The organism is Arthrobacter sp. Sr24 (assembly GCF_054511175.1).
The window spans coordinates 1-115,343 of sequence record NZ_JBTNDB010000009.1; the positions used below are offsets into that span (position 1 = coordinate 1).

Genomic DNA, 115,343 nt, shown 5'->3' on the forward strand with positions numbered 1-115,343 from the left:
CCTCCTTTTCCGTTTCCTTCCTCCCCTCCGAAAAAGCGGCGGTGTGCCCCAGGAACCGGGCACCATCCATGCCAGTTCAACGGAGCCAGCAATGATCCCATTCATCTTAAAACGCCTCGGCAGCGGACTCGTGGTCCTCTTCGCCGTCTCGATCCTGACGTTCACCTTGCTTTACACCTCTAGCGGCAGTATTGCCCGCAATATCCTGGGTGACCAGGCCAGCCCAGAGCAGGTAGTGCTCAAGGAAGCCGAGCTCGGTCTGGACCAACCACTTTATCTGCGCTACTTCAGTTGGCTGGCAAACGCCTTGCAGGGCGATTTGGGTGCCTCGTGGTTCTCCTCGGAACCGGTGACCACCTCGCTTGCCACCCGTGTTCCGGTCACCATGACCATGGTGTTGGTTGCCATGATCCTGATCGCCATCATTGCCACTCTCATTGGTGTGGCAGCCGCTGTCAAACGCGGTTGGGTTGACCGGCTCGTCCAGATTGGGGCGGTCATTGGCGACTCCGTCCCAGGATTCGTTATCGGTGTCTTCCTCGTGACGGTATTGGCCATTCAGGCCGGTTTGTTCCCGGCGACGAGCACTATCGCGCCGGGTGCCCCCCTCAACGCGTGGGTATTGTCCATGACACTTCCGATCATCGCATTGTTGATCAACGGTGTTACCGGTGGTGCTCAGCAGATTCGCAGCGCAGTGATCAAGCAGCTCGAACGTGATTATGTCCGCACCTTGCGCAGCCGCGGGATCGGCGAGAAGGAGATCCTCTTCAAGCATGTGCTGCGCAGTGCCGCACCGGCGGGGCTGACAGTGCTCAGTCTCCAGCTGATTGGCATGCTCGGCGGCGTGGTCATCATCGAGCAGATCTTTGCTTTGCCCGGTATCGGTCCGCTCGCCGTCACTGCTACCGGCCAGAGCGACTTGCCCGTCGTCATGGGCGTCGTAATGTACACCGTCGTCGTGGTGATCGTGGTCAACCTACTGGTTGACCTGCTCAACGGATGGCTCAACCCGAAGGTGCGTGTCTCGTGACAGAGTCCGTTGAAACCTCAACTTTGTCCCCCACCCCTGGACCAATAGGGCAAACCGGGACAGTAGTCCGTTCAACCGTGCTCCGGCGCCTGTTGAAGAATCCCCTCGGCATCATTGCTCTCGTCATTCTCTTGGGGATTGCTTTGCTGGCCACGTTCGCAGACGTTCTGGCCCCTTTTGAGGAGAATTTCGCCAACATCTCCAAGACTCTGGCGGACCCGGATAGTGTCAATATCCTGGGTACTGACAGTGCCGGACGAGATGTCTGGTCCCGGTTGCTCTTCGGAGCGCGGTTGACCCTGCTCTCGGCCCTGCTGTGCGCCGGTGTGGCGGTGGCAATCGGGCTGCCAGCCGGTCTCATTGCCGGATACTACTCCGGAAAGTTTGAAGCAGTCTCCAACTGGGTGGTCAGCATCCTGATGAGCCTGCCCGGTTTGATCGTGCTGCTCACCATCCGGGCTGCCTTCGGACCGTCGGTGTGGCTATCCATGATCGCCTTCGGCATTCTGATCAGTCCTTCATATTTCCGCCTCACCAGAACGGCCGTTCAGGCGGTTCGCAACGAACTCTATGTGGATGCAGCCCGAGTCTCGGGTCTGTCCGATATCAGCATCATTGCCCGCCACATCTTCTCGGTGGTTCGCGCCCCCGTCATCATTCAGACGGCCGCGATCGCCGGTGTGGCCATTGCCATTCAGTCCGGGCTCGAGTTCCTTGGACTGGGAGACCCCAGCAAGGCCACCTGGGGCGTCATGTTGAGCGAAGGCTTCAAGAACGTTTATCTGAAGCCGGAGTTGCTGCTCTGGCCAGCCCTGGCCATGGCGCTGACCATTGGCGGACTGGTCCTGTTGGGCAATGCCATCCGCGACGCACTGGAGGACGGCGAGACTATTAAGCACCGCAAGAAGCGTGCGGTCACAGCTTCCGTAGCGGGAGCAGTCCCCGGCCCGGCCACCAAGCGGGAAACACGCAAGAACATTGCCGCCGTCGAATCCGGAACTGAGCACCATCTGCTCAAGGTAACTAATCTCGGTATCGGCTACCCACAGGCAGACGGGTCCGTCAAGAAAGTGGTGGACGACGTTTCCTTCCATGTTGATCGCGGCGAAATCCTCGGCATCGTGGGTGAATCAGGCTCAGGCAAGTCCCAGACAGCCTTCTCGATCCTTGGACTGTTGCCGAGTAACGCGCGTGTTGTAGGTGGATCCGTGCAATTTGATGGCAACTACACCGTGGCCCCTGGTGACGAAAAAGTCAGCCAAGATCGACTGACCCAGCTGCGCGGGAAAAGGATCTCCTACATCCCCCAGGAACCTATGAGCAACCTGGATCCGGCCTTCAAGATCGGCTACCAGCTGGTGACGCCCATGGTGCGTATTTTGGGGATTTCAAAGGCCGAAGCCACCAAGCGGGCGATGAAGCTGCTCTCCGACGTGGGTATCACCTACCCGGACCGTACCTTTAATGCCTACCCCCACGAAGTATCTGGTGGCATGGCGCAGCGAGTTCTCATTGCCGGTGCCATTAGTTGCGAGCCGGACCTCATCATCGCTGACGAACCGACCACGGCGCTTGACGTCACGGTCCAGGCCGATGTGCTGGACCTGATCCGAGACCTGCAAAAGCGGCTCGGAGTGGGAGTCATTTTGGTGACTCACAACTTTGGTGTGGTTGCGGATCTCTGCGACCGAGTGGTGGTTATGCAGAACGGCCGCTTGATTGAGGAAGGACCGGTACGTGAGATCCTGCGTCACCCGTCCGATCCGTACACTCAGAAACTCCTAGGGTCCATGCTCGAAGGCAAGGAGCCCATGACTATGCTCGTCGCGACGGGTTCGGAGGAAGCAAAGTGAGCACGCAAAATACCGAGGGCAACCTCTTGACAGTGGATTCACTCGTCGTCGAGTACCCCACGAAGCGCTTCCGGGCCAAGCCCTTCCGAGCCTTGACGGATATCAATATTTCCATCAAGCCGGGGGAGACCCTTGGACTGGTGGGGGAATCCGGTTCCGGAAAGACCACCTTGGGCCGAGCAGTGCTGGGGTTGGCGCCTGTTACCCAGGGAACCATCACGTTCGAGGGCAATGACATCAGCCATGCCAGCCGGAAGGACCGACGCGCCCTCAGCCGGGACCTTCAGGTAGTGTTCCAAGACCCTTACACGTCCCTGAACCCGGCTCTGGAAATTGGTGACATTCTCGCAGAGCCACTCGGCGTGCAGGGCCAATCACCAACCGAGGCCAAGCGTCGAGTGCGTGAACTACTGGATCAGGTAGGCCTGCCAGCAGACGCTATCCACCGGCTTCCTAGGGAGTTCAGCGGTGGCCAGCGCCAACGTGTCGCCATTGCCCGGGCACTGGCGTTGTCGCCGAAACTCATTGTCTGCGATGAGCCGGTCAGTGCCTTGGACCTCTCCACACAAGCTGTGGTCTTGGATCTGTTTCTGCAGATCCAGCGCGATACTGGTGTTTCCTACTTGTTCGTCTCCCATGACCTGGACGTTGTCCGGCACATTAGCCACCGTGTCGCAGTGATGTACCGCGGTGAGATCGTCGAACAGGGGCCTGCAGAGGTGGTCACCCGCGCTCCGGAACACCCCTATACGCAACGGCTCCTCTTGGCCTCACCGGTACCAGACCCTGACCGTCAGGAAAAGCGCCGCACCGACAGGCATGCACTACTCGCGTCGCAACGGCTCGAAGCGCCAACCGGGGTCGTCATCTAGGCGGCTGGACGCAAGTTCACAAAATTTTTCCGGACCCTGGCGGGAACGGCCAACGAAAGGAATAGCATGTCAAAAATTGGTGTACAGGCAATGATGCTCAAAGACAGCGTTGCGGAAGTGGGCGCCTTTGAGACGCTCCGCAAGGTGAGTGAAATTGGGTACAACGCTGTTGAGATATCCCAGATCCCCATGACGGGCGAGAACGTCAAGGAATTGCAGCGAGCACAGGACGAGTTGGGTATGGATGTCGCCTCGCTCTCGGTATCAGTTGAACTGCCGGGGGGAATGCCGGGCGAGACGTTGGGCGCTGACTTCGAGAAAATCGTGGACGACGCGAAACGGCTTGATACAAAGTTGATGCGTATTGGCATGTTGCCCTTCTCCGCGATGGGCAGCATCGAGTCAGTAATTTCCTTCGCGAAGCAGGCCAACGAGTATGCGCTGCGCCTCCAAGAGGAAGGCATCGGCCTTTATTACCACAATCACCACATCGAATTTGCAAAGTTTGATGGCAAGTTCATGCTGGACATTATCGCGGAAAATTCACCAGCCATGGGCATGGAGCTCGACGTTCACTGGGTGGCCCGTGGCGGCCTTGATCCTGTCCGCACCATTGAAAAGTATGCAGGTCGTACCTCGATGATTCACCTCAAGGACTACCGGATCGGGAGGCTGCCGGAGGCGGCCTTCGGGATGCTGGAATCAGGCGACTTCCCAGGATTTATGGGCGAGTTCAAGAATGTGGTGCAGTTCGGAGAGGTGGGTGAGGGCAACTTGGATTTCGCCTCGATCATCCCCGCTGCGGAAGCTGCCGGGGCACAGTACATGCTGGTGGAACAGGACGAATTGTATGGGCGCACCGTCTGGGAAGCGCTGCAGACCTCCTATGACAACCTCAACAGCATGGGCTTCGGCGACCGCTTCTGACGCTTGAAATACCCAGAATCAACCACGAATTATGCAACGAAACGGAGCAACACCAGTGAGTAACAAAGTACGTCTCGGAATCATCGGCTTGGGCCAGCAAGGCGGCGCCTACGCCAAATTCATCGCCGACGGGCTGGTGCCAAATATGGTCATCGGCGCCATCGCTGACACTGACCCGGCCAAGCGCGAGCTGGCCACTGCGACTTACCCGGACGTCAAAGTCTATGACGACTACGTAGCCATGATGGAAAGCGGTGACGTGGACGCCGTCGTGACGTGCGTTCCGCACTTCCTGCACCCGGAAATGGGCATTGCCATACTCAAACAGGGTCTTCACGCCCTGGTGGAAAAGCCGGCCGGTGTTTACACCAAGCAGGTGGCCGAGCTCAATGCATACGCCGCGAGCAAGCCGGAACTCTCCTTTGCCATCATGTTCAACCAACGCAACAACCCGCTGTACCAGCGCCTGAAGGAAATTGTCGACAACGGCGAAATCGGCAATATCCTGCGCACCAACTGGATCATCACCAACTGGTGGCGTCCCCAGGGTTACTACAACTCCAGCGAATGGCGCGCAACCTGGGGTGGCGAGGGCGGCGGCGTCCTAGTCAACCAGGCACCACACCAGCTGGACCTCTGGCAGTGGATTTGTGGCGTGCCCAAGTCTGTCTTCGCCAAGGTTTCCTACGGTTTCCGCCGCGACATTGCCGTAGAAGATGAAGTCACCGCACTGGTGGATTACGGCAACGGGGCCACCGGCACTTTTGTGACCGCTACGCACGACATGATCGGCACCGACCGTTTCGAGATCCTGGGTGACCAGGGCAAGATCGTCGTCGAAGGTTCCAAGACCGCCACGGTCACGCGCTTGAAGAAGCCTGAGCGCGAGATCAGCAACAGCATGGACCTAAACGATGTGATGCGTCTGTTTACCGGCCAGCTGGACATGGACGAATTCCGCACCACCGAGATTGTGGAGTTCGACTCCGTTTGGGGTGCCCAGCACGCAGGTGTTCTGGAAAACTTTGCCGCCAACATCCTCGACGGTACCCCGCTGCTGGCGCCGGGTTCCGACGGTATCAAGGGTGTACGCTTGGCCAACGCCATCCACCTCTCCAGCTGGAAGGGTGAGGAAGTGAGCTTGGACTTCGACGAGAACGAGTACTTGAGCATGCTCAACGACCGCATCCGCGAAGAAGGCAAGTACGCCGAACGCGCGTAGTCCTCTTTAGCCTGTGATGAGAGGCCGGTCCTGCCATTATGGTGGGGCCGGCCTCTGCACATCTGCCACTCTTTGAAATGGGAAGCCACCTCATGACCATCCAGCCCCCGCCCACTCGGCCCCAAGTAGCCTTTGCGATGACGAACAATGAGCTCCGGGACAGGCTTTTCGGGCCTGCAGCACTCCAGCGATTGCGAGCTGTGGCCGACGTGGTTCATGAGGATGTCCTGACCGAGTTTGATTCCCCACAGTCCAAGGCGGTCCTTGCACGGACGACGGCGTTGCTCACCGGATGGGGGTCACCTCAGATTGATTCCGAGGTACTTCAAGCGAGCCCGTCCCTGGCTCTCATTGCCCATGCCGCCGGAACCGTAAAAGCACACGTCCGCGAAGAATGCTGGGATCGCGGCATCACAGTAACCACGGCCGCTCAGGCCAATGGTGTTCCGGTGGCCGAATACACCCTCGCCTACATTTTGCTAGCGGGCAAGAACGCTGCCAGAGCGCAGCACCAGCTACGTGAACAACGCTCTCGCTACGTGCCGGACATGATCGCCCCGGGGGTAGGAAATGCTGGCAGCACTGTTGGCATTATCGGTGCCTCACGTATTGGCCGGCTGGTCCTGGACCTGTTGAAACCGTTCGCATTCGAGATCCTGCTCAGTGATCCCACCATCTCCGCCGCCGAAGCTGCAGCGATGGGCGTGCAGCTTGTGCCCTTGGAAGAGCTCATGGCCCGCAGCAAGGTGGTCTCCCTCCACGCCCCAGTGCTGCCAGCCACGGTGGGCATGATCGGCGCCCGCGAACTTGCGCTCATGCCAGCAGGAGCAACATTCATCAACACTGCCCGTGGAGTTTTGGTTGACCACCATGCGCTGCGCTCGGAACTATTGACCGGACGAATCAACGCAGTCTTAGACGTCACAACCCCGGAGCCGTTGCCCGACAATGATCCACTCTACGAGTTGGCCAACGTGACCCTCACCCCGCATATTGCAGGGTCCTTGGGCAATGAACTGGTCCGAATGGGAGATCTGGCAGTGGAGGAAGTGGTCCGTTTGGCCAATGGGGGAGCGCCAGTGTTCCCCGTTTCCAAAGAAGCTCTGCACGAAATGGCCTGAGCTGGCTTGAGTAGTTCCGGGGCATTGCTGGGTTAAGATGGCTTTGGCAACCTATTGCGAAGGATTTCCTTGACTGACACGAAACCACCCAGCGCCACGCCCGGCAGCACCGCGCCGTCCGGTAGCTCCACGCCCAAAATCAGGCCCGGTAAGTCTTCGGCCACCATTTATGACATCGCCGAACTCGCTGGAGTTAACCCTTCAACGGTTTCGCGGGCACTCAGCAAGCCTGGACGTGTCAGCGCCAAGACCCAGCAAAAGATCATGGATGCCGCGGCGGAACTGAATTATCAGGTCAATGTCTTTGCCCGCGCGCTGCCTACAGGCCGGACCCAAACGGTGGGCTTGATCGTCTCTGACATCACCAACCCGGCGTTCTTCGACGTCATCCGCGGAGCAGAAACAACTGCCGCAGCCCGCGATTACACGTTGATGCTGGCTGAATCCACCGAATCTGCCGATCATGAACTCACGGCTGCACGGCGCATGCTCGCCACCGTGGACGGACTAATTCTGGCCAGTCCCCGCCTATCCGATGAAGAAATCAAGGACCTTGCGGCTAAGAAACCGGTGGTTTTGGTCAATCGTCGGGTGGACGGGATTGCCTCAGTGGTTGCCGATACGGAGACCGGGGTGGCTGAAGCCGTCCGTCACTTGGCTGCCATGGGCCACAGCTCAATTTCTTATGTAGCTGGCCCCGAACGGTCTTGGATGTCGCAACGGCGCTGGGAATCCATCAAGGCCCGCTGTGACTGGCACGGTATGAAACTGTCGCAGGTAGCATCCGGGATGCCAACAGTAGAAGGCGGCCGCCGTGCCGCAGCCGTGGTCAAAGATGGTGAGGCCACAGCGGTTTTTTGCTACAACGATCTCATGGCCATTGGCCTGATGCGTGAGCTGCAAGGCGCCGGCGTCTGCGTTCCGGAACAGCTGAGCATTCTCGGTTTTGACAATATTTTCGGATCAGACTTCACCACACCTCCGCTGTCCACCATTAAATCGCCCTTGCATGAACTTGGCGTTGCCGCCTTGACCAGTTTGTTGGAGTTCGTAGTGCCAGGAGATTCAATGAGCCAGGGGACTAGCGACAGCTCGGCTGTGCTCCATACGGAGCTGGTGCTGCGCGGTTCCACCGGAGTGGCGCACGCCTCCTAGGTATTCACTCAGACAGTTGTTGGCAAGATTTGGCAACCGGTTGACAAAAGCGATTGATACGTAGACGATTGATCTATGTCACACTCCTCTTCGAACTCCGCAGCCAAGCCGTCCGCAGCGCAGACATCGCCGTCTCTCGCCGCCAACCCAGACCGATTGTTGCCCGCTGACCCGGGAACCCGCGCTATTGCCCGTGATCTTTTGGCGCAGGTGGAAGACCTGCCCATCATTTCCCCGCATGGTCACGTTGAAGCATCCATGCTGGAGCTGGACACCCCGTTTCCGGACCCGGCAACGTTGCTCGTCACCCCGGATCACTACGTCACCCGTCTGATGCACGCCAATGGTGTCACCTTGGACAAGCTCCGTATGGGGGGCACCACTGAGGTGGAGCCGCGCGAAACGTGGCGCGAGTTCGCCAAGGCCTGGCCGCTCTATGACGGTACGGCTTCCGGATACTGGATGCGCGATTCCTTTGAGCACGTCTTTGGGCTGCGCCAGGAGATCAACGAAGGCACTGCAGATGCCATCTTCGATGAACTTGATGCCAAGCTCAAGAGCCCGGAATTCCTGCCCCGCCAGCTCTTCAAGGATTTCAAGATCGATGTTCTGGCCACTACAGATGATCCCCTTGATGACTTGGCCTCCCACGCTGCCATCGCCAAGGACCCCACCTTCGCAGGCCGAGTTCTTCCCACTTTCCGCCCCGATGCGTACATCAAGTTCGCCGCGGCTGGCTGGGCTGAAAAGGTGGAGCAGCTCATCAGCGTTGCCGGCGACGGCCTCGCTGGCTATGCCGGGTACATCCGGGCGATGGAAAACCGGCGCCAATACTTTGTGGACCACGGCGCCGTCTCCAGCGACCACGGTTCCCGCACCGCCATGACGCTGCGGCTGGACGAATCAACGGCCAAGGCCCTGTTTGAAAAGGCGCTCCGCGGTGAGGCCACAGCCCAGGATGCCGACGTCTTCGAAGCTCACATGATGTACCAGATGGCGCGTATGGCCGTAAATGACGGTCTGGTTATGACCCTTCACCCCGGCGTGTTCCGTAACCACAGCACCGAAACGTTTAAGAAGTTCGGCGCCGACACCGGCCACGATATCCCCTTCGCGGTCAGCTACACCGAGGCCCTGCGCCCCATGCTCGAGGATTTCGGGACGGCACCTGGTTTCCAGTTCATTCCGTTCACCATTGACGAGACCGCCTTCTCACGTGAAATCGCACCGCTGGCGGGCTTCTACCCTTCCGTGTTCATTGGCGCCCCATGGTGGTTCTTGGACGCACCCGACGCCATGCTGCGTTTCCGCTCCGCCGTCACCGAGACCGCCGGATTCTCGCGCTCATCAGGCTTCATTGATGACACCAGGGCCTTCTGCTCCATCCCGGCCCGCCACAACACTTCCCGCCGCATCGAGGCCAGCTTCTTGGCCCGCCTCGTCGCCGAGCACCGCGTCAGCGAAGAGCGTGCTCATGAAATCATCGTCGACATCGTCGACGCCGCACCCCGAAGGGCCTTCAAACTATGAGCACCGCATCGGCAACCGAGGCAACACCCACAGCACTGCCTGCCCTCAGCCGCACCACCGCCAACACCGGCCCTACCGCACCCGTGCGCATTGTTCACCTTGGCTTGGGTGCCTTCCACCGCGCCCACCAGGCCTGGTACACGCAGCACGCCACTGATGCCAGCGAGTGGGGGATCGCCTCCTTCACAGGCCGGCGTCCCGACGCCGCTGTCGCTCTGTCCGCCCAGGACGGGCTATACACCCAGATTGAGCGTGGCGCTGAGGGTGACTCCTTCGAGCTGATGACGAGCATCGTTGAGGCTCACGACGGTGCCGACCTCGCCGCACTGACCCGCTTGGTTGCGGCTCCCACCACGGCGATCGTAACCCTCACCATCACCGAGGCTGCTTACAATTTGGCCGCCGACGGGAGGATTGACGTCTCCAATCCCACCGTTCAAAGTGACATAGACGCATTGCGGATCATTACCTCAACTGATGCGGACGACGCCGGTCACTCACCTGACGCTGTCAGCGCTGCGGGGCGCTTGGTCCAGGCTTTGGTGGCTCGGCGAGCTGCCGGAACCGGCCCCATTGCCGTGGTCTCGTGCGATAACTTGGCGGACAATGGCACAGCAGCCCAGGCAGCCATTGGTGGGCTCGCCGACGTCGTCGATCCGAGCCTTGGTGCGTGGATTGCCCAGAACGTGAGCTTCGTGGGTACCTCCATTGACCGGATTACCCCTGCCACCACCGAAGCGGAAATCGCACTTGTGGCCGCGGAATGTGGGTACCAGGATTCCTCGCCCGTGGTCACTGAGCCTTTCAGGGACTGGGTACTCAGTGGTGAATTCCCTGCCGGGCGCCCGAACTGGGAGAGTGCAGGCGCTGTCTTCGTCGATGAAATCGAGCACTTTGAGAATCGCAAACTGTGGCTGCTTAACGGCTCCCACTCGCTGATGGCCTACTCGGGCCAGCTGCGCGGACACGCGACCGTAGCGCAGGCGCTGGCGGATCCCGTGTGTGCCGCTTGGGTGGAATCGTTCTGGGATGAAGCCGAACGGAATCTGCCATCCGTTGGGCTGGGAATCCCTGCCTACCGGGCAGCATTGTTGGCGCGCTTCGGCAACGCCCGTATTGCACACCAGTTGGCACAGATCGCTATGGACGGTTCCAACAAGCTGCGCATGCGCGCCGTTCCGGTATTCAAGGCTGAAAAGGCGGCGGGTCGGGACGGGTCCGGAGCTCTGCGCATGATTGCCGCGTGGGTGGCACAGTTGCGTAAACAGTGTGCAGCAGGTACCCCGATTGGTGATGCCGCCGCGGCGCAGCTTGATGCTGCCCTTGCTCTGCGCAGTGTTGGCGGGGCCGAAGACGTGAAGGCGCTTGTCGCCATTTTGGACGCCGAGCTGGGACGCAACGAAGAGGTGCTCGCCGAAGTGGCGGCCATGGCAGACGTTGACTGGTCTGCTCTGGAGCTTGCTCCCGACGCCTTGTAGAGTTCTGCATTCTTTGAAGCCCCCGCCGGCCACCGCCGTCGGGGGCTTCAGTTTTGGTACGGCAAAGGCAACTTGGAAGAAACTTAAGGCAAGCGGTTGCCAAATGTTGTCAGAGCTGATTTACTAGAGGTAATACAGCTCACTTAGTAGTACTGCTTACAGGGGTTTTACTAACCCCCCAAGGGCCAGCCCTGAACGGACCTCATAGCGGAGGTCAAGACTGGTCCGGTGAGTAGCTTGACGCTCAGTATTAGCGCCAAGGATGGGTAAAGGAGCCCCGCGATAACCATGACTGTTACGGAACCAAGCAACGGCACGAGTACAGCAACAGCTGGACGGCTGCCAAAAATCAGCATTCTGGGCTACGGTGCTGGCGATGCCGCCAACAATCTAGCCTTCACTACCGCCACTATGTTCTTGTTAATTTATTACACAGACGTAGTGGGCATTAGCGCAGCTGCAGCCGGCACCCTGCTCTTGGCCGTTCGCATCTTTGATGCCTTCGCTGATGTGCTTGCAGGGCGCATGGTGGATAAGACCTACCATAAGAAGCTCGGCAAGTTCCGTCCCTACATTATGTTTGGTTCCATCCCGCTGCTGCTGCTGAGCGTGGCCACCTTCTCGATCCCTGCAATCGGGGAAACTGGGGTGCTGCTGTGGGCCTACATCAGCTACGCACTGCTGGGTCTCGCCTACAGCTTCGTGAATATCCCCTACGGCTCCCTTGCCGGGGCCATGACCCAGAACTCCGGAGAACGGGCCAAGTTGGCCAGTGCCCGCACCATCGGCGCTGTCGCCGTGGGGTCATTCCTTGGTATCTTCATCGCTCCGCTGATGACCGGCGACAGGGATCTCCAGACCCTGTTCACTACCTTGACCATCATCTTTGCTGTTGTAGGAACCGGGCTCTACATGTTCACGGTCTTCACCACCAAGGAACGCGTCGTTCGCGAAGTAGCCAAGGTGTCAATGAAGCAGAGCGTCGAGACTTTGAAGGGCAATAAACCCCTGATGCTGCTGTGCATCAGTTCCTTCTTATTCCTGACCGGCCAGCTGGCCGTCAGTACCGTGCAGATCTACTACTTCCGTGATGTGCTGAATTCCCTGCCGTTGTACGCGGTCATGTCCATCATCAACATTCTCCTCACCTTCGGCATGGCCTCGATTCTGCCGCGTTTCGTTCGGGCCTTGGGTAAGAAGAACATCTATATGGGTGGCGCAGCGCTCATGGGCTTGGGTGGCCTGGTGATCTTCTTCGCACCGTCATCGATGGTTTGGCTCGCTTTCACCGGTGTGATTATCTCCCAAGTGGGTACTTTGCTGGTCAGCATGCTGGTGTGGGCTTTGGAGGCCGACACCGTGGAGTACGGCGAATGGAAGACAGGCATCCGTACCGAAGGCATCACCTACGCCTTGTTCTCCTTCACTCGTAAGACCGGCCAGGCCGTGGGCGGTGCCCTCGCGGCGTTCGCTCTGGCCTGGGGCGGCTACACCGCTGGCGTTGACCAGCAAACCGAGCAAGCACTGCTGGGTATCCGCGCCGGTGCCGGATTGCTTCCCTTCGTCTTCGCTGTATTGGCCATGCTCATCATGATTGCCTACCCCTTGACGGATGCCAAGCATAAGGAAATAGTGAGCGAGATTACTGCACGCCGTGAAGCGCGGCTTGATGCGGCCATGGAAAACCGAAAGAACGAAGACAGCTAGAGGCAGCACAAGCAACGTCTAAGGCCCACATCTTCTCCTTGTATCTCTGAACTTCACACTTATCAACGTAAAACCCGGCCTCTCACCAGGCACATCTGGAAGGAAATCCCAAGTGAAAATTGTTTCCGCGGAAGTATTTGTCACCAGCCCCAGCCGTAACTTTGTCACGCTGAAAGTCACCACTGACGAAGGTGTTGTCGGCATTGGTGATGCCACGCTCAATGGCCGCGAGCTCGCGGTGGCCGCGTACTTGAAGGAGCACGTGGCGCAGCTGCTCATTGGCAAGGATCCGCACCGGATCGAGGACACCTGGCAGTTCCTGTACCGCAGCTCGTACTGGCGCCGCGGCCCGGTCACCATGGCCGCCATCGCTGCCGTGGACATGGCTCTGTGGGACATCAAGGGCAAGATTGCCGGAATGCCCGTATACCAGCTCCTCGGAGGTGCCGCACGCAACGGCTTGCGTGCCTATGGCCACGCCTCCGGTGCTGACATTCCCCAGCTCTTCGATTCCGTCCGCGAACACTTGGAGCTGGGTTACAAGTCAGTCCGTATCCAGACCGCTGTCCCCGGTATCAAGGCCGTATACGGTGTTGCCGCGCAGGCGCAGGCCTCGGGCGAGCGTTACGACTATGAGCCGGCTGGCCGTGGCACGTTCCCGCAGGAGGAAGACTGGGACACCCGCGCGTACCTGCGTCACCTGCCCACCGTCTTCGAAGCTGTCCGCAATGAGTTTGGTCCGGAAATTCCGCTGCTGCACGACGGACACCACCGCATGACCCCCATCCAGGCAGCCAAATTGGGTAAGTCGCTGGAACCGTATGACTTGTTCTGGCTGGAAGACTGCACCCCGGCCGAAAACCAGGAAGCACTGCGTTGGGTTCGCCACCACACCACCACGCCGCTGGCCATTGGTGAAATCTTCAATACGGTCTATGACTACCAGACCATCATCAAGGAACAGCTGATCGACTACGTGCGGGCCGCTTCGACCCACTTCGGCGGTATCTCACCGTTGAAGAAGGTCATGGACTTCGCCGCCCAGTACCAGATCAAATCCGGTTTCCACGGACCCACCGATATTTCCCCGATCGGTTTCGCAGCCCAGCTGCACGTTGGCCTGGCCATCCACAACTACGGTATCCAGGAGTACATGCAGCACTCGGACGCCACCAATGAGGTCTTCCAGCAGTCCATGACGTTCAAGGACGGCTACCTGCACCCCGGCGATGCTCCCGGCATCGGTGTCGAGTTCAATGAGGAAGCCGCTGCGGCGTTCCCGTACCAGCAGGCTTACCTGCCCTACAACCGCCTGGTTGACGGAACGGTTCACGACTGGTGATCGACCCTAGAACAGGTAAAAAAGTTGCACGGCACATCGTGGTGATGGGAGTCTCCGGCAGCGGAAAGACGACAATCGGTGCCCTCGTGGCACACGAACTCGGCTTGCCCTTCGTGGACGGAGACTCCCTTCACCCGGTGGCTAACATCGCCAAGATGGCAGCCGGCACGCCCTTGAACGACGACGACCGGGCACCTTGGCTGGAGATCGTCGGCAAGGAACTGGCCAGCTCAGCAAACGGCCTGGTGGTGGCGTGTTCAGCTCTGAAACGAAGCTACCGCGACGCCATCCGGCTCCAAGCCCCCGGTGCAGTGTTCCTGCATTTGGACGGCACCCGCGAAGTACTCGGGGCCCGTCTGGAAGGACGGTCTGGACACTTCATGCCAACCACCTTGCTGGATTCGCAGCTCGCTACGCTGGAACCGCTCGCCGAGGATGAGTCGGCTGTGGTGATGGATATTTCGGCGCCGGTTCCCGAATTGGTTAGTGACGCCGTCGTACGTCTGAAATAGACACCCTGAAGTGCAGCACAAAAGAGGAGAAGCAATGACGTACGCAGTGGATTTGCGCAGCGCCCCGTTCAATCTGGACGACGGCGCCGTGGAGTGGGTGGAGTCAACCATTGGGTCGATGACGCTGGAAGAGAAGATCGGCCAGCTGTTCATCAACCACAACAACAGCTACGCCCCGGAGTACCTCGACGAGGTGCTGGAATCCTTCCACGTGGGCGGAATGCGCTACCGGCCGGGGCCCTCGGGCGCGGTGCAGGAGCATATTCGTCACGCACAGTCGAAGAGCAAAATTCCGCTGCTGATTGCTTCCAATCCGGAAATGGGCGGTGCGGGCAGCTGTGATGACGGCACGTTCGTCTCCACGCACCTGCAGGCCGGCTCGCATCCGGATAAGTCCATCGCCCGCCAGATGGGTCAGATTGCCGGTGTTGAGACCGCGGCACTGGGCTGTAACTGGGCGTTCGCACCCATTGTGGACATCCACTACAACTGGCGCAACACCGTCATCTCCACCCGCTCCTTCGGCAACACGCCGGAGGTTGTGGTGGAGCGGGCCAAGGAGTACTTCGACGGCATCAGTGAATCTCCCACTGCGTGCGCCATGAAGCACTTCCCGGGCGACGGTATTGATGAGCGCGATCAACACGTGGTCACCTCTTACAACACGCTCGATTATGAGAAGTGGAATCAGACGTACGGTCACGTGTACCGGGAAATGATCGGCCATGGCGTGCAGTCGATCATGGCTGGCCATATCGGCGCCCCGGCGCTGTCCCGCCGTTTCCGCCCCGAGCTCTCCGATTCCGAACTCCTCCCGGCAACGCTGGCCCCTGAACTGCTCGGGGATCTGCTGCGCGGGGAGCTCGGCTTCAACGGGCTCATCTTGACGGACGCATCGCAGATGGTGGGCATGACCCAGGCCATGCCGCGCCGCGAATTGGTACCTGCTGCCATCGCGGCCGGCTGCGACATGTTCTTGTTCTTCCGCAACCCGGCCGAAGACTTTGGCTTCATGCTGGAGGGGTACCGCAACGGCGTCATCAGCGATGAGCGCCTCACGGATGCACTGCGCCGCATTCTGGCGTTGAAGGCTTCGCTAGGGCTGCATGTGAAGGAGCGTTCTGCGCTGGTTCCTGCTGCTACGGCGCTGGCCGTCATTGGTTCCGAGGGACACCGTGCCGTTGCCGCTGATGTGGCTGAGAAGACTGTCACGCTGATCAAGGACACGGCGAGCAACTTGCCGATCACTCCGGCTACGCACAAGAAGATCCGTCTGTACGGTATCTCCGGCGGTTCCGATTTCACCATGGCAGACCCGTTGGGGTACCTGGACACGGTGGCCGAGGAATTAGAAAGCGCTGGCTTTGAAGTGCACATCTTCAAGACCGCCGATCAGCGCAAGGCTGCGGGGGAGGAGGGCGTGAACTTCATGTCCGTCATCTCCGATGAAGCCACGGCCGACTACGCCGATAAGTACGACGCTGCCCTGGTGGTTGCCAACGTGAAGGGCTTTGCTCAAGAAGCAGCCATTCGCGTCAAATGGTCCTCACCGATGGCCGCGGAAATCCCGTGGTACGTCACCGAGGTGCCCACCGTGTTTGTCTCGCTGAACCAGCCCAACCACCTCATCGACGTGCCGATGGTCAAAACCGCCATCCACGCCCATGCGGACTCCCGCGAAGCAATCCGGGCTACCGTGGCGAAGATCCAGGGACTCTCCGAATTCCAGGGCACGTTCAACGAGAACGTCTTCTGCAATTCCTTCGACACCCGGCTCTAAGGGCTGCTTCTTCTGTTTCTAGCTGGCGGCTCTGCCCATGTGACCACAGGGAGCCGAGTTTTCTCCCCGCCGGTCCATCCGGTGGGGAGAAAACTATCCGTGTTTGATATACAAGTAAGTATGGACATCCCCTTGAACTCGAGCCTTGAATCCACCGCCCCAACACCGGGCATCATCCGTGTTGTGGTCATGGGTGTTTCGGGTGCTGGCAAAAGTACCATCGGCACGCTCGTTGCTGATGCCTTGGATTTTCCGTTTGTCGACGCAGATTCCTTGCACCCGCTGAGCAATATCCGCAAAATGGCTTCCGGGACGCCCCTGAATGACGAGGACCGTTGGCCGTGGCTGGACCTGGTGGGCCATGAGTTGGCAACCACCTCCGGTAGGGGAGTGGTGGTGGCCTGCTCGGCCTTGAAGCGGCGCTACCGAGACGCCATCCGGGCCAAGGCCCCTGACACGATTTTCCTGCACTTGGATGGTTCTTTGGAGGTACTCAGCGCTAGGCTGGAGGGCCGTTCCGGGCACTTCATGCCGGTGAATCTGTTGGCCTCCCAGCTGGAAGCCTTGGAGCCCATGGAAGCCGACGAGTCCGCCGTCGTGGTTAATGTGGCTAGTAATATGAGCGAGATTCTTGAGCAGTCCGTGGCGGGGATTCGCGCCATCGCGGCTGGCTAGCATGCACGACGCCGGAGCTGGGCCCCGCGCGCACGAGGCGTTGAGCGTGGGTCAGCTCGCCCAACGTGGCGGGGTCAGCGTCTCGGCTCTGCACTTTTATGAGCGGCAGGGCCTGATTTTTAGTACCCGGACTTCCGGGAATCAGCGACGCTTTTCACGTTCGGTTCTGCGGCGGGTGGCTGTCATCCGGGCAGCCCAGCGCGCCGGTATCCCGTTGTCGCTCGTGGCGAGCGTCTTCGCGGAGTTACCTGATCACGGGGTCCCCACCCAAGCTGATTGGCAGCGACTGTCCGAACATTGGCAGCGAGAACTCGATACGCGTATCTCCGCCCTGCAAAAACTGCGCGGCAGTTTAGGTGGCTGCATTGGCTGCGGCTGTCTTTCTCTGGCCGAATGCGGCTTTGTGAATCCGGACGATGAAGTGGCCGGTCTGGGCCCAGGCGCCCGCGCTTTCGATGGCCTTGACGGTAGTGGTGACAGTGCTGATCACGGCCCTGGTACTGGTCCGGACTGGGTGTAGCGCGCTCCCGGGTGAGCGAGCTCATAGCTAGCTCGTTTGACCTCAACTAAGGTTGAGGTTCTAGAGTCACTTGAGTATCTAAGCCCGATGAGGCTGGACGTGGTGAGAGGATTTTTGGACATGACCGTGCAAGCCGAGACTGTGGAAACCCAACGAATCGTGGCTGACGTTCCGGTCGCTGGACTGATGGAATCGTCACTGACCGACAGTTTCAAGGTAGCTTTCGGTGGCCACCCGGCAGGGGTTTCGATCATTACTGCAGACTCGGCCACAGGCCCAGTGGGTATTACGGCGTCGTCGGTAGCTTCGGTATCGGCCGATCCGCCTCTGCTGGCATTCTCCCTAGCTGCATCGAATGGTTCGGCAGCAGCGCTCGCTCTGGCTGATTCAGTAGTGGTTCACCTGCTGACAACAGATGATCTGGAATTGGCTAAAACCTTTGCCAATTCAAAGTCCGAACGTTTTTCATCCACCATGCTCTGGGCTCGGCTCGAGACAGGGGAGCCGCTGCTGGTCCACGGCGGTTATGCACTGCGGTGCAAGATTCTGAGCCGCACCCCAGCCGGTGGCTCGTTGTTATTGGCCGCCCAGGTGCTGGAGATCATGCCACCGGATAGAAGCGGTAGCAGCGACAAAAGTGCTCAAAGAAATCCGGCTCAGGCCAATTCCTCGCGGATGAACGCCGGGGCGCCGATGGTCTATCACGGCCGCAACTTCCACGCTATAGGCGAACACAGCGTGATGCCGCACTAGCTGCTCACTCGATATTCGCCAAGTATTCGCCAGTACTCACCAGTATTTGCCAAGTACTGGCAAGTTATGTGGGTCAAAATAACTACGTTTGTTCATCTTCACATACCTCCGGTCATCCAAGGGCCTTGGGCCCGCTGGGGTAGACTGGCCATCCAATGGAAAGTAAATCTAGGGGCCGGCGCAACGGTCTGCAGAGCACTTCAAGTGCAAGCTGTAATCACGTTGCTCATGCCGGCAAAACCCGCACACAAGACCCAAGTTCTCCCATCCCCGCAGGGGCCGGCCCCGTCGCCGACCACCCTCCGCCGGTGCCCAACCCCTACGCGCACGCAGCATCGCAGCGTGCAGTGACATGGGGGGCGCAGTAAAATCGAATGGTTATTACTGGCAGCAGGTCTGCTGCTCATCCTTGGCACAGGATTCTTTGTCGCCGTTGAATTTTCCCTCGTTGCGCTGGATCAGTCCACCGTGCAGCGGGCAGTGGCTAGTGGTGACAAGGCCGCCGAGCCGCTGCTGCGGTGCTTGAAGTCACTGTCCACACAGCTCTCCAGTTGCCAACTCGGCATCACCTTGACCACCTTGCTGACCGGCTTCTTGATGGAGCCGTCCCTGGGTGTGCTGCTCACAGGTCCTTTGGATACCGTGGGTGTACCGGAACCAGTCATCCCCGCCGTCTCATTGACGGTGGCCATGTTGGTCGCGACCCTGCTGTCGATGCTGATCGGTGAACTGGTCCCGAAAAATATGGCCATCGCCAAGTCCTTTGAAATTGGCAAGATTGTGGCCCGCCCGCAGCTCGTCTTCACGGCCGTGTTCAAGCCAGCCATTATCGTCCTGAACGGTTTCTCCAACAAGGTTCTGAACTTGTTTGGGATGGAAGCCAAAGAAGAGATTTCCGGCGCCCGTTCGCCGTCTGAACTTGCTTCCTTGGTGCGTCGATCAGCTGCCATGGGCACCTTGGATGAGTCAACCGCCAATTTTGTTGCCCGCACCCTGAGTTTCTCCGGGCGTACGGCCGCCGACGTGATGACCCCGCGCATGCAGGTTGAGACCATCGAGAGCACTCAATCCGTGGCCGAGATCATCGATACCGCCCGCCGCACCGGTTTCTCCAGATTTCCGGTCATTGAGGAATCGCCAGACAACATTGTGGGCGTAGTTCACCTGAAAAAAGCTGTTGCTGTGCCTTTCCACAAGCGCAAAGACCTTGAAGTGGGTGCCATTATGACCGAGGTTTTGCGGGTGCCCGAAACCGTTCACCTCGATGCCCTCATCCTGGAGCTTCGCGAAGGCAATCTACAGATGGCCGTGGTGCAGGACGAATACGGTGGCACTGCCGGGGTGACAACACTGGAAGATTTGGTAGAAGAAATTGTTGGCGAAGTCTCCGACGAACATGACCGCGTTAAACCCGGCATCCTGCTTGGCGCCGACGGCACATGGTTCTTCCCGGGCCTCATGCGTCCAGACGAAGTCTCAGAACGCATTGGCCCGCTCAATGTCCCTGACGAGGCCGGCTACGAAACTGTGGGTGGCTTCATGATGGCCGAACTGGGCCGTATTGCTGTCACCGGTGACAGCGTTCGCGTTGAAGGTGGGCAGTTGGTGGTTGACCGGACAGAACGACGCCGGATTGACCGGATCCGCTTTATCCCGGCACCTTCCACAGAAAGTGCTGAGGGTGACGCCCCTGCCGCCAAAAAGGACAAGGGAAACTCTTCCGAATCCATTGAAGGCGGTGATTCCCGATGAGCCCCTGGGCCGGACTCGCCTGGTTGGTGGTGCTGTTACTGGGTAACGCGTTCTTTGTTGCCGCTGAGTTTGCTGTCATGACGGCACGACGCAGCCAGATCGAGCCTCTCGCTGACGCCGGTTCCAAGCGTGCCAAGATCACCTTGGGCGCTATGGAAAATGTGTCGCTTATGCTGGCCTGTTCGCAGCTGGGTATTACTGTGTGTTCGCTGCTGATTCTGAACGTCGCCGAACCTGCCATTCACCATCTCATCGCCGAACCACTCCATGCCGTAGGTGTCCAGGACAACGTGGCCTCACCTGTGGCCTTCGTTATCACCTTGGCGCTGGTGACTTTCTTGCACGTCACCTTCGGTGAGATGGTCCCCAAGAATATGAGCGTTTCCGCAGCGGACAAGGCGGCGCTGCTGCTGGCTCCTCCGCTGGTGCTCGTGGCCAAGGTGGTCCGTCCCGTCATCGTGGCGTTGAACTGGACCGCCAACCACATTGTGCGCTTGTTCGGGATCACTCCCCAAGATGAGGTCTCCTCTAGCTATACGCTGGAGGAAGTCCAATCCATCGTGGAGGAATCCACCCGCAGCGGGCTGGTCGATGACCAGACCGGACTCATTACCGGCGCCTTGGAATTCTCCTCCCAAACGGCGCAGGGCATTATGGTGCCGTTGGCCGGACTGGTCACCTTGCCGGTAGAGGCCACGCCCGTGGACTTCGAGCGAAAGGTAGCAAAGACCGGGTTCTCCCGGTTCGTCTTTGTCGATGATGAAGGCGCACTGATCGGATATCTGCACTTGAAGGATGTGCTGCGGATTCCGCTGGAACGCTACCAGACCCCCATTGGTGAAGCACGGGTGCGTTCCATGGTGAATTTGCAAGCTACTCAGGAGATTGAGGACGTGCTGGCAACCATGCAACGCACCGGATCGCACGTGGCCCGGATTATCGATGCCAACGAACAAACCATGGGAGTGCTGTTCTTGGAAGATGTCATTGAGCAGTTGGTGGGCGAGATTCGCGATGCTACTCAAACACACATCCAGGAGCGCAAAAGGGCTTGATGCGAATGGTTCCTGATATGAGATATGCTGGTCTTATTGGTAACAATTCTCATTAGCATCTCTCGAAGGATTCGCATGTCTGTAAACCGTCGCTCACTTCTGTTCACGGGGGCTGCTCTGGCCGCCTCAATCACCCTCGCCGGATGCGGCGGAGGGACCCCGTCCGGGGTTGAAGCGAGTAGTAACGGAACCATTGAGGTGGTGGCCTCCACCAACGTTTACGGCGATATCGCCAAGAGCATTGGTGGAGACCACGTCAGTGTTCACACCATCATTTCCGATCCCAATGCTGACCCGCACGGCTACGAAGCAAATGCCCAAGACAAGCTGGCCGTCTCAAAAGCCCAGGTGGGTATTGAGAATGGTGGCGGCTATGACGATTTCTTCACTCAGCTCGCCAAAGGGCAGTTGGAGACCGAAAACATTGTCAACGTGAGCGAGCTGTCAGGCCTCGATACGGGTGCGGATTTCAATGAGCACGTGTGGTATTCGCTGCCCACCATGGTCAAGCTGGCCGATGACCTCGCTACTCGCTTCAGTGCCGAGTTGCCGGCCCAGTCTGCAGCATTTACCGATCAGGCTGCAGCGTTCAAAACCCAGATCTCGACGGTTGAAGCTCGCCTCGCAGCCTTGAAGAAGGACCATGACGGTGCCGGTGCTGCGGTCACTGAACCTGTTCCGCTCTACCTTCTCGATGAAGCTGGATTGGTCAACGAAACGCCTGAAAAGTTCACCTCGGCCATCGAGAATGGGGCTGATGTTCCGGCGTCGACTCTGACTGAGGTGCTGGCCGTGATGGCCTCCGGAAAGATTGCTGTGCTGGCCTACAATACCCAGACTGAAAGCCCCCAGACCGAGCAGGTCAAGGCTGCTGCCGAGAAGGCGGGGGTCCCTGTTGTGGACTTCGCGGAGACATTGCCAGCTGACATAAGCTACCTTGACTGGATGATTGGTAATGTAAGTGGCTTAGAGCAAGGGCTTACTACAACGGCTGGAAAATGAACGAATTAGCACCATCAGTCATCACGCTCAAACGAGCCACCCTCAAGTACGGCCCGCGAACTCTGTGGCAGGACCTCAATTTGGAGGTCCAAGCCGGTGAGTTCTTGGCCGTCCTAGGTGCCAACGGCAGCGGCAAAACCAGCTTTCTAAAAATCCTTTTGGGCCTGGCTCCGCTGAGCTCTGGACTGATCACGCTCGACGGCGCGCCCGCCAAACGCGGTAGTCGCAGCATTGGTTATGTTCCCCAGCAAAAAAGCTTTTCCCCGGACACTGCCCTGCGAGCCCGCGACCTCGTCGGGCTTGGAGTTGATGGGCATAAGTGGGGTTTTAGGCTGCGTGGCCGCGCCTACCACCGGCGCGTGGATGAATTGCTAGACATGGTCGGAGCCAGCAGTTACGCAAAGATTCCCGTGGGTATGCTCTCCGGCGGTGAGCAGCAGCGTTTGCGGATTGCCCAAGCGTTGGCGTCCAACCCAAAAGTCTTGCTCTGTGATGAGCCACTGCTCTCACTGGATATGCATCACCAAAAGGCTGTGAGCGAGCTCGTGGCCCAACAGGCAAAGGCTAATGGAACCGCCGTCGTCTTTGTCACGCATGAAATCAACCCCATCTTAGAACACGTGGACAGGGTGCTGTATCTCGCTGGGGGGCGTTTCACGCTGGGTGCTCCTGCGGACGTGATGCGCACAGAGGTACTCTCGGAGCTCTACCAAACCCGGGTTGAGGTGCTCAATGTCGATGGCAAGCTCGTGGTGGTAGGTCGGCCAGATTACGTGGTTGACGGCCATGCGGAAGACCAGCAGCACACGCACGCTGATCCGTCCACGGAGCGCACCTTTGAAGGGGGCCGTGCATGAACTGGGCAGACTTTTCGGAGGCGGTCTTTAACTTCAGCAATTATGCGGAACTGCTTCCACTCTTCCGCGACACACTGCTGGCTGGTGCCATTCTTGGCCTAGTAGGGGGCTTGGTGGGCACCTTCGTGATGATGCGCGATCTTGCTTTCGCCGTCCATGGCATCGCCGAGCTGTCCTTTGCCGGGGCGGCCTTTGCCTTGCTTATTGGGGTCGATGTCATACTTGGTTCGCTGGCGGGTTCTGTCGCTGCCGCACTTCTGCTCGGTGTCATGGGGGTGCGGGCCAGGGAGAAAAACTCGGTCATCGGCGTCATCATGCCCTTTGGCCTGGGCTTGGGCATTCTCTTTCTGTCTCTATACGACGGCCGTTCGGCCAATAAATTTGGTCTGCTCACCGGTCAGATTGTCTCCGTTGATTCCACGCAGCTCTCGGTTCTTGCCGGGACCGCTATGGTGGTGGTGGCTGGGCTGGCACTGATTTGGCGCCCGCTGACCTTCGCAAGTATTGATCCTGACATTGCCACCGCACGCGGAGTTCCCGTCAGGACGTTATCGCTGGCGTTTATGTTCTTGCTGGGCATAGCTGTGGCGCTCTCCATTCAAGTTGTCGGCGCGCTGCTGGTCCTTGCCCTGCTGATTACCCCGGCTGCCGCGGCCCTACAGGTCACGGTGGCTCCCCGGATGGTGGTGTTGCTGAGCGTAGCGTTCGCTATGATCTCCACCGTGGGCGGGATCATGCTGGCTTTGGGTGGCAGTATCCCCATCAGCCCTTATGTCACGACACTCTCATTTGTGATTTACCTGCTCTGCCGAGTAGCCGGATCATGGCGGCGACGCCGGGGCTGGTCTGCGCGCCCCGCCGTGGCGGCCTAATTGGTCTCGTTGTCCTAGCCGGACTTCTCTGCCCGGCTGGACTGCCTAGGCGGTCCAGCCGGCTGGCCTAGTCAGTCGGCTCAGCCGCGTTGTACCTGGCCAGGGCCGCGGCGAAGCTGGCAATCTCGCTATCGCTCCACTCAGACAAGCGGTCCTTGACTACGCCCTGGTGGACACGGGTTGAGGTGGCCAATTGGACCTCCCCGGACTCGGTTAACTCCAGTATGCGTCCGCGGCCCGATGTTGCTGGGGGGCTGGGTGCCGGATCGAGAGCGACGTCTTTTTCCGATTGGTGGCGTTGCATGTCCCCTTGTTCGTCCTGATACCGGACCAGCCCCAGTGAGATCAGCGAGTTGATCTGCCGGGAAACGGTTGACCTATTGAGTGAGAACGCGGCAGCTATATCGGTTGCCCGCGCGCCGTCGGTGGTAGCTATGAAGCGCAGCAGCGAATCCTCAACAAATGACAACGTTTTTTCAATGCTGCGCGAACGTGCATTGGAACGGCGCGAGACTTCGCGCAACTGGTCAAATACTGCTTCGATATCGCTTTCGCGCGCGGTGTGCTCCATAGACCTAGCCTAATACGTGGCCACACATGTGTTGCATAGAACAACTCCGCAATGTTGCACTATGCAACTTACGGCGTAGGCTTGTTCAATCATGACCTCTCACACCACATCACTTGAACCAATTGACCCCGAGCGCTCGGCAGACAGCGACGTGAATACAGGCGCGGACACGGGCGCCGGCAGGAACGCGGGTAGTTCCACCGAAGCAGCTGCCGAAACAGAGGCCACCACGGACGCAAGCAAGGGCCCGGCGCATGCTCGGCGTACGAACCGGCTTGAGCACGTTCCAGCGGAAGCATGGCGCAAACTGGGCCTCACCATGCTCATCCCTTTCTTCCTCGTCACCGTCATGGGTTTGGCCTATTTGGGTGCCTTCCATCAGCCTGAGCCCCACAATGTGCAGGTAGCGGTGGTGGGCAATACAGTCAGCATGCCGGCCTTTGCTCAGGCCCTCGAGGAGAAATCCGGAGACGCACTAGACGTGCGAACAGTTCCCGATGAGGCTGCGGCCCGAGCCCTGATCACGAAGCGCGAGATCACTGCTGCCTATGCCCCCAGCGCGACAGCAGCCACCTTGATGCTCTCCAGTGCAGCCTCGGAAACCACCGCCAACATCACTCAGAAGATCTTCATGCCGGTGGCCTTTGAACAGCACCTCCCGTTCCAAGTGGCTGACGTCGTTCCCGTGGGTAGTCATGACACCACCGGTCAGGGATTGTTCTTCATGCTCGTGGCGTTGAGTATTGGTGGCTACGCCAGTTCGGTTCCTTTGGCCGGTTTCATGGGCAGGATCCGGTTGCGGACTCGCTTTGTTCTTGCCGCACTTGCTGCCGCCGTGGTGGCCACGCTGGGGGTGGTTATTGCAGGGCCCATCTATGGAGTATTGCAGAGCAATCTCGGCGGCACATGGCTGCTGTCATGGGTTTACGTGCTAGCTATTGTGATGCTGGGGCTGGGTCTGCACCCCATCTTGCGGCACTGGACCACGGCCACGCTGACGCTGCTTTTTGTGGCGCTGAATTTCACCAGCTCGGGTGGGATTTTTGCCCCTGAAATGCAGCCGGGACTCTTTGGTGCACTGCACACCTTTTGGAATGGTGCAGCGTGGTATCAAGTGGCGCAGGGGCTTGAGTATTTCCCAGGACTTAGCATTGCGGTGCCCATTTTGAAGCTGGTGCTGTGGTTAGTTCCTGGCATTGCTTTGATGGTGCTCACCCACGTGTGGAGCATTCGAAAGACTCAGCTCGCCGACGAGAACACCAGCATCCGCGAGATTGAGGAAGCTGTCGCGGCATAGCCAAAGTAGTCAGCCCAGCAAGCCCAGTCAACCCAGCGAACTCAGGCGGCCGAGCACTCCGGGCACAGGCCATAAATTTCCACGGTGTGCTGGACCTCGGTGAAGCCGTTCTCGGCGGCGATGCGGGCCGCCCAGGATTCTACTGCGGGAGCTTCGATCTCGACGGTTTTGCCACAGTTTCGGCACAGCAGGTGATGGTGGTGACTGGTCGCATTACAGCGGCGGTACACGGCCTCGCCCTCGCCATTGCGGAGTGTGTCCAGCAGGCCCTCCTCAGCCATGGAGGCGAGAATCCGGTACGTGGTGGCCAGCGAGACCCGAGTTCCTGCCTCGTGCAGCAGGCGGTGGAGTTCCTGAGTGCTGACAAAGTCATCCAGCGTGTCCATGGCGGCGCTGATGGCAACACGCTGCTTGGTGACGCGCTGCTCCTTCATCGGTGCTTCCGACATGCCCACAACCCACTTTCTTCACGCTTCGATTCAATCAACCAGCCTAGCGCACCTACTCCTGAACGTCCCCTTGGGGCTGCCCTTGGCGGGGCTGAAATTCCGGCCTAGGCTAACATCATGTTGCTGAAAAAATTCACCCATGCCTGTGTCCGACTCGAGCAGGAAGGCCGTGTTCTGGTGCTCGACCCTGGCGTCTTCTCCGAATCTGCCGCCGCGTTGGAGGGCGCCCACGCCGTGTTGATCACGCATGAGCACGCCGATCACTACGACGGCGACGCCCTCACCAAGGCGTTGACTGCCAACCCGCAGCTGAGCATTTATGCTCCCGCCGGGGTGGCTCGGGATTTGCGGGTCCGGGCCCCGGAAGCTGCGGAACGGATTCTGGATGCCGCACCGGGAGATTCCTTCACAGTGGCCGGTTTTGGGGTGCAGTGCTTTGGCGGCCAGCACGCTCTCATTCACCCGTCGGTCCCCGTGGTGGCCAATGTGGGCTACCTGATTGACGACGACGTCTATCACCCGGGCGACTCCCTAATAGTCCCAGACGGGGTCAGTGTGGGCACCCTGTTGGTCCCGGTCCATGCGCCGTGGTCCAAGGTCTCTGAAGTGGTGGACTTTGTGGTTTCAGTACGGGCTCCCCGCGCCTTCCAAATCCACGACGGACTACTCAATGAACAAGGATTAGCGTTCACCGAATCCCACATTGCCCGCATCGGCGGGCTGCACGGGGTCCAGTTCCGGCACTTGCACACCGGGGCGTCTGTGGAGATTTAGTTAGCCGTTCCACACGCCACTGGCGAAGAAGTCCTCGATAGTGCGCAGATGCGCAGCCGGGTCGAGGTCTTTCTCTGCCAACCACGCAGGGTTGTTGTAGCTGCCCGCATAGCGCTCTCCGCCGTCGCACATCAACGTCACAATGCTGCCCTTTTCCCCGGCGGCCACCATCTGCGCCACCAATTGCCACACACCCCACAAATTAGTGCCGGTGGAAGGCCCGGCGTGCATGCCGGTCAGCTGCGCGAAGTGCACCATGGCCGCAACAGAGGCGGCATCGGGGATCTGGAACATGGCATCGATCACGCCGGGGACAAAGCTGGGCTCCACGCGGGGGCGGCCAATTCCCTCAATCCTTGAGGAACGGCGGGTGACCGTGCTCAGGTCACCGCTCTTCCACGCAGGGTAAAAAGCAGAGCCCTCCGGATCAACTACGGCCATCTGGGTGGAGTGGCCGTGGTAGCGGATGTAGCGGCCAATCGTGGCCGAGGTGCCGCCGGTTCCGGCGCCGACCACCACCCAAGCTGGCTCGGGATGGTGTTCGTGTGCGAGCTGGCTGAAGATGGATTCGGCAATATTGTTGTTGCCGCGCCAGTCGGTGGCCCGTTCGGCGTAGGTGAATTGGTCCATGTAGTGGCCGTTGTTCTGCGCCGCAATTTCTGTCGCAGCCAGATACACCTCATCGGCCTGCTCCACCAGATGGCAACGCCCGCCAAACTGTTCGATCAGGGCTATCTTTTCCGGGCTCGTGGAGCGCGTCATGACGGCCACAAAATCTAACCCAAGCAATTGTGCAAAGTAGGCTTCGGATACGGCCGTGCTTCCGGAGCTGGCCTCTACCACCGTGGTGCCGCGGTTGATCTGCCCGTTGACCAGCGCAAAGAGGAACAACGAACGGGCCAGCCGGTGCTTCAGACTCCCTGTGCGGTGGCATGATTCGTCTTTCACATACAGGTCCACACCCCAGGCCTCAGGCAGCTCAATCTTGTACAGGTGGGTGTCTGCAGAACGGTTATTCTCGGCCTGGACCTTGCCAATGGCAGTGCGCGTCCAAGACCAGTCAGCGGGTGAAGTGTTCATGCCTGTCAGCGTATCGCAGTAGATTTAGCAGCAGTTGCCCGTGAACTTCCCCCAAGGAGCACCATGAGTATTTTGATCACTGTCGCCGAGTTGCAGACGTCTCTAGCCTCCGCAACGCCGCCGGTCCTGCTGGATGTCCGCTGGGCGTTGGGGGACCCGCATGGCCGCAAGCATTATCAGGCCGGCCATATTCCGGGAGCCGTTTTTGTGGATCTGGAAACAGAGTTGGCCGGTCATGGGAAGCCTGAAGATGGCCGGCACCCGCTGCCCGCGGAGGAAGATTTTGCTGCTGCGGTGCGCCGTTGGGGCATTAACGCTGGGGACACTGTGGTGGTTTACGACGACGCCGGAGCTACTGCCGCCGCCCGTGCCTGGTGGCTGTTGGGTCATGCCGGGTTCAACGATGTTTACCTGCTCGACGGCGGATTGGCCGCTTGGCGTGCTGCTCACCTTCCCCTCGCAACAGGTGAAAAGATCACCTCGCCAGGTGACGGCGTCGTACATTTTGGGGCTAGGGCCACTATCGACGCGGATCAAGCCGCCGCGTGGTCCGGGATTCTGCTCGACGCACGTGCGGGGGAGCGGTTCCGGGGTGAGGTGGAGCCGGTGGATCCGCGGGCCGGGCATATCCCGGGGGCCGTGAGTGCGCCCACCAGCGAGAATCTGGCGGCGGATGCCACGTTCTTGCCGCCGGCCGCGCTGCGTACTCGGTTTGCTGGGCTTGGTGTTAAACCAGGGAGCGAGGTGGCCGTGTATTGCGGTTCCGGGGTGACCGCAGCGCATCAGATCGCTGCATTGGAAATTGCCGGTTTTTCGGCGGCGTTGTATCCGGGATCGTTCTCCGCGTGGGCAAATCAGCCGGAGCGGGAGGTGGCAACCGGGCCTGCAACCGGAGCAGCCCCGGCACTTTCTGCAAGCCCGGCTTCTGAGAGTGGGGGCAACGGGGCTAGGGTTGAAGGATGACCCAAGTAAAGGCTTATGCAGCTACTTCAGCAACATCCGGACTGACCCCTTCAACCATCGAACGCCGCGAACCCGGTCCGCACGACGTTGAAATTGCCATTGAATTCTGCGGTTTGTGCCACTCCGATGTGCACACCATCCGCTCCGAATGGGGACCGGCCAAGTACCCGCTGGTGCCCGGACACGAAATTGTGGGGACCGTCAGCCGGGTAGGGGACTCCGTCGAGGGCTTCACCGTGGGCGAGCGAGTCGGCGTGGGCTGCATGGTGGATTCCTGCCGCGAATGCGATTCCTGCCTTGAGGGCTTCGAGCAGTACTGCGAAGCAGGCAACCTCGGCACCTACAACGGCGTTGACCGCCGCAACGGCGACACCATCACCCAGGGCGGCTATGCGCAGGGCATTGTGGTGGATGAAAACTACGTGCTGCACATTCCCGAAGGCATGGACCCGGCAGCCACCGCCCCGCTGTTGTGCGCCGGCATCACCACTTACTCGCCGCTGCGCTACCTCGATGTCCAGGACGGCGATAAGGTGGGCGTGATTGGCCTCGGCGGGTTGGGCCACATGGCTGTCAAGATTGCCAAGGCTCTCGGAGCCACGGTCACCGTCTTCACCACCTCACCAGCCAAAACCAACGACGCTCTGAACCTCGGCGCCGACCACGTTGTCATCTCGTCCGATCCTGCATCCATGGCAGCGGCCAAGCAGTCTCTGAACGCCATCATCGATACCGTTGCCGCGGTCCACGATCTAAACCCGTACCTGCGTACCTTGGCCCGCGACGGCGCCCTGATCCAGTTGGGTCTGCCCTCTGAAAAGATGCCCCCCGTTGAGCCGGGTCTGTTAGTCCGCAACCGCCTGGCCTATGGTGGATCCTTGATTGGCGGAATTGCCGAGACTCAGGAAATGCTTGATTTCTGCGCCGAGCACGGGATTGTTTCCGACATTGAAATGGTCACCGCTGCAGATCTTGATGGTGCTTACGAGCGCATGGTGGCTGGCGACGTCAAGTACCGCTTCGTGCTGGACACCTCCACCCTGTAATTTCCCCACCCTTAGATAAGGAGCATCTCTTGAGCACCCTGTTTACCAAGATCATCGAGGGCCAGATTCCTGGACGCTTTGTCTACAAGGACGATGACTGTGTTTCCTTCCTGACCATTGGTCCCCTCACCGACGGGCACGTGTTGGTGGTCCCGCGCTTGGAAGTGGACAAGTGGACCGATGCCGCACCAGAGCTTCTCACGAAGTTAATGTCCGTGGCGCAGCTCATCGGGCAGGCCCAAGTTGCCGCCTTTGATGCACCGCGCGCAGGCGTGATTGTGGCCGGCTTCGAGGTGGAGCACCTGCACATCCACGTGTTCCCGGCCTATGGCCTGGAGAACTTCGACTTCGCCGCCGTTAACAACAGCCCGGATCCGGCAGTTATGGATGCCAGCGCCGAGAAGCTGCGGGTCGCTCTACGCGAGGCGGGTCACGGGGAGTTCGTGCCAGCTAGCTAGCCCTCTCCAGCCGCGGACGACGGCGGCCGGTGAGTGCCGCCGTCGTCCGCGGTTTTGCAGGGCCTATTGGTTTTGCAGGGTCTGCCGGTGCGGCTACCCCTCGCGTTGAGCGAACGCCGCCCGGAAAATGGCACGCGCCCGCGCGGCAGATTCCTCACGCTCATTCGCGGGCGTTCGGGACAGTAACGACGCCAGCATGCCAATAGCCAGCATGACGTCGGCCGGTTCCACCGTCTCGGCGATGCGCCCCTGCCTCTGGTCCCGGACGAGCAGCGCCGCGGCCACCGCTGTCATGCGCGTGGCCAAGTGCTCGGCGCGCTCATCGCGCTCGGAAAGAATCATGTCGATCAAGGCAGCGGAGGCAATGACCTGTTCAGCCACGCTGTCGAAGAGGTCCACGAGCGTTGCATCAGCGTGATCGGCCAACGCCTCAAGTGCCGTGATGTTGTCATCAAAAACCGTCACAGCCAAAGCTATCCGGTCGGGAAAATGCCGGTAGAGGCTGCCCTGTCCCACGTCAGCCCGCTTGGCCACCGTGCTCAAGGGGGCCATGAAGCCCAATTCGGCAAAGACCTCCCGGGCAGCTGCGATCAGCGCAGCCCGATTGGCTGGTCCGGCGCTTGGTCCTAGATTTACTTTTCGTGTCATTGGCACAGTGCTAGTCTATAACCGGACAGTGTTGTCCGGTATGTATCTATGTGGATATCGATCGGGCGGTCGCGGCCAGAGTCTAGGTAACACCAACTTTCCGAACGGAGATCGTTTTCCATGAGCAATAACCCCAATAACCTCAGTGGCGAATCAACTATCAACACCTGGTTGGCGGATCCGGCCGGTGGGCCTGTGCTGCGAGCCATGTTGGCAGCGGGCGGCCAGAGAGCCGATTCCCTGCGCCCCGTGGCCAAGATGGCGCTCAACCGGCTCGTGGCCGTGAGCCAGGGAGCGTTCACACAGGAGATGGTGGAGGGCTTAGTGCAACGCGTTGAATCCGGTGACATTCCGGCCGAAGCGCCAGCACCTGATTCTGCGGTTGCCTCCGCAGCTGCCTCCGCAACAGAGACTGGCACTGAGGTTCCGGTGTGGGTAGAGAAGGTCACCCAGGGCCGCTTCGCGGGTAAAACTATCATCGTCACGGGTGCCGGGTCCGGCATTGGCCGCGCCACAGCTTCCCGCGTGGCCCGTGAAGGTGGCCGAGTCATCGCCGTCGACATTTCTGTTGAGCGTCTGAGGGAGTTCGCAGCAGCCCTCCCGGAAGGCGACATTGTCACGGTCCCCGGGGATATCACCGACGACGCCGCCGTGGCAGCTATTGTTCAAGCAGCCGGTGAGCGGATCGACGGGCTCGCGAACGTCGCCGGGATCATGGACAATATGACTCCCGTTCACGAGGTGGCTGACGATGTCTGGAACCGTGTGTTCAACATCAATGTCAACGGCACCATGAAGCTCATGCGTGCCGTAGTTCCCACCATGCTCGCACAAGCCCAGGGTTCCATTGTGAACGTTGCCTCAGAGGCGGCCTTGCGCGGATCCGCCGCCGGCGCCGCATACACGGCGTCCAAGCACGCCGTCGCAGGTCTCACCAAGAGCAGCGCTTTCATGTACGGCCCCAGCGGCATTCGCGTCAACGCTGTTGCGCCCGGACCGGTCATCACGAATATTGAGGCCCGCTTCGATTCCGAACTAGGAGCCGCACGCGTTCGCCATGCCATGGCGATCCTGCCTGACGCCGTCGAGGCGGATGCGCTCGCAGCCTCCATCACGTTCCTACTCAGCGACGACGGGGTAAATGTCAACGGCGTCATCCTGCCCTCCGACGGCGGCTGGTCCGTAGCGTAGAGGGAGGAGCTTGTTTCTGACTCGATCCGTCAGGATCTGATAGCTGCCGGCCAGCGGCGGGCCAGCGGCGGGCCACGGGCGGGCCACGGGCGGGCCACGGTCCGTCCGTGGCTGCTGAAACGAATTGGGCATCACAGAGCTAAACCCCAGATGCCCGCGAAAATGCGCCTATGCTGGGAAAATGTCAGAGACAAAAGCTCCACCACGGGTCCATCGCTGGGTATTTTGGCCAGCAGCCTCAATCGTGATCGTTTTCGCGGCGTTTGCCATGATTGCCCCAGACGTTGCCGAGAGCGTGTTTTCGGAGATTCAGGCCACCATCGTTGGCTACTTCAACTGGTACTACGTGCTGCTAGCAACTGCCCTGGTGATCTTTTGCCTGTGGCTCGGCTTTGGAAAGTTCGGCGACATCAAGCTGGGCAAGGACGACGACGTGCCCGAATTCTCGCTGGGTTCGTGGTTTGCCCTGCTTTTTGCCGCTGGCATGGGCATCGGCTTGGTGTTTTACGGTGTCAGTGAACCTCTGAGTCACTTTGCCGCACCTAAACCCGGCACCACCGGTACTCCTGGTGAGCTCGCCCAACATGCCCTTTCGCAGACTTTCCTGCACTGGGGTGTGCACGCCTGGTCGATTTACGTGGTGATCGGGCTCGCCTTGGCCTACGCCATCCATCGACGCGGCCGGCCCGTATCCATCCGTTGGACCCTTGAACCCTTGCTGGGGCGACGAGTGAAGGGCGGGTTGGGTAACCTCATCGATGTCATTGCCCTCGTCGGAACCATTTTCGGCGTGGCAACCTCCCTGGGACTTGGTGTGCTGCAGATCAGCGCCGGACTGGAGAGTGCCGGGTTGATCAGTTCCTCGATGTTCATCGACCTGGTCATCATTGCCGTGATCACCTGCTTTGTGTTGCTTTCGGTCCTGTCAGGCGTGGGGAAAGGGATGAAGTGGCTTTCCAACACCAACCTCATCCTTGCGGGCATGTTTGTGCTTTTCCTGCTGGTGGTGGGCCCCTCGCAGTTCCTGCTGCGCAACTTTGTGCAGTCCACTGGTAATTACCTGCAGAATTTCCTCGGTATGTCCTTCAATGTCAGCGCCTTCTCAGGTGCCGAGGGTGAAATCTGGCAGTCGTCCTGGACCACCTTCTACTGGGGATGGTGGATCTCCTGGGCACCGTTTGTGGGCATTTTCATTGCCCGAATCTCCAAGGGGCGCACAGTCCGTCAATTCGTGGCCGGCGTCATCTTAGTGCCCACCATAGTCACGATGCTGTGGTTCAGCGTACTTGGCGGCACCGCACTGTACTCCGAGCTATCAGGCAAGGGCGGGCTCGTGGGCGAAGATGGGACTGTTGACGCCGCCGGTGCGCTGTTTGCGGCGTTGGCCCAGGTCCCAGCCGGTGGTGTTCTCACGATTGGTGCGATCATTATGATCGTCATTTTCTTCGTGACCTCCGCAGACTCTGGCGCACTGGTGATGGGGATGATCGCTAGCGGCGGAGACGTGGAACCAAAGAACTGGATCCGTATTTTCTTCACCTTGACCACCTCGGTCTTGGCCAGCGCACTGCTGTTGTCAGGAGGGCTGGAGGCCTTGAAAACTGCGGCCATCATCATTGCCTTGCCTTTCAGCTTTGTGCTGATCTTGATTTGCTGGTCCACCTACCGGGCGTTCTCCCGCGAGTCACGCGCCTACGATAAGGCCAAACGTTTGGCCTTCGTTGACCACATCGGGGAAATCTACGGTCTTGAAGTCGAAGGACCGAACCAGGATTCACCCTTGATGAACTTGCGTGCGCTCACCGCCCGGTTGCGCGGGCGTCTGCCGGCAGATAAGCGCCCTAAGACTGACCCATTCGGTCACCTTCACCAGGACGCAGCAACCACTGGCGAGCCGGAGATCAGCGCTCCAACGTCCGCCGCTGCCCCATCCGAACCAGAAGCGTAGCGCTGGAGGTATAGCGCTTCAGGTGGCGCTGGCGCTGGCTTTGGCACTGCCTCTGGGGGCGGCGCTGGCCTAAGGCGTGGAAACTACGCCATGGCCTTCGCCAGTGCCACCCGGATCCGCTTCTCTGAGACCGAATACGCCGTCCCCAACTCCACAGCGAACAGACTCACGCGCAGCTCCTCAATCATCCAGCGCACATGATCCAGCCCCGCCGTGGACCGTTGGCCGGGAAGCAGAGCAGCCACGGCGTCGTCGTACTCGTCTTCAAGACGCTGCACAGCGGCCATCGACTGCCCATCGCGCGCCACATTGCTGGGCAGCTTCTCCAAACGCTTCTCAATGGCACCCAGATACCGAGGCAACTGGCTGAGCTGGGCAAACCCCGTCTTGGCCACAAAGCCCGGGTAGACGAGCAGTTCCAGCTGTTGCTTGATGTCATTGAGCGCGCTGATGAGCGGCAGGCTTGTGGTGGCCCGCAACTGCTTGTGGATGCGCATATTGGATGCCAAGACCCGTTCGACGACGGCGGTCACCGAGAACACCGTGTCAATCAGTTCGGCGCGGACTACTTCATACAGCGCGTCGAAGTCCTTCCGGTTCCAGGGCAGCGCGGCCGGGGTCAGCTTGTCGATGGTGGCGAGCGTGCAGTCCGCGATCAACTCTGTGACGCTACCGTGCGGGTTCTGGCTAAAAGTGAGCTTTTCAGTGTTGCTCAGGTGGTCCAAAACGTACCGATCCGGCGAAGGTACCCGCAACGCCAGCAGCCGAATGACGCCGGCGCGCATGGCAGCTTCCTGCATGTCCTGACGCTGAAATACGCGGATCCCGGCGGTTGCGCCCTCATCCACTAACGCCGGATAACCGGTCACGGTGTGCCCGCCCACCAGGCGCTTGACCTCGCGGGGGAGCGTGCCCACATCCCACGTGGTGATTCCGGAACGCTCCGCAATACCGTCGGTCACGGCGCTTGTGCCGCCACTGATCTTCGACGCCGAACGTGCACCTGCCGCCGTTGTCGTACCGGAGGCCATTGCCGTACCTGCCGCCGGAGTGCCGTTGGCGGAAGGTGCCGTCAGCGGGGCCCGGCCTGCCTGCGTTGTCTTGGGCGTTGCGCCCAGCGATTCGGCGATGGCACGGCGGGTGGCTCCGGCCAGCTTGGACTGCAAATCAGAAAGGTTCTGGCCCTCTTCTAAGATCCGGCCATTCTTATCCACCACGGAGAACGTCATGCGCAAGTGACTTGGCACGGCGTCCCAATTCCAAGAACCTGGCGGAATAACGTGACCTTTGAGCCGGCGCAGCGCTAGTTCAAGGGAAGGCTCCAAGGCATCTATAGAAGGGTCGAAGTCCGCAGCCAGCGCTTGAGCAGCTTGCCGCCCCACGTCCGGTGCCGGAATGAAGTTCTTCCGGGTCGCCTTGGGGAGCGACTTAATGAGCGCCGTGACCATTTCGGCACGCAGGCCAGGAATCTGCCACCTAAAGGGTGCTTCAGAGAGCTGGTTCAGGAACAACAGCGGCACCTGCACCGTCACGCCGTCGGACGGGTTGGGAGCAGAGCCCGGCGCGGTGGGATGGAACTCATAGGAGAGCGGCAGCTCGAACTCGCCTTGCGTCCACAACTTCGGGAAGGCAGCCTCGTCCAGCTCGGGTTCCTCGGCCATGACCACTTGGGTATCAAAATCCAGCAACGCCGCGTTCTTGTGCCGGGCGTCCTTCCACCACTTGTCGAAGTGGCGCTCGGAGACAACATCCCCGCCCACGCGCTCGTCATAGAACTCGAACAAGGTCTCGTCATCCACGCGCAAATCGCGGCGGCGCATGCGGGTTTCCATCTCCTCAACCTCGGCCAGCAAGGCCTGGTTGCGGTGGAAGAACTTGTGGTTGGTGTGCCAATCGCCCTCCACGAGAGCATGGCGGATGAACATCTCCCGGCTTAGTTCCGGATCGATCTTTCCATAGTGAATGCGGCGATCCGGCACGATCGGCACCCCATACAGGGTGACCTTCTCGTGCGCCATAACGGAGCCCATTTTCTTGGACCAGTGCGGCTCACTGTAGGTGCGCTTCACCAGATCCGGGGCCACCTGTTCGGCCCACAACGGATCAAACTTTGCCGCGACGCGGGCCCAGAGCCGTGAAGTTTCCACCAGCTCGGCGGCCATGACCCAATCGGGCGACTTCTTGAACAAGGCCGAGCCCGGGAACACCATGAACTTGGTGCCACGCGCGCCAGCATATTCGCGCTTGCGCTGATCATAGAGGCCAATATGGCTCAGTAGGCCGGTCAGTAGAGACATGTGGATGGCGTCGTGGTTAGCCACCGGATCAATGTCATTGCCGGATACCTTGATATCCACCGACTTCGCCATTTGCTTAAGCTGAGTGAACAAATCCTGCCACTCACGCACTCGCAAATAGTTGATGAATTCGGCCTTGCACAGGCGCCGGAACGCACTCGAGGAAAGCTCTTTCTGCTTCTCCTTGATATAGCGCCACAGGTTCAAGAAGCCCGTGAAATCCGAGTACTCATCCTGGAAACGCTTGTGCTTTTCCGTGGCCAGCTGCTGCTTGTCCGTGGGGCGTTCACGCGGATCCTGAATGGTCAGCGCCGCGGCGAGGACCATCACCTCGGCAGCCACCCCCCGCTTGGCGGCTTCGACAATCATGCGGCCAAGACGCGGATCCACCGGTAGCTGTGACAGTTGACGCCCGACGCCGGTGATCCCACCCTGAGCGCTCACGGCACCGAGTTCGCGGAGCAAGGTCACGCCGTCGGTGATAGCCCTGGAATCTGGCGGCTGCACAAACGGGAACTTTTCTACGTCCTTTGGCCCCTTGGCTACACCCATGGCCGTCATCTGCAAAATGACGGCGGCCAAGTTGGTCCGCAGGATTTCCGGGTCGGTGAACTCGCTCCGGGCGTTGTAGTCCTCTTCGGAGTACAAACGGATGCAAATGCCGTCGGAGACTCGCCCGCATCGGCCCGAACGTTGGTTGGCCGAGGCCTGGGACACGCGTTCAATGGGCAGACGCTGGACCTTGGTCCGGTGCGAATACCGCGAGATACGGGCCGTGCCGGTGTCAATGACGTACTTAATGCCCGGCACGGTCAGCGAGGTTTCGGCGACGTTCGTGGCCAGCACAATGCGCTTCCGCGAACCCGGCGTAAAGACCGCATGCTGCTCGGCCAGCGACAACCGGGCAAAGAGCGGCAGGATCTGTGTGTCGCGTAGCCGCGGGTTGGATTTGACCCGGCCAGCCAGAGCATCGGCGGCGTCCCTGATCTCGCGCTCACCGGAGAAGAAGATCAGGATGTCTCCGGGCGCTTCCTTGGAAAGCTCATCTACGGCGTCGCACACGGCATCGAGCGGGTCACGGTCTTCCTCAGAGTTGCCGCCGTCTTCTCGGTTCCCGCCGTGTCGGTTCCGGTCCGAGCGCAACCCAAGTTCGTCGTCGTCCGCGTCCTCCGCGCCACTCTCCTCCCCGTTGGCCGGGCCACTCAGCGGGCGGTAACGGATGTCCACGGGGAAGGTGCGCCCGGAAACTTCGATGATGGGCGCCGGGCCCTCCGCCGAGGCGAAGTGGGTGGCGAAACGCTCGGGGTCGATCGTGGCCGAGGTGATGATGATCTTCAAATCCGGGCGTTTGGGCAGGATTTGGCGCAGATATCCGAGGATGAAGTCGATGTTCAGCGAGCGTTCGTGGGCCTCGTCAATGATGATGACAGAGTACTTGCGCAGCAGGCGGTCGCGCTGAATTTCCGCCAGCAAAATGCCGTCGGTCATGAGTTTGATCTTGGTTTGCGGGCCCACCTGGCCGGTGAAGCGGACCTGGAAGCCCACCTCTTCGCCGATTTCCACGCCCAGTTCGCTGGCAATGCGCTCAGCGACCGTGCGCGCGGCCAGACGGCGTGGCTGCGTGTGGCCGATCAGGCCCTTGTCGGCCAGACCCAGCTCCACACACATTTTGGGGATCTGGGTGGTCTTTCCGGAGCCCGTTTCGCCGGCGATGATGGTGACTTGGTTGGCGGCGATGGCAGCCATGATGTCCTCACGGCGCTCCGAGACGGGCAGCGCGGCGGGGTAGGTAATAGTCAAAGTCATGGTGCCACCCAGTTTATGCCGTTTTCACGGCGGGACTTATACGGCGCTTATGCGTGCACTGGTGCGGGGGGCACTTTGCGTGCCGCGGTGCGCACAGTGAGCGCCCCTTTGACCGCCAGAACCAGAAGTACGACGCCGGCCACCGCCAGTGCCGCTCCACCGGCACCGCACGCGATTACCCAAGCGAGGGAGATGGAATCGCTGACTGTTGTGGTGGCAACTGAGTTCATAGCCACCGACGTCACGATGGCGGCCATGCCGAAGAAACTCAGCACGGCGCCGCTGGAGAAGTTGAGTAGATTTTTGGCGGAAATTTCACGCCACCTCCGGTCAAGGCCAGCCATGCGGGGATCCGGGAGCGCGGCGGTGGTGTTCAATCTGTGCAGGGCAAGAAGTGCGGCACCGCTAAGGAGAACGGCCACGAGAAGGAGGGGCACGCCGTCGTACTTCTCCAAGGTTAGATTCGGCACCAGATTCGTGGCAACGACGAAGGCGATGAACGCGATAAAGGCCGCAAGGACAGCTGCCGGCACGATGATGGTGCGCTGGGGCAGGAGGCGTTCGCGCGTTGCGAGCTTGGCGGCGGGCAGGGCCGAGAATAGCAGGAGCCCACCGCTGGCTGAGAGCCCCGCGGTCACAGCGATCGGCAAGCCCTCCTGCCCGGAGAGGCCAATTGAAATCCGGAACAGGGCCGCAAACATGATGACTGCGAAGAGCAATGCGGCCACTGTGCGCCACTGGGCACGGCGCATGGCCTTATCTTGATCGGCGGTGGTGGCATGAATAGGGGCCTTGCCGGCTGCGAGAGCTAAGGGAGCCTTTTTCTTGGCAATCCACGCAGCGGTGGCCGTTACGCCCCAGGCAACCGCCGCAAGAATGGCCAGCGCGGCAATCAATTTGTTCATTGGGAAAGTCTGTCATGGATCGGTTCGTGCGCGTTTCCGCTGTTTACTGGTCCTGTTGTTCCGCTCCTGCTGTCGCTCACTTCTGGGGCATGGGGTGAGGGATGTCTAGGGCCGTCAAGCATGGGGAGGTTCTCAGTGATTAGCTGCGGCCACGGTGATGCGTTCGAGCAAGCTTGCCAGCTGTGCCTGTTCTGTTTTATTCAGCGCGCTGGTGATGGCATGTTCAGTGGCCAGGTGGTTCGGCAACGTTGCCTCGATCAGCTTTTTACCGGCGGGTGTCAACGAGACCAAGGTGCCGCGTCCGTCGTCGGGGTTGGCGCTGCGGCTGACTAAGCCACGGGTTTCTAGCTTGTTCAAACGCTGGGCAACTGCGCTGCTTGAAATCATGGCGTCGCGGGCTAGCGCTGCGGGGGTGAGGCTGTACGGCTCCCCGCTGCGCAGAAGTGTCGCCAAGGCATCGAAGGTCGAGGAGTCTATTCCGTGTTGGGCGAACGTTGCCGCAAGCCGGGTGTCAACGGCTGAGGCGGCCCGGCTTAGGCGCCCGATCACTGCCATAGGGGAGACATCTAAGTCGGGTTTTTCGGTACGCCATTGAGCAAGGATTCGGTCGAGGTGGTTTGCCATGGCGCCAGTCTAGCAATTTGCTAAGCACTTAGTTATATTAGCTAAGTGCTTAGTAAAAATTTGAGTTTGATACTCGCGACTTCTTTGGCTCCAATTCTGTGGGGGACCACCTACCTCACCACAACTATGTACCTGCCGGAGGGGCGGCCGCTGCTTGCCGGGGTGCTGCGGGCACTCCCGGCCGGACTGCTCTTGCTGGCCCTGTCGCGTCAACTGCCGCAGGGCTCATGGTGGTGGAAGTCATGGGTGCTGGGACTGCTCAACATTGGGGCATTTTTCGCCCTGTTGTTCATTGCGGCATATCGCTTGCCCGGGGGAGTAGCCGCCATTGTTGGTGGGATTGGACCGCTACTGGTAGCTGTGCTGGCCAGCGCGGTGCTGCATGAAAAGGTGACTGCGCCACGTGTGCTGGTCGGTGGCGCGGGTGTGCTGGGAGTGGCATTGATCGTGCTGCAATCGCAGGCTCGGCTAGACGCGTTGGGCCTTCTTGCCGCAGCGGGAGGAACAGTGTCCATGGCTGCCGGTACGGTCTTGGCCAAGAAATGGGGACAGCCGGTCTCCCGGGGTAGCCGCCCGGTCACAGCATTAGCCACTACGGGCTGGCAACTGATGACGGGTGGAGCTTCCCTTGCTATTTTGCTGCTCGTATTTGAAGGGCTCCCAGCGGACCCGTTGACGGTCACCAATGTGCTTGGGTACTTGTATCTCTCTGTTGCTGGCACGGCATTTGCCTACTTCTGCTGGTTCAGAGGCCTGTCGCGGCTGCCGGCAGGCGCAGCGGCCTTCTTGGGACTACTGAGCCCCGTTGTGGCGATCGTGCTCGGGTGGGCTGTGGTGGGTCAGGCGATGGGGCCCTTGCAGATGGTGGGAATCGCTGTGGTTCTAAGTTCAGTTGCTGCCGGGGTAAGCCTTGGGCATTCGAGAAAGGCTTGGAGGGCTTGGAAGGCTTGGTTGGGTAGGGAAAATGGGGCTGGGTGGGGGCGTCTGGGCTGGGGATGGGTGCAAGTGAGCTACCTCCGGAGCCGTGCCCGTTGGCGGGCTCGGCGCTCGCAGACTCTGTGCTGACTCTATGGACTTGTTGGCTCGTTGATTTGTGGGCTCTCTGGCCTCTCTGACTTGTGGGCGCTGTGGGTGCGCTTCGAGTGAGCGGACTAGTGCCACATTGGATGGGGGATTCGGTATCGAATGCCTAGCCGAATTCGGGATGTGAGCACATTTTTCGAGGCTCTGAATCGTATCTATCGGGGCACATATGCGGACGTTTAGCGTCATCTGTTCCTCCACAGGCAGGGCTGGTGACGGCGTCATTCACCTACGGCGGTTCTGACATCCAGAATGTCAGTGGGTATGCGTAGTGTCTTAAGTAGCAGTAGATCAAGGGCGATCTGGATCAACACTTGTTGCAGGATCTGCCTTAGGTTCAACGAAGCATGTTGGTTCCGTAGGTATTGCTGGCGGTGCTGAGGCGAAATGGCAAGGTGGTGAATCGCATGGTGGCTCCCGAATGGTTGAGTTCCCCCGAAGTTGCGCCCGCCATGAGCGCCTCTGGAATCGGGGTCACAGACGGCATCGCCTCAAAGAGCGGCTCATCGGACGGCAGCACACTAGCAGCCGAAGATTTTGTGGAGGGGTACTCCGGAGCTCCAGGGTCTGAATCGCCGGGAAGTTCCAGCTTTGGAGTAGCTGGCGGAGAAGTAGCTGGTGGGCCAGCGCTTGATGGCTTTGATGAAGCGTGCCAGGAAAATCTTGCAAACACCGATGTTGCGAACTCTGGTGTGGTTGCGATGAACGAATGCCAAGAGCTACTTGAACGAAGTAACAATTTGTTGAGCCGGTGCGGCACCTTCTTCGACCCCGTGATGCTTGCCCAGCTAGATGCTGCACTTGCCCACGAATTCGCGCAGCAGGACCAACGCCGTGTTGTCCAAGCCACGGAGGCCGTTGAGTTGGCTCTTCGTGAGGGCAGAAACGCTGCAGAGTTGGCCCATTTGAGCCAGCGTGTGACAACAGTCAAATCAACGGCCGCTAAGTCCATGTCTCAGGCAACACTTGCCACTGGAGTACTCCGGGCATTGGGCGGCAAAACAACTAGTGCCGGATATGATCCCGAAGCGGTTGATGAGATGTCCGGTGCGGTACTGATTGACGTAGATGGCTCAATGGAACAGACAAAAAATGCTCTGGCCGCGGCACAAGCTCATATTCAAAGTTTTTTTGTTGCTCAGCAACGGCTCAGCCAGGCACGCTCAGGGACTCCAAAGGAGAAAGTGGGCCGAGGAATTCCACATCAGCTTGCACTCGCCAGGCACGAATCACCGTTTCGAGGGCGCCAGCTCTGCGAATTATCTGAAGTGTTGGTGCGGGAGATGCCGTACACCATGCGAGCATTCTCGCAAGGAAAAATCAGCGAGTACAAAGCTGGAATTGTTACGAGGGAAACTGTTTTCCTCTCACTGGAACACCGGCAAGCGGTGGACCGCAGTATAAGTGGAGACCTCGAAGAGGTTGGGCGTCTAGGAAATAGGGAACTTGCTGCTGCAGCGAGGAGAGCCGCCTACGCACTGGAGCCTGAAGCGTTTGTGAAGCGGCAAGAGAAAGCGGTGGGAGAGCGTTATGTTTCACTTCGGCCGGCCGCGGACGGCATGACCTTCCTGACAGCCCTGATCCCGTTGAAGCAAGGAGTGCGCATTCTGGCCACGCTGACAAAGGTTGCTGATAGTCGGAAGGCTGCCGGTGATGAGCGTGGGAAAGGGCAAGTGATGGCCGACGCGCTGATGCACCGACTCATCCAACATGCTCCCTGCGACGAAGGCCCGGGAACACTCAGTGACCACAGGGGAGTACCCGAGGGCGGGTTTTCCCCCACAGTTGTACTGCAGGATGACAAGCTCCAAGAGGATCGCCGGCAGGAAGAGCAAGTCACGAGAGACCGGCAGTGGGGCAGTATGCCCTTCGCCGGATCTCAGAACGGAACAGCAGGGAATCTGCAGTGCACGACAGTGGACGAGGCCAGCATCTCCTTGGAACTTGTCATGACGGACAGATCGCTGTTTGGAAGCGACAATGAGCCAGCAATACTGGTCGGCTATGATCCCATTCCAGCCCCTATTGCCCGTGACATGGTCCTGATTGATGGATTCTCTCCCAAGGTGTGGCTGAAACGGCTCTTCACCCATCCGGGAACCAACCAGCTTCTGGCAATGGATTCAAAAAGCAGGCTCTTCCCGGAAGGAATGAAAGAATTTCTGAGGCTCCAGGACCAACGTTGCCAGAAACCCTATTGCGATGCACCAATCCGGGAGTATGACCACATCAAGGCCTACGCAGCTGGGGGAGCTACTTCTCTGGACAATGGCCAAGGTCTCTGTTCGGACTGTAACGGCGCCAAGGAATCGCCAGGCTGGGTCTTCGAGCGAACGGAAGGCTCCGAGTCATCCGGGGCTGCCGCAAATAAGCCGCCAGGGATCAGCATTATCACCCCAACCGGTCACCGTTACGTCTCCACAGCACCACCATTACCGGGCTACTAGGATCCAACCGCCTAGAGCCGCCGAGGCCGTGGCGAGCGTGTGCCTTCCCTCCAGAATTTTGCGCACTTCTGGGTCGAGGTTCCGCGACCAGAATCTACCAAGGCTGTGGCTCCAGAGAATCGGCGGGTTTCGAAGCAGAGAAATACAAATCGGGAACATCTGCCCTCCGAGCACCTGGGTGAATATCCGTCGCGGAGTGTCCCATAATTAGCAGAGTCCCACCGGGTGCAACAGCTGCTGCGAGCCGCGCGTACAGTGGCTCTCGATCAACCGTGAGCAGGTGCATGAACTGGGCATAAACCAGATCAAAGCTGGACGCTAGGGGAGTCCATGTCAGTAGATTCTGATGTTCCCAGGAAATGGACCCCGCCAAGTCCAAAGCCTAAACATGCTCGTTGGCAGGTTTGAGCGCTATGCATGAAATGTCCACCCCCGTCACGCTCCAGCCGCGACGGGCGAGCCATACTCCATCGGCGCCTTCGCAACAGCCCGCATCAAGAGCTGCAAGAGCAGTCCGAGGCTCTGTTGATCCCTCGACTTGTTCTTCGGTCAGCTCATAACCTCGTCTAGAAGCCGATACTGCGGCGTGTCCAGACATTTCGGCGACCAGCTGGGGGTTTGCCAGCCCGCTCCACACCGTGGTGCTGCCGCTGTAGCTCTGTTGAACGTCAGATCCTTGGCGTAATATTCGGCGCGCTTTCCATAACGCACACTCTAACGCCGCACATGTTAACTCCGAGTAGCAGTGATCAATTGCTGATACCAGTAGTAGGAATCCTTGGGGGTGCGCTTCTGCGTTTCATAATCAACATGGACCAGGCCGAAGCGCTGAGAGTATCCGGCCGCCCATTCAAAGTTGTCCAGGAGCGACCAATGGAAGTAGCCGCGGACATCGACGCCAGCGTCCATAGCGGTTTTCAGTGCCCTCAGGTGAGCATCGGTATAGGTAATCCTGCGCTTGTCCGCGACCCGTCCGGCGTCGTCCGGGCCATCGTTATAGGAGGCGCCATTCTCGGTGATGTAGATGGGCGGAAGTGAATCTCCGTAACGTTTCTTGAAACTCACCAGTAAATCTGTGAACGCAGCCGGGACCACGGGCCAATCGAAATCTGTGCGTGGATAGCCCTGCAACTCGCGTAAGGAAAACGGTAGCGAAGCATCCAAAGCGTGTCCGTCAATGAGGGCGCCATCCTCCTCGGTGGGCGCTCCAACCATGGTGGGATTGTAGGAATTGATTCCGTACCAGTCGATCGGGGTGGAGATGATAGCGAGGTCACGCTCCGGGGTAGGCGGGAGAAACGGGGCCAGTGCCTCGGGGTAGGCGCCGGTGAGGATGGGGTCGGCAAAGAGCCAGTTGGTGATGTTGTCGTAGATCCCGGCGGCAGCAAGATCCGCCTCACTCTCACTGGCAGGCCACGTGAGCGCGTGGTTGTTGGCGAGACCAATATTGCTGGCTCCCGCAGAACGCAGCGCCTGGACACCGAGGCCGTGTGCGAGTAACTGGTGATGCGCGACTGGCAGGGCTTCAAAGCCGAGCGCCAGCCCCGGTGCGTGAATGCCAGCACCGTATCCAAGTAGCGTCACCACAACGGGTTCGTTGATGGTGATCCACCGCGGGATCCTATCGGCAAAGTGCTCGCCGAGAATCTGGGCGTAGTCGGCGAACCGTTCGGCAGTATCCCGATTGAGCCACCCGCCAGCCTGTTCGAGCGCCAATGGAGTGTCCCAGTGAAACAGGGTGGGGCTGGGGGTGATCCCGGCCTCGAGTAGTCCGTCAACGAGTTTGTCGTAAAACCCCAGCCCCGCGGCGTTCACCGCACCTTTGCCGGTTGGCTGGATGCGGGACCACGAGAAACTGAAGCGGTATGCGTCGACACCAAGCTTCTGCATGAGCTCGATGTCCTCGGGATAGCGGTGGTAGTGGTCGCAGGCTATTGCTCCAGTGTCGCCGTTGTGAACCCGCCCAGATTCGGCCACGAAGGCATCCCAGCTTGATGGGCCCCTGCCGGCTTCGTTGACGGCACCTTCAATTTGGTAGGAGGCGGTAGAAACACCCCACACAAAATCGCTCGGAAAATTAGGGAACTCTGGCGTTTCCATGGAGACCTCTCATCGACGGCTTGGGCAAGAGCATCACGGACAAGGGGAAGGAAGTCAAGGGCTAGGGTGCCGCTGCATGCACCCGCAACGAAGTCCATGAGCTTTTCACATTCTCCCGAGCAGGTTTTCGCGGCGATCACCAAGACCGTCGAGGCTGGCAAGTAGGAGTTGGCTGCCTTGGAGTTAATCTGCGGCGGCGTGGACGGGGCACCCAAGGCGCTGATGGCTAAGTGCAAGCACGGCAAAACGGCTAGTAAGACCCTCGCTGCCATAGCTGGGCAGCTGAACTGAAGCACCTCTTGGCATATGCCCGAAGTAGGCATATGGTGGGCGCATGTCTACCTCGCTAACCACCTCGGCTTTCTGGATTCTCACCGCTCTCGCCAGTGGGCGTAGGCATGGGTACGAGATCATGCTCGAGAGCACCAAAGCATCTGATGGTCGGGTGGGACTGAAAGCCACCACACTCTATGCAGCCTTGGAACGCCTCGAGCGAGACGGGTTAGTAGCGGCCGACGGTGACGAGATTGTCTCTGGACGGGCCCGGCGCTATTACCGGTTGACGGATCAAGGTGCAACGCGCCTGGATGAAGAAGCTCGAGTTCTTCAATCGCAGGCACGAGTAGCGCTCAAGCGGCTCGCCGGCCACAGTTTTGCGTTCACCAACAGCGGCGTCCGTACTGCCGGCGCTACCGGATCCGGCGTCCTTAACTCAGGATTCACTGGAGGGATCGCCCAGTGAACCGTCCAGAGCAGTCGCTTCCCAGTCTCACGGAAGCGCGATATGCCCGCATGTTGCGCTGGTATCCAAAAGCGTGGCGTGAGGAAAACGGTGCCGCGCTGCTTGGAACCATGCTGGACGCCGCTGATGCCCGCGGAATGCTGAAGCCCAGCGCGGGGGAGCGTTTCTCATCCATGACCCACGGTGTTGGAACTCGACTCGACGCAAAGCTAGCAATGCGCAGCGGTGTAGCTGCAATCGTTGTTGCGCTCGCAGTCGGCGTCATTTTCACGTGGGGCTTGCAGGCACTGGCTGAAGCCGGATACAGCTGGCTATTGCCAGCGTTGAATGCCGGTTTGGGCCCGGCGTTGGTCATGGTTTCGGCGTGCGCTCTCCTCCGCCATCGAGGTGCTGTCTCTGGGCCCCGTGCCCTGGGAATTCTTGCACTTGCCATCGTCGCAGGAGGGCTCGCCGCGGCCACATGGCAGGGACTCTCGCTCGCCTTCGATGCGGCAGATGAAGGGACGGCCGACCCGTTCCTAACCCAAATAGTGGGCCCGCTGTTTCTGGTGGCATGGGCCTCGGGCACCACGGCGGCCGTACTCCTGCTCGATTCGATCTCCTCTGGACGGCTCACATGGCGTCGATTGCTGGGGCTTGTTCTGGCCGGGGGATTCGGTGCCTTGCTCGCGGGCGTCGTGCTGCTCGTGCCTTTTATGCCCGCCGCGGCAGCGGTGCTTGTCACGGTGCTGGCCGCCGCTCAGTATCACCGCGAAACAAAGGTGGCTCCGGCGTCGAGCATTACGAATCCGGATCCCCATTTCACACTTGGATGCACACCGGCAAGTACGACGCCGGCTCCCGGACTCCATCTGAAAGCGGCGGTCCCGCACCCGCTGGCAGCGCGGCTTCTGGCTGGCGTCAGTGGCGTGGGTGGAACCGTGGGAGTTGTGTACGCGCTGACGGGGTCGGCGTGGGGCGCGGCCATCGATGGGACCCAAGCCATGGGACAGGGCATCACCATTGGGTTGGTATCGGCGGTGCCGTTGCTGGCTGCGCTGGGGCTGCGATTAGGGACCTTGCTTAAGCGGAAGCCGCGGCATATTTGGGGACCGTTATTGCTGGCTGCCCTGGCGTGTGGGGCGATGGCCGCGGCGTATACGAAGGCTCCGTCGTGGGACGGTATGGTGTTGGGAATGCTGATGTCATCCACGTTTGGTGGCGCGGCCCTGGCATGGTCGCTATTTCCGGTGCTGCCGGGATCGCGGGCACTTCGGGTGTTGCTGGGGACCCTCATGGGTGCCGTCGTGACGGCGTTTCTGGGCGTCATGATCTTGCCGATGCTGGTGTTCGGGATCCCGTTGGCGGCCGCTGCACTGGTTATTTGGCCAAGGCGAAAGCGTCCAGCAGGCTACCAAACCATGGCAGCGCAAACCTTGTAGAGCTTAGTGGGCAAGGTAGAGCTTAGTGGGCGAGCAGCCAGGTGGGGTTTCTGGTCGCACGGAATCGCCGGCGCACGGATCTTCCGCTCGCGAGTCCTCACGTCTGGCCCCCAAACTGGCCGTTTGGGGGCCAGACGTGAGGACTCGAAGAGTGTGATCGCATCCACTAACCACTATCCCCGATCGCGTCCGCTAACCCGACCCGCTCAAACAAAAAACACCCCGATCCATGGATCAGGGTGTTTCATTGTGCCCTCGGAGGGATTCGAACCCCCGACCTACGGTACCGGAAACCGACGCTCTATCCCCTGAGCTACGAAGGCGTGGCAACCGTGGCTGCCAATGGGAACGAGAAAGAGCTTAGCAGGTGTGGGGGCTCGGATGTAAAACGCAAGCACTTTGGCCCGGCCGCTGGCAGGTATTGTTGGGCCAATGGGGAACTTACGAGCATGAAAAAAAAGCACCAAGTCTGGCTTTTTGCCGCAGCAATAATTCTGACCGCACTGACACTCCGTGCCGCCGTGACTGTGGTTCCGCCGTTGATCTCAACCATCAACTACGACCTCCCACTGAGCACTTCAACCATCGGCATTCTGGGCATGCTCCCCACCGCGGCCTTCGCGATTTTCGGCTTCATGACCCCGTACATGATCCGTTGGGCGTCGCTGGAGAAACTCATTGTCCTGGCGATCGTGGTGGGAGTGGTGGGCCAGATCGCCCGAGTCTTGGTGCCCAACACGCCGCTGTTCTTACTGTTTTCCGTGGTGGCATTTGGTGGGCTCGGCGCCGGTAATGTGCTGCTTCCACCGCTGGTAAAAAAACATTTCCCCACTAAAGTCGGCTTGATGACGGCCCTCTACGTCACCTCGATCTCCATCGGTACGGCCCTGCCCGCGCAACTATCCGTCCCCGTCGCCGACGCCACCAACTGGCAGTTCTCCCTCGCCGCGTGGGCAGGCATCAGCACCATCGCCCTCATTCCGTGGCTGGTGGCGCTCATTTCCCCAAGCACGACGCCGGCCGCCACCAGCGCTGCCAAGGCACCTCCCGCCGTCGTGCTTCAGGGCGATGAAAGGGTTCGTTTTGCAACCGCGCCGCTAACTGCACCTGCGCCGAAAATGAACCTGTGGCGTTCGCCGACCGCGTGGGGGTTGATGTTCATGTTCGGCTGCACGTCCCTGAATACCTACGCCATGTTTGCTTGGTTGCCTGAAATTCTCACCGAAGCAGGGCTTGATCGGGGACAGGCAGGATCCATGCTGGCCCTGTTTGCTGCGTTGGGTCTGCCTATGAGCCTGACCATCCCGCTGATCGCCGCCAGGATGCGCAACCCGTTCCCGGTAGTGGTGGTGATGCTTTCGTGTTTTGTGGCTGGTTACTTGGGGTTGCTGCTCTCGCCGGCCAGTGGGACATGGATTTGGGTGGCTCTAGCCGGACTTGGGCCCGGTACGTTCCCGCTTTCGCTGTTGCTGATCAATCACCGCACGCGCACCCAAATCGGTGCAGGAGCGCTGTCCGGATTTGGTCAGGGCATGGGCTACGCGCTGGCCTGCACCGGGCCGCTGTTCTTTGGATTGTTGCACCAGTGGACGGATTCATGGACCGCACCGTTCATGTTCTTGTTTGTCAGCCTGGTGCTGTTGGGCATGGGCGCGTGGATCATTTGCCGCCCCAGGATGCTCGAGGACGATTTCGCCCCGCGGGTCTAGTTCAGCGGGTCTAGCCCAGCGCAGCCCCGCGTGCCCAGCGCAGCCCCGCCCCGCGTTGACCCGTGAGGAATGGTCGCTTTCACCGTTCTAAATGACCATTCCTCACGGATCAATTCATGAAATCAATTCATGGAACCGTCAAGTTTGCTTGGCCTGGAAAGGCTGAAAGAAAAACACCGAGGGAACTGCCACATTTTGGGCATCGTGGCAGCGGATTGGGGGAGGGCACAGGGAGAACCGTACACTTAGAGGCGTGACTCCTGAAGAACTTTCTGCCGCCATTACCACTTGCCTAAAAGACGCTGTCGACGCCGGTGAACTCACCGTTCCGCTCGAAGTGCTGCCCACAGAAGTCCGAGTGGAGCGGCCCAAGAGCCGCGAGCACGGCGACTGGGCCACCAACATTGCGCTTCAGCTGGCTAAGCCGGCCGGAGTCCCGCCGCGCAAAATTGCCGATATTCTGCAGACTCGCCTAAGTGAAATCCCTGGCGTGTCCAAGGTTGATATTGCTGGTCCGGGTTTTTTGAACATCACCGTTGACGCCGCTGCCGCCGGAGAATTGGCCAAAGCCATCGTGGAAGCTGGAGTAAGTTTCGGCACCACTACAGCCATGGCCGGCACCAAAATTAACTTGGAGTTTGTCTCCGCCAACCCCACCGGTCCCATCCACTTGGGTGGTACCCGCTGGGCCGCCGTGGGCGATTCGCTGGCACGGATCTTCCAGTCACAGGGTGCCGATGTAACCCGCGAGTACTACTTCAACGACCACGGCAACCAGATCGATAAGTTTGCCCGTTCCTTGCTGGCCAGCGCCAAGGGCGAGCCTGCGCCGGAAGATGGTTACGGTGGAGATTACATTGTAGACATCGCCACAGAGGTCATGACCAACAACCCCGGCATCCTGGAATCAGAGGATCCGCAGGAAGAGTTCCGCGCCCAGGGCGTTGAGCTCATGTTCGCCGCGATCCGCACCTCCCTGCACGAGTTCGGAGTGGACTTTGACGTGTACTTCCACGAGAACTCGCTGTTCGAAGATGGTGCTGTGGAGAAGTTGCTTGATCAGCTCAAGGGCTCCGGCAACATGTACCTCAAAGACGGCGCCTGGTGGCTGAACTCCACCGACTACGGCGACGACAAGGACCGCGTAGTCATCAAGAGTGATGGCAACGCAGCCTACATCGCCGGTGATATCGCCTACTTCAGGAACAAACGTGACCGCGGCTTCGATCTGTGCATCTACATGCTCGGCGCCGATCACCACGGCTATGTTGCCCGTCTTAAGGCCGCCGCGGCAGCCATGGGCGATGATGCAAACCGTGTTGAGGTGCTCATCGGCCAGATGGTGAACTTGGTCCAAGACGGCAAGCCCGTACGCATGTCCAAGCGTGCCGGCACCGTGGTCACCATGGAAGACCTCGTGGAAGCTGTGGGCACCGACGCCGCCCGCTACTCCCTGGCGCGGTTCTCCAGCGATTCCAATATTGACATTGACTTGGACGTGCTGACCAAGAAGTCCAACGAGAACCCCGTGTTTTACGTCCAGTACGCCCACGCCCGCACCTGCGCCGTGGCCCGCAATGCTGCCGCAGCCAACGTAGAGCGCACCGTGTTCGACGCCGCTGCGCTCAGCCACGCCACCGAGTCTGAGCTGCTGGCAGTTCTGGGTCAGTACCCGGGCATGTTGTCCCAGTCCGCAGGATTCCGCGAACCGCACCGGGTGGCTCGCCACCTGGAAGTCATTGCCGGCGCCTACCACCGCTGGTACGACGCTTGCCGCGTCACCCCCATGGGCGAGGAAGCCGTCACCGACGTGAACCGCACCCGCCTCTGGCTCAACGACGCCGTGGGGCAGGTTCTCGCCAACGGCCTGGCACTGCTGGGCGTCTCCGCCCCGGAACGGATGTAAGTACATGACCGAATTGCAGATTGCTGGGGCCGAGCTGGCTCCGCAGTGGTTGCCTGCCGCAGGGGATGTCAATCAGTTGCTGCCCTCCATGTGGGCGCACGACGTCGAACGTGGACTAAGTGGTGAAGTCACCATCAGCGGGATCCCCGTCAGCGAGCTCAAAGAGCAGTTCGGTACCCCGCTGTTCGTTATGAGCGAGGATGACTTCCGTGCCCGCGCCCGAACCTTTAAAGACGCATTCGATGCAGCTTTCAAAGACATTTGCGGCGGCGTGGACGTCTACTATGCAGGCAAGGCTTTCTTGTCCACCGAGGTAGCCCGCTGGGTTGCTGACGAGGGTTTGCGTTTGGACACATGCTCCGGCGGGGAATTGGCTGTGGCCAAGCGTGCCGGAATCACGGGTGAAAACTTAGGACTGCATGGCAATAACAAGTCAGCTGCGGAAATCAACCGCGCCCTGGACATGGGCTTGGGCCGGATTGTGGTGGACAGCCTCCACGAGCTCAAGCGCGTGGCAGAGATTGCAGCGGCCCGCGGGGAAAAAGCCAACGTCATGTTGCGCCTGACTCCCGGCGTGCACGCCCACACGCACGAGTCCATTGCCACGGCTCACGAGGACCAAAAGTTCGGCCTGAGCTTTATCGCCGAGGATCCCGAAGCTCCCGGCATGAGCGCTGCCGAGGCCGCCGCGAAGCTGGCCGTAGAAGCGCAAAGCATTAACTTCTTGGGCTTCCACGCGCACATTGGTTCGCAAATCTTTGAAGCCGAAGGCTTTGAAATTGCTGCCCGCAAACTGTTGGCGTTCACGCATAAAATCCAGAACACATACGGCATCACGCTGCCCGAGCTGGATCTTGGTGGCGGCTACGGCATCGCCTACACCGCGGTGGACACCCCGCGCCCAGCTGCTGAAGTCGCACAGGCGATGGCCGCCGTCGTCCGTGATACCTGCGCGGAACTGGGCATGAGCGCTCCTCGGATTTCCATTGAGCCGGGCCGTGCCATTGTTGGCAGCACCACCTTCACTCTGTATGAGACAGGCACACTGAAAACCGTGCAGGTTGAAGTTGATGGGCAAGAGGATGTGACGGCTCCGCGTCGTTATGTGTCGGTAGATGGCGGAATGAGCGATAACGCCCGTCCGGTGCTGTATGAGGCTGATTATTCGGCAGTTTTGGCCAGCCGCGCCTCTCAAGAGGCTCCCGCTTTGTCCCGAGTAGTGGGCAAACATTGCGAGAGTGGTGACATTGTTGTTAGAGATGTATATCTGCCCAATGACGTGGCGGCCGGGGATTTGCTTGCAGTTCCCGGAACGGGCGCGTACTGCTGGGCATTAGCCAGCAACTATAACTACGTGCCCCGTCCGCCTGTCGTGGCTATTAAGAACGGCACCGCACGTTTGATTGTGCGGGGAGAAACCGAAGACGATTTGCTGGCACGCGATTTAGGGGCCTAGAGACCTTTGACAGAGCGCAATACCGTGGACACCAATGTGTCCGCCAACATCAAGACCCTGAAAGTGGCGCTCCTTGGCGCCGGAAATGTGGGCTCGCAGGTTGCCCGCATTTTGCTAGAAGACGCAGAGGCGCTGGCGGCCCGAACAGGGGCCCGGCTGGAGCTGGTGGGAATCGCGGTACGGAACATTGACGCTCCGCGTGAGGTCAATGCCCCCCGCGAGCTCTACACCACTGACGCCTCCGCCCTGGTGCGCACTGCCGACATTGTGATTGAGCTGATGGGTGGCATTGAGCCCGCCCGCACGCTGATTCTGGAAGCCATTGAGCACGGGGCAACCGTGGTCACCGGTAACAAGGCGCTGCTGGCTGTGGATGGTCCTACTCTGTACGAGAAGGCCGACGCCGCTGGTGTCCAGCTCTCCTACGAGGCTGCCGTGGCCGGTGCCATTCCCATCCTGCGACCCATCACGGATTCGCTGGCCGGGGACAAGATCACCCGCGTCATGGGCATTGTCAACGGCACTACGAACTTCATCCTGGACGCCATGGATTCCACGGGCGCCGAGTTTGCGGACGCGCTGGCTGAGGCTACGCGTTTGGGTTATGCCGAAGCTGATCCCACCGCCGATATTGAGGGCCACGACGCCGCCGCCAAGGGTGCCATCTTGGCTTCCCTAGCCTTCCACACGCGTTTTGCGTTGGAAGATGTGAACTGCCAGGGCATCACCTCCGTCACGGCGGGCGACATTGCCGCTGCCAAGGATGCCGGCTACGTCATTAAGTTGCTGGCGATCGCACAGAAGCTCGACGGCGGTGTGAGCGTGCGTGTGCACCCCACCTTGATTCCCCGCGAACACCCTCTGGGTGCTGTTCGTGGCGCGTTCAATGCTGTTTTTGTTGAAGCAGAAAATGCCGGTGAGCTCATGTTCTACGGAGCTGGTGCAGGAGGATCCCCGACGGCATCAGCGATTATGGGTGACGTTGTTTCAGCTGCACGTCGGCTGGTTCTGGGCGGCCCGGGCCGCACCGATTCCACCATTGAGGTGCTGCCGGTTCTGCCCATCGATAAGGTGAGCACCCGTTACTACATCGGCCTAGATGCCGCCGATCAGCCCGGTGTCTTGTCCAAGATTTCTGCGTTGTTTGCCGAAAACGGGGTCTCCATTGAGACCATGCGGCAGACGGTGCATCGCGACCGCGATGAGAGTGAAAATGGTGGCCCGGCAACTGCGGAGCTACGCATTGTTACCCACCGCGCAAGCGAGGCCGCTTTGGCGGCAACGGTTGAGGCCATCAAGGGTCTTGACATTATTAATTCAGTTACGAGTGTCTTGAGGGTGGAGGGAGTCTAATGGCTCATCAGTGGCGTGGAGTAGTCCGCGAATATGCAGAGCGTCTTCCGGTAACGGCAGATACCAAGATCATCACCCTGGGCGAAGGCGGCACACCCTTGGTGTACGCACAGCAGCTCTCGGCCTTGACGGGTTCCAATGTGTACCTGAAGGTGGAAGGCATGAACCCCACCGGTTCCTTCAAGGATCGTGGCATGACCATGGCCATGACGGCGGCTGTGGCAGCCGGTGCCAAGGCAGTTGTTTGTGCCTCAACCGGTAACACCTCCGCGTCGGCAGCGGCCTACGCCAAGGCGGCCGGTCTGACCTGTGCAGTCTTGGTGCCGGAAGGCAAAATCTCCATGGGCAAGCTCAGCCAGGCTGTGGCTCACGGCGCTACCATCTTGCAGGTGGATGGCAACTTCGATAACTGCTTGGATGTGGCTCGCAAGCTCGCCGAGTCCTACCCGGTTTTCCTCGTGAACTCGGTCAACCCGGCCCGCATTGAGGGCCAGAAGACCGGTGCGTTCGAAGTGGTGGATGCTCTGGGCGATGCCCCGGATTACCACGTGCTGCCCGTAGGAAACGCTGGCAACATCAGTGCTTACTGGCGCGGTTACCGCGAATACGCGGCTCCGTATGAATCTGCAACAGCCGGAACTTTGCCTGCTGTCTCCACACACACTCCCATCATGTGGGGCTTCCAGGCTGCCGGCGCTGCGCCGTTCGTTGCCGGGCACCCCATTTTGGAACCGGACACAATTGCTACGGCTATACGTATCGGTAACCCGGCGTCGTGGGATATGGCTATTGCTGCACGCGATGAGTCCGGCGGACTCATTGAAGCCGTCACGGATGAGGAAATCCTCGCCGCGCACCGCTGGCTTTCGGCCAAGGAAGGCGTCTTTGTGGAGCCCGGCTCCGCAGCAGGGGTTGCTGGCCTCATCAAGAAGCATGAAGCGGGAGAAGTACCCTCCGGTAAGACCTTTGTCATCACCGTCACTGGTCATGGTTTGAAGGACCCCGATTGGGCTCTGAAGAACGCCGACGGTAGCGCCGCACAGCCTCAGTCTGTGGCATTTGACGTGGTTACCGTTGCCGACGCACTCGGCCTGACGGCCTAGCAGCACACCATCATGACAGGGTCCACCATGACAGGTTCAAGCACCACATCCCCGCTACCTCAGGCGCCGCTTTTAAAGACTCCGCTTTCAAGGACCACCGCCACGGTGCGGGTGCCCGGCACTAGCGCCAATCTTGGGCCTGGCTTTGACTCGCTAGGTCTGGCGGTTTCGCTCTATGACACTCTGACCATCACTACGTTGGATGGCCCGGAGCTGGAATTTGAGCTGAGTGGGGAAGGAGTGGATGAGCTTCCTCGGGACGCCAGCCACCTGGTGGTAAAGACCCTCGATATTGCTTGGGCACGTCTGGGCTACAGCCGTGGGGGAGTTCGGGTCACTGCTAACAATGTGCTCCCGCACGGCCGTGGCCTGGGATCCTCGGCATCGGCGATCGTGGCTGCCATCATGGCCGCCAATGCGCTGGTGGCACCGGAGGATCAGCAGGATCGAGCTTGGGTTTTGCAGCTCGCCTCCGAACTTGAAGGCCACCCGGATAACGTAGCGCCCGCCATCTTTGGTGCGGTGGCCGTTTCGTGGCAGGACGGTGCGGATTACTCCAGCGCCAGGCTCACGCCGTCGAACATGGTAGTTCCTGTGGTGGCCATTCCGGACGTTGAGCTCAAAACCGAACGGGCCCGTGGCATGCTGCCGGCCACTGTTCCGCACGCTGACGCTGCCGCCAACTCGGGCCGGGCGGCGTTGCTCATGCACGCGCTCACCAACGATCCGTCACTGTTGCTACCTGGAACCCGCGATTACCTGCACCAGGATTACCGCGCCGAGGCCATGCCTGCCAGTGCGGCGTTGGTTGATCTTTTGCGCCGTGACGGGCACGCAGCCTTCATTTCTGGTGCAGGCCCCACGGTCATGGTGCTTGCCAATGGTGGTGCCGAAGCCGAGGTAATCGTGGGCCGAATCACAGATTTGTCTAAGGGTGATGAAAATTCCGCTTCAAACGCCGTGTCTTGGCGAGTTTTGCGGCTCGAAGTGGACCTTGAGGGTGCTAAAGTAAAGATGCATCCGTAGTTCGTAGACACTCTTCCTTTTGGCTGTTATTTGGTCAGTACGGAAACAAATAGTGTTTATTTGACCCATGATGCCGCCTTTGCAGCCTGCACCTTTCGTGTGCAGTTACCGCTGGATCAACGCATGGCAGCCGCCGGTTTGGTTCTGGGATCGCTCCATTTGAGACCCGATTCAAAAGGTGAATCACACCATTTCCTTTCATTAAGCCGTATTTTTCGGCGATGGGAATGGAACCTCGGGTATGTCCCATTGTTAGCCAGTGCGGCAACAACTGGGGAGCTCGACACTAATCATCGCGGCCCCAATAATTGGGCCCGCCATCGAGGGGGAAGGATCCTTCGTGACCGAAACCGCAACTTCAGCCGCTGCTCCCAAGTCTGCTGAATCAAACATCACTAGCGCACCTGCAAAGTCCGCAGGTCTTGCTGGGTTGAAGCTCGCCCAGCTGCAGGTCTTGGCTGGACAGCTGGGCATCACCGGTGGTTCCCGGATGCGCAAGGGCGATCTTGTTGAAGCCATTTCAGCTCATCAGCGCGGTTCTTCCGTGGCTGACCGGCCGGCTCGCTCCAACGCCAACACTGGCGCAGCGTCCGAGACAACATCTGCTGCCAATGGTGCTGCAGAAAAGAGCGGGACAGCCACACGCTCAAGCCGCCGCGGCTCCTCAGCCAAGGCTGCCGCTGACAGTAAGACAGCCGCCGCCGCAGCGCCTGCCGCAACCGAGACTCCTGCCGCTAGCGATAGCAGCTCCCGCGAGACCGCAGCTGCGAGTGAGGCTCCCGAGCGGCCCGCCCGCGGACGTGGCCGCACCCGCCGTGCTGCCAGCAGCGACGGCATTATCACCACGGATTCGGCCTCGAACTCCGGGGTAGTCACCGCCGAGGCGACCGCTGTTGAAGCCACATCGAACGATTCTGCCGGAGCGTCCACTCAGGAGAGCAACGAGAACGACGGCGATAACCGCCGCCAGTCCCGTACCCGCAACCGCCGTTCACAGGGTGGTTCACGCCAGCAGGATGCACCTAGCGATGCCGCTGGAGTTGCTGAAATCGTGGCTCCTGAAACTGCCGAGACCTCTGATGGCGAAGCCAGCCAGGGCGAGAACACCGAGAACGGTGACCGTAACGGCCGCAACCAGCGCAATAGCAACCAGCGCAACCAGCGCAACAGCAGTGACCGCAACAGCAGTGACCGCAACGCCGCCACGAGCAACACCGATTCCAGCAGCAACAGCAGCAGCAACAGCAATAACAACTCTAGCGATGACGAAGACGGGTCGCGTAACAACCGCAACCGTCGTAACCGCCGGGACCGTAACTCCAACGATTCAAACGATCGCAACGATCGCAACGATCGCAACGATCGCAACGACCGTAACGATCGCAGCGGCAACAGCAACAGCAACAACAGCAATAGCCGCAATGATCGCAACGACCGTTTCCGCGACCGCAACGAACGCCGCCGCGGCCGCACTCAGGGTCCGGACTTTGATGACACCGAGCTGACCGAGGACGATGTCCTGCTGCCCGTAGCTGGTATCTTGGACATCTTGGAAAACTACGCATTTGTGCGTACCTCCGGCTACCTCCCCGGTTCCAATGATGTCTATGTCTCCTTGTCGCAGGTCAAGAAGTATAACCTGCGTAAGGGCGACGCCGTCGTAGGTGCCATCCGCGCACCTCGCGAAGGCGAAGACCGCAGCAACGCTCAGAGCGCGCGTCAGAAGTTCAATGCCTTGGTGCGTGTCACGAGCGTGAACGGCAAGAACCCGGATGAGCTCAAGAGCCGTGTTGAGTTCGCCAAGCTGGTTCCGCTGTACCCGTCGGAGCGTCTGCGTCTGGAGACTGACTCCAAGAAGATCGGACCCCGTGTTATCGACCTGGTGGCCCCGATCGGTAAGGGCCAGCGTGGCCTGATCGTGTCCCCGCCCAAGGCTGGTAAGACGCTGATCCTGCAGTCGATCGCCAACGCGATCACCATCAATAACCCTGAAGTTCACCTCATGATGGTGTTGGTTGACGAACGCCCCGAAGAAGTAACCGACATGCAGCGCACGGTTAAGGGTGAGGTCATTGCCTCTACCTTCGACCGTCCCGCCGACGACCACACACAGGTAGCCGAACTCTCCATCGAGCGCGCCAAGCGTCTGGTGGAAATGGGTATGGATGTGGTTGTGCTGTTGGATTCCATGACCCGTTTGGGCCGTGCTTACAACAACTCGGCACCGTCTTCTGGCCGAATCCTCTCCGGTGGTGTGGATTCCGCAGCCCTGTACCCGCCCAAGCGCTTCTTCGGTGCAGCCCGCAACATTGAAAACGGTGGCTCACTGACCATTTTGGCCACGGCACTGGTGGAGACCGGTTCCAAGGCTGATGAGGTCATCTTCGAAGAGTTCAAGGGCACCGGCAACATGGAGTTGCGCCTCTCACGCCAGCTGGCTGACAAGCGCATCTTCCCGGCTGTTGACGTCAATGGCTCCGGTACCCGACGCGAAGAGAACTTGCTTTCCCCCGAGGAAGTCAAGATCATGTGGCGTCTGCGCCGCGTGCTCTCAGGTTTGGAAATGCAGCAGTCTCTTGAGCTGCTGACCTCCAAGCTGCGTGAAACACAGTCCAACGTTGAGTTCCTCATGCAGATCCAGAAGACAACTTTGGGTTCCAAGGCAGAACAAGACAAGTAGCTATGCATAAGAGGCGGGGCCGTACATCATTGTGCGGGCCCGCCTCTTGGCGTTGAAGCACCTGACGCCAATGCGCTGGAAGTTACTGCCCTGCCTGTTGGAAAGACTTTAGTTATTAGACTTGACTCACGTCGAGAGAGGTTTTTGAAATGTTTGAATCCATCCACGGTTTGCTTGATGAGCACGCCGAGCTGCAGATGCGTTTGAGTGAGCCTGAAGTGCACGCCGACCAGGCATTGGCACGCAAGCTGGGCCGCCGGTATGCCGAATTGAGCAACGTGGTTGCAGGACACCACCAAGTCGAATCGATCGGTGACGATCTAGAAGCTGCCCGTGAGATGGCAGCTGAGGACGCCGAGTTTGCCGCTGAGGTTCCCGTTTTGGAAGCACAACTGGCTGCAGCTCAGGAGAAGTTGCGCCGTTTGTTGATTCCGCGTGATCCCGACGATGCCCGCGACGTCATCTTGGAAGTCAAGGCCGGTGAAGGTGGAGACGAAGCAGCCTTGTTCGCCGCCGATCTGGTGCGCATGTACACCCGTTACGCCGACCAGCGAGGGTGGAAGACGGAAATTATCTCCGCAACAGAGTCTGATCTGGGTGGCTACAAGGATATTTCCATTGCCGTCAAGGGCCGCTCCAATGATCCCGCAGAAGGCGTGTTTGCGCGTCTGAAGTTTGAAGGCGGCGTGCACCGTGTGCAGCGTGTGCCGGCTACGGAATCTCAGGGACGAATTCACACCTCGGCCGCCGGTGTTTTGGTGCTCCCCGAAGTGGATGAGCCCGAAGAAGTGGACATCAACCAAAACGATCTCAAGATCGATGTTTACCGTTCCTCCGGCCCGGGCGGTCAGTCCGTGAACACCACTGACTCCGCGGTTCGCATTACTCACCTTCCCACCGGAATTGTGGTGGCGATGCAGAATGAGAAGTCGCAGCTGCAGAACCGTGAAGCCGGTATGCGTGTGCTCCGTGCCCGTATTTTGGCGCACCAGCAGGCCATTGTTGATGCCGAGAACTCGGCCGTTCGCAAGTCGCAGATCCGTACCATGGACCGGTCGGAACGAATCCGTACCTATAACTACCCGGAGAACCGCATCGCCGATCACCGTACCGGCTACAAGGCTTATAACCTTGATGCCGTCATGAACGGCGACTTGGAGCCTGTGGTGCAGTCAGCCATTCAAATGGATGAGCAAGCACGATTGGACGCCATTGGCGACTGACGCCAACAGCGCATCTATCTCCTCAGAGTCAGACTCAGCGGTTGCACTGACTCTAGCTGACGCTGTGCACAGTGCGACGGCGATTCTTGCGGCTGCTGGTGTGCCAACTCCTGCTGTGGATGCCCAGCTTTTGGCCGCTCACCTCCTCGGTGTAAGCCGAGGAGAGGTGGCGGCCATGTTATTTGGCACAGCTGTGGCACCATGTGGCTATGATGATCTCATAGCTAGGCGAGCCGCGCGCGAACCATTGCAGCATATCACCGGCGTGGCCTATTTTCGGCACCTGGAATTGTCGGTTGGACCGGGAGTCTTTGTTCCGCGACCCGAAACTGAAACGGTGGTCCAGCTGGGTATTGACGTATTAACTCAGCTGCGCCAAGAACGTGGGGATACTGCGGAGTTAATTGCCGTGGACCTAGGCACAGGATCGGGCGCCATCGCCGGCTCAATGGCCACCGAGGTTACCGGCAGTACGGTCTATGCCGTCGAACTCAGTGACGACGCCTTCCCTTGGGCTGCAAAGAATCTAGCCGGAACAGGCGTTAACCTGGTGCAGGGGGATATGCGCGATGCCTTTGCGGAGCTCAATGGAATAGTGGATGTGGTGGTCTCGAATCCGCCGTACATTCCGGCTGACGCCATACCGCGAGACTTGGAAGTACGGCTGCATGACCCTCACATGGCACTGTACGGCGGGGGAGCCGACGGTATGGAGATGCCCACCGCTGCAGAGGCCACGGCTGCACGACTACTGCGCCGCGGAGGGTTCTTCGTCATGGAGCATGCTGAAGTTCAGGCGCCCCAAATGGCTGCTCTGTTCAACAACAGCGGACATTGGGACAACGTCCGAACACACCTAGACCTGACCGGACGGGACAGGGCTACCAGCGGTTTGCGGCGCTAGCGTGATGCGCCGAAACTTCGTGATTGACGGGATGCGTTCCACGTAAGTGGGCGCTGTGATGAAAGAATGGTCTTGTGAGTACCACTTCCTATAACTGCACCAATGAGCTACAGCGCGCCGAGGGCCTTGCCCATGCGCAGAAGGCCATTGCTGCCAAGCAGATAATCGTCATGCCTACGGACACTGTCTACGGGGTAGCCGCTGACGCGTTTTCCCCGCAAGCGGTGGCCACGCTTCTGGCTGCCAAGGGCCGCGGCCGTAACATGCCCCCGCCCGTGTTGATTCCACGCATCGGGACCATGGAGGGTTTGGCCACGGACATCCCGGATGATGCTCGCAAGCTGGCTGAGAAGTACTGGCCCGGTCCGCTCACGCTGATCTTCCATGCCCAGCCCACCCTGACGTGGGATCTGGGCGAAACGAAGGGAACCGTTGCGCTTCGGGTTCCGGATGAACAACTGGCCTTGGACCTGCTCACCATCACGGGTCCCTTGGCCGTATCAAGTGCTAACCGCACGGGCCAAGCAGCGGCGCAGACCGGTTCCGAAGCCAGGTCTCAACTCGCAGAGTCCGTCGAGGTGTACTTAGAGGGCGGCTTCCGTCCATTGGACGGCAAAGACGCCAACCCGTCAACCATTGTTGATGCCACGGGCCTGCGGCTGCGCGTGGTGCGTGAAGGTGCCATCAGCCTGGCCGAGATTCAGCAGATGATCCCCAGCGCACTGGGCCCCGACGTCGAACCGGCAATGTGGGCGCCAGTGAATCTCAGCAAGGATTCGGAGAAGGATCTTGGCGAGGCTGGCACTGAAGTCGTGGTCGACGTTGAAGAGCCCGTTAGTGACGCTGCCGATGAAGAGCTGGCCATTGATGTGGTCAACGGGGAATCAGCAGCTGAAGCCAACGAGACCATCTCTGACCCAGACACGAACAACCTAGAGAAGCCAGACGCCGCGACTTCTTAGTTCGAGTTCAAGTTAGTGCAAGTCCAAGTTGGTGCAAGTCCAAGCCATTGACTTCTTCTACTTTTCTGAATTGCTTCTTATAGGAAAGGCCCCAAACGCGAGTTTGGGGCCTTTCCATGCTGCAAGATCAAGCACCGACGCTATTTCTGCAGGCGTGCGTTCTTCAGCACAGTGGCTACGGAGGGTACGGGGAGGAGTCCTACAGACTCGGCCCAGCCAGGTGTTTGCTCTTGGCCAAACCACATCAACTCCACGCGGCGAAGGGAACCATGGAATCGTTCGCCGACTAGGCGCGATGTGAAATAGCCGGTGGCAAGAACAACCTTGCAGAGGAACTGGGGCAGACGGCGCGGCGGGCGACCACCGGCAGCAGCTAAGACGCCGCTGACTGATAAGCCCTCCCACGGTTGCAAGACCACGGCCGGAACGTCGCCTGCAAACTGGCCTGTCTCAACAACGAACCATGCGAGGGCGTCGATGGAGCTGACAGGGGTGGGGAAGTCGCCAGAAGCGGCCACGGAGGCGATGGGGGAGCCAGCCACCTTGATCAATGACCGGGTGGTGGGGCGGCTGGCACCTTGCACCGAGGTAGCCCGGATGGTGACTAAGGATAGTGGCGCGCACTGAGCAGCTACCAGCTCAAGAGCTTCCTCACCCAAAGCCTTTGACCGTGAGTAGGCGGAAAAGGGTGCCCGATTGCCACTCTCGTCGATCACGCGGCGATGTCCCTGGACGGAGGCGCTGCTGAGATGGACAACTCGGCTCACACCGGCATCCTTGGCTGCCAAAGCCACGACAGCCGGTAAGAGTGCATTAGCGCCGGTGAGCTCGGGCGATTCTCCCTCGCCTGGTGTGGCCAAGCCAGCAGCATTGACCACAACATCAAAACCGGAAAACGCAGCTGCGAGATCTTCGCGGTGTGTGGTGATGGCGGAGCCATCGACGGGAGTGAGCGCCTCGGCTACGATCTGCTGGGCAGCCTGGGCAGCCAGGGCGGACCCGCCAGCCTGGGCCGAGACCACGGCACTTCGCAGCCGAGGAGCTGGCATTGCAGTAACAGAGGCCCCCCGCTGCCGGAGTTCTTGTTCAATGGCACTGCCAACAAATCCTGATGCGCCGAGCACCAGCCAGCGTAGATCACGTGAGTCAGTAGACATAGTTAGTGCGGACCTTCCACAGGGGGCATGGGGGTGAAGTCGGTAGCGGCAAGAATTTCACGTGATTCACGCCAGCCTGCCAGCAGCCGGCTGCTGCCACGCAGAGTCTTCTCAACACCTACTAGTCGCAGGAGTTCTTTGGACGCTGTCAATGCCGTGCCCAGCGCAAAACCCACCCGGTTGAAACGCCCATGCACACGCAGATACTGGCCCACTAAGCCACGGTTGCGCATGACATAGAAGCGGCTCAGGTCCGAAGAATCGTTCAGGTGCCTGATGCGCAGATCAATGCTTCGCTGCGACCGGACCTTATGGAGCACAAATTCGTTGACGTACCTGACAGGACGGTGCAGGGAAATCAGCCAGCCATAGACGGTGTCATCCCAATTCAAGAAGAACCTCGGGTCTGGCAGTCCGGCCTCACGGGCCGCGTCAGCATGGACTAGCATGCCTTCAAAGCAGCCAACATTGGTGGCAAACTCGTTGGCGGAGGAAAAGACGTTGCCACGGACAGGCAGCGGGAAGCCAAGAAAAGTGTTGAAGTTGTTTTGCCAGAAGAACGGCTTGCCTTCGGCATCGTAGCGGCGACCAATGATGGCGTCGTATTTTTCCATCCACGGGGCAAAGGCGCCGATGGCATCGGGGACGCACATGACGTCGTCGTCCATGAGCCACATCCACTGCGCACCCTGCGCCAAAGCCCGCTCAACACCTGCAGAAAAGCCACCAGCTCCACCAGAGTTTTCGGCCAGCTGGTGATGGATGACCGCAATGGGCGTGGGCAGTGCGGCGAAGCGTGTCGCGGCAGACTCGATGACCGAAACGGTGGTGTCGGTGCTGGCATTGTTGACCACAATCACGCCGTCGGGAGCGGGATCAAGCGCCGCAACGGAGTCTAAAAGCCCTTCAAGGTAGTCAGCACGGTTGAAGGTGGTGATGACGATGAAGAACTGTTCGTGACGGCCCAGGCTCAAAATTTTTGGTCCTTCATGGGGCCGAATTTAGCGCCTCGCAGACCCGCCGAATAGGTGCTTGCCCACTGGGCGAGGCCCTTGAGATCACCCTTTTTGAGGAAGAACAGCGGGTAACCCACGGCGTCGGCCACCAGTGAGCGCACACGGCGGTGCTTGCGGGTCAAAAAACCGCGGTTGCGGTAGTAGTAAAAACGCTTGAATGGTGTTTCTGGGACCAGAACGTGAAGGCGGTCGCCCAGCACTTCCTGAACCTCGCCCCAGCCGACCGGGTGGGTCAGTGCCACAGAGGTGACAGTGCCAAACTTCACCTTGGCGGCCCGCAGACGCAGCATGAAGTCGGTCTCGTCACCGCGGATGAACAAGCGCAGATCCGGGAGACCAACCTTGAAGAACACATCGGTGCGGATCAAGGCACCGTTGAAGAACTGGCCTACGTTATCAATGAAGCCCAAGGGTTCCACCACGGAGCGATCATGGGTCAGATGGCCATCGATCCGGAACGGGAAGGAGAGCTTGGTGGGCTCAGACGGGGCCACAATCAGGGGCACCACAACATCGAGATTGCGAGCCTTGGCCGCCGCCAACAAGGTGGCCAGGCAGGCTGGGTCCTCCGGGTGGGCGTCGTCGTCCATAATCCACACCCACTGCGCACCCGAGGCGATGGCATTCAAGATAGCCAGCGAGAAACCGCCGGCCCCGCCCAGATTGGCCAGCGACCGCACGTAGGTCACCTCGGAGGGGGCAGAAGCTGCGATCTCGCGCACATCGGAGGTGCCGGAATCGACTAATGCAATGGCATGGGGAGTGTGAGTTTGCTGTGCGAGGGCACCCAGTAGGATTCGCACGTCTTCTGGCCGGTCAAAGGTGACGGCAGCGACGGCTACGGTGTCTGTCAAGGAGAGTCCTCTCGGGTGGAGCCTGCGGCGGTGCGCGGCATCCGCAAATGGCTAAAGAGCGTGTAATCATCGGCAAGGGATTACTATTCTTGTGTACCTTCCACTTTAGTACAGTCGCCATCATCGACCTCATTACACCGTGGACAACAGTGCCCCGCCGACAAAGACCTTTGGCAGAAATCGGAAATACGAATCACGTTGAATACCTCCAGTACTCAGTCAGGCCCAGCAGCCGCGCCCCCAAACGTGGACAGTGAGCGCAAACCGCGATTGTGGTTGTGGTCGCAAGCAATTCTGGATTCGCTGGCATGGGGCGGTGCCATCTTCTTGGCCGTCTTGCTGCGCTACGAGCTGGATATTCGCCTCATCAACTTCACCGGTCTGAGCATTTTGATTGCCGTTGCCGTTGCAACGCAGCTGATCGCCGGCTGGTACATGGCGCTATACCGCGGCCGTTACAGCTTTGGCAGCATCCACGAGGCGAGAGTGCTCGTGGCCGTTACGCTGATCGTCTGTGTGGTGACCAGTATTGTTCTCTCAATCTTCATCAGTGAGCTGCATGTGGCCCGTTCGGTGTCGGTCATTGCCTTCCCCTTCGCGGCACTGGCCATGGCTGCGATCCGTTACGCCAAACGGCTCTATGTTGAGGGCAAACCGATTTTCGGAGAAGAAGCTCAAAAAACCCTCATTTATGGTGCCGGGTTCCTGGGGAACTCGCTGGTGACCCGCATGGTCCAGGACCCGGAATCGCCTTACGTCCCTGTGGGTTTGGTGGATGATGACTCCACCAAGAAGCATCTGCGGCTGAGCTCAGTGAGCGTTTTGGGTGGCGGTAAGCAACTGCCGGAGTTGATCAAACGCACCAAGTCAACCGTGGTTGTTTTGGCTATGGCTCATTTGAGTTCCAAACGGATTCGGGAAATCTCCGAAAGCGTGTCGGGGCTGGGTGTGAAGGTCTTGATTCTGCCTCCACTCCAGGAGATGCTCAGCGCGGATACCAACAAGGACCACCAAGGCGGGCTAACGGACTTCCGCGAAATTGACGTAGCCGATCTCATTGGCCGCAGCCCCGTGGAAACCGAGGTGTCCCAAATTGCCGGCTACATCAAGGGCAAGCGCGTTTTGGTCACCGGAGCCGGCGGATCCATTGGTTCTGAACTGTGCCGCCAGCTCTTCAGCTTTGAGCCGGCCGCGTTGATCATGCTGGACCGTGACGAATCCGGGCTCCAACACACGCAGCTCTCCATTGAGGGCCACGGCCTGCTCGACAACAAAAACATTGTGTTGGCCGACATTCGTGACGCCGATTCCTTGAACCAGATCTTCGCGGATCGCCGCCCGGAGGTGGTCTTCCACGCCGCAGCGCTCAAGCACGCCCCGCTGCTGCAGATGTACCCGGAAGAGGGCTGGAAAACCAATGTTTTGGGTTCCCTCAACGTCCTCCAGGCCGCTCGCAGCGTCGGGGTGGAAACGTATGTCAACGTCTCCACCGACAAAGCGGCAAGCCCCACCACGGCACTAGGACACTCCAAACGGGCCGCTGAAAAGCTCACCTCGTGGATGGCGGGGGAGACCGGCCAACGCTACGTCTCCGTCCGGTTCGGCAACGTCTTGGGCAGCCGCGGCTCCATGTTGCCGCTGTTCACTGATCAAATCAACAAGGGCGGGCCCGTCACCGTCACGCACCCCGATATCACCCGATTTTTCATGACGATTCCCGAGGCATGCCAGTTGGTCATCCAGGCCGGCGCGATTGGTCATGGTGGTGATGTGCTGATCCTGGATATGGGCGAGCCCGTCCGCATTCTCGATGTAGCCGAACGCATGATCGCCATGTCAGGTCGCAAGATCGAGATCAAGATCACCGGCCTGCGCCCCTCCGAAAAACTGCATGAGCAGCTCACCGGCGATGACGAGATCAAGGATCCCGACGGCCACCCGAAGATCTCCCACACGTACGCTAAGCCGCTGTCCCCAGCTGATCTTGATTTGGCACTGTGGCTCCAGCGTTGTATCGACGAGGCCGGCCCCAACGGTGCCAGCATTGACGAGTCCGACGGCGACGTTGCGGCAGGAGCATAATGGAAACGTGGGCCCCCATCACCGTCGGCGCCGTAGCGCTGGTACTGGCACTGCTATTGCCGATCTTTGTCAGGCCGCTCTTGGCCAAAGCCGGCGTTCTGGATGTGCCGAACGCACGTTCCTCGCACACGGCGCCCACCATTCGTGGCATGGGAATCACGACGGCGGTGGCCTTACCTGCCGCTGTCCTGGTCGCCGTCTTTTTGCCTCAGTCAGGGAACATGCGCCAAGGCGCGCTGACGCTGGTGGTGATTCTCGGCGTCGTACTAGCTGCTAGCGCTATTGGCTGGATTGAGGATATTCGTGGCTTGTCGGTGAAACTTCGCGCCGGAATGCAACTGGCTGTGGGTGGGCTGGCTACGGCAACCGTGGCCATTTTGGACCCGGGGGAGCAGCAGCTGTGGCTGATTCCGATTGGTGCCATTGCGGTGGCAGCATACGTCAATGTTGCCAACTTTATGGATGGCATCAATGGCATCTCCGGGACGCACGGACTGCTGGTGGGCGGCTTTTATGCCTACGCCGGGCACGTGGCGGGGCACAGTTGGCTGGTGTACATAGGGATCGCGATCGCCATGGCCTTCGCCGGATTCCTGCCCTGGAATCTGAGCCGCAACAAGGTGTTTCTCGGTGATGTGGGCAGCTACTTGCTTGGTGCATCGATTGCCGTCACAGCCATGTGTGCCTTTCTTGCCGGAGTGCCGGCGGAGTACATTTTCTCGCCTGTGCTGATCTATTTGGTGGATACCTTTGTGACATTTTTGCGACGGTTGCTGGCGGGTGAGCGCTGGTATGCAGCGCACCGCCAGCACGTGTACCAACGTTTGACCATTGTGGGTTTGAGTCATGTGCAAGCGACGGCTGTGGTGAGCGTTGCCACGATCGTTGTGAGTGTTTTGGGGATTGTTGCGGCCGAGGGAGACGGCGTGAGTCAGGTGGTGGCCACCGCTGCTGGCTTCGCTGTGGTGCTGGCGTACCTTCGCACCCCAACGCTGTTTCAAAGTTTCCTGCGGCGCCGGGGCCAGAAGGCCCAAAAGGCCTAAAGGCGAGAATGCCTAGACCAAGCGGTAGGACCCAGCTCGTCGAAACGTAGTTCTATCTCGTGTAGAATTGTGGCTGGTGACACTCACCGCCCTCTTTCCATGCCCCCATCCGTTCACGCTGCTTGAGGCTGTGCTGTGGCCGGGCTGAGCACAGAGGGGATTTGCCCCCTAGATGGAGTTCACATGAAGGACGCAAGCGCGCATGACAGCCATGACAGCGCTGCACCGAAGCCACCAATGGCTTCGGGTCCCACTGCGAGCCCCAGCTGGAACATCCTGAAAAAGTGTTTGCTGGTAGATGGTGTGGCACTGATCGTCATGGTGGTGTTGGCGCAGATCTTCACCGACATTGACGGTGTCATCAGTGTCGTGTTTGGCTCCCTGTTGGTTATCACCTTCTTTGGCTTGAGCCTTTTGGTGGGCCATCTGGTGGGCAAACGCATGCCGCAAGCTGTCATGGGGACCTTTGTCATGACATATTTTGTCAAGGTGGTGGGGTTTGCTGCAGTGCTGTTTGCGCTCGGTACCCCCACTTGGTTGAATAAATCATGGTTCGCCGGAGCTGCCGTGGTGGCTGTTCTTGCCTGGCAGGCGTGCGAAGTTGTCATCTTCAGCAAGCAGCGCTTCCTAGTCTTTGACGAATCGGCCGTGGCTCCATCCCCCATTGGGGGAGCCTCCAGTGGCAGCGAAACAAAGGATCCTTCCCATGACTAAGAAGTTGCCCGACGCCGGTAAGCCTGACCACGTGGTAATCCCACCGAAGTCGAATGCCGGAAAGCTGGACTTCACCTACATTATTGGCGGAATCCTGCTCTGGGGTTTGATAGGGTGGGGACTGGACTTTTTATTGAATACTGCTTGGATTGTGTTTGCGGCGCTTCCTATCGGAGCCGCATGTGGGTACTTTCTGGCCCGGCATTATCAAAGGCATGGCCGCCCTGATAATGGCACAAAGCAATGAGTCCCACCATCAGACTTTCCTACGGTGCTGACCATCTCTTGATGGGCCACCATATTTGCCCTTTGACCGAAACTGCAGAGAGGACAGCGCGTTGACCGCGTTTGCGCTTCCGATGGCCTCGAATGACGGTGGCTTCGTTCCACCGACAATTAGTGACACCCACCTCCCCGACCTCCTTCCCTGGATGAGCGACTACGGCACAGGGCTTGGCAAGCAGATGATCATGGTCATCTTGTCGGTAGTCCTGATCACCGTGTTCTTTAAAGTTGCGATCCGAAACCCGAAATTGGTTCCGGGCCGAGTACAGTTCTTCGCCGAAGGCTTCTACAGCTTCGCGCGCAACACTGTTGGCCGCGACATCATGGGTGAGAAGAACTTCCGCCCGTGGATTCCGCTGCTCTTCTCAGTGTTCTTGTTTGTGCTGCTGAACAACATCTTTGGGGCGATTCCGTTCCTTCAGTTGCCTTCGTTCTCACACGCAGGCAGTGCATACGCTATCGCCTTGATCATCTACTTCACGTGGATTGCTGTTGGCGTGCAGAAGCATGGCATCCGTTACTTCAAGTTGGCTGTTGTTCCTACCGGTGTTCCCGGCTGGATCTTGCCGCTGCTGGTGCCGCTGGAAATCATCTCCAACTTCATTGTTCGCCCCTTGACGCACTCGCTGCGTTTGATGGCGACTATGCTGGCCGGCCACATGATTGTGGTTTTGGCAGGAAGCGGTGCCCAGTACCTGATTGTTGTTCAAGACAGCATCCTCCTTAACGCGACGGGTGTGGCAGTCATTGCCGGATCCGTGGCCATGTACTTCCTGGAATTGCTGATCATGGTCTTGCAGGCATTTGTTTTCACCCTGCTGACCGCGATCTACATCCAGGGCAGCCTAGAAGCCGACGCACACTAACGGCATCTTCGCAACACCCCCCTAGTTTTTCTCGAATACAGAATCACCTCACAACCTGCCGGCACAACGCCGGTATCTTGAAAGGAACGAAATGGAACTCCACGGCTCGCTCAACATGATTGGCTACGGCCTGGCCGCTATCGGCTCGGCTATCGGTGTGGGCATGATCTTCGCCGCTTACATCAACGGTGTGGCCCGCCAGCCGGAAGCTCAGCGCATCCTGCAGCCCATCGCCCTGCTTGGCTTCGCCCTTGCAGAAGCACTGGCTATCCTTGGCCTGGTATTCGCCTTCGTCGTTGGCGTCTAGTTCAAGAACTTCTTGTCCCGAATCCTCGGGGCACAAATGTTCATGGACGAATATCAGATTAAGGATTAGTGAGAAATGATTACCGCAGAAGTAATCCTCGCTGCTGAGGGTGCTAACCCGCTCCTACCTAACTGGTGGGAAGTTCTAGTCACAGCTGTAGCTTTCGCTGTCCTGCTCTTTGTGGTGAAGAAATACATCGCACCAATCTTCGAGAAGTCCTACACGGATCGTGTAGAGGCCATCGAAGGTGGGATCGAGAAGGCAGAAGAGGCTCAGGCCGAAGCTAACGCCCTCTTGGAGCAGTACAAGGCCCAGCTGATGGACGCTCGCACGGAAGCCAATGGCATTCGTGAGACCGCCCGTACAGAAGGCGCCCAGATCCTGGCAGACCTGAAGGCTAAGGCTGCAGAGGAATCTGCACGCATCACTGCCCAGGCGCAGGTTCAGATTGAAGCTGAGCGTGTTGCTGCAGTGAACTCCCTCCGCAACGAGGTTGGCACTTTGGCTACACAGCTGGCAGGCAAAATCGTTGGCGAAGCCCTCGATGATGATGCGCGTTCCAACCGTGTTGTTGAGCGTTTCCTGGCAGATCTGGAAAACCAGTCGAACGCGGGTGTAACCAAGTAATGGCAGGTGTATCGAGCAAGTCATTGGCAGAGGCTCTTGAGTCTCTGGAACCCAAGCTTGCCAGTGCGTCTAGCGCATTGGCTCAGGATCTCTTCGCAATTTTGGGGCTTCTGGACAGCAACGCCGGCCTGCGCCGCGCCTTGACCGATCCCACCCGTGAGGGTGCGGACAAGACGGCACTGGCCACCAAGCTCATTGCAGGGAAGGTCAGCGCAGAAGCACAGAACGTGTTTCTAGAGCTGGTTGCCGCTCGCTGGGGCTCGGCTCGTGACCTGGGCGATGCACTGGAAGTCTTGGCAGCAACATCGGCGATCGCCGTTGCTGAAGGTCAAGGTGACGGCTCTGCCAACCTGGATGCACTGGAAGAGGAACTCTTCACGTTTATCCGAGTTGTTGGGTCCAGTCATGATCTGCAGCGCGCATTTGACGATGCACAGGCTTCGGCATCAGCCAAGAGCGCCTTGGCGCAAAAGGTTCTTCCGCAGTCCAGTGACGTCGCCGCGCTGTTGATCCGCCAGGCCGTAACCGCCCCCCGCGGGCTCAAGCCCACGGCTCTGGTGCAACGGTTCGTGGAATTGGTTGCCAAACGCCAGCAGCGTTGGATTGCCTACGTCAGCGTCACCCGTGACCTGAGCGCAGAGCAGATCTCACGTCTGCAGGCCGGCTTGAACAATCTCTATGGTCGTAACTTGAAGATCAATGTCAATATCGACCCGACATTAGTCGGCGGGATCAAGGTTGTTGTGGGGGCTGAGGTTGTTGACGCAACCGCAGCGACTCGACTTTCTGATCTTCGCCGCCGGTTGGCAGTTTAGGAAACCTCTTAAGGTTTCTTGCAACAGCCAGTCCACAACTGACTGAATCAAACATTTAGGTAGCCACCCACACCTTTTCTTAGGGTGGCAACCACAACTTAGGAGAGCAGGGACTGCAGATGGCCGACTTGACCATCAATGCCGACGACGTCCGTAATGCCTTGAATGAGTTCGCAGCGTCCTATGAACCGGGCAACGCAGAGCGCGTCGAGGTTGGCCGCGTCACCACCGCAAGTGACGGCATTGCCAAGGTAGAGGGACTTCCTTCTGTCATGGCCAACGAGCTTCTTCGATTCGAAGACGGCACACTGGGCTTGGCCCAGAACTTGGACACTCGCGAGATCGGTGTGGTTGTCCTTGGCGACTTCGCTGGTATTGCCGAGGGCCAGCAGGTTCACCGCACCGGAGAGATCCTCTCCGTACCGGTGGGCGATAACTTCTTGGGCCGCGTGGTTGACCCCTTGGGTCAGCCTATGGATGACCTAGGCGAGATCGAACCCGAAGGCCGCCGTGCCTTGGAGCTTCAGGCTCCTGGCGTTACCGAGCGCAAGTCGGTTCACGAACCGATGCAGACCGGTATGAAGGCTATTGACGCCATGATCCCGATCGGCCGTGGCCAGCGTCAGCTGATCATTGGTGACCGTCAGACGGGTAAGACGGCTCTTGCCGTTGACACCATCATCAACCAGAAGGCCAACTGGGCTTCCAAGGATGTCAAGAAGCAGGTTCGCTGCATTTACGTAGCAATCGGCCAGAAGGCATCCACCATTGCAGCAGTCCGCCAGACTCTGGCAGATAACGATGCTTTGGAATACACCACCATCATTGCCTCCCCGGCATCTGACCCGGCTGGTTTCAAGTACTTGGCTCCTTACACCGGTTCGGCCATTGGCCAGCACTGGATGTACGGCGGCAAGCACGTTCTGATCGTCTTTGATGATCTCTCCAAGCAGGCTGAGGCTTACCGCGCCGTTTCACTGTTGCTGCGTCGCCCGCCGGGCCGCGAGGCATACCCCGGTGACGTGTTCTACCTACACTCCCGTTTGCTGGAACGTTGTGCAAAGCTCTCTGACGAGCTCGGCGCAGGTTCAATGACCGGCTTGCCGATCATTGAAACCAAGGCAAATGACGTATCGGCGTACATTCCGACCAACGTTATTTCCATCACAGATGGTCAGATCTTCCTCCAGTCGGACCTCTTCAACGCCAACCAGCGCCCCGCTGTTGACGTGGGTGTCTCTGTTTCCCGTGTTGGTGGTTCAGCACAGGTCAAGGCCATGAAGAAGGTCTCCGGTACGTTGAAGCTGGAATTGGCTCAGTACCGCGACATGCAGGCATTCGCCATGTTCGCCTCCGATTTGGATGCCGCTTCCAAGCAGCAGCTGACTCGTGGAGCGCGCCTGATGGAACTGCTCAAGCAGGGTCAGTACGCTCCGTTCCCGGTCGAGAACCAGGTTGTTTCAATCTGGGCTGGCACCAACGGCTACCTGGACGATGTCCCTGTAGAAGACGTACGCCGCTTTGAGACGGAATTCCTTGACCACCTGCGTATGCGCACCTCGGTCCTGACCACGTTGGCTGAAACCAACTTGCTCGAGGATTCGACAGTTGAGGCCCTCAAGTCCAACATCGTTGACTTCAAGAAGGGCTTCTTCGGGGAGGGCGACAACAAGCTTGTTGGCGCCGGCCACGAAGAGTTCGATGCGCTTGCCGCAGGAGATGTCGACCAGGAAAAGATCGTTAAGCAGAAACGCTGACACCATCCTTTGAATAGCTTGCCGGTCCCACGGGGCCGGCAAGCTAAACAAGGATAAGGAAAGGACAAACATGGGAGCCCAGATCCGGGTCTACCGCCAGAAGATTTCATCGACCACGTCGATGCAAAAGATCTTCAAGGCGATGGAACTGATCGCTACGTCCCGCATTGGAAAGGCACGCATGCGTGTTTCGGCGTCATTGCCGTATTCCAATGCGATCACCCGTGCCGTTTCTGCCGTTGCGTCCCAGTCCGAGGTCGACCACCCGCTGACAACCGAGCCGGATTCCATCCGTCGGGCTGCAGTGTTGGTCATGACTTCCGATCGTGGTCTTGCCGGTTCCTACTCCGCCAGCGTTTTGAAGCAGGCAGAGCACCTTATCGAATTGCTGCACGGAGAAGGAAAAGACGTCACGACCTATTTGGTCGGCCGCAAGGCTCAGGCGTACTTTGACTTCCGCGGACGCGATTACGCCAAGGTGTGGACCGGTGGCACCGATGCACCGGAATTTGAAACTGCACGTCAACTCCGCGAGGCCCTACTGTTGGACTTCGCAACCGACTTCGAAGAGGGTGGCGTGGATGAAATTCATGTCGTTTACACCCAGTTCAAGTCAATGGTTGTTCAGGAGCCGACAGTAATTCGTCTGCTGCCGTTGGAAGTTGTTGAGGAAGAAGTTGAATCCTCAACCGACCTACTGCCGCTGTACGAGTTCGAGCCGCAGCCCGAGGACGTCCTTGACGCCCTGCTGCCGCGGTACATCGAGTCACGCATCTTCTCAGCACTATTGCAGGCAGCAGCATCCGAACTCGCGGCACGCCAGCGTGCCATGAAGTCCGCAGGTGACAACGCCAACGATCTGATCAAGAAGTACACGCGTCTTCGTAACAACGCCCGGCAGGCTGAAGTTACGCAGGAGCTCTCCGAGATTGTTGCGGGCGCTGATGCGCTCAACGCCTCTTAGCAGCCCAATTCATACTTATTCAATGCCATCTACACAAGTGAAGTGAGAGAGATGACTGCCCAACTCAACGAGCAGGGAACCGCAGCGAAAGCCGGTGCCATTGGCCGTATTTCGCGCGTTATCGGCCCGGTTGTCGACGTCGAATTCCCGGCTGACAGCCTTCCCGCCATGTACAACGCACTCACCACCGAGATCACTCTCAACGGTGAGACCAAGACCATCACCTTTGAAACCAGCCAGCACTTGGGAGACGGCGTTATTCGCGCCATCTCCTTGCAGGCTACCGACGGACTTGTCCGCGGTACTGCTGTCCAGGACTTGGGTTCACCCATTACTGTGCCAGTTGGCGACGTAGTCAAGGGCCACATCTTCAACGTCTTGGGCGAGCCCCTCGATGTGAAGGCGTCTGAACTGAACATCACCGAGCGGTGGCCCATCCACCGTAAGCCCCCGGCTTTCGCAAGCCTCGAAGGCTCCACGGAGATGCTCGAGACCGGTATCAAGTCCATTGACCTTCTGACCCCCTACATCAAGGGTGGAAAGATTGGTCTGTTCGGTGGTGCCGGTGTCGGTAAGACCGTTCTGATCCAGGAAATGATCACCCGTGTTGCCCGTAACTTCGGTGGTACTTCGGTATTCGCTGGTGTTGGCGAGCGAACACGAGAAGGTAATGACCTCTGGGTTGAAATGGAAGAAGCCAATGTCCTCAAGGACACTGCGCTAGTCTTCGGCCAGATGGATGAGCCGCCGGGAACGCGCCTACGCGTAGCCCTGTCAGCTCTGACCATGGCTGAGTACTTCCGCGATGTGCAGAACCAGGACGTGTTGCTCTTCATTGACAACATCTTCCGTTTCACACAGGCCGGTTCTGAAGTTTCCACACTGTTGGGCCGTATGCCTTCAGCTGTGGGTTACCAGCCCAACCTGGCCGATGAGATGGGTCTCCTGCAGGAGCGCATCACCTCAACCAAGGGTCACTCGATCACGTCCATGCAGGCCGTTTACGTGCCTGCTGATGACTACACCGACCCGGCCCCGGCCGCGACCTTCGCCCACTTGGATGCGACCACGGAACTTTCCCGTGAAATCGCTTCACGTGGTCTGTACCCGGCCATCGATCCGTTGACTTCAACCTCACGAATCCTTGACCCGCAGTACGTTGGCCAGGCTCATTACGACACCGCTGTGCGGGTCAAGCAGATCCTTCAGAAGAACAAGGAACTGCAGGACATCATCGCGATCCTCGGTATCGATGAGCTCGGTGAAGAGGACAAGATCGTCGTGGCACGTGCCCGTCGTATCCAGCAGTTCCTCTCACAGAACACCTACACGGCGAAGCAGTTCACCGGCGTCGAAGGCTCCACGGTTTCCATTGCGGACACCATTGAAGGCTTCACCGCTATCTGCGACGGCGACGTGGACCACATTGCTGAGCAGGCGTTCTTCAACATCGGTGGTATGGATGATGTTGAGCGTCAGTGGGCTGCGATCCAGGAATCGACTAAGTAAGCATGGCTAACCTCGAAGTTGAAATCGTAGCGGCGGACCACTTCGTGTGGTCCGGTGCAGCGACCCTTGTCAAGGGGTTCACCAGCGAGGGCGAGATCGGCATTTTGCCCGGTCACACCCCGATGCTCGCGGTTTTGGCGCCGGGCTTGCTGGAGATCGCTCCTGTAGACGGATCTCGCTTCCATGTTGAAGTGGACGGCGGTTTCTTCTCGGTTGACAGCAACCGGGTTGTCATCGTTGCCGACAATGCGCAGTTGAAAGACAGCGCAACGTCTGGCGCAGGGATTCGCTAGCAATAAATTGATGAACGAACTCGGTATTCCGTTCATCGTGCTGGCTGGTTTACTCCTGCTGGTTGTTCTAATACTGTGCCTGTACGGGGTGCGCCGCATGCATTTGCGGCGTGCCCTTGGCACGGTCGACTCCTCCATGTGCCTGAGCGGAAATCGCTGGGCCATGGGGGTTTGTCGTTATCAGGAGTCAAATCTGCAATGGCTCCGGGCGCTGTCCATCAGCCCCATTCCGGTGAAGACCATGCAACGCAACAAGATTGTGTTGGTGGGCCGCCGCGAACCTAGCGAGACTGAGCTGACTAGAGTCCCGCCTGCCACCGTGATTGTGATGCTCGAGTACGAAGGCACACAAATCCTGCTCGCCATGAAGTTCGCCGCCTATGCTGGCCTCTCCTCATGGCTGGAAGCCGGACCGCAACCTGGTGTTTCTACCCGGCGGTAATACAGCTGCAATCAGGGGCTAACTACGGCGCTAGCACCGTGGCAATGATTCAAGGGCTTGAAGATTTCTCGATCTTTGTTGTCATCGATGTGGCGTAAGCGCTTTGCATCCTTGCCCTGGGAAGTACGACGGCGTTAGCTCAGCTTGCGCTGCCAGCGTTCAGACCTCGCTACTGGGGTCAGGGACGCAGAGGTCTGGGACGCTGCCGGCACCTCACGTGTACGCCCTAATACCTCCACAGCACCAGTGCCAGTTGTGTAGCACTGACGCTCGGATGATGTCAGGTAGCCTCGCAGTCGACTGGGAAGCTCCTGCCGGATTGTTAGCAACAGGCACCGTGCGCTCGAGGGAACTCATCCACCAGCTATGCTCCCTTGCTGCAGCTCGCGGTCGTCGTACCCGATCTCCTGGACAGCGATCAAGCCAACACCATGTCTATGGACTCCACGCTGGCAAGCAAACAGCCCCCGGCCACGAGGCCGGAGGCTGTTGCACAGCTGTTAGCGCCACCGAGGTGGAGCAGTAAGCTTAGAGCGTTGTTACGCCGGTTGCTTGAGGGCCCTTGCTGCCCTGGCCAACCTCAAACTCAACCCGGGCGTTTTCATCCAAGGTTTTGAAGCCACCGCTTTGGATTTCCGAGTAGTGAACAAAAACATCGCCCTCGGCGTTGTCCGGGGTAATGAAGCCGAAGCCTTTTTCGGCGTTGAACCACTTGACGGTTCCCTGTGCCATACATTTTCTCCTTGTGATGAACGTCCATGCTGTACTGCTATCTGTACCGCTTGAGCCGGACAATAATTGCTTGCCGAGCCCCGTTTAGCATGACATGAGTCACATTCAAGGTCAACGAATGACGCCAAAGAGTCGCTTATATTAACTAGCCCAGCCAGTGGCCTGCGCGCATGACACGCTGCAGCTGCAGTTGCGCATCCACAATCAGCACATCTGCTCGAAGCCCACGACGCAACGCCCCAACCTCGTCTGTGAGTCCCAGAACAGCAGCGGGGACTGAGGTGGCGGATTCCAAGGCGTCGATGAAGGGGACTCCTGCGGCTGTGGCCCGGCGCACCACGTCGAGCAATGTTGCAGTGCCTCCGGCTATGGAACCGGTGGCATCCAGGGTGGCAACTCCGTTGGAGACCGTCACGGGCGAGGGGCCCAACATGTAGCTGCCATCGGCGAGCCCCGCCGCTGCCATGGAATCAGTGACCAGCACAATGTTGGCCGCTCCGACAATCTCGAACACGGTCTTGACTGTTTCCGGATCTAGATGGGTATCGTCAGCAATAAGCTCGACGGCGGCGTTCCCTGCGCTGGCTACCCGCAAGCAGGCGGCGACGGGCCCGGGGGAGCGGTGGTGCATGGGTGGCATGCCGTTGAAAAGGTGAGTCACAGTGGGGCGTCCGGAGACGCCGTCGTACCCGGCAGACTCCAGGCCCTCACGGGCCTGCTCGAGTGATTCGGCAGCTGTCACGGTGTCACAGTCGGTATGGCCCACCGAGGGGGTGATGCCGTGGGCGGTGAGCAGGTCCACCAGATCTGCGGCGCCGGGAAGCTCCGGGGCGTACGTCATGGTCACGATCGCACCTTGGCCAGCTTCGATGAGCGAGGACAAGAGATCTAAATCAGGATCCAGCAGGAACGCCGGATTCTGAGCTCCGCAGCGTGCATGGGAGAGGAAAGGGCCCTCAAGGTGGATGCCAGCCAGCAGACCTTCAGAGGTCATGCCAGCGTAAACGCCGATGCCCTTGATGAGGTCTTCGGGGGAGGCGGTGACCATGCTGGCCAATAGCGTGGTGGTGCCTGCGCGGTGGAGGAAATCCACGGCATCACGGGCCGAGGCCTCGTCACCGCTGGGGAAATCACCACCGTTGCCGCCGTGGTTGTGGACATCAATCAGACCTGGGATCAGGCGCTGGTCCGCGGGCAGCGAAATGATGTTTTCGGCGTTCATATCAGCCTGATCAAAACCTGGTTCATCAAAATGATCAGAGCGTCCGGCGTACACAATTCTGTCGCCCTCGATGGCGAGCAGGCCACCTTCAATAACGCCGTGATCGGTGACAATGGCACCCTGGATCAGGTATTTGGTGGATACGGGCGCAGGCGAGGGAACAGTCATGGCTCAAGTCTAGTCAGGAAGGGCAGAGCTGTGCTCTAAAAGACAACCGTTCCACAGAATCCCCAAGATTTAAAAGAGGCGTGAGGCGCTGTCATCCACCCCGCGCATGGCGTCGTAGTCCAGCGTCTTGCACTCAATGCCGCGGTCGACGGCTAGTGTCTTGGCCTGCGGCTTGATTTGCTGTGCGGCGAAGATGCCGCGCACCGGAGCCAGCAGTGGGTCTCGGTTGAGCAGTTCAAGGTAGCGGGTAAGCTGCTCCACCCCGTCGATGTCCCCACGGCGCTTGAGCTCAATGGCCACGGTGGCTCCGGCTGCATCCCTGGCCAAGATGTCGACCGGGCCAATCGCGGTGAAATATTCGCGGCGAATCAAGGTGAAACCGGCACCGAGCAGATGAATCTGTTCGGCCAGCAGACGTTGCAGATCAGCTTCAACGCCATCCTTGATCAGGCCAGGATCAATGCCCAAATCATGGCTGGATTCGTGGAGCTCTTCATAGATGTTAATGATGAGTTGATCGTCAGCCTTGGTCGATTTCACGATCCACTGCGAGATCACGCCTTCTTCTAGTTCCGCATCAGCTGGGCCCACCGTGCGCAGCGTCGCAGGGGGGCTCATCCAGTTCAGCGGCTTATATGAGCCGCCGTCGGAGTGGACTAGAACGGAGCCGTCAGCCTTGACTACAAGGAGTCGAACGGCGAGGGGAAGATGGGCTTTGAGGCGTCCGACGTAATCGACGGAGCACTTGGCAATCACTAAACGCACGCCTTCTACTCTAGCGGTTAGCGGCGGCAGTTGCGTCGACACCATCTCGAGAAGTGCGATGGTGCTGGGGGTGAACTGACGGTGCGGGGCTGAACAGTACGGCACAATGGAGGAATGCCCCGTTCGAACCATCCCCGTCGCCGCACCTCCAATGCCCGGGGCTCTAACAAGTCTCAGGTCCGCGGGCAATCCGGCGGGGGAACGTCAGATCCAGACGATGAAGGATTTGATCTTAACCGGGTTCGGCTCGGGATTCCCACCACCGAATCAGCGCCCGACGGCGTCTGGGCAGTCCGCAGCATCAGCGCCGGCAACGCCCAAAAGTCCTACACCTGTCCCGGCTGCCACCGTTTGGTTCCCCCGGGTCTGGCTCATTTAGTGGTCTGGCAGGAAGACGCTCTGTTTGGTACTGAAGCCGGTCTTCGTGACCGCAGGCACTGGCACAGCAACTGCTGGCGTGGACGAAGCTACCAGTACCGATAGGCTGGGCGCATGGTTTTTGATCCTAATTCCCTTGTCTTTGTTGATGCTGGCACCCCTGTGCCGGTCCGTGCCTCCACGATCTTGCCTGCCGTGCGCGAGAATATTGAGCTAAGAACCGCGGACGGAATCACTTTAGTAGGTGAACTGGCGCTACCGGCCGACGGCGTCATCCTGGCCACGCTTATCACGCTGCATCCGCTGCCCACACATGGCGGATTCATGGATTCTCATGTCTACAAGAAGGCCTCGTACCGTCTTCCGGCACTGGCTGGAATTGCCGTGCTGCGCTTCAATACCCGTGGTACCTCTTCGCCACGGGGCACCAGTGAGGGCAACTTTGAAGAAGGTCTTGGGGAACGGCACGATATTGCCGCAGCGGTCCAGTTTGCTGTGGACCGCGGACTGCCCAACCGCTGGCTGCTGGGATGGTCCTTCGGCACGGAACTGGTGTTGAAATATGGCGCCGTTGACCCTGTTGCTCAGCATGTTCAAGGAGCAGTGTTGCTCTCACCGCCACTGCACCGGGCCGATGACGCTGACTTAGAGACGTGGGCTTCCTTCGGAAAGCCGCTGACGGTACTGGTTCCGGAATTTGATGACTACCTGCAACCCGAGGCCGCTATAGACCGGTTCGCGCTGGTGCCACACGCGGAGCTGGTAGCCGTGGATGGGGCCAAACATCTGTGGGTGGGCGAAAAATACGCTGCCAGGGCGCTCAACGAGATCGCATCCACCGTACTCGGTGAAGACGTAGAGATTGCTACCGAATGGAACGGGCCCGTGGCGACTCAAACCGCCTGACGGGTTTCCCGTTCCTCTTCCTGTTGGATCTTCGTCTGCACCCTACTCTTGCGGGACTCTTGCGGCGACGAGTGCTTGTGGGTCCTAGTTCTTGTCTTGCCGAGCAATGAAGACTTCCTTGACCAGCAACATCACCGCTGCTGCGGTCGGGATGGCGATCAGTGCACCGAGCACACCGAGCAGGCTGCCACCGGCAATGACTGAAATGACAGCAACCGCACCCGGCACAGCGACGGCTTTTTGCATGATGCGCGGTGATACGAAGTAGGCCTCAAACTGTAGGTAGGCGAAGTAAGCGATGGCGTAGAACAGGGCGGTCTGCCACCCAGCCGTCAGGCTCACTGCAGTGACCACAATTGCTGCGATCATTCCACCCACCAAGGGTATAAATGCCAAGAGAGCAACAACAAAGGCCAACAAGACGCTGAACGGGACGTCAAAAATGGTCATGACAATGAAGGCGAAGGTGGCGTTCAGGACGGCCACACAGACTTGACCAATCACGTAGTTGCCCACGCCGCGGGTGATTTCTTCGCTGAGCTCTTCTACCCGGGGACGGCGTGAACGCGGGGCAAGACGGTAGCCCCATGTCTTGATAGCAGGGAGGGACGCTAGGAAGTACAAGCTGAGCACCAGCACGATCAAGGTGCCAAAGAGTCCGTTGGCGATGTTGGTACCAACACCAACTACTCCACCGAAGATGCCGCCTACAGCCTGCGCATCTTGGAAGAACTTGGCTACTTGCTCATTGACGGTGTCAAGGACGCGATATTGGACGTCGAGCTGCTTGAAAAACTCTGAATTTAAGAAGTCACTGATCCAAGTAGGGGCCTTATTAATGATCTGTGTTGTCTGTTCCACGATGGTGGGGATGAGTGTAGCGAAGAACAGTGCCACCACGCTGAGCAGACCCAACAAGACGATGACAATCCCCAAGGGGCGAGGCACCTTGCGCTTCTCCAGCCAACGAACCACCGGATCCAGACCCAGCGCAATGAACAGTGCGGTCACAATCCAAAGAAGCAGGGATTCGGTATTCGCCAGCATGTAGCTCAGGAACAGGGCAATGCCAACTCCTACCGTCCCCATGAAACCAAAATAGATGGGGTGCCGGAACACGCTGCTCCCAGAGGCGGCTTCAATAACTGCGGCGGTCTCATTAGGGCCGCTGGGCGCCACTGGAAGATCAAAACGCACCCGCGGCTGGGCGCCCGGAACAGGCTGACGGAGTTTTTCCACCAACCAGCCTCGCCAACCCTTGCCACTGTCTGGTACGGGAGTGGCAAGCGGAGTGGCGGATGCGGCCACTGGAGCGGCCAGCCCGGACTGGGTGGTTGCAGCTTCTTCGACAGGGCCTGAACCAGCGGGATCCGGAGTACTGGGATCCGCGGCGGAATGCGTGTCATCCGAAGCGGGATCGGGTGAGAAGTGATCGGGGGAAGAGTTCACTGTAGCTGCCTTCATGAATGGTGGTGTGGTGGCAAATTGTTCCACTTCCAATAGTGAATAGAGGTTACCAGCGCATCAGACTTCGATCCGCAAGCCACGGGGGTGCAACGTGATAAAAGTCAAAGAGGCATGCTCATTAGATAACGGTTCGGTTACCCTTGAATTAACGTACACAGCAGTGTTCCGCCGATGTTAGGTAAGTTCTTGCGTTCAAAAATTGCGATTATTCTGGCCGTCTTGGGTCTTTTGGTGTTGGGTACTGGCATTGGCCAGCGCACCATCTGGCTCCCGCCAGCCACGGTCACAGCCAGCGCACCGGCGGACCTTGCCGCTGCACCGCTGACTGTCATTGGCCCTGAACTCCTCAAGACCCGTGATGGAAAGTTCACCCTGACCATTAAGGGTGATGGTCCCATGCAGCTAGCTGTTGCCCGTGAAGACGACATCCTTGGCTGGATCGGCGATGCAGCCTACACCCGTATCGGCGCAGCGGATGAAGAATTCACCGGGCTGGCGGCCACCAGCACTGCAGGGGAGCCCACGGTACCCAACCCTGCCGGTTCCGATATGTGGGTCAGCGAGGAGAAAGCCACCGATGAACTTAGCTACACTTGGCAGGCGCCCGGCCACGGAGACTGGGCGCTGCTGTTTTCCGTTGACGGCAAGGCAGCTGCTCCCACCGACATTTCCGTCACCGTAGACAACGAGGCTGGAACGCCTTGGGCCGTTCCGCTAATGATCATAGGGTCCGCGCTTCTGGCCCTGGCCGCTCTGTTGTTCCTGCTGTCCCCGAGTAAATCCAAGGGCGTTCCAGCCGCTGTTGTCGGCCGGCGTTCGGCGGGTCGTGGTCCTACAGATCCGGCCACCGGAGCCTTGGAAGTAGAGAAGATTGTGGCATCCCGTGGCGCGGGTAGGAGAGCCTCAACTACCGAAGCCCCATCCACGATTGCAGAGACCCAAAAGGCAGAGACCCGAAAGTCTGAGTCCTCAGCTGTGGATGCTTCCGGTGATGCAAAGCTCGCTGCAGGTACTGGTGCCGAGGGTGAAAGTGGCGCCAAGAATGGCCTTGCCGGATCTCCTCGTCCCACTGTCCCTAGCGATGCAACCTCTGCACTTCCGGCCTTGCTGCTTAACAAGCCCAGCACTCCAGCCGAGTCTGGCGCTGACGCTACCATCGAGAAGGTAAGCCCTGAACAGGTTCAAGCTGATCAGCCCGGACAGAACCACGCAGCCACCCCGGAAGTAATTGCTGAGGGTTCAGATTCTGAGTCAGCTCCCACATCAGAGGCAGCCACAGGTTCAGACCCTGATGCTGGCGGAGCATCCAGCAAGGACCAGGACCAGGACAAGGATCAGGATTCTGGCGGTGGCACCTCTGGCAAGAAGCCAAGTTCAAGAAAGCCGCGGACCAGGAACAAGGGCGGCGCGAAAGGCAGTCTCCTCGGTGAGAAAACCAAGGCAGACAACGGTAGTACAGAGAAAGCTAGCGGGGACTCAGCTGGCAAAGACAAGTCCGAATTCAGTGCCAGCGAGATCCAGAGGGGGCCGGTGTACAAGACCTTGAAGCCCACACGTTGGGGTGCCGCGTTAGCTGCTGTGCTGGTGGCTGGCAGTCTTAGCCCAGCCGTTGCAGCCGATCCCGCTGCGCCGGAACCGAGCGCAACTGCCACGGCCGAGACCACCGCCACTCCGTCGACGCCCGGATTCCCTGGGCTGCTGGACGCTCAGGTGCAGCGTATTGCCACGGCTGTTGCTGCGGCTGTTGCTGCGGGGGACAACGCCAAGGATTCTAAAGAACTCGAAGCTCGGGTCGGCGGCATGGCTCTGGAAGCAAGGGCGGCCAACTACAAGATCCGTGCGAAGGTTTCCTCGCAGGCTGCCATGGAACCGGTAAATGCCGCACCCTTGCTGGCCAAGGTGGTCACCACCACTGCCACATGGCCCCGTTCAGCCATGATGGTGACTAAGGGTGAGAACAATGCACTGCCGCAACTGCTGACGCTCGTTCAGGCCAGTCCCCGCGAGAACTACAAGATGATTCAAGCCACACCGTTACTACCTGCCCAGACTTTCCCTAAGGTTGATAAGGAGGGCACCAAGGAAATTGCGCTGGATTCATCCGATGGGTTGAAGATGAGCCCTGCCGACGCCATTGCGGCACTGAGTGACCGTCTCACTAAGAGCGACAGTAAGTTCAAGGACTCCTTCAACGACAACGTTTACATCCAAAGCGTCCTTGATACACAGTCCACGATCGTCGAAAACGCCCAGGACGCCACGCATGTGTTCAGCCACAAGGCAAACAGCGAAGCAGCCGTGAACTTGCGTACCGCTGACGGCGGCGTCATGGTGGTGGTGGGCTACACCTTTGGCATCACCGGCACCAGTAAAGAAGATGCCACCCTGACCGTCGGTGATGATGCTGCCGTGTTTACAGGCGGCAAGGAAACTACCAAGGGCTACACGCTTAACTACGCCGAGCCCGTAGTGATGTATATTCCGCCGGCGGATGGGGACGCCAAGATTACCATCTTGTCCGCAACCCGCAACCTCGTAGGCGGTAGCTTCACACCGTAATGCCACTGCCGAGGCGGGCCCAGGCACAATGTGCTTGTGCTCGCCTCTGTCAGTTTCAGCTACCGGTCCAGCCGTCCGGTTCGCTAGTCAATTTCACCCGCGGCGAGATTCACCCAAGCCCGCCACCCAGCCCAGTTAGAGTGAGTTCATGAGTCAAAACAGCCCCATGCCACAGAGCGGCCCATCTGGAATTAATCTTCGCGGCGCCGTCGATCTTTCAGCCCTGAAGAACCGCGCTACGGCCGCTGCCTCCGGCGCGCCCGCCGGAGGTTCACCCTACGCGGTGGATGTCAACGAACAGAGCTTCCAGGAATTTGTCCAGCTATCCCAACAGGTTCCTGTAGTCGTTGCTATGGGATCGGGGCGCTCGCAACAGTCAGCTGCGGTGACGGCTCTGCTGGAAAAGGTTATCAACGAGTACGGTGGCCAGCTGGCGTTGGGACGGGTTGATATTGATTCCAGCCCACAGATCGCCCAGGCCTTCGGCATCACTGCCGTCCCCACCGTGGTGGCCCTCATCAAGGGTCAGCCCGTCCCAATGTTTGAAGGGGAACTGCCAGAAGAGCAGGTCAAGGAGTTCTTCACCGAACTCCTCAAAGTGGCGGCCAGCAACGGTGTCACCGGAAATCTGGGTGGCGCCAAAGACCCCGCGGCCGCTCCGGAACCGACGCTGCCACCACTGCCGCCGCTGCACCAGGCAGCCCGCGACGCAATTGACGCGGGAGATCTTGAAACCGCGCTGACAAGTTATGAAAAGGCTTTGGCCGAAAAGCCCAACGACGCCGACGCTAAGATCGGTCTTGCTCAGGTTCAGCTGATGCGCCGCACTGCCGAGATTGACGTGAACCAGGCTGAGGAATTCCGTACCCGAGCAGCCGGCGACCCGGACGACCTCGAAGCGGCGCTCACGGTGGCCGATCTTGATGTGACTGGTGGACATGTTGAGGATGCGCTGGCGCGTCTGGTGAAGTTCATCGCCCTGCATTTTGGGCCGGAGCGGGAGACTGCACGGGTCCGTCTGCTGGAGCTATATGACGTGGTGGGCGTCAGTGATTCGCGCGTCTCGGCATCTCGCCAAGCCCTGGCTCGCGCACTGTTCTAGCAACCACTGTCCTTGGCTGCACTTAGTCAGCTTGCCTGCACTTAATCAGCCAGCAAAGAGCAATGTCATCCTTTGGGATAAGTCACAGCGCCTTGATGGATTGCTAGGGTTTTAGGCATGAGTAATTCATTGGGGAACATTTCAACTGGCGGGCGCCCACCAGCCTTATCGATTCGCGGATTATCCAAGCATTTTGGCGAGAAGACCGCCGTTAATAACATTGACTTGGATGTTCCGGCAGGCTCTTTCTATGGCTTGGTGGGGCCCAACGGTGCAGGTAAGACCACCTCGCTGTCCATGGCCACCGGGCTTTTGCGCCCGGATGCCGGGCAGGTATGGGTCCACGGTGTGGATGTCTGGCAAAACCCGTTGGAGTCCAAGCGGCTCATGGGTTTGTTGCCCGATGGGGTTCGACTCTTTGACCGTCTGACTGGCGAACAGCTGGTGACATATGCTGGTTTGCTGCGCGGCATGGACAAGGACACCGTGGCGGATCGGGTCAAGGACCTGCTGAACGCACTGGACTTGGCTCAGGATGCCGGCACCTTGGTGGTGGACTACTCGGCGGGTATGACCAAGAAAATTGCGTTGGCCTCCGCCCTGATCCACGCACCGAGCCTGCTGGTTTTGGACGAGCCGTTCGAATCGGTGGATCCAGTCTCCGCGGCCAACATCCGGGATATCTTGCATGACTACGTGACCTCCGGCGGTACAGTGATTGTCTCCAGCCATGTCATGGATCTGGTCCAGCGCATGTGCGATCACGTCGCCGTCATTGCAGCCGGACGCGTTCTGGCAGCAGGCACCGTGGATGAGGTCCGCGGTGGGGAGAGCCTAGAAGATAAGTTCGTGGAACTTGTGGGCGGCCGGAACCAGACGGCGGGGTTGCAATGGTTGCGCACCTCCTAAGGCTGAAAATTACGCTACTGCGAAACTCCCTAAAACGCAGCCCGTGGCAACTCGTGGGGCTGATCTTCGCCGCCTTGTACGGACTGGGCGTGCTGGGCATGCTTCTGGTCGGGCTGGGCTTCGCTGGTAGTACCGGTGACTCGCAGTTGGTGAGAACGCTGATCATACTGGCTGGTTCGGCACTGTTGGTGGGCTGGCTGGTCATTCCAGTACTGGCCTCTGGCCTCGATATGACACTAGACCCGGCTCGCTTTGTCACCTATTCAATCCCTATGAAGCAACTGCTGGCAGGTCTGGCGCTCTCGAGCTTCATTGGCGTCCCGGGGGCAGTCACGCTTGTCGCCGCTATGGGGTCCGCGGTTGGGTGGTGGCGGTATCCGGCAGCAGCAGTAGCCGCTTTGATCTGCGGCGCCCTCGGTGCACTGACCTGCATCATTGCCTCACGCGCCATCACCGCGGCCAGCACCAGCCTTGCCTCATCGCGGCGCTTCAAGGATGTCAGCGGCATGATAGTGCTGGTTCCACTGATGCTCATGGGGCCCATCATTGCTGGTATCTCCACTGGCATCAATGATTTTTCGGCATATTTTTCGCAGCTGGCCAACACCTTGGCCTGGACACCATTGGGCGCAGTATGGGCGGTTCCTGCTGATATTGCCGTTGGTGCATGGGGACCGGCTTTGCTGAAATTGCTGATCGCACTGGGTACCGTGGCTGTTCTGACCTGGATCTGGCAGGTCTGTCTAGCCAAAGCCCTGGTCACTCCTGCTTTCTCCGGCGGTGGCAGCCGGGCTGCTGGAAAAATGGGCTTCTTTACCCTCTTCCCACAGACTCCTACAGGTGCCGTTGCTGCGCGTTGTTTGACCTACTGGTTCCGAGATCCGCGCTACAGCGCCGGTCTTCTCATTGCTCCGTTGATTCCTCTGGTGATGGTTTTTGGCGGAACGCAGACTGCTGGACTTGATGCTGTGGGCCCGATCCTTAGTTACGCCGGGGCTTTCGCGGCGTTCATGGTGGTGTGGAGTATCTCGGCTGACATCTCCTACGACAGCACCGCCTTTGCGTTACATCTGGCCACGGGAGTTTCCGGCAAGGCAGATAGGGCTGGGCGAGCCATAGCTGCGGCCGTTCTGGCTCTTCCGCTGGGACTGTTGTTCGCGGTGGCCGGGTCTGTGGTGGCTGGAGACTGGCAGATCCTGCCGTCGGCGCTGGGCCTCATGCTTGGTGCAACAGGGGCAGGACTTGGATTGGCCAGCGTGTTCTCCTCCAGATTCACCATGTTGGTACCACTGCCAGGGGATAACCCCATGAAATCGCGACCGGGTAATAACTTCTCCACGGTACTGATCCAGCTGGCCGGATTTGCAGGGGCTGGGGTATTGGCCGCCCCGGTTGCCGTGCTGAGCATCATGGGTGCGGTCACTGATCGAGCGCTCTTTGTCTGGTTGGCGCTGCTGCTCGGGGTGGGGTTGGGGGCACTGTACGTCTTCCTGGGAATCCGAATGGGTGCCAAACAATATAACAAGCGCGGACCGGAATTGTTGCTGGCCGTTTCTGTAGACCGCTGACTCTAGATAAGGTTAGAGCTACACAGCAGATGCAAGGCAATATCGCCCCGTCCGCCGCCGCTTTCGGCGTGCTCCGATGGGGCGTTATTACTCTGGGGTTGCTTTCTATATTTAGCCATGGGCCGCCTACTAGGTGGCATTGAAAGGAAGCGTGTTTCATGGAGGTCATCATCCTCCCGAGCAGCAAGGAAGTTGGGGCGCTCGCCGCCGATTCGATCGAAGCTTTGGTGCGCAATAAGCCCAACGCCGTCCTCGGCTTGGCCACAGGTTCCTCCCCGCTGCCCATCTATGACGAGTTGGCACGCCGCCATGAAGCAGGTTTGAGCTTCGAAGGTGTCAGCGGCTTTGCACTGGATGAGTATGTGGGTTTGCCCGTTGGCCACTACGAGTCCTACCGCGAAGTCATTCGCCGAGAATTCACCAACCGAGTAGATGTTGCTCCTGAGAAGGTGCACGGACCGGACGGTGCAAGCGAGGACATTGCAGGAGCCTGCCAGTCCTACGAAGACGCCATTGCGGCTGCCGGGGGAATCGATCTGCAGATTCTGGGCGTTGGCACCAACGGCCACATCGGCTTTAACGAGCCCGGTTCATCGCTGGCCTCACGTACCCGTATTAAGACTCTGGCCGAGCAGACCCGCCAGGACAATGCACGCTTCTTTGACAACATAGACCAAGTCCCTCACCACGTGGTAACCCAGGGTCTGGGCACCATCATGGACGCCCGGCATCTGGTTCTGGTGGCCTTCGGTGCGGGCAAGGCAGATGCTGTGCGCGATTTCGTCGAAGGACCGCTCTCGGCATCATGCCCCGCCTCGATCCTGCAGTTCCATCCGCGTGCCACCGTCATCATTGACGAGGCAGCCGCCGCCAAGCTTGCCGGTGCCGATACCTACCGGCACGCCTACATCAACAAGCCCGCCTGGCAAGGCCTGTAAAAAGAAATTCTCGGCGGGAGCCCACCTGAGTAGCAAAGGTGGGCTCCCCGTTCGCTGCTTCCCACTGCTCGCCAGCTCGCAGCGGGTCCCTCGGCAGCTCTCTTGCCAAAATTTCGACAAGCCCTCCCTTGTGCGGTGTTTTTCGCCAACGCTAGCGCAGCTGCTGGGGAGTGAAATCACTTGGAGGATTGTTGGCGCCTCGGTGAGTCGCGAACGCGAACGCGGTAGAGTGGTTTCATGAGTTTGCCTCCAGATCCTTTCGAAAATGATCCCCTGCACAGCCCCGGTCAGACCGGCGGCTCGACTGCCGTTATTGAGCGCGAGGAATTGCGTCAAGAAGTAGAGCCGGGCGACAGCGAACGATTCGCGCACTATGTGCGCAAGGAAAAGATCATGGAATCGGCCATGACGGGGGAGCCGGTGATTGCTCTTTGTGGCAAGGTCTGGACTCCCGGGCGTGATCCTCAGAAGTTCCCGGTTTGCCCCGAATGCAAAGAGGTTTACGACGGACTACGGCCTGAGGGCGGCAAGGGCAAGGGCCCGAAAAAACCCAAGAAGTAACTGGGGTTCGTAATTTTTGATAGGACCGGCGAAAAGCCGTTGATTGGCCGTGCCCGGAATTGGGTGCGGAAGCGTGAAAGTGTGACTGCGACTGTGACAAGGATGGCGGAAATTTCGTGACGGAGACATTGTTTGGTGGCCCGTCGCTGCCTCCGGCTTATCCTGAGCGCGCAGCGTGGGGTACGGCGCAAAAGCTGCGTGCCTGGCAGTCCGAGGCTATGGAGAAGTACTTCAGCGACATCCCGAGGGATTTCTTGGCGGTGGCAACGCCGGGTGCTGGAAAGACTACTTTTGCCCTGCACATCGCCACCCAGCTGATCGCTCGCGGGATGATCAACAGGGTCACCATTGTTACTCCCACAGACCACCTCAAACGCCAGTGGGCTGATGCCGCGGCCAGGGTGGGGATTGCCATTGACCCCAACTTCAAGAATGCTGACGGCCGTCACGGGAAGGGTTTCGTTGGTGTTGCTGTGACGTACGCGCAGGTTGCTAGCAAGCCGCTGTTGCACCGGGCCAAGACCGAGGCCGCCAAAACTCTGGTCATCATGGATGAAATTCACCATGGCGGTGACGCACTGTCCTGGGGCGATGGTATCCGTGAGGCCTTCGATCCCGCGGCTCGCCGGCTTGCGCTGACAGGTACCCCGTTCCGTTCCGATACGGCGGCTATTCCGTTTGTTGAATATGCCGAGGACAGGGACGGCATTCGTCGCTCGAAGGCCGATTACACCTACGGTTATGGCGAGGCGCTCAAGGACCATGTGGTCCGCCCTGTCATGTTCATGGCGTACTCGGGTCAGATGCGGTGGCGCACCAGCGCTGGCGAGGAAATGGCTGCCACGTTGGGCGAAGCCGTCACCAAGGACGTCACCGCTCATGCGTGGCGGACCGCGCTGAACCCTGAGGGGCAGTGGATCCCGGCCGTTCTAGCAGCCGCCGACAAACGCCTCACCGAAGTGCGCCGGGCCGTACCGGATGCTGGCGCCATGGTGATCGCCACGGATCACGAGGATGCGCGCGCCTACGCCGCGGAGCTGAAGAAGATCACTGGCGAAGCACCCACGGTGATTCTCTCCGATGACGCCAAGGCATCCGACAAGATCGACGCCTACTCGGCCGGCGATAAGCGTTGGATGGTGGCCGTGCGCATGGTGTCCGAAGGCGTTGACGTACCCCGCTTAGCTGTTGGCGTGTATGCCACCTCGACGGCCACACCGTTGTTCTTCGCTCAGGCCGTGGGCCGTTTTGTACGTGCCCGCAAAAGGGGGGAGACGGCGTCGATCTTCTTGCCCTCGGTGCCGAACTTGATGGAGCTCGCCAATCAGCTCGAACTTGAGCGAGATCACGCCCTGGACCGCCCCGACAAGGATCCCGACGGATTCATGGAGGAAGACGATGAGATGGAGGAGGCCAACCGCGAGGAAAAGGCCTCTGACACGCTGGAGAAGTTCAAGTTCGAGGCCCTGGAATCTCAGGCGTCCTTTGACCGAGTCTTGTTCGACGGCGGGGAATTCGGTACTGGCGGAGCGATCGGCAGTGACGATGAGCTCGACTTTCTGGGCATCCCAGGACTGCTTGACGCCGATCAGATGGGTCTGCTGCTGCGCCAGCGTCAGGCCGATCAGCAAACGCGTAAGCGCAAGAAGGCCCCGGCGGCTGAGCCTGAAGCCCCGCCGCTGATTGATCACCGCATGTTGATGGACCTACGTGGCGAGCTGGCAAAGAACGTCTCGGCGTGGAGTGCCCGCTCCGGCATGCCTCACGGGATGGTGCACAGCGAACTGCGCCGCATGTGCGGTGGCCCGGCCGTGGCTCAGGCCAACGAGGAACAGCTACAGACCCGGTTGAAGAAGCTCCAAGACTGGTTCATCGGCCGGAAATAGCACCTGTTTGCCAGTTTTTAAGGCGTGTGCCCACCGCGAGGCGCAAGAGCAGGCGGTCAGGTCTCCCGGAGCGGGGATGGATTTTCAAGGTCGCTCAGCGACCGAGGAAATCTTACTGCCCGCGAGGGAACCCAGACCGCCGGGCCCAGCTATTTGAGCTCTACGCCCGCTTCTTCGAGTTCTTCTAGGGCTTCTTCGCTGGCGTCAGCGTCCACTCCGGCCACGTAATCGCGCAGCACTGTGGTGTTGTAACCGGCGTTGATGGCATCCAAGGCGGTGGCTCGGACGCAATGGTCGGTGGCGATTCCCACGATCACCACATCTTCGACGTCATTCTCGCGCAGCCAGTCATCCAGGCTGATCGGGGCGTCGCCGTCCTCATCAGCTGATTCGTGAGCCTCGCGTTCGCCCACGGCGACCTCGTCTTCAGGGGCGAGTATGCCGTCGAAACCGGAGTAGGCGGCATCGTACTTACCTTTCCGGAAGTAGGCGTCAATGTCTTCGGTATCCAGGTTGCCGTGCAGGGCCGCTCCCTTTGAACCAGCCACGCAATGCACGGGCCAGCTCTTGAGATAGTCCGGGGTCTCGGAGAAATGCGTACCCGGATCGATGTGCCAATCCTGGGTGGCCACGATGAAATCGAAATCCGTCGCCTCAGAGAGTAGTTCGGTGATCTCCGTGGCGAGATCAGACCCGCCGGTGACGGCCAATGAACCGCCTTCGCAGAAATCGTTCTGTACGTCAACAATAATGAGAGCCTTGGCCATGGGTAAATCCTTTACTTCGCTGCTGCAGTTGCTGCAGTTGGTTGTTCGTATTCGGTGGGGATGACAGGTTCCCCACGCTGGAGCCTGCGTGCGGCACCTGGCATTTCTGCCATGGAGGCGGCGTGGCGGGCAGTTGCCCGCTCCACGCCTTCGGCTCCGGTCCAGCCCGGCGTGAGCACGCCGTCGGTCATGAACTGGGTCAGGAGGGGCCGGTCATTAGCGTCCGCCTCGGGGCGGTGGCCGATCCCCACCACCTCGGCGGTGGCGGTGCCGGACTCGTTCAGGCGGCGGGTGGCGTACTTGCGCCCACCAACGCTGGCCTTGCCCTTGGCAGCCTTAGCGACGGAGACGAACTCGCCGTCGTCCCCTTCGCGGGAGACCAATTTGTACACCATCGACGCCGTCGGAGCGCCAGAACCGGTGACCAAGGAGGTGCCCACGCCGTAGGAATCCACGGGGGCGGCGGCCAAAGCTGCGATGGCAAACTCATCCAAATCCGAGGTCACGGTGATGCGCGTGTTCGTGTTGCCCAGCGAGTCCAGCAAAACGCGGACGTCCCGCGCCTGGGCGAGCAAATCGCCGGAATCCAACCGTACGCCGCCCAAGGCGGGGCCCGCAATGTCTACGGCCTTGCGGACGGCGGTTTCGACGTCGTACGTGTCAACGAGCAGCGTGGTGCCGGCCCCCATGGAACCGATCTGGGCGCGGAACGCAGCTTCCTCGGAATCGTGCAAAAGGGTGAAGGAGTGCGCGGCGGTGCCCTGGGTGAGGACGCCGTAACGCAGGCCAGCCTCGAGGTTTGAGGTGCTGTGGAAGCCGGCAATCACAGCGGCGCGCGAGGCAGCTACGGCCGATTCTTCGTGGGTGCGGCGCGAGCCCATCTCGATGCACGGGCGAGCGCCGGCGGCACCGGTCATGCGCGAGGCGGCAGAGGCAATGGCGGAATCGTGGTTCAGGATCGAGAGCACGTACGTTTCCAGAATGCACGCCTCGGCGAACGTGGATTCAATGCTCAAAATGGGTGAATTCGGGAAATAAAGTTCGCCCTCTGCATAACCGTAGATGCTGCCGGAGAATTTGAAATCGGCCAACCAGGACAATGTTTCGTCGTTAACAACGTTGTTTTGGGCCAAGAAATTTAGCTCGTCGGGGCCGAACCGGAACTGCTCCAGGCCCTCCAAGATGCGCCCTGTTCCGCCCACAACACCATAGCGGCGGCCGTCTGGCAGGCGCCGGGCGAAGGCCTCAAACACGCTGCGGCGATGCGCGGCACCGGAGTGCAGGGCAGCTTGAAGCATGGTCAGCTCGTAGTGATCTGTAAACAGTGATGTGCGGGGCTGGCCCCAGCTTGATGGAGTAGTCACGGAATTCACTTTAGTAGGGCAACACTAGAATGGACATATGAGTGTCAGCACAGCCCCGGAAACAGACCGGGAAGTATCAACTCGCGAACTCATCTCCCCAGACATCCCCTGGGAATTAATCGTGTGGAATGACCCGGTTAATTTGATGAGCTACGTCAGTTACGTCTTCCAAAGTTATTTTGGCTATTCAGAGGCAAAGGCGGCGAAATTAATGCTTGAGGTTCACACTGAGGGCAAGTCCGCGGTTGCCCATGGCTCCAAGGAAAAGATGGAAGCCCACGCCGTTGCCATGCACGGATTTGGGCTCTGGGCGACAGTTCAGAAGGGCGGCCCCCGTGGCTAAGGCCTTCTCCGCCGGCCGCCGCGGCATCACCGGCTTTCTGGAACCTGCCGAGCGCGACCTCCTCCGCAAACTTTTCACCGACATCATCACCATGCTGGAACCGGAAACCCCGGCGCATGAGGACCCGTTGGCAGCCCTAATTGGCTTGGACATGGATGTGTCCGTGCCGATGGATCCGGCCCTGTTGCGGCTGCTGCCGGACGCTGTGAAGGACGACGCCGACTCCGCCCTTGAGTTCCGACAGCTCACCGAACGCTCGCTGCGAGAAACCAAGATCGGGGCGCTGCGTGCGGCCTCCTTGGGTCTGGAAAGCGACAAGCTGGTCTTGAACGAAGAAGGTGCCAAGCTCTGGGCCATGGCCCTGAACGACGTTCGCCTGGTACTGGCCGAACGGCTCGAAATTCGAGACGAAGAAGACGCCGACCGGATCCACGAGGTTCAAGACTGGGGTGAGGCAGACGACGTCGAAAGTTACCTTTCCCTGGTTTACAACTTTGTCTCCTGGCTTCAGGAGAGCCTGGTGCAAGCCATGCTCGCGGCCATGGCACGTAGCAAGTAACCGCCTGTGGCAGCTGGAGAAATTGTGTTGTTGTTCGCAATTGACACGCTCCGGCTGGCAAAGGAACTATTGTTGAATCGATCATGAGCACACATTCACTCAATCCCCAGAACACACCTGCGGCGAAGCCACGGGTCAGCGACCTGACAGATCGGCCCATTGGAATTTTCGATTCCGGGGTTGGTGGATTGACTGTGGCACGTGCTGTGATCGATCAGCTTCCCAACGAATCCATCTTGTATGTAGGTGACACGGCGAAGGGCCCTTATGGTCCGTTGCCGATCGCCGAAGTTCGAGCCAACGCGCTCGGGGTCATGGATGAACTGGTTGATTCTGGCGTCAAACTTCTGGTGATCGCGTGTAACTCGGCCTCCGCGGCCGTGCTGCGCGACGCCCGAGAACGGTACACGGCCCGCTACGGGATCCCCGTCATTGAGGTCATTCAGCCAGCTGTCCGGCGCGCCGTTGCGGCTACCCGTACCGGTCACGTGGGTGTTATTGGCACCGTGGCCACGGTGGGATCGCGCGCTTATAACGACACTTTTGCGGCAGCCCCTGATCTAACGATCACCTCTGTGGCTTGCCCCGACTTTGTCCGGTTTGTGGAATCTGGCATCACCAGCGGCCCGGAGTTGCTGACCACGGCCCAAGAGTATTTGGCTCCACTCAAGGAAGCCGGCGTGGACACCTTGGTGCTGGGATGCACCCACTATCCGCTGCTGACAGGGGTCATCTCCTTTGTCATGGGTGATTCGGTGACCCTGGTGTCCAGCGCCGAAGAAACCGCCAAGGACGTCTATAAGGCCTTGGTGAACCACGATCTTGAGCGGGTCTCCCAAGCGGCCCCCACCCACCAATTCCTTTCCACCGGGGACGCAAGAAGTTTCGGTGTCCTAGCCCGGCGCTTTTTAGGCCCGGAGGTGCGCGGGGTCGAACAGGTCAGCCATGTCTCAGCCCATTACCCCACAGGATCACTGGCACGAATCACCCCGGACATGATCGCTGCTGCTCGGCAGAACCCAGCAGGTGCGGGGGTCACACAGTACTCAAATTTTGTTTTGGAAGATTCCATGGGCAGACTAGCTGTTCCGGGAAACAGTGCGGGGGAGCGAACATGAAGTTGACGATTGTTGGATGCAGCGGGTCCTTTCCCGGTCCGGCGTCGCCCGCGTCCTGTTACCTGCTCACAGCGCACGACGGCGAACGGCCGTGGCGGGTACTCATTGACTTAGGCAGTGGTGCTCTGGGCGCCGCGCAACAGTACATGGACCTTGAGGACATCGACGCGATCTTCCTCAGCCATCTCCACCCCGACCACTGCATGGATTTGTGCGGTCTGCACGTGGCTGTCCGGTGGAATCCGGCCGGCTGGCACCGCGGCCGGATTCCCGTGTGGGGCCCGGCAGCGACAGCCGACAGGTTGGCCACCGCCTACGGTCTGGAACTGGACCCTGGTATGCGCGAGGAATTTGACTTCATCAACTGGCAGGAACGCGAAGCCGTCACGGTTGGTCCTTTCAAGGTCACGCCCTACTCGGTGAACCACCCGACTCCTGAGGCCTATGCCCTGCGCGTAGAAGTCACCGAATACGACGGAACCGGCATGGACCGCGCCGCCGTCCTGACGTATTCCGGCGATACCGACAGCTGCCAAGCATTAGAAGACGCCGCCCAGAATGCCGATTTCTTCTTGTGTGAGGCGGCTTTTCAAGAAGGCCGTGACGACCACATCAAGGACGTTCACCTCACGGGTAAGCGTGCCGGGGAGGCGGCAGCGCGGGCGAATGTGAAGCGTCTGCTGCTCACCCACATCCCCGTCTGGACTGACAGCAACACCGTCGTGGCTGAAGCACGGGAAGTATATTCAGGCGGTGTGGCTGCGGCCGTAGCGGGCGTGCACTACACGATCTAGTGGTGTTTGCTTTTGTCAACGAACACCCTCTTTGTCACCTTCCCCTGCTTCATCACCTTCACCGCCTTCACCGCCTTCACCGCCTTCGCCACCTTCGCCACCGATCAAGAATGCCATTCATGAGTGAAAAGCCACGCAAGAACCGGAAACCCAGCAGTGGCATGGCAGGTCAAGCTGGTCAAACGGCACAGGCGCTAGTCCCACCCGTTGCCCCACCCCTTATGGACACCATCTTCCTCATGCTGATGGGTGCTGCCGTTGCACAGATCATTGCGGCTGTTCTCGGGGTTCTGCATGCCAGCTCCGACGCTTATCGTCAGGAATCGATCACGCAGCTGGAGGCAACAGGCGTCAAGGATATTACTCCCGAGATGCTAGAGGTGATGTCTGTAGCGACCGTGGGAACCACCATTCTCGTGGCTGTGGCAGCAGTGATCTTGTACGTGGTGATTGGCCTGTTCCTGAAAAAAGGCATGGGGTGGGCTCGTCTCGCCGGAACAGGGTTGGCACTGATTTCATTCTCGCGGTACGTGGGCGTCAGTAGTCCTGGGGATCTGGCGACGGTTCTGCAGATCGTTCTCGGCGTGGCGGCCATAGCCCTGTGCTTCATGGGCCCCGCAGCTGAGTTCTTCAAGGAGAAGAAGACCTATAAGCTGGCTCGCAGAAAACTTGTACGCCGGTAGCGCCTACCGACCTCCCCAGCCTCGCTTCGCTCGGCCGTGGCCCCTCGGCCGGTAGCGCCTACCGACCTCCCCAGCCTCGCTTCGCTCGGCCGTGGCCCCTCGGCCGGTAGGCTTATACCCATGACTTCATCTGAAACACTCCGCGCCGACGGGCGCACCAATGATCAGCTCCGCGACATCACCATTACCCGCGGCTGGTCCAAGCAGGCCGAAGGTTCGGCCCTGATTGAGTTTGGCAACACCCGCGTGCTCTGCACCGCATCCTTGACCCCCGGGGTACCGCGCTGGCTTAAGGGCGAAGGCACCGGCTGGGTCACGGCCGAATACGCCATGCTCCCACGCGCCACGAACACCCGTAACTCCCGCGAATCCGTCAAGGGCAAGATCGGTGGCCGCACCCACGAGATCTCGCGCCTGATTGGCCGCTCACTGCGCTCGATCATCGACACCAAGGCCCTGGGCGAAAACACCATCGTGCTGGACTGTGACGTCCTCCAGGCCGACGGCGGCACCCGCACCGCGGCTATCACTGGCGCCTACGTTGCCCTGGCCGACGCTATTGCGTTCGCCAAGGAAAACAAGCTGATCGCCAAGAACGCCCAGCCGCTGATCGACACCGTCTCCGCCATCTCCGTGGGCATCATCGACGGCGTACCCATGCTGGATCTGCCCTACGTTGAAGACGTGCGCGCCGAGACCGATATGAATGTTGTTGTCACCGGTTCGGGCAAGTTCGTCGAGGTTCAGGGCACCGCCGAAGGAGCCCCCTTCGATCGCGACGAGCTCAACCAGCTCCTGGATCTCGCCCTCATCGGCACCACGCAGCTCGCCCAAATCCAGCGCGAGACCCTCGGTAACTAGTGAGCGCGCCCAAACTGGTCCTCGCCACCCACAACCAGGGCAAGTTACGGGAGCTGCGTGAGCTGCTCCGTGGCCAGATTCCTGGTCTGGATGTGGATACTGACGTGCTCGACGCCGGAGCTATCGATGCCCCTGATGTCGCCGAAACAGGGGTCACCTTCGCGGAAAACGCACGACTGAAGGCTCACGCTGTGGCCCAGTTCAGCGGCGCATTGGCTATTGCCGATGATTCCGGCCTCGCCGTGGACGTGCTGGGCGGAGCTCCCGGCATCTTCTCGGCCCGCTGGGCTGGTGCTCACGGGGATGACGCCGCAAACCTGAATCTGCTCCTGGCGCAGCTGGCCGACATTGCACCCGAGCACCGTGGCGCACGTTTTGTATGCGCAGCGGCGCTAGCCAATGCCGAGGACACCTTGGATGTAGTGGAAGAAGGGGCCCTTGAAGGAACCTTGCTTGCTGCGCCTCGAGGGGAGGGTGGCTTCGGCTATGATCCGATCTTGCAGCCGGTGGGCATGGATGTCTCCTGCGCCGAGCTATCTAGCGCGGAGAAAAACGCCATCAGCCACCGCGGCAACGCCTTCCGTGCATTGTTGCCGCATATCGTGAAGGCGCTATCCTAAGCACCCGAAGCAGTCATTGCACCGTTCCGGCAGGGAAGCGATCTTGAACGGAAAACGAAAGGGGAGTAGTTGGCAATGTTCGTGAAGAACAATGCCAACTACTCCCCTTTCGGCGCAAGTCTGAGGTCAAGTTTGAGCGCAAATTTCGGCGTCAGAGGGCTTCTATGCGGGACGCTGGCAGAGACGTTTTAGGCCTCCGAGGCCTTCTTTTTACGGTGGCTGCTCATGGCCTTCAGGAACTCGATGCCGATCGGGATAACCGAGATGGCGACGATGGCGATGAAGATCACGTCGAGGTTGTCGCGCACCCAGGGCACCTTGTTGCCCAGGAAGTAACCCAAGTAGGTGACTCCACCTGCCCACAGAACAGCGCCAAGGGCATTGAAGAACAGGAACTTGCGCATATCCATTTTGGCCACGCCCACAATGACGGGGACAAAGGTGCGCATGATCGGGACGAAACGGGCCAGGACCAGCGCCTTGCCGCCGTGCCGTTCAAAGAAGGAGTGGGCCTTTTCGACGTACTCCCTCTTGAAGAACCTGGAGTCTGGCTTGTTGAAGATGGAGGGGCCGGCCTTATATCCGATGTAATACCCCAATCGATCGCCGAGGAAGCCGGAGACAATCAGCATTGCCATCAACGCCCAGATGTTGATCGGCATAGCGCCCGTGCTGACCAGCAGCCCTGCGGTGAAAAGCAGTGAGTCTCCGGGGAGGAAGAAGCCCACCAGCAGGCCAGTCTCGGCGAAAATGATGGCACAGGCGATGATCACGACCCAGAAGCCCAAGGCTGGCTTATCCAGAATCTGCATGGGGTCCAGCCAGTCCGGCAAGATGGCGAGGGAAGGGACGGCCCCGTGGCCCACAAGAGCGGGCAGAGCGGCGTCATTCAAAGCAGTTAGTATCACACCCTCAAGATTACGGTACTTCCCTGAGAGTTCTCTCCACCTACAGGAGGATATTGAGGGTTGACATCAACCGCCAAGGTTATATGGTTAGTTGCATGAGTAATGAACCAATGAGGCGAGTGGGTTTTCCTGAGATCCGGGCGCAGGTGGCGCTGCTGTGATCAATGACAGCAAGCCGATCTTCGTTCAGATCGCGGAAATGATTGAAGGTGACATCGTCGATGGGCTCCTATCCGAAGAAGCACAGGTCCCCTCTACGAATGAATTTGCGGCCTTCCATAGGATCAATCCGGCCACGGCCGCCAAGGGAGTCAACGTGTTGGTTGACAACGGGATTCTCTATAAGAAGCGAGGAATTGGCATGTTTGTCTCCACTGGCGCCCGGGCTGTTCTGGTGGACAAGCGCCGGGCCGATTTCTACGAACAATTCCTGCAGCCACTGGTTCGGGAAGCTCGCAAATTAGGGATCGACGGCGCGGCGCTGACCGCCATGCTGGCCCGCGAAACCGAAGCAGGGGCAACAACCGGAGCAAAGGAGAGTGCGCTGTGAACGCACCGGTCGTAAGAGTGGAGGGCTTGAGCCGCAATTATCGCGACATTAAAGCCCTCAGCGATGTGACTATCACGCTGGAAGCGGACAAGATTTACGGTTTGTTGGGCCGCAATGGTGCCGGCAAGACCACGCTCATGTCCATCCTGACAGCGCAGGGTTTTGCCAGTTCCGGTGACGTGCGCGTCTTCGGTGAGCACCCCTATGAAAATGAGAAGGTGCTGAGCCGGATCTGCTTTATCAGGGAATCTCAGAAGTATCCGGATGATTTTAAGCCCGCCCATGCTTTCAAGGCAGCGGCCCTGTTCTACAAAAACTGGGACCACGCACTGGCCTTGACCTTGGCGGAGGAATTTGAGCTGCCTCTCAATCGCCGGATCAAGAAGCTCTCCCGGGGCCAGTTGTCAGCGGTGGGGGTCATCATAGGCCTGGCCTCCCGTGCCGAGCTGACATTTTTCGACGAGCCTTATCTGGGTCTGGATGCGGTGGCGCGGCAGCTGTTCTATGATCACTTGCTGGCCGACTATGCCAAGTTCCCACGCACTATTGTGCTGTCCTCGCACTTGATCGATGAGGTGGCAAACCTCCTAGAACACGTCATCATCATCGATAAAGGCGTCATCATCGTCGACGACGACGCCGAGAACATCCGCAGTGCGGCCAGCAATATTGCCGGTGTCGGTCCCCGCGTGGAAGCGTTCGCCGGCGCTCACACCATCCTGCGACGGGAAAGCATCGGCGCCCTCCTGTCGCTGACCATTGAGGGCGTCCTGAGTACCGCCGAACGCCGCGAGGCCCAGGAATTGGGTTTGGAATTGAGCCCGGTATCGCTGCAGCAATATGTCATCAGCAAGACCCGCGACGCCGGATACCGGGTGGGCGACGACGCCTCATCCTTGGCCGGGGTGGAGTTGGGCCGCCGAAGCCAACCAGGTCACAGCAAGTTGAACCCGAGCAAACAAAACCAGAGCGGAGCAAAGCGATGAACCGCGCACTAGGAGTTGCAAAGATGCAGCTCATCAATAAATGGACGTTTCTGGGAATACCTGCCGTCATCATTGCCGGTTCGTTCCTGCTCAGCTTGGCGATCTTTGCGCTGATCCCCAACACCGTTGAGACGAAATATTCCGGCGCCGGCCAAGCTGTCATGTGGTATTTTTTCGGTCTAGGCATCCAATCTCTGACCCTGAGCTTCCCGTTTTCCCAAGGTCTGAGCGTTAGCCGGCGCAGCTACTTCCTCGGCACGGTGGGACTATTTACAGTTCTCGCCGCCGCCATCGCGGCGCTGTACGTCATCCTTGGCTGGGTTGAGCAGGCCACGAATGGCTGGGGCCTGCAGGGTCGCATGTTTGCGCTGGAGTGGGTGGCAGACCGTCATTGGTTCATCCAATGGTTCTTCTACTACATCCTCATGATGTTCTTGTTCCTGCTAGGACTCTGGGCCGCCACGGTCTACAAGCGCTGGCAAGCAACAGGATTGCTGATCCTGTGCTTGTCGCTGGCGGTGCTACTCATTGGTGCCGCGGCGTTGATCACGCTGCAGGGTTGGTGGCCGGCCGTCGGAGCATGGATGATGAGACTGACCCCGCTCTCGCTCGGCGCCTTGGCATTGGTCTTCGTGGTGATGTTGGGCAGCGCAGGCTATGCCACCTTGCGCCGGGCAACCCCGTAGCCCACATCAGCCACAGCATTAAGGCACCGTTCGACGCCGGACCCTTGGCTCCGGCGTCGAACTTTGTCGGTGCGCGGGGGTAGCCTTGAAGAGTGGCTTTGGACTTTACTGCAATTGATTTTGAAACTGCCAACGGATTTAGGGGATCGCCCTGCTCCGTTGGTCTCACAAGGGTCCGCGGCGGGGTGATTGTTGAAGAAGGCTACTGGCTCATGCGCCCGCCGGAGGGGCACGATCACTTCGATTCGCGCAATATCACCATTCACGGCATCACCCCCGACGACGTCGCCACCGCCCCGCGCTTTGCCGACGTCTTTGGCGAAGTCAACGCTTTCATTGGTGGGGACGCACTCGTGGCACACAACGCGGCCTTCGATCTTGGAGTGATCCGTTCAGCGTCCGAAGTCTCGGGCATGGCTGCCCCTGCCTTCGATTACGCCTGCACCGTGGTGCTCTCGCGAAAGAACTACTCACTACCCTCCTATTCGCTGCCGTTTGTGGCCGAGGCTGCCGGTGTTCCGTTGCGCAATCACCACGACGCCACCGAAGATGCACGGGCCTGCGCCGGGATCATGGTGGACATTGCCGGCAAGCACGGTGTTGATTCGGTGCGCGGTGTCTTTGAAGCCATGAAGCTATCCATGCCGCACGCCGATGCCTACAACCCCGCCACTGATGAGGTCTCCAAGGCCACGCGTTCAGCGCTGGAGCGCATCGCAGAGATGCAGGACGGAATCGCCAACGGCACAGCCCGCGGCGGCCGTTCCAGCTGGTCCACAGAGGGCCCCAACCCGGAACCGAACGTCCATGCAGATGTGGCCCATCCACTGTTTGGTCAAACTGTGGTGTTCACCGGTGACCTGAGCCTGGGCCGGCCCGAGGCCAAGCTCAGAGCAGCTGTTCATGGAGCCCAGTGCGCCAGTAACGTGACGCTCAAGACCACCGTCCTAGTAGTGGGCAGTGGATTTACTGCCGCAGATCTTCGCAGTGGCCGGCTGACCTCTAAAGCCAAGCGAGTTCTGGACTTGCAGCACCGCGGACAGGGCATTGAAGTGCTCTCCGAAGGCGAATTTATGCAAATGGTGGGCTAGCTCCACAGCCAACGGGCTGCACGTCTCGCCGCTACCTCGAGCGTGCCGCAAGTGTGCGCCCAAGTCATACGGCGCAATAAAGCTAGGGCGCGCGGTGGCTCCGGTTTTACTCTGAGCTTATGAGTCGACTCACTGACATTCCCGCCGCCACCGAATTTATCCAGCCTGATTTGGTGCAGATCCCGTCGCCCGGATCAACACCACCGGCCGATGTCAGTGTGCTCAAACGCATCTTCGCCTTTCCCAACCCGGTCAATGAATATGCCGCGCGTTGCACGGCCGGAATCGTGGTGGTTCTGACTTTGGTGGCCATCTTGTCCCAGTGGGAATGGTTGGTGGGGGTCATTGCTGCCGGGTTCATCCTGCGTCTGGCCTTTGGCCCCCGGATTTCCCCGGCAGCACTCTTGTCAGTGAAAGTCTTGGCTCCGCGCTTTGGTCCCGCTAAATTGGTGCCGGGTCCGCCCAAACGCTTCGCTCAGGGAATTGGCGTTTTCATGTCCGTCGCCGCGTTCATTCTGTTGCTCAGCGGAGCGCCCCTGCTCGGTTGGGCGCTGATGGCCCTCTTATTGGTAGCGGCTTCGCTGGAGGCATTCATTGGCCTATGCCTGGGCTGCATCATTTTCGGTGCGATGGTGCGCCGCGGCCTCATCCCGGCCGGTATCTGCGACGCGTGCGCCAACGTCAGCTTTCGGAGCCGTTGAGGATCTGTGTCCGGAGCCGTCGAGGGCGGCGCTGTGTCCGGCGCCTTCAGCAGCTATTCTGCGGTGGTCAGCTTGATGAAGTCAGCTCCAAGACGACGGACTAACTGGGGGGCCTCGCACAGCGTCAACCACGACGCCGGCAGCGCAGCTTCTCCGTACAACGCACCGAGGATATTCCCGGCAATAGAAGCTGTGGAGTCGCTGTCCCCACTGTGGTTTGTGGCGAGCCGGATAGCGGCCAGGAAATGATCCACGGGGGATCCTGACGCCGCCTCAGTGGCCAACACAGAATAGAGGGCAACGGCGAGAGCTTCTTCGGCTACCCAACCCAACCCCAAGGCATCGGTGAGGGAATCGCCGGACAAGAGTCCGCCGTCGTGCGTGGACGAAGGCGACAAAGCAGACGCCGAAAGGCTCACCGCAGAGTCAAGGCGAGCCAGCAGATCGGGATCCGCGCTAGTTTCGGCAGCTGCCCGGTTACGCGCGGAATCGGCGGCCGCACGCAACGGGAGCCCCACGATGACTAGCTGGTGGATGAGCCAGCTGAAGGCACCCGAGGATTGCCGGGCGGAGGGGTGGCCGTGGGTTAGGGAGGCCGCGTCGGAGCTGATCTTGTAGATGGTTTCCGCTTCAACATGAGGCAGCAGACCATAGGGGGCCGAGCGCATCACGGTCCCACAGCCCTTGGAATCGGGGTTGACCGGGCGGGAAACGGTGCCCATCTCCCCACTTTTCAAACCAGTGATGCAGGCGTTGCCGGGGTGGCGCTGATGGTGCAGGACGCTCTGGGAATCGATCCAACGCGGTGCCTGTTCGGGGGCGTGACCGGCGGCTTCGATGCCCTGAGTCTTGAGCCAACGCAGGTACGCGAGCCACTGGCAGGCATTAATGTCGGCGCCAATGCCGTTATTGGCCCACTCCAGGACGTCCAAAAGGCCGTCGAGTGTGTAGAGGGTCATCTGGGTGTCGTCGGAGAAATGCGCGGTGCTGGGTGCCTGGGACAAATCCACTAGCAGGGCCGGGCCAAACTTTGCCCGGATATCGGCGAGGGAGTCGAACTCCACCAAGTAGCCGAAGGCATCGCCCAAGGCACCACCCATGAGCGTGCCCTGAACGCGGCTGGCAAAGTCGGCGGGGACAGGGGTGCGAACGGGATTTGTCATACTTCTAATTTACCGTTGTTCCGAAGCGGCGGTGGCCCATGGGTGTTGGAGCAGCGGCGGTGGCCCAGAGGTTGCGTGCGCCTTGGGTGGAATGGGTAGCCCACTAGACTTGAGGGTGCGGCGACTTCTAGCGCTCACCAGAGTGTGACTGCCCGTCACCGGCAGCGACGCTTATGCAGCGCTACCCAGCGCTACCCAGCTTTGCCCAGCGCTACTGAAGCAGCAGCCCTGCCCAAGGACTATAAGGAGACGGAGACCCATGCGCGAGCCCGCCTGGCGACGGACCGGAAAAACGCCCGATTACCGCTTTTCACTGGCGAACGAGCGCACTTTTCTCGCTTGGGTACGGACCGCATTGGCCCTGTTGGCAGGAGCGGTGGCGATCGATCAGCTGGCCCCGGAAATCGCGCCCCCGCTGATGCGCATCAGTTTGTGCATGGTGCTGGCCGTGATTGGTGCGGTGCTGGCGATTGTTAGTTACCGTCGATGGGCCCAGCAGGAACAGGCAATGCGCAACGATGCGGAATTGCCACACTCGTGGCTGATGCTGGGCATGACTGTCATTGTTTCGATAGCCGCCATCATTTTTGCCGTACTGATTCTGGTCAAGCCCTAACATGGCTCCATCAGTTGGACACGTTCGGGACCCCGGATTGCAGCCTGAGCGTACGGCCTTGTCGTGGCGCAGGACCATCATGAGTGCAGTGGTGGCCGACCTCCTGATTTGGCGTGGCTGGCTTCAGGCGCTGACCGGCAATGGGCCCAGCACTTTGGCCGATAACCATGGTGCTCACGTGGTGGGTCTGGGGATCTGCGCAGCCGTTGCCTGCGTCACCACCATCATTTTGGTGCTCTGCGCCGTAATTCGAATCCGCCTGCTCCACGCCGGCGTCGGTCCCGTGGAGCAGGAGTCCCACATTGCGGTTCAGGCTCCGATCTTACGTACAGCTTCGGCCGCTATAGTTGCTCTGGCTGCCGCCACAGTTACTGCGCTGGCGCTCGGAATGTAAGCCCGCTGGCCAGACGGCCGGCCACGTCTCCCAAGTTTCACAGCGTGGCACCGCACTATTCCAGCACCGCACTATCCCAGCGCCGCAGCATTCCAGCGCCGCAGCCAGAGTTGCCCCACATTTTTGTTCGCCAGTTTAGTTTCCCAGTCGAAGGATTTACACACCATGACTTCATCCGGAACGGCCACCGCCCCGGTGCAGGCTTATCCGATCAGTACCCGCGTCGCCATTGAAGGGTTGGGTAGCTTTTTCATTGTTTTCGCCGGACTCGGCACGGCACTGTTCAGCTCCGGCGGTTCCGCGTCGGTTGTCGGGTTCGCTTATGGACTGGCCTTGGTGGCTGCCATTATTTCCTTCGGTCACGTTTCCAACGGCTACTTTAACCCGGCGTTTTCGCTTGGAATGGCGGTGGCTGGACGGCTGAAGTTTTCCGCTGCGGCACTGTATATAGTGGCGCAGACCATCGCTGCCGTGCTGGCCTCGGCTGTCTGGCTGGCGATGCTGAAGGTATTGCCCGCCGGTGCAGTCCGTCCCAGCGCCGAGATGTTCGCGGACTTGGCTAATGGATTCGATACCCATTCGCCGTCGCAGGTGCCCATGATTGGTGTCCTCATTGTGGAACTGATCGCTGTCGGCGTTTTGACGGCCATGCTCTTGGGCGCCACCTCGCTCCGCAATAAGTCAACGTTGGGACCTGTAGGCATTGGTCTGGCCTTTGCCCTGGCCGTTGGCATCACGATGCCACTGAGCAACGGCTCGCTGAACCCGGCCCGTGCCACCTCGGTGGTCTTCCTCGCAGAGTCTTGGGCTGCCGAGCAGCTGTGGCTGTTCTGGGTTGCGCCACTGTTTGGTGCGGCCTTGGCCGCGGCCATCTACCGTTCTTTCGCCCCTGCCCAGCCTGTGGCTGTGTTGGTAGATGAGGAAGGATCCGTCCCCGAGATCACGCTGGTGGACGCCCCTGTAACGTACGACGTCGATGCCTCCTCGGGCGCATCAGTCGCTCCTGCTTCTTCCGAGACTTTGGCAACGCCGGCGCCTGTTTCCGCCGAGATCGACGACGCCCAGGCTTTCTTCGATTCCCCCAAGAAGTAATCCACCACTGATCTGACCGGCGGTAAGAGGAGCTCAAAAGCCCTCGCCGCCGGTCATTTTTGTTTGGAGGCTAAGGTTTAGCGATGCCGAACTTCTCCCTCTAGCTTGTGGCCGCGTGCTCTGCACGGATTCGCCGCAGACCCTGATGGCTATGGTGCTCATAGCCTGCGCGCTGCTAGTGGTAGCAGTCGTCAGCAGTTGTCAGCGGTTGTCAGCGGTGCGAAGCTGGCCAACGCTGTTGCAGTTCAAGCGCTGTCGGTGGAAGGAACCCGCCGCCGAGCTTCTCTGGTCAGTGAATGTCGGTGCTCTCGGATACCTTGGAACCATGAAGCTTCTGCACACCTCAGATTGGCATTTGGGCCGCTCCTTCCACGGCGTGGGAACCTTGGCGGCGCAACGGCGCTTTGCCGAGCAACTCCTTGAAACCGTCACCGAGGAACAGGTCGACGTTGTTCTGATAGCCGGTGATGTGTACGACCGCGCCCTGCCCAGCGTTGACGTGGTAAACCTCTTCGATGACATTCTGGCCAGGCTTAATACGGCCGGGGTACAAGTGGTCATCACCAGTGGCAACCATGACTCCGCCACCAGGCTGGGCTTCGGCGGGCGGTTGTTGGAGCGGGCCGGTGTTCATTTGCGTACCCGCATTGCAGACCTTGCAACACCGGTCTTGCTCCCCTTGAACGTGAACGTGAACGGGAACGGGAACGTTAACGAGAAGGGCCGTGGAGCGGAGGGCGGGCCCATGGTGGCCATTTATGGCATCCCCTACCTTGAACCACGGATGGTGGCCGATGAGCTGGGCGTGGAGAATGGGACTTATTTCACCGTGACCGAGGCAGCCGTGCGGCTAATTGCGGCTGATCTGGCCACCCGTGCGCCCGGAACGCCATCTGTGGTGTTGGCACATACCTTTGCCAGCGGAGGAATATCCTCGGCCAGCGAACGGGAATTGACCATTGGTGGCGTGGGCGCCGTGCCTTTGGATCTCTTTGAGCCGTTCAGTTACACCGCATTGGGCCATTTGCATGGGCCACAGCGGCTCAGCGAGACCGTCCGCTACTCTGGGTCACCGCTTCCGTATTCCTTCTCCGAAGCCGCGCACAGCAAGGGCGCCTGGCTCCTGGAAATCACCGAAGCTGGGTTGGGAGAAGTCACTAAAGTGGACTGGGCTCCCGAACGGGCTCTCAGCATCCTCAAGGGCAAACTTGAGGACCTACTCGCCGAGGACAAGTGGGCTCCGGATGAGGCCCACTACTGCCAAATCACCTTGACTGACAACGACCGCCCAGAGCTGGCCATGGAGCGGCTACGCAGCCGATTCCCACACACTCTGGTGCTCATGTTTGAACCTGAAATAGCCCGCGACGCGGATAAACAAAGCTACGGTGCTCGCATCGCCCAAGCCACAGATGAACTGGAACTGTGCTGTGGCTTCCTAGACCATGTGCGGCACCGCCCAGCGAACCATGATGAAGAACAGGTCCTGCGCGCAGCTTTGGCTTCTGCGCGGGAAGAGGAGGCAGCGCGATGAGAATCCATCGTTTGGAAATCCAGGCTTTTGGCCCTTTCGCCGGTCGGGAAATCATTGACTTCGACAAGCTAGGCGCTCAGGGCCTGTTCCTACTTAACGGTGCTACTGGGGCTGGTAAAACCAGCATCTTGGACGCCATTGCCTATGCTCTGTACGGGCAAGTGCCCGGTTCACGTTCGGCGAGCACAGGCCAACTACGTAGCCACCACGCCGCCGAGGGTGTGGTCCCTCAAGTGGTGTGTGAGTTCACCGCCGGGGGCCGTCGGCTCGAAGTGGAGCGCAGCCCGGAATGGATGCGGCCGGTTAAGCGTGGAAGCGGGACCACACGGGAACAGGCCAGCACCCGGCTCCGGGAGAAATCTGACGGAGTATGGGAAGTGAAATCAACCCGCAATGATGAAGCTGCCAGTGAGATCCATCAGCTGTTGGGTATGAATATGGCTCAATTCACCAAGGTAGTGCTCCTTGCCCAAGGCGACTTTGCTGCTTTTCTGCGTGCCACAGCCACGGAACGTCAAACCCTGTTGCAGCGGCTCTTTGGGACTGACATCTATCAAGATGTTGAGAATCGTCTCGCCACTGATGCCAAAGTGGCCCAGTCCGCGGTGGCCGCGGGTCTCGGTGCCTTGGAGACCGCGGAGCGGGTGGCACTGAGTCAGAGTGCGCAGGTCTTAGAACGTGAGGCGGAGCATGCAATCCGTGTGGCAGAACTCGCTGAGGCAACACCGGTCACAGAGCCAGATACAGAGCCGGAGACAGAGCCAGCCACGGGGCTCTTGTCGGAGGGTACTAGTGACGAGCAGCCCATCAGCGAGCTGCACGGGCTGGAATTATTTGCCGTCCTCAAGCAACAGGTGGGCCAGGCTGTCGCCCGCACAGCAGATCATGCTGCAGAAAGCCGAGCACAGGCACAGTCGCTGGCGGAGCTGGTGGATACCGCCCAGAGTCAGCGAAGCCGGCACGCCGCCTTGGCGGCAGCTGTTGCCGAACAAAATCGGCTGAATGGTTTGACTCAGGAAGAAGCCCAATGGCGAGAACGCCTCGATCGTCACCACCAAGCCCAAGTCCTTTCTGCCGTGGTTCAATCTGCGGCAAAAACCGCCCGTGAGCGTGACCGGACACAGGCTCGAACTGCAGCTGCGGCCGCGAGCTTCGACGCCAACGAGCTAGCTGCAGCGACCCTGGGTAAAGCTGCGCTCAGCGCTACTGCTGCCGAGCTGGAAAGTCTCGATAGGGATCTGACCAAGCAGCTAGCCACCGTTGACGCTGCGCTCCCCGATGAAGGCCGGCACCAGCAAAAGAGTGCACTGCTGCTTCGCCAGGAAGCGGCTCTATCTGCGGCGCACAAGCGACAGGAACTACAAGGGGTGGCCGTGACGGCCGCGAAAAAAAGAATTGTGGAGGTTCAGACTCGGCAGGGTCAGTTGCGTGCCGACGGGCACAATGTGGAGCAGAGCACCCAGAAAGCTAAGGATGCCCTCCAGCTGGTGAGCACCATCGAGGAATACCTTGAACACAGCGCCGTGGTGGATCAGCTGGTCCTGGCCGAGACCAGCGCGCGCGAGCATGCTGTCGCGGCTAAAGAGGACTGGTTGGATGCTCTCGATCAGCGCTTGAGTCAGGCCGCCGGCCAGCTCGCGGAAAATCTTGTCGATGGGGAGCCTTGCCAAGTGTGCGGCAGCACCGTTCACCCGGATCCTTCCCCGCTGGCCGGCACAGGCGCCGATCTCATGAACGCCGAGAAGACCGCGAAAAAAGTCTCTGACACCGCTGAAGCGGAGGTTTTTGCTGCGCGCACCCAGCTGTCACAAGCGCGTAACACTCACGCGGTGTTGGCCGAACGCGGAGGTTCCGGTGACCTTAAGAAGGCGCGTGCCGGCGTCGTACTTACAGAACAAGAGCTCCGGGAGGCCACAGCAGCGGTGGCTGAGTTGGCAGCATTGGAAACCGAATCAAGTGCGCTGCATACCAGTGTGGAACAGGCGCAGGCGGTCGTCACCGCAGCTGCAGAAGAGGCGGCATCTTTGAATGCGGCGCAGGACGCTCTGACACGGGAAATTGCTGATTTGGACGAGCATCTGGCCGTGGTGCGTGACGGCTATGCATCGCTGGCAGATCGTCGTGCGGCGTTGATACGGGCACAGGAACCTGGCGAGGCGCTGCTCGTGGCCCTCCGCCAGCAGACGACGGCTGCCAGCGCGGCGTTGGATGCCGCCAGCGCATTGGAGGCGGCTTTGGCGCAGCCCGACTCTCGTTTTGCTGATGCCTCTCAGGTGCAGGCGGCGCTGCTGGACGCAACCGAGGCAGCAGCGGTGGACCGGCAGATCAAGGACCATGCCAAGGCCGTCGCCGTCAACACGGCCCGATTGGCTGAGCCGGACGTGGTGCTGGCCAAGGAGGAAAAACAAGCAGGTGACACGCCGCCGTCGCAGGAAGCGGTGGCGGAACTAATCCAGGACGCTGCTGCGGCCAAGGTTGCCGCAGACGCCGCAGCCCTGCAGTCGGGGATGACCAGCAATGCTGCTTCGCAATTGCATGCCAGCGAAACAGACTTTATCGCGTTGGAGGGAAAGGTGGCTCCTTTGCGGGACCGGGCCCAGTTGCTGGCCGGTCTTGCCGATGCGGTGCGCGGGGGAGGGGACAACAAGTACAAGATGACGCTGAGTAGCTACGTTTTGGCAGCACGGCTGGAACAAGTGGCGCTGGCCGCGTCGCTGCGCCTGGCGACCATGAGCGACGCCCGTTACACGCTGCGTCACAGTGACGCCAAGAAGGGTAACCAGAAAGCCGGTCTGGGACTGGAAGTAGTGGATGAGTGGACAGGGATCAGCAGGGACACGGCCACTCTTTCGGGTGGAGAATCCTTCATGGCCTCCCTCTCACTGGCGCTGGGACTCTCCGATGTGGTCCAACAGGAATCAGGTGGGTTGGATATTGAAACTCTGTTTGTCGATGAAGGCTTTGGCAGCCTTGATGAACAGAGCCTCGAGCAAGTGATGGACGCCCTCGAGGGGCTACGTGACGGGGGTCGCATGGTGGGCTTGGTCAGCCATGTTGCCGAGATGAAACAGCGCATTCCCCTGCATCTACATGTCCATAAGGGTCGAAACGGCTCAACCGTGGAGCTGAAAATGGCGGGGCTCAGGCTGGGGCGGGGCTTTCCTGAACAGGTAGACTTGATGGGTCCTTGCCTGATCAAACTGGTGGCTGGAACCGGCACAGGCTAGGACACAAGATTTCGTGAAAGCAGTTTGCCATTTCCTCGTCACTAGAGAACCCGTCCGCCCCTGAACCCAAAGGTGGACGCTATTCAGTGCTGCCCCGCTTAGCGGGCGGCAGCTATATTCCGCTGGGTCTTTTTGCCCGGGTACCGCTGGCCATGCTGACCATAGGCGTTTTGACCATGGTTACCGATGTGAGCAATTCCTATGCCATTGGCGGTTTTGCTGCCGGAAGCATTGGGTTGGGTGCCGCCGTGGGAGCCCCGGTGATTGGCTATTTGGCAGATCGCCTGGGACAGAAACAAGTACTGGTCGTTGCCGCCGTGGTCAATGCACTGCTGGTGGGTGCTGTGGTGTTGCTAGCGTATTGGTTGCTGCCACGGGACGGAGCGACACTAGCAGACACCACCACCCTGATCGTCTTGGGCGCGGCACTACTGGCTGGAAGTACCTCTCCCCAAGTGGGGCCACTTTCCCGTGTGCGGTGGATGGCCTTGAGCAAGAAACTTCCAGTCAAGGAGCGCGGCCCCGCCGTAGACACAGCGCTCTCGCTGGAAGGCACCGCCGATGAGGTGACGTTTGTGCTGGGCCCGGCCCTAGTGGGGTTGTTGGCATCGCTGCTTGCGCCGTGGTTGCCGCTGGTTTTGGCGGCCCTGATGACAGCTGTCCTTGTCACCCTATTCGCCGTGCATCCCACGGTGGAGTCGGTGGGTCCCCGCATGGCGGCCAGCAGCACTGTGGGCAATGCCGGCTATGTAACCAAGGAGAAACCCAACTGGCTGTTGGTGGCACTTCCCGTTACTGGGATGCTTTTCATGGGCACCTTTTTTGGTTCGGCGCAGACCTCTTTAACAGCCTTTACCGGAGTCTATGGTTCAGTGGATCAAGCGGGACTCATGTACGCGATCATGGGTTCCAGCTCAGCCCTGACGGCGTTGTCAGTGGCCTACTGGTCGAAAAAATTTACCTATGCCTGGCGTTGGGTACTAGCGGCTGGAATGATGTCGGCCGGTTCCGCAGCATTTTTATTGCCGTCCTCGCTAGGCCAGATGGTCTGGGTGCTGCTGTTGGTGGGTCTACCCGTGGGACCGGTGATGGTCTCGATTTTCAGTGTAGGCAGCGTGGTCGCCCCGCAACAATGGATGGGCACCGTCATGACAGCCCTTTCCAGCGGAATCGTCGCTGGGACGGCACTGGGCTCGGCAGTGTCCGGTTCCCTGGCCCAAAACGTGGGCTATTCCGCGGCGTTCTTAGTTCCGGTCGCCGCAGCCAGCGCACTATTTATCCTCGGACTAGTCTCGACCGTGGTGCTACGCCGCCGCCCGGTGAACTGAGCCCCCTTGCCCCACCGAATTGAGGTCCTGGGGTTGAGGGGCTCAGCGCATGAGAGATTTAGCCCCCGAGAATTCAGTCGCTGAGAAAACTGAGCGCCGCGTCCTTGAATTCACGTGAGGTCACCGTGTTGTTGTGGGTGCGGCCTTCGACAACCACTTGTTGTGCAGTGCCGCTAAGTTCTGCGAGCCGGTTCATGGTGCGTGCCCGTTCATCTAAACTGCCCGCGACGAGCAGGATCGGCATCCGCGGAACAGCATCCGTTGGGTCGAAGGGCTCCATCTTTACGGCCTGAATCAGCGCAAGCAACGCGAAGATGTCGTTGGAGGGGACCACCTGAGCCATGTTCAGTAGCCAAGCGGTGGAGGCATCGGCAATGGGGGTTCCATCATTGAGGAAGTTCTGGGCCGCTTTCAAATCAAAATCTGCCAGCGGATCTTCCGGGTTAGGTCCGCCCAACACCATTTTTCGCACCAGCTCCGGTTGCGTAGCGCCAAATTCCCAAGCCAGACGGGCGCCCAACGAATAGCCAATCATGTCCACACCGCTAGTGGGATCGCTGTCCTTGAGCGGGTGGATGCCGGCATCAATGAGGATTTGGAGGAGGTCAGCGCGGATCTTCCCGGGGGTGTAGGAGTCCAGATCGTACGGGGCTGAACTGCGGCCGTGGCCAGGTAAATCAACGCTGATGACCTTACGCCCGGCCCGTGTCAGCGCCTTGACCCAGCCGGTCTTGACCCAATTCAGGTCCACGGAGGAGGCAAACCCATGAATCAAAAAGACGGGCGGCAACGGCGCCGGATTCTCGGTGTCGAAAACTACCACGTTGAGCCCGGCTTGGGCGCCTTCAATGCTGTGTGTGGTGACCGTAGCAGCGTGCTTACCTGGGGAAGACATGGGGGTGAACCTTTCCCGCGGCGGGCCGTGCCGCCGTCGTACGTCAACCATAGCGAAAACAAAGGTGGACTGCCGTGCTAAATGGGCCTACAGCGGCAGTGTTACTTGCGCGCTGCGTCCCGCTGCTTCCGGTAGCGGGGAGCGAGCCAGCTCAGGAGGGCAATCACGGCAACCAAGCTGAAGGTGCCCAGTAGTTGGTTTCGGCTGGCGGGATCGCTAAAGCCCACCGCGAAGATGGCCAGCAATAACACCAGCCCGGCCAAGGTCAGGTACGGGAATCCACGCATGCGCAAGGGGAGCGCCGTGCCGTCCTTGTCGGCTCGGCGGCGCAGGATGAACTGTGAGAGCAGCGCAGAACCCCAGACCACCAGGCACGTGGAGCCCACCAAATTCAGCAGGATTACCAGAACGGTGTCGGGGTAGAACATTTCCCACAGGACGGTGACAAAGCCGAATGCTACGGAGATCGCCACCGCAGCGACCGGAACAGAGAGTTTGTTGGTGCCGTTGAACACGCGGGGGGCTTCGCCGCGGTCGGCCAATGAGTAGATCATGCGCGAGGCGCCGTAGAGGTTAGCGTTCAGTGCTGAAAGGAGCGCTGCGACGGCAACCAGGGTGATGGCGGTTCCAGCCCAGGGCAGTCCGGCGTAGTTCAAGACCCCGGCAAATGGTGAGTTCAAGGCCTCGCTGGTCCACGGTAGTACGGCCGCGATGATGAAAATGGAGCCTACATAGAACACCAGAATGCGCCAGACCACCGTGCGGACGGCGACGGCAACGCTGCGTGAGGGGTTGGTGGTTTCTGCGGCTGCAACAGCGACGATCTCGGTGCCGCCAAAGGCAAAGATCACAATGAACAGGGCGGCGGCGATTCCGGCCATGCCCGTGGGTGCAAAGCCGCCGTTGTCGAGGAGGTTGCCTAATCCTGGCGAGGTGGCTCCGGGGATGAGGCCCAATAGCAGGGCTGCGCCGAAAGCAAGG

At 59.6% G+C, this 115,343-nt stretch carries 101 protein-coding genes, 1 tRNA gene and 1 pseudogene (1 of these 103 running past the window's edge); 81 read left to right on the top strand and 22 right to left on the bottom strand.

Translation table 11 applies throughout. From position 1 onward, the window contains the following. The 20 genes and pseudogenes from ACX80D_RS08020 to ACX80D_RS08115 form a co-directional block, all read left to right on the top strand. On the top strand, positions 1–1,033 hold a 1,033-nt coding region (locus tag ACX80D_RS08020), incomplete at its 5' end, for an ABC transporter permease (protein WP_459322124.1). After that, on the top strand, positions 1,030–2,886 hold the full coding sequence (locus ACX80D_RS08025) for a dipeptide/oligopeptide/nickel ABC transporter permease/ATP-binding protein (RefSeq protein WP_459322125.1): 1,857 nt from the start codon (positions 1,030–1,032) through the stop codon (positions 2,884–2,886). The genes ACX80D_RS08020 and ACX80D_RS08025, both read left to right, overlap by 4 nt. After that, on the top strand, positions 2,883–3,758 hold the full coding sequence (locus ACX80D_RS08030; RefSeq protein ID WP_459322126.1) for an ATP-binding cassette domain-containing protein: 876 nt from the start codon (positions 2,883–2,885) through the stop codon (positions 3,756–3,758). Before ACX80D_RS08025 ends, ACX80D_RS08030 begins: the two co-directional genes overlap by 4 nt. Before the next feature lie 66 nt (positions 3,759–3,824). Beyond that, a complete protein-coding gene (locus ACX80D_RS08035) occupies positions 3,825–4,685 on the top strand; it encodes a sugar phosphate isomerase/epimerase family protein (RefSeq protein WP_459322127.1) in 861 nt (286 codons plus the stop codon). A gap of 55 nt (positions 4,686–4,740) precedes the next feature. Next, entirely contained in the window at positions 4,741–5,907 is a 1,167-nt protein-coding gene (locus ACX80D_RS08040) for a Gfo/Idh/MocA family protein (protein ID WP_459322128.1), read from the top strand. Positions 5,908–5,999: 92 nt separating this feature from the next. After that, entirely contained in the window at positions 6,000–7,028 is a 1,029-nt protein-coding gene (locus tag ACX80D_RS08045; RefSeq protein WP_459322129.1) for a hydroxyacid dehydrogenase, read from the top strand. Positions 7,029–7,097: 69 nt separating this feature from the next. Beyond that, positions 7,098–8,183, top strand: coding sequence for a LacI family DNA-binding transcriptional regulator (locus tag ACX80D_RS08050; RefSeq protein ID WP_459322130.1), 1,086 nt, complete (start codon positions 7,098–7,100; stop codon positions 8,181–8,183). Positions 8,184–8,258: 75 nt separating this feature from the next. Continuing rightward, on the top strand, positions 8,259–9,713 hold the full coding sequence (gene uxaC, locus ACX80D_RS08055) for a glucuronate isomerase (RefSeq protein WP_459322131.1): 1,455 nt from the start codon (positions 8,259–8,261) through the stop codon (positions 9,711–9,713). Further along, positions 9,710–11,191 carry a mannitol dehydrogenase family protein gene (locus ACX80D_RS08060; protein ID WP_459322132.1) on the top strand — a complete coding sequence of 494 codons (1,482 nt, stop codon included), beginning with the start codon at positions 9,710–9,712 and terminating at the stop codon, positions 11,189–11,191. The genes uxaC and ACX80D_RS08060 overlap by 4 nt, the downstream gene beginning before the upstream one ends. A 288-nt stretch (positions 11,192–11,479) precedes the next feature. Next, on the top strand, positions 11,480–12,898 hold the full coding sequence (gene uidB, locus ACX80D_RS08065; RefSeq protein ID WP_459322133.1) for a glucuronide transporter: 1,419 nt from the start codon (positions 11,480–11,482) through the stop codon (positions 12,896–12,898). A 112-nt stretch (positions 12,899–13,010) separates the two neighbouring features. Further along, positions 13,011–14,240 (top strand): D-mannonate dehydratase ManD, encoded by a 1,230-nt coding sequence (gene manD, locus ACX80D_RS08070; RefSeq protein ID WP_459322134.1) that lies wholly within the window; start codon positions 13,011–13,013, stop codon positions 14,238–14,240. Positions 14,241–14,284: 44 nt separating this feature from the next. Continuing rightward, a pseudogene (locus tag ACX80D_RS08075) lies at positions 14,285–16,532 on the top strand (gluconokinase, GntK/IdnK-type). 120 nt (positions 16,533–16,652) lie between these two features. Next, a complete protein-coding gene (locus ACX80D_RS08080; protein ID WP_459322135.1) occupies positions 16,653–17,207 on the top strand; it encodes a gluconokinase in 555 nt (184 codons plus the stop codon). Between the two features lies 1 nt (position 17,208). Further along, a complete protein-coding gene (soxR, locus tag ACX80D_RS08085; RefSeq protein ID WP_459322136.1) occupies positions 17,209–17,727 on the top strand; it encodes a redox-sensitive transcriptional activator SoxR in 519 nt (172 codons plus the stop codon). Positions 17,728–17,847: 120 nt separating this feature from the next. Next, positions 17,848–18,480: a flavin reductase family protein gene (locus tag ACX80D_RS08090; RefSeq protein WP_459322137.1), complete on the top strand. Its 633-nt coding sequence runs from the start codon at positions 17,848–17,850 to the stop codon at positions 18,478–18,480. A 369-nt stretch (positions 18,481–18,849) separates the two neighbouring features. Further along, positions 18,850–20,232 carry a hemolysin family protein gene (locus tag ACX80D_RS08095; RefSeq protein WP_459322250.1) on the top strand — a complete coding sequence of 461 codons (1,383 nt, stop codon included), beginning with the start codon at positions 18,850–18,852 and terminating at the stop codon, positions 20,230–20,232. Then, a complete protein-coding gene (locus tag ACX80D_RS08100) occupies positions 20,229–21,287 on the top strand; it encodes a hemolysin family protein (RefSeq protein ID WP_459322138.1) in 1,059 nt (352 codons plus the stop codon). The genes ACX80D_RS08095 and ACX80D_RS08100 overlap by 4 nt, the downstream gene beginning before the upstream one ends. Before the next feature lie 75 nt (positions 21,288–21,362). Continuing rightward, positions 21,363–22,289 (top strand): metal ABC transporter solute-binding protein, Zn/Mn family, encoded by a 927-nt coding sequence (locus ACX80D_RS08105; RefSeq protein WP_459322139.1) that lies wholly within the window; start codon positions 21,363–21,365, stop codon positions 22,287–22,289. Further along, entirely contained in the window at positions 22,286–23,146 is an 861-nt protein-coding gene (locus ACX80D_RS08110; protein ID WP_459322140.1) for a metal ABC transporter ATP-binding protein, read from the top strand. Before ACX80D_RS08105 ends, ACX80D_RS08110 begins: the two co-directional genes overlap by 4 nt. Next, a complete protein-coding gene (locus ACX80D_RS08115) occupies positions 23,143–24,018 on the top strand; it encodes a metal ABC transporter permease (protein ID WP_459322141.1) in 876 nt (291 codons plus the stop codon). Before ACX80D_RS08110 ends, ACX80D_RS08115 begins: the two co-directional genes overlap by 4 nt. A gap of 67 nt (positions 24,019–24,085) precedes the next feature. Here the strand turns inward: ACX80D_RS08115 and ACX80D_RS08120 are convergent, their stop codons facing one another. Next, a complete protein-coding gene (locus ACX80D_RS08120) occupies positions 24,086–24,589 on the bottom strand; it encodes a MarR family winged helix-turn-helix transcriptional regulator (protein ID WP_459322142.1) in 504 nt (167 codons plus the stop codon). A 91-nt stretch (positions 24,590–24,680) separates the two neighbouring features. Here ACX80D_RS08120 and ACX80D_RS08125 point away from each other — a divergent pair, with 91 nt between their 5' ends. Continuing rightward, entirely contained in the window at positions 24,681–25,886 is a 1,206-nt protein-coding gene (locus tag ACX80D_RS08125) for an ABC-2 transporter permease (RefSeq protein WP_459322143.1), read from the top strand. A 41-nt stretch (positions 25,887–25,927) separates the two neighbouring features. On the opposite strand, the gene ACX80D_RS08130 is transcribed toward ACX80D_RS08125, so the two are convergent. Further along, the gene (locus ACX80D_RS08130) at positions 25,928–26,335 is read right to left on the bottom strand and encodes a Fur family transcriptional regulator (protein WP_459322144.1); all 408 of its coding nucleotides are present in this window, start codon (positions 26,333–26,335) and stop codon (positions 25,928–25,930) included. Between the two features lie 117 nt (positions 26,336–26,452). On the opposite strand from ACX80D_RS08130, the gene ACX80D_RS08135 reads away from it, so the two are divergent. Then, positions 26,453–27,109 (top strand): MBL fold metallo-hydrolase, encoded by a 657-nt coding sequence (locus ACX80D_RS08135; protein WP_459322145.1) that lies wholly within the window; start codon positions 26,453–26,455, stop codon positions 27,107–27,109. Here the strand turns inward: ACX80D_RS08135 and ACX80D_RS08140 are convergent, their stop codons facing one another. Then, a complete protein-coding gene (locus tag ACX80D_RS08140) occupies positions 27,110–28,189 on the bottom strand; it encodes a PLP-dependent cysteine synthase family protein (RefSeq protein ID WP_459322146.1) in 1,080 nt (359 codons plus the stop codon). Positions 28,190–28,252: 63 nt separating this feature from the next. Here ACX80D_RS08140 and ACX80D_RS08145 point away from each other — a divergent pair, with 63 nt between their 5' ends. The 3 genes from ACX80D_RS08145 to ACX80D_RS08155 are packed head-to-tail and all read left to right on the top strand — an operon-like array spanning position 28,253 to position 30,656. Beyond that, a complete protein-coding gene (locus ACX80D_RS08145) occupies positions 28,253–29,152 on the top strand; it encodes a sulfurtransferase (protein WP_459322147.1) in 900 nt (299 codons plus the stop codon). Next, positions 29,149–30,198, top strand: a complete 1,050-nt coding sequence (locus ACX80D_RS08150) for an NAD(P)-dependent alcohol dehydrogenase (RefSeq protein ID WP_459322148.1) — start codon at positions 29,149–29,151, stop codon at positions 30,196–30,198. The genes ACX80D_RS08145 and ACX80D_RS08150 overlap by 4 nt, the downstream gene beginning before the upstream one ends. A 29-nt stretch (positions 30,199–30,227) precedes the next feature. Further along, on the top strand, positions 30,228–30,656 hold the full coding sequence (locus tag ACX80D_RS08155) for an HIT family protein (RefSeq protein ID WP_459322149.1): 429 nt from the start codon (positions 30,228–30,230) through the stop codon (positions 30,654–30,656). A gap of 93 nt (positions 30,657–30,749) precedes the next feature. Here ACX80D_RS08155 and ACX80D_RS08160 read toward each other — a convergent pair whose 3' ends face one another. Further along, complete coding sequence (locus ACX80D_RS08160) at positions 30,750–31,304, bottom strand: TetR family transcriptional regulator (RefSeq protein WP_459322150.1); 555 nt, start codon at positions 31,302–31,304, stop codon at positions 30,750–30,752. Between the two features lie 120 nt (positions 31,305–31,424). Between ACX80D_RS08160 and ACX80D_RS08165 the strand changes: the two genes are divergently transcribed. Then, positions 31,425–32,495 carry an SDR family NAD(P)-dependent oxidoreductase gene (locus tag ACX80D_RS08165; RefSeq protein WP_459322151.1) on the top strand — a complete coding sequence of 357 codons (1,071 nt, stop codon included), beginning with the start codon at positions 31,425–31,427 and terminating at the stop codon, positions 32,493–32,495. 181 nt (positions 32,496–32,676) lie between these two features. Then, positions 32,677–34,443: a BCCT family transporter gene (locus ACX80D_RS08170; protein ID WP_459322152.1), complete on the top strand. Its 1,767-nt coding sequence runs from the start codon at positions 32,677–32,679 to the stop codon at positions 34,441–34,443. A gap of 83 nt (positions 34,444–34,526) precedes the next feature. Here ACX80D_RS08170 and hrpA read toward each other — a convergent pair whose 3' ends face one another. From hrpA to ACX80D_RS08185, 3 genes are all read right to left on the bottom strand, one after another. After that, complete coding sequence (gene hrpA, locus ACX80D_RS08175) at positions 34,527–38,546, bottom strand: ATP-dependent RNA helicase HrpA (protein WP_459322153.1); 4,020 nt, start codon at positions 38,544–38,546, stop codon at positions 34,527–34,529. Positions 38,547–38,593: 47 nt separating this feature from the next. Then, positions 38,594–39,451 carry a hypothetical protein gene (locus ACX80D_RS08180; protein ID WP_459322154.1) on the bottom strand — a complete coding sequence of 286 codons (858 nt, stop codon included), beginning with the start codon at positions 39,449–39,451 and terminating at the stop codon, positions 38,594–38,596. A 132-nt stretch (positions 39,452–39,583) separates the two neighbouring features. Beyond that, entirely contained in the window at positions 39,584–40,075 is a 492-nt protein-coding gene (locus tag ACX80D_RS08185; protein ID WP_459322155.1) for a MarR family winged helix-turn-helix transcriptional regulator, read from the bottom strand. Between the two features lie 66 nt (positions 40,076–40,141). Between ACX80D_RS08185 and ACX80D_RS08190 the strand changes: the two genes are divergently transcribed. Then, on the top strand, positions 40,142–41,140 hold the full coding sequence (locus tag ACX80D_RS08190; protein ID WP_459322156.1) for an EamA family transporter: 999 nt from the start codon (positions 40,142–40,144) through the stop codon (positions 41,138–41,140). A 425-nt stretch (positions 41,141–41,565) separates the two neighbouring features. Then, positions 41,566–43,605 (top strand): HNH endonuclease, encoded by a 2,040-nt coding sequence (locus tag ACX80D_RS08195; protein ID WP_459322157.1) that lies wholly within the window; start codon positions 41,566–41,568, stop codon positions 43,603–43,605. A gap of 729 nt (positions 43,606–44,334) precedes the next feature. Here ACX80D_RS08195 and ACX80D_RS08200 read toward each other — a convergent pair. Beyond that, on the bottom strand, positions 44,335–45,705 hold the full coding sequence (locus ACX80D_RS08200; RefSeq protein WP_459322158.1) for a GH1 family beta-glucosidase: 1,371 nt from the start codon (positions 45,703–45,705) through the stop codon (positions 44,335–44,337). 334 nt (positions 45,706–46,039) lie between these two features. On the opposite strand from ACX80D_RS08200, the gene ACX80D_RS08205 reads away from it, so the two are divergent. Together ACX80D_RS08205 and ACX80D_RS08210 are read left to right on the top strand one after the other, a co-directional pair. Further along, entirely contained in the window at positions 46,040–46,447 is a 408-nt protein-coding gene (locus ACX80D_RS08205; RefSeq protein ID WP_459322160.1) for a PadR family transcriptional regulator, read from the top strand. After that, complete coding sequence (locus ACX80D_RS08210) at positions 46,444–47,868, top strand: hypothetical protein (RefSeq protein ID WP_459322162.1); 1,425 nt, start codon at positions 46,444–46,446, stop codon at positions 47,866–47,868. The genes ACX80D_RS08205 and ACX80D_RS08210 overlap by 4 nt, the downstream gene beginning before the upstream one ends. A gap of 250 nt (positions 47,869–48,118) precedes the next feature. Here the strand turns inward: ACX80D_RS08210 and ACX80D_RS08215 are convergent. Then, positions 48,119–48,191: transfer RNA gene (locus ACX80D_RS08215), tRNA-Arg, on the bottom strand. 126 nt (positions 48,192–48,317) lie between these two features. On the opposite strand from ACX80D_RS08215, the gene ACX80D_RS08220 reads away from it, so the two are divergent. The 10 genes from ACX80D_RS08220 to ACX80D_RS08265 all read left to right on the top strand — a co-directional run bounded on the left by ACX80D_RS08220 (position 48,318) and on the right by ACX80D_RS08265 (position 62,190). After that, positions 48,318–49,577 (top strand): MFS transporter, encoded by a 1,260-nt coding sequence (locus tag ACX80D_RS08220; RefSeq protein ID WP_459322164.1) that lies wholly within the window; start codon positions 48,318–48,320, stop codon positions 49,575–49,577. A 253-nt stretch (positions 49,578–49,830) separates the two neighbouring features. After that, the gene (gene argS, locus ACX80D_RS08225; RefSeq protein WP_459322165.1) at positions 49,831–51,483 is read left to right on the top strand and encodes an arginine--tRNA ligase; all 1,653 of its coding nucleotides are present in this window, start codon (positions 49,831–49,833) and stop codon (positions 51,481–51,483) included. 4 nt (positions 51,484–51,487) lie between these two features. Further along, positions 51,488–52,939, top strand: coding sequence for a diaminopimelate decarboxylase (gene lysA / locus ACX80D_RS08230; RefSeq protein ID WP_459322166.1), 1,452 nt, complete (start codon positions 51,488–51,490; stop codon positions 52,937–52,939). Between the two features lie 48 nt (positions 52,940–52,987). After that, positions 52,988–54,292 carry a homoserine dehydrogenase gene (locus ACX80D_RS08235; protein ID WP_459322251.1) on the top strand — a complete coding sequence of 435 codons (1,305 nt, stop codon included), beginning with the start codon at positions 52,988–52,990 and terminating at the stop codon, positions 54,290–54,292. Beyond that, positions 54,292–55,395, top strand: coding sequence for a threonine synthase (gene thrC / locus ACX80D_RS08240; protein ID WP_459322167.1), 1,104 nt, complete (start codon positions 54,292–54,294; stop codon positions 55,393–55,395). The genes ACX80D_RS08235 and thrC overlap by 1 nt, the downstream gene beginning before the upstream one ends. A gap of 27 nt (positions 55,396–55,422) precedes the next feature. Further along, a complete protein-coding gene (gene thrB / locus ACX80D_RS08245) occupies positions 55,423–56,421 on the top strand; it encodes a homoserine kinase (RefSeq protein WP_459322168.1) in 999 nt (332 codons plus the stop codon). 340 nt (positions 56,422–56,761) lie between these two features. Beyond that, positions 56,762–59,101: a transcription termination factor Rho gene (gene rho, locus ACX80D_RS08250; protein WP_459322170.1), complete on the top strand. Its 2,340-nt coding sequence runs from the start codon at positions 56,762–56,764 to the stop codon at positions 59,099–59,101. Positions 59,102–59,250: 149 nt separating this feature from the next. Continuing rightward, on the top strand, positions 59,251–60,324 hold the full coding sequence (prfA, locus tag ACX80D_RS08255; protein ID WP_459322171.1) for a peptide chain release factor 1: 1,074 nt from the start codon (positions 59,251–59,253) through the stop codon (positions 60,322–60,324). Continuing rightward, positions 60,290–61,228, top strand: a complete 939-nt coding sequence (prmC, locus tag ACX80D_RS08260; RefSeq protein ID WP_459322172.1) for a peptide chain release factor N(5)-glutamine methyltransferase — start codon at positions 60,290–60,292, stop codon at positions 61,226–61,228. Before prfA ends, prmC begins: the two co-directional genes overlap by 35 nt. 74 nt (positions 61,229–61,302) lie before the next feature. Next, positions 61,303–62,190 carry an L-threonylcarbamoyladenylate synthase gene (locus ACX80D_RS08265; protein ID WP_459322173.1) on the top strand — a complete coding sequence of 296 codons (888 nt, stop codon included), beginning with the start codon at positions 61,303–61,305 and terminating at the stop codon, positions 62,188–62,190. A gap of 140 nt (positions 62,191–62,330) precedes the next feature. Here ACX80D_RS08265 and ACX80D_RS08270 read toward each other — a convergent pair whose 3' ends face one another. The 3 genes from ACX80D_RS08270 to ACX80D_RS08280 are packed head-to-tail and all read right to left on the bottom strand — an operon-like array spanning position 62,331 to position 65,217. Continuing rightward, a complete protein-coding gene (locus tag ACX80D_RS08270) occupies positions 62,331–63,347 on the bottom strand; it encodes an NAD-dependent epimerase/dehydratase family protein (RefSeq protein WP_459322174.1) in 1,017 nt (338 codons plus the stop codon). Between the two features lie 2 nt (positions 63,348–63,349). Next, positions 63,350–64,321 carry a glycosyltransferase gene (locus tag ACX80D_RS08275; RefSeq protein ID WP_459322175.1) on the bottom strand — a complete coding sequence of 324 codons (972 nt, stop codon included), beginning with the start codon at positions 64,319–64,321 and terminating at the stop codon, positions 63,350–63,352. Continuing rightward, on the bottom strand, positions 64,318–65,217 hold the full coding sequence (locus ACX80D_RS08280; protein ID WP_459322176.1) for a glycosyltransferase family 2 protein: 900 nt from the start codon (positions 65,215–65,217) through the stop codon (positions 64,318–64,320). The genes ACX80D_RS08275 and ACX80D_RS08280 overlap by 4 nt, the downstream gene beginning before the upstream one ends. A 276-nt stretch (positions 65,218–65,493) precedes the next feature. Here ACX80D_RS08280 and ACX80D_RS08285 point away from each other — a divergent pair, with 276 nt between their 5' ends. The 13 genes from ACX80D_RS08285 to ACX80D_RS08345 all read left to right on the top strand — a co-directional run bounded on the left by ACX80D_RS08285 (position 65,494) and on the right by ACX80D_RS08345 (position 76,921). Then, positions 65,494–67,299 carry a polysaccharide biosynthesis protein gene (locus tag ACX80D_RS08285; protein WP_459322177.1) on the top strand — a complete coding sequence of 602 codons (1,806 nt, stop codon included), beginning with the start codon at positions 65,494–65,496 and terminating at the stop codon, positions 67,297–67,299. Further along, positions 67,299–68,342 carry an MraY family glycosyltransferase gene (locus ACX80D_RS08290; RefSeq protein WP_459322178.1) on the top strand — a complete coding sequence of 348 codons (1,044 nt, stop codon included), beginning with the start codon at positions 67,299–67,301 and terminating at the stop codon, positions 68,340–68,342. Before ACX80D_RS08285 ends, ACX80D_RS08290 begins: the two co-directional genes overlap by 1 nt. A 183-nt stretch (positions 68,343–68,525) precedes the next feature. Then, positions 68,526–69,056 (top strand): hypothetical protein, encoded by a 531-nt coding sequence (locus ACX80D_RS08295; RefSeq protein ID WP_459322179.1) that lies wholly within the window; start codon positions 68,526–68,528, stop codon positions 69,054–69,056. After that, the gene (locus ACX80D_RS08300) at positions 69,049–69,303 is read left to right on the top strand and encodes a hypothetical protein (protein WP_459322180.1); all 255 of its coding nucleotides are present in this window, start codon (positions 69,049–69,051) and stop codon (positions 69,301–69,303) included. Before ACX80D_RS08295 ends, ACX80D_RS08300 begins: the two co-directional genes overlap by 8 nt. Before the next feature lie 91 nt (positions 69,304–69,394). After that, positions 69,395–70,207: a F0F1 ATP synthase subunit A gene (gene atpB / locus ACX80D_RS08305; protein ID WP_459322181.1), complete on the top strand. Its 813-nt coding sequence runs from the start codon at positions 69,395–69,397 to the stop codon at positions 70,205–70,207. Positions 70,208–70,298: 91 nt separating this feature from the next. Further along, positions 70,299–70,514, top strand: a complete 216-nt coding sequence (locus ACX80D_RS08310) for an ATP synthase F0 subunit C (RefSeq protein ID WP_038463392.1) — start codon at positions 70,299–70,301, stop codon at positions 70,512–70,514. Between the two features lie 75 nt (positions 70,515–70,589). After that, positions 70,590–71,141 carry a F0F1 ATP synthase subunit B gene (locus tag ACX80D_RS08315; RefSeq protein ID WP_459322182.1) on the top strand — a complete coding sequence of 184 codons (552 nt, stop codon included), beginning with the start codon at positions 70,590–70,592 and terminating at the stop codon, positions 71,139–71,141. Then, positions 71,141–71,956 carry a F0F1 ATP synthase subunit delta gene (locus ACX80D_RS08320; protein WP_459322183.1) on the top strand — a complete coding sequence of 272 codons (816 nt, stop codon included), beginning with the start codon at positions 71,141–71,143 and terminating at the stop codon, positions 71,954–71,956. The genes ACX80D_RS08315 and ACX80D_RS08320 overlap by 1 nt, the downstream gene beginning before the upstream one ends. Positions 71,957–72,075: 119 nt before the next feature. After that, entirely contained in the window at positions 72,076–73,713 is a 1,638-nt protein-coding gene (atpA, locus tag ACX80D_RS08325) for a F0F1 ATP synthase subunit alpha (RefSeq protein ID WP_459322184.1), read from the top strand. Positions 73,714–73,783: 70 nt separating this feature from the next. After that, positions 73,784–74,677: a F0F1 ATP synthase subunit gamma gene (locus tag ACX80D_RS08330; RefSeq protein ID WP_459322185.1), complete on the top strand. Its 894-nt coding sequence runs from the start codon at positions 73,784–73,786 to the stop codon at positions 74,675–74,677. A 51-nt stretch (positions 74,678–74,728) separates the two neighbouring features. Beyond that, the gene (gene atpD, locus ACX80D_RS08335) at positions 74,729–76,186 is read left to right on the top strand and encodes a F0F1 ATP synthase subunit beta (protein WP_459322252.1); all 1,458 of its coding nucleotides are present in this window, start codon (positions 74,729–74,731) and stop codon (positions 76,184–76,186) included. Between the two features lie 2 nt (positions 76,187–76,188). Further along, a complete protein-coding gene (locus ACX80D_RS08340; protein WP_459322187.1) occupies positions 76,189–76,479 on the top strand; it encodes a F0F1 ATP synthase subunit epsilon in 291 nt (96 codons plus the stop codon). A gap of 10 nt (positions 76,480–76,489) precedes the next feature. Next, positions 76,490–76,921: a DUF2550 domain-containing protein gene (locus tag ACX80D_RS08345; protein ID WP_459322188.1), complete on the top strand. Its 432-nt coding sequence runs from the start codon at positions 76,490–76,492 to the stop codon at positions 76,919–76,921. Between the two features lie 528 nt (positions 76,922–77,449). Here the strand turns inward: ACX80D_RS08345 and ACX80D_RS08350 are convergent. The 3 genes from ACX80D_RS08350 to nucS all read right to left on the bottom strand — a co-directional run bounded on the left by ACX80D_RS08350 (position 77,450) and on the right by nucS (position 79,808). Next, entirely contained in the window at positions 77,450–77,653 is a 204-nt protein-coding gene (locus ACX80D_RS08350) for a cold-shock protein (RefSeq protein ID WP_459322189.1), read from the bottom strand. Between the two features lie 145 nt (positions 77,654–77,798). Continuing rightward, complete coding sequence (locus tag ACX80D_RS08355; protein WP_459322190.1) at positions 77,799–79,043, bottom strand: N-acetylglucosamine-6-phosphate deacetylase; 1,245 nt, start codon at positions 79,041–79,043, stop codon at positions 77,799–77,801. Positions 79,044–79,112: 69 nt separating this feature from the next. Further along, positions 79,113–79,808, bottom strand: coding sequence for an endonuclease NucS (gene nucS / locus ACX80D_RS08360; RefSeq protein ID WP_459322191.1), 696 nt, complete (start codon positions 79,806–79,808; stop codon positions 79,113–79,115). 114 nt (positions 79,809–79,922) lie between these two features. On the opposite strand from nucS, the gene ACX80D_RS08365 reads away from it, so the two are divergent. Together ACX80D_RS08365 and ACX80D_RS08370 are read left to right on the top strand one after the other, a co-directional pair. Then, positions 79,923–80,291, top strand: coding sequence for an ATP/GTP-binding protein (locus ACX80D_RS08365; protein ID WP_459322192.1), 369 nt, complete (start codon positions 79,923–79,925; stop codon positions 80,289–80,291). A 9-nt stretch (positions 80,292–80,300) separates the two neighbouring features. Further along, positions 80,301–81,092 carry an alpha/beta hydrolase gene (locus ACX80D_RS08370; RefSeq protein WP_459322193.1) on the top strand — a complete coding sequence of 264 codons (792 nt, stop codon included), beginning with the start codon at positions 80,301–80,303 and terminating at the stop codon, positions 81,090–81,092. An 84-nt stretch (positions 81,093–81,176) separates the two neighbouring features. Here ACX80D_RS08370 and ACX80D_RS08375 read toward each other — a convergent pair whose 3' ends face one another. After that, positions 81,177–82,556 (bottom strand): AI-2E family transporter, encoded by a 1,380-nt coding sequence (locus ACX80D_RS08375; protein WP_459322253.1) that lies wholly within the window; start codon positions 82,554–82,556, stop codon positions 81,177–81,179. A gap of 189 nt (positions 82,557–82,745) precedes the next feature. On the opposite strand from ACX80D_RS08375, the gene ACX80D_RS08380 reads away from it, so the two are divergent. The 7 genes from ACX80D_RS08380 (at position 82,746) to ACX80D_RS08410 (ending at position 92,082) form a co-directional block, all read left to right on the top strand. After that, positions 82,746–85,118: a hypothetical protein gene (locus tag ACX80D_RS08380; protein ID WP_459322194.1), complete on the top strand. Its 2,373-nt coding sequence runs from the start codon at positions 82,746–82,748 to the stop codon at positions 85,116–85,118. 148 nt (positions 85,119–85,266) lie between these two features. After that, on the top strand, positions 85,267–86,220 hold the full coding sequence (locus tag ACX80D_RS08385; protein WP_459322195.1) for a co-chaperone YbbN: 954 nt from the start codon (positions 85,267–85,269) through the stop codon (positions 86,218–86,220). 117 nt (positions 86,221–86,337) lie between these two features. Then, positions 86,338–87,129, top strand: coding sequence for an ABC transporter ATP-binding protein (locus ACX80D_RS08390; RefSeq protein WP_459322196.1), 792 nt, complete (start codon positions 86,338–86,340; stop codon positions 87,127–87,129). Further along, on the top strand, positions 87,111–88,697 hold the full coding sequence (locus ACX80D_RS08395) for a transporter (protein WP_459322197.1): 1,587 nt from the start codon (positions 87,111–87,113) through the stop codon (positions 88,695–88,697). Before ACX80D_RS08390 ends, ACX80D_RS08395 begins: the two co-directional genes overlap by 19 nt. Positions 88,698–88,855: 158 nt before the next feature. After that, the gene (gene nagB / locus ACX80D_RS08400) at positions 88,856–89,635 is read left to right on the top strand and encodes a glucosamine-6-phosphate deaminase (protein WP_459322198.1); all 780 of its coding nucleotides are present in this window, start codon (positions 88,856–88,858) and stop codon (positions 89,633–89,635) included. Positions 89,636–89,872: 237 nt separating this feature from the next. Then, entirely contained in the window at positions 89,873–90,196 is a 324-nt protein-coding gene (locus ACX80D_RS08405) for a DUF3039 domain-containing protein (protein ID WP_363838713.1), read from the top strand. 116 nt (positions 90,197–90,312) lie between these two features. Further along, positions 90,313–92,082, top strand: a complete 1,770-nt coding sequence (locus ACX80D_RS08410; protein WP_459322199.1) for a DEAD/DEAH box helicase — start codon at positions 90,313–90,315, stop codon at positions 92,080–92,082. A 149-nt stretch (positions 92,083–92,231) separates the two neighbouring features. Here ACX80D_RS08410 and ACX80D_RS08415 read toward each other — a convergent pair whose 3' ends face one another. Together ACX80D_RS08415 and ACX80D_RS08420 are read right to left on the bottom strand one after the other, a co-directional pair. Then, entirely contained in the window at positions 92,232–92,849 is a 618-nt protein-coding gene (locus tag ACX80D_RS08415; protein ID WP_459322200.1) for an isochorismatase family protein, read from the bottom strand. An 11-nt stretch (positions 92,850–92,860) separates the two neighbouring features. Continuing rightward, positions 92,861–94,213, bottom strand: a complete 1,353-nt coding sequence (locus tag ACX80D_RS08420) for a nicotinate phosphoribosyltransferase (RefSeq protein ID WP_459322201.1) — start codon at positions 94,211–94,213, stop codon at positions 92,861–92,863. Positions 94,214–94,250: 37 nt separating this feature from the next. On the opposite strand from ACX80D_RS08420, the gene clpS reads away from it, so the two are divergent. The 7 genes from clpS (at position 94,251) to rdgB (ending at position 99,191) form a co-directional block, all read left to right on the top strand. Continuing rightward, entirely contained in the window at positions 94,251–94,556 is a 306-nt protein-coding gene (gene clpS, locus ACX80D_RS08425; RefSeq protein WP_062287210.1) for an ATP-dependent Clp protease adapter ClpS, read from the top strand. Further along, entirely contained in the window at positions 94,549–95,115 is a 567-nt protein-coding gene (locus tag ACX80D_RS08430) for a DUF2017 domain-containing protein (RefSeq protein WP_459322202.1), read from the top strand. The genes clpS and ACX80D_RS08430 overlap by 8 nt, the downstream gene beginning before the upstream one ends. 83 nt (positions 95,116–95,198) lie before the next feature. Then, on the top strand, positions 95,199–96,233 hold the full coding sequence (murI, locus tag ACX80D_RS08435; RefSeq protein WP_459322204.1) for a glutamate racemase: 1,035 nt from the start codon (positions 95,199–95,201) through the stop codon (positions 96,231–96,233). Then, a complete protein-coding gene (locus ACX80D_RS08440) occupies positions 96,230–97,027 on the top strand; it encodes an MBL fold metallo-hydrolase (RefSeq protein WP_459322205.1) in 798 nt (265 codons plus the stop codon). The genes murI and ACX80D_RS08440 overlap by 4 nt, the downstream gene beginning before the upstream one ends. A gap of 119 nt (positions 97,028–97,146) precedes the next feature. Next, the gene (locus ACX80D_RS08445) at positions 97,147–97,710 is read left to right on the top strand and encodes a hypothetical protein (protein ID WP_459322206.1); all 564 of its coding nucleotides are present in this window, start codon (positions 97,147–97,149) and stop codon (positions 97,708–97,710) included. Positions 97,711–97,830: 120 nt separating this feature from the next. Continuing rightward, the gene (rph, locus tag ACX80D_RS08450) at positions 97,831–98,571 is read left to right on the top strand and encodes a ribonuclease PH (RefSeq protein WP_104109455.1); all 741 of its coding nucleotides are present in this window, start codon (positions 97,831–97,833) and stop codon (positions 98,569–98,571) included. Beyond that, positions 98,571–99,191, top strand: a complete 621-nt coding sequence (rdgB, locus tag ACX80D_RS08455; RefSeq protein ID WP_459322207.1) for an RdgB/HAM1 family non-canonical purine NTP pyrophosphatase — start codon at positions 98,571–98,573, stop codon at positions 99,189–99,191. Before rph ends, rdgB begins: the two co-directional genes overlap by 1 nt. 188 nt (positions 99,192–99,379) lie before the next feature. Here rdgB and ACX80D_RS08460 read toward each other — a convergent pair whose 3' ends face one another. Further along, positions 99,380–100,084, bottom strand: coding sequence for a VTT domain-containing protein (locus ACX80D_RS08460; protein ID WP_459322254.1), 705 nt, complete (start codon positions 100,082–100,084; stop codon positions 99,380–99,382). Positions 100,085–100,256: 172 nt separating this feature from the next. On the opposite strand from ACX80D_RS08460, the gene ACX80D_RS08465 reads away from it, so the two are divergent. The 5 genes from ACX80D_RS08465 to ACX80D_RS08485 all read left to right on the top strand — a co-directional run bounded on the left by ACX80D_RS08465 (position 100,257) and on the right by ACX80D_RS08485 (position 104,113). Next, positions 100,257–100,649, top strand: coding sequence for a GntR family transcriptional regulator (locus ACX80D_RS08465; protein ID WP_459322208.1), 393 nt, complete (start codon positions 100,257–100,259; stop codon positions 100,647–100,649). After that, entirely contained in the window at positions 100,646–101,635 is a 990-nt protein-coding gene (locus tag ACX80D_RS08470) for an ABC transporter ATP-binding protein (protein WP_459322209.1), read from the top strand. Before ACX80D_RS08465 ends, ACX80D_RS08470 begins: the two co-directional genes overlap by 4 nt. A gap of 23 nt (positions 101,636–101,658) precedes the next feature. Continuing rightward, positions 101,659–102,321 (top strand): hypothetical protein, encoded by a 663-nt coding sequence (locus ACX80D_RS08475; protein WP_459322211.1) that lies wholly within the window; start codon positions 101,659–101,661, stop codon positions 102,319–102,321. Between the two features lie 92 nt (positions 102,322–102,413). Then, complete coding sequence (locus tag ACX80D_RS08480) at positions 102,414–103,412, top strand: 3'-5' exonuclease (RefSeq protein WP_459322212.1); 999 nt, start codon at positions 102,414–102,416, stop codon at positions 103,410–103,412. A 119-nt stretch (positions 103,413–103,531) separates the two neighbouring features. Then, entirely contained in the window at positions 103,532–104,113 is a 582-nt protein-coding gene (locus ACX80D_RS08485; RefSeq protein ID WP_459322213.1) for a DUF4395 domain-containing protein, read from the top strand. Positions 104,114–104,166: 53 nt separating this feature from the next. Here the strand turns inward: ACX80D_RS08485 and ACX80D_RS08490 are convergent, their stop codons facing one another. Further along, the gene (locus ACX80D_RS08490) at positions 104,167–105,276 is read right to left on the bottom strand and encodes an ADP-ribosylglycohydrolase family protein (RefSeq protein WP_459322215.1); all 1,110 of its coding nucleotides are present in this window, start codon (positions 105,274–105,276) and stop codon (positions 104,167–104,169) included. A 259-nt stretch (positions 105,277–105,535) separates the two neighbouring features. On the opposite strand from ACX80D_RS08490, the gene ACX80D_RS08495 reads away from it, so the two are divergent. The 6 genes from ACX80D_RS08495 (at position 105,536) to ACX80D_RS08520 (ending at position 113,467) form a co-directional block, all read left to right on the top strand. After that, on the top strand, positions 105,536–105,892 hold the full coding sequence (locus tag ACX80D_RS08495) for a YidH family protein (protein WP_459322217.1): 357 nt from the start codon (positions 105,536–105,538) through the stop codon (positions 105,890–105,892). A gap of 1 nt (position 105,893) precedes the next feature. Beyond that, on the top strand, positions 105,894–106,286 hold the full coding sequence (locus ACX80D_RS08500) for a DUF202 domain-containing protein (protein ID WP_459322218.1): 393 nt from the start codon (positions 105,894–105,896) through the stop codon (positions 106,284–106,286). 165 nt (positions 106,287–106,451) lie between these two features. Next, positions 106,452–107,378, top strand: coding sequence for an aquaporin (locus ACX80D_RS08505; protein ID WP_459322220.1), 927 nt, complete (start codon positions 106,452–106,454; stop codon positions 107,376–107,378). A gap of 325 nt (positions 107,379–107,703) precedes the next feature. Beyond that, entirely contained in the window at positions 107,704–108,912 is a 1,209-nt protein-coding gene (locus ACX80D_RS08510) for an exonuclease SbcCD subunit D (RefSeq protein WP_459322221.1), read from the top strand. Beyond that, positions 108,909–112,139 carry an AAA family ATPase gene (locus tag ACX80D_RS08515; protein WP_459322223.1) on the top strand — a complete coding sequence of 1,077 codons (3,231 nt, stop codon included), beginning with the start codon at positions 108,909–108,911 and terminating at the stop codon, positions 112,137–112,139. Before ACX80D_RS08510 ends, ACX80D_RS08515 begins: the two co-directional genes overlap by 4 nt. Before the next feature lie 86 nt (positions 112,140–112,225). After that, positions 112,226–113,467 carry an MFS transporter gene (locus tag ACX80D_RS08520; protein WP_459322224.1) on the top strand — a complete coding sequence of 414 codons (1,242 nt, stop codon included), beginning with the start codon at positions 112,226–112,228 and terminating at the stop codon, positions 113,465–113,467. A gap of 73 nt (positions 113,468–113,540) precedes the next feature. Here ACX80D_RS08520 and ACX80D_RS08525 read toward each other — a convergent pair whose 3' ends face one another. Together ACX80D_RS08525 and ACX80D_RS08530 are read right to left on the bottom strand one after the other, a co-directional pair. After that, positions 113,541–114,362, bottom strand: a complete 822-nt coding sequence (locus ACX80D_RS08525; RefSeq protein ID WP_459322226.1) for an alpha/beta fold hydrolase — start codon at positions 114,360–114,362, stop codon at positions 113,541–113,543. Positions 114,363–114,463: 101 nt separating this feature from the next. After that, positions 114,464–115,343 carry the 3' portion of an amino acid permease gene (locus tag ACX80D_RS08530; protein WP_459322227.1) on the bottom strand. It continues 518 nt past the right edge of the window, so the window shows 880 of its 1,398 coding nt (coding positions 519–1,398); its start codon lies beyond the right edge, outside the window; the stop codon is at positions 114,464–114,466.

What these genes read in the sequence shown, in the direction of transcription:
- ACX80D_RS08160 (WP_459322150.1), bottom strand. Translation starts at nt 31,304, where the DNA reads ATGACACGAAAAGTAAATCTAGGACCAAGCGCCGGACCAGCCAATCGG.
- ACX80D_RS08145 (WP_459322147.1), top strand. Translation starts at nt 28,253, where the DNA reads ATGAGTATTTTGATCACTGTCGCCGAGTTGCAGACGTCTCTAGCCTCC.
- ACX80D_RS08355 (WP_459322190.1), bottom strand. Translation starts at nt 79,043, where the DNA reads ATGACTGTTCCCTCGCCTGCGCCCGTATCCACCAAATACCTGATCCAG.
- ACX80D_RS08505 (WP_459322220.1), top strand. Translation starts at nt 106,452, where the DNA reads ATGACTTCATCCGGAACGGCCACCGCCCCGGTGCAGGCTTATCCGATC.
- ACX80D_RS08205 (WP_459322160.1), top strand. Translation starts at nt 46,040, where the DNA reads ATGTCTACCTCGCTAACCACCTCGGCTTTCTGGATTCTCACCGCTCTC.
- ACX80D_RS08150 (WP_459322148.1), top strand. Translation starts at nt 29,149, where the DNA reads ATGACCCAAGTAAAGGCTTATGCAGCTACTTCAGCAACATCCGGACTG.
- ACX80D_RS08490 (WP_459322215.1), bottom strand. Translation starts at nt 105,276, where the DNA reads ATGACAAATCCCGTTCGCACCCCTGTCCCCGCCGACTTTGCCAGCCGC.
- ACX80D_RS08295 (WP_459322179.1), top strand. Translation starts at nt 68,526, where the DNA reads ATGAAGGACGCAAGCGCGCATGACAGCCATGACAGCGCTGCACCGAAG.
- ACX80D_RS08270 (WP_459322174.1), bottom strand. Translation starts at nt 63,347, where the DNA reads ATGTCTACTGACTCACGTGATCTACGCTGGCTGGTGCTCGGCGCATCA.
- ACX80D_RS08115 (WP_459322141.1), top strand. Translation starts at nt 23,143, where the DNA reads ATGAACTGGGCAGACTTTTCGGAGGCGGTCTTTAACTTCAGCAATTAT.
- ACX80D_RS08445 (WP_459322206.1), top strand. Translation starts at nt 97,147, where the DNA reads ATGAGTGAAAAGCCACGCAAGAACCGGAAACCCAGCAGTGGCATGGCA.
- ACX80D_RS08290 (WP_459322178.1), top strand. Translation starts at nt 67,299, where the DNA reads ATGGAAACGTGGGCCCCCATCACCGTCGGCGCCGTAGCGCTGGTACTG.
- ACX80D_RS08495 (WP_459322217.1), top strand. Translation starts at nt 105,536, where the DNA reads ATGCGCGAGCCCGCCTGGCGACGGACCGGAAAAACGCCCGATTACCGC.
- ACX80D_RS08200 (WP_459322158.1), bottom strand. Translation starts at nt 45,705, where the DNA reads ATGGAAACGCCAGAGTTCCCTAATTTTCCGAGCGATTTTGTGTGGGGT.
- ACX80D_RS08080 (WP_459322135.1), top strand. Translation starts at nt 16,653, where the DNA reads ATGGACATCCCCTTGAACTCGAGCCTTGAATCCACCGCCCCAACACCG.
- ACX80D_RS08220 (WP_459322164.1), top strand. Translation starts at nt 48,318, where the DNA reads ATGAAAAAAAAGCACCAAGTCTGGCTTTTTGCCGCAGCAATAATTCTG.
- murI (WP_459322204.1), top strand. Translation starts at nt 95,199, where the DNA reads ATGAGCACACATTCACTCAATCCCCAGAACACACCTGCGGCGAAGCCA.
- ACX80D_RS08385 (WP_459322195.1), top strand. Translation starts at nt 85,267, where the DNA reads ATGAGTCAAAACAGCCCCATGCCACAGAGCGGCCCATCTGGAATTAAT.
- prmC (WP_459322172.1), top strand. Translation starts at nt 60,290, where the DNA reads ATGAGCAAGCACGATTGGACGCCATTGGCGACTGACGCCAACAGCGCA.
- ACX80D_RS08130 (WP_459322144.1), bottom strand. Translation starts at nt 26,335, where the DNA reads ATGTCGGAAGCACCGATGAAGGAGCAGCGCGTCACCAAGCAGCGTGTT.
- ACX80D_RS08365 (WP_459322192.1), top strand. Translation starts at nt 79,923, where the DNA reads ATGCCCCGTTCGAACCATCCCCGTCGCCGCACCTCCAATGCCCGGGGC.
- prfA (WP_459322171.1), top strand. Translation starts at nt 59,251, where the DNA reads ATGTTTGAATCCATCCACGGTTTGCTTGATGAGCACGCCGAGCTGCAG.
- ACX80D_RS08370 (WP_459322193.1), top strand. Translation starts at nt 80,301, where the DNA reads ATGGTTTTTGATCCTAATTCCCTTGTCTTTGTTGATGCTGGCACCCCT.
- ACX80D_RS08165 (WP_459322151.1), top strand. Translation starts at nt 31,425, where the DNA reads ATGAGCAATAACCCCAATAACCTCAGTGGCGAATCAACTATCAACACC.
- ACX80D_RS08110 (WP_459322140.1), top strand. Translation starts at nt 22,286, where the DNA reads ATGAACGAATTAGCACCATCAGTCATCACGCTCAAACGAGCCACCCTC.
- rph (WP_104109455.1), top strand. Translation starts at nt 97,831, where the DNA reads ATGACTTCATCTGAAACACTCCGCGCCGACGGGCGCACCAATGATCAG.
- ACX80D_RS08105 (WP_459322139.1), top strand. Translation starts at nt 21,363, where the DNA reads ATGTCTGTAAACCGTCGCTCACTTCTGTTCACGGGGGCTGCTCTGGCC.
- ACX80D_RS08510 (WP_459322221.1), top strand. Translation starts at nt 107,704, where the DNA reads ATGAAGCTTCTGCACACCTCAGATTGGCATTTGGGCCGCTCCTTCCAC.
- ACX80D_RS08185 (WP_459322155.1), bottom strand. Translation starts at nt 40,075, where the DNA reads ATGGCAAACCACCTCGACCGAATCCTTGCTCAATGGCGTACCGAAAAA.
- atpD (WP_459322252.1), top strand. Translation starts at nt 74,729, where the DNA reads ATGACTGCCCAACTCAACGAGCAGGGAACCGCAGCGAAAGCCGGTGCC.
- hrpA (WP_459322153.1), bottom strand. Translation starts at nt 38,546, where the DNA reads ATGACTTTGACTATTACCTACCCCGCCGCGCTGCCCGTCTCGGAGCGC.
- thrC (WP_459322167.1), top strand. Translation starts at nt 54,292, where the DNA reads ATGGCTCATCAGTGGCGTGGAGTAGTCCGCGAATATGCAGAGCGTCTT.
- ACX80D_RS08315 (WP_459322182.1), top strand. Translation starts at nt 70,590, where the DNA reads ATGATTACCGCAGAAGTAATCCTCGCTGCTGAGGGTGCTAACCCGCTC.
- ACX80D_RS08140 (WP_459322146.1), bottom strand. Translation starts at nt 28,189, where the DNA reads ATGAACACTTCACCCGCTGACTGGTCTTGGACGCGCACTGCCATTGGC.
- ACX80D_RS08300 (WP_459322180.1), top strand. Translation starts at nt 69,049, where the DNA reads ATGACTAAGAAGTTGCCCGACGCCGGTAAGCCTGACCACGTGGTAATC.
- ACX80D_RS08060 (WP_459322132.1), top strand. Translation starts at nt 9,710, where the DNA reads ATGAGCACCGCATCGGCAACCGAGGCAACACCCACAGCACTGCCTGCC.
- ACX80D_RS08345 (WP_459322188.1), top strand. Translation starts at nt 76,490, where the DNA reads ATGAACGAACTCGGTATTCCGTTCATCGTGCTGGCTGGTTTACTCCTG.
- ACX80D_RS08100 (WP_459322138.1), top strand. Translation starts at nt 20,229, where the DNA reads ATGAGCCCCTGGGCCGGACTCGCCTGGTTGGTGGTGCTGTTACTGGGT.
- uxaC (WP_459322131.1), top strand. Translation starts at nt 8,259, where the DNA reads ATGTCACACTCCTCTTCGAACTCCGCAGCCAAGCCGTCCGCAGCGCAG.
- ACX80D_RS08405 (WP_363838713.1), top strand. Translation starts at nt 89,873, where the DNA reads ATGAGTTTGCCTCCAGATCCTTTCGAAAATGATCCCCTGCACAGCCCC.
- uidB (WP_459322133.1), top strand. Translation starts at nt 11,480, where the DNA reads ATGACTGTTACGGAACCAAGCAACGGCACGAGTACAGCAACAGCTGGA.
- ACX80D_RS08485 (WP_459322213.1), top strand. Translation starts at nt 103,532, where the DNA reads ATGAGTCGACTCACTGACATTCCCGCCGCCACCGAATTTATCCAGCCT.
- ACX80D_RS08415 (WP_459322200.1), bottom strand. Translation starts at nt 92,849, where the DNA reads ATGGCCAAGGCTCTCATTATTGTTGACGTACAGAACGATTTCTGCGAA.
- ACX80D_RS08500 (WP_459322218.1), top strand. Translation starts at nt 105,894, where the DNA reads ATGGCTCCATCAGTTGGACACGTTCGGGACCCCGGATTGCAGCCTGAG.
- soxR (WP_459322136.1), top strand. Translation starts at nt 17,209, where the DNA reads ATGCACGACGCCGGAGCTGGGCCCCGCGCGCACGAGGCGTTGAGCGTG.
- ACX80D_RS08135 (WP_459322145.1), top strand. Translation starts at nt 26,453, where the DNA reads ATGTTGCTGAAAAAATTCACCCATGCCTGTGTCCGACTCGAGCAGGAA.
- ACX80D_RS08475 (WP_459322211.1), top strand. Translation starts at nt 101,659, where the DNA reads ATGCAGCTCATCAATAAATGGACGTTTCTGGGAATACCTGCCGTCATC.
- ACX80D_RS08340 (WP_459322187.1), top strand. Translation starts at nt 76,189, where the DNA reads ATGGCTAACCTCGAAGTTGAAATCGTAGCGGCGGACCACTTCGTGTGG.
- ACX80D_RS08515 (WP_459322223.1), top strand. Translation starts at nt 108,909, where the DNA reads ATGAGAATCCATCGTTTGGAAATCCAGGCTTTTGGCCCTTTCGCCGGT.
- ACX80D_RS08375 (WP_459322253.1), bottom strand. Translation starts at nt 82,556, where the DNA reads ATGAAGGCAGCTACAGTGAACTCTTCCCCCGATCACTTCTCACCCGAT.
- ACX80D_RS08180 (WP_459322154.1), bottom strand. Translation starts at nt 39,451, where the DNA reads ATGAACAAATTGATTGCCGCGCTGGCCATTCTTGCGGCGGTTGCCTGG.
- ACX80D_RS08035 (WP_459322127.1), top strand. Translation starts at nt 3,825, where the DNA reads ATGTCAAAAATTGGTGTACAGGCAATGATGCTCAAAGACAGCGTTGCG.
- ACX80D_RS08320 (WP_459322183.1), top strand. Translation starts at nt 71,141, where the DNA reads ATGGCAGGTGTATCGAGCAAGTCATTGGCAGAGGCTCTTGAGTCTCTG.
- ACX80D_RS08310 (WP_038463392.1), top strand. Translation starts at nt 70,299, where the DNA reads ATGGAACTCCACGGCTCGCTCAACATGATTGGCTACGGCCTGGCCGCT.
- ACX80D_RS08090 (WP_459322137.1), top strand. Translation starts at nt 17,848, where the DNA reads ATGACCGTGCAAGCCGAGACTGTGGAAACCCAACGAATCGTGGCTGAC.
- ACX80D_RS08330 (WP_459322185.1), top strand. Translation starts at nt 73,784, where the DNA reads ATGGGAGCCCAGATCCGGGTCTACCGCCAGAAGATTTCATCGACCACG.
- thrB (WP_459322168.1), top strand. Translation starts at nt 55,423, where the DNA reads ATGACAGGTTCAAGCACCACATCCCCGCTACCTCAGGCGCCGCTTTTA.
- ACX80D_RS08045 (WP_459322129.1), top strand. Translation starts at nt 6,000, where the DNA reads ATGACCATCCAGCCCCCGCCCACTCGGCCCCAAGTAGCCTTTGCGATG.
- ACX80D_RS08195 (WP_459322157.1), top strand. Translation starts at nt 41,566, where the DNA reads ATGGTGGCTCCCGAATGGTTGAGTTCCCCCGAAGTTGCGCCCGCCATG.
- ACX80D_RS08525 (WP_459322226.1), bottom strand. Translation starts at nt 114,362, where the DNA reads ATGTCTTCCCCAGGTAAGCACGCTGCTACGGTCACCACACACAGCATT.
- ACX80D_RS08390 (WP_459322196.1), top strand. Translation starts at nt 86,338, where the DNA reads ATGAGTAATTCATTGGGGAACATTTCAACTGGCGGGCGCCCACCAGCC.
- ACX80D_RS08125 (WP_459322143.1), top strand. Translation starts at nt 24,681, where the DNA reads ATGACCTCTCACACCACATCACTTGAACCAATTGACCCCGAGCGCTCG.
- ACX80D_RS08440 (WP_459322205.1), top strand. Translation starts at nt 96,230, where the DNA reads ATGAAGTTGACGATTGTTGGATGCAGCGGGTCCTTTCCCGGTCCGGCG.
- ACX80D_RS08350 (WP_459322189.1), bottom strand. Translation starts at nt 77,653, where the DNA reads ATGGCACAGGGAACCGTCAAGTGGTTCAACGCCGAAAAAGGCTTCGGC.
- atpA (WP_459322184.1), top strand. Translation starts at nt 72,076, where the DNA reads ATGGCCGACTTGACCATCAATGCCGACGACGTCCGTAATGCCTTGAAT.
- ACX80D_RS08120 (WP_459322142.1), bottom strand. Translation starts at nt 24,589, where the DNA reads ATGGAGCACACCGCGCGCGAAAGCGATATCGAAGCAGTATTTGACCAG.
- ACX80D_RS08170 (WP_459322152.1), top strand. Translation starts at nt 32,677, where the DNA reads ATGTCAGAGACAAAAGCTCCACCACGGGTCCATCGCTGGGTATTTTGG.
- clpS (WP_062287210.1), top strand. Translation starts at nt 94,251, where the DNA reads ATGAGTGTCAGCACAGCCCCGGAAACAGACCGGGAAGTATCAACTCGC.
- lysA (WP_459322166.1), top strand. Translation starts at nt 51,488, where the DNA reads ATGACCGAATTGCAGATTGCTGGGGCCGAGCTGGCTCCGCAGTGGTTG.
- nagB (WP_459322198.1), top strand. Translation starts at nt 88,856, where the DNA reads ATGGAGGTCATCATCCTCCCGAGCAGCAAGGAAGTTGGGGCGCTCGCC.
- ACX80D_RS08395 (WP_459322197.1), top strand. Translation starts at nt 87,111, where the DNA reads ATGGTTGCGCACCTCCTAAGGCTGAAAATTACGCTACTGCGAAACTCC.